This is a genomic window from Pelotalea chapellei (assembly GCF_018531195.1).
In the GTDB taxonomy this organism is placed as follows: domain Bacteria; phylum Desulfobacterota; class Desulfuromonadia; order Geobacterales; family Pseudopelobacteraceae; genus Pelotalea; species Pelotalea chapellei.
Genome location: NZ_JAHDYS010000010.1, coordinates 57,200 through 172,542, shown reverse-complemented (window position 1 = coordinate 172,542; position 115,343 = coordinate 57,200). Strand labels below are relative to the sequence as shown.

Here is a 115,343-nt window from a genome sequence, read left to right as displayed (position 1 = left end):
CTGTTTCTGGTTTAAAAAAACTATCTCTTGAAGGAAAACGTCCCCATGCGTATTTTTTACGCCTCTGAAACCAGCCCCAATCCTATCTTTTCTTCCAATCTTTGGAGGAACAACCTCTACCTGCCACTTGTTGACCTGGGGCACGAGGTGGTGGAATTTGACTACGATCTACGGGAGACGTTCCGCAATGTAGATCCTTCAATGCCTACTCAGCGTGCATTCATAAGTCGCAATCGCCCCCTGGTCACAAAAGAATTGCTCCGTCAACTCAAAGCAGCACATGCCACCAAGCCTATCGATCTCTTTTTCAGTTATTTCTATGACGCATGCATCTTTCCTGAGACGATAGACGAAATCAGGGCAATGGGAATCAAAACTGTTAACTGGTATTGCAATGGTTCCTATCAGCTCCACCTGGTGTCGGAGATTTCACCTCATTACGACTGGTGCCTGGTGCCGGAAAAATTCAGACTAGATGATTACCGAACTCTGGGAGCCAGGCCCATATATTGCCAGGAGGCAGCTAATCCGAATATTTACCGGCCGTTTGATCTAAAGCAGGAGTTTGATGTCACCTTCGTTGGTCAGGCCTACGGTGAACGCCCGGGGTATATCCATTATCTGCTGGCACAGGGGATCGATGTGCAGGTCTGGGGGTATGGGTGGGAAAAATATGCTTCCGGGGTTGCTAATCGCGGATTGCAGGCCGCACGGGTCGGCCGCAAACTGCTGACGAGAGAGGGATGGTTAATTGCTGGTCGCCGCCTGAATCGTCTCTTTAACGATCGGGCGAGAGAAGTGCAACCTTTGATTTCTGCTACGGTATTGCCCCCCGAAATCATACGTGGATTGCTCAGTGACGAGGAGATGGTCCAGATGTACAGCCGATCCAAAATCAATCTCGGTTTTTCATCCTGCGGCAGCACTCATCACACCGGGGAGCGAATTCTCCAGGTAAGACTGAGGGATTTTGAAGTACCGATGAGTGGTGGATTTTATATGGTGGAATACATGGAGGAACTGGAAGAGTTCTACCGGATAGGACAAGAGATCGTTTGTTATCATGGTCCAGAAGATTTGGCTGACAAGATTCGCTATTTCTTGAAGCATGAAACTGAACGAGAAAAAATCCGCCGGGCGGGTCATGAACGCTGCCTGCGAGATCATACCTGGCAAAAACGTCTTGCTGCAGCATTACAGGAGATAGCCTGAATGGGCGAACCAAGCCAATCTGATATTGCGACAGGACCTTTTTTTTCTGTCGTTATTTCAACATACAATCGGGCCAAAAAACTTCAAAGAGCTCTTGACTCTTTAGCGAATCAGACCTTCCAAAATTTTGAAGTTCTCATCTGCGATGATGGTTCCACAGACGACACTGCCAAAGTGGTGTCTGCAGCTGCAGAAAGAATCAACGTCCGCCATCTGTGGGAACCCAACTGGGGCGGCCCCGCCAAACCTCGGAACAATGGCATAAAAGCAGCTCAAGGAGTGTGGATTTGTTTTCTCGACTCCGACGACTGGTGGTATCCCGCCAAACTGGAGAAAATCCTCCCACTGACCAATCATAACGATGTTGTTTATCATGCCTGCGATGTCTATTCTCCCGGCGGAAAACGCCTCAGAAGAAAAAAAAGCCGTCAAGTCACAGTCCCCGCCTTTGTAGATCTCATGACACGTGGCAATGCTCTCATCACCTCCAGTGTCTGTGTGCGACGTGATCTGTTGGCAACCAGCGGTGGTTTCATTGAAGATAAAACATTCATAGCCATTGAAGATTACGACCTCTGGCTGAGGCTTGCCCTAAAAACTGAGCGATTTCATTTCCTGTCCGAACCGTTGGGTGCTTACTGGGCAGATGACGAGAACATCTCGGGAATGTCTGAAAAATATATTACAAGTGAGCTTGCCTTGTCAGACAAATATCTTTGCCGCCTGCATGGAACCGATCGGAAAGAGGCGGAAATTCTATTAGCCTACAAGATAGGAATTGCTAAAAATCATCTCAAACAGTTTAGTGACAGCAAATATTATTTAACCATTGGGATTAAATCACATCGAATCAAGATAAAGCTTTATTCTATTCTGTATTTAATATTAGCAAAGTTACGATGTCACTACCCCATCTAGCCAGCAAAGCGCAGGCAAACAACTTCACATTTTTCTTTCAAATCAATAACAAAGCTGGATTACTAAAGGAGATGATTCAATGTCCTTACTTGATTTTTTTTTGTTAAAAGCATCAACTATAAAGGCCGAAAATTTCATGGCGAATCCAGCTTTGCAGTCAATTCCGTCAGCACCTCCTGCCCAATCATACTGGCTGTACAATGGCCTGTAACGTCCCCCTGCGGGTGCTCTACCTGCTGCATGACTCACGACGCAGCGGCGTTCCGGCGGTCATTTGCAGCCTCGTCCGCTGCCTTGATCCGCAGCGGGTGACGCCCGAGGTACTCTTTGCCTATGACGGGGCCTATGCCCGCGACCTGCGGGAACAGGGCATTGCTGTGACCCACTTCGGTAAACGCTGGCCCCTGCTGTGGCGGATTAACCGCTTTATGTTCAACCTGCTGTTGCCGTTGCACCTGAAGAGCGTTGACGTGGTTCATGTCAATAGTTGCACATTGGCCTTTTCCGCCCTGGTAGTCTCCTGCTTCAGGACACCCATAATCCTGCACCTGCATGAAAAACCGGGGCGTTGGGGACTCCTGTTGAAACTGGCTGCCCGCGGGGCCGACTGCGTGGTTTTTTGTGCCAATAACGGCCAACAACACTTTTCCTCGCTGCGCAGCCGAAAAACCAGGGTGATTTCCAATGCGGTGATACTGCCGCCCGAGCCACGGACGCGGGAAACGAATGGCCCGCCACGATTGGTCATGCTGGGGAGCATCAACCGCAATAAAGGACAGGATCTGCTGGTGGAGGCCCTGGCACTGCTGACTAACAGAAAGGTAGAGCTTCACCTGTACGGCACCGTAGGCCTGTCAGCACGAGGATTTTTCCGCCAACTGCAGCGCAGGGTCCGGGAACTGGGGCTTGAGGGTCGGGTCTTTTTTCCCGGCCCCACGGATCAGGCCGCCGTTGTGTTCGGTCAGGCGAGCATACTGGTGCACGCGTCACTGAACGAGTGCATGAGCATTTCGGTGCTGGAGGCGCTATCCCACGGCCTGCCGGTGATTGCCAACAACATTGCCGGCATGGATGAAATCATCAGCGACGGAATCACCGGTTTCCTGGTCCCAACTGGTGATGTTAATATACTGGCGCAGCGAATCGACCTGTTGCTGGCAGACCAAGAACTGGCAGGACGTTTGGGGCTGGCTGGGCGCGAAATGGTAGTGCGCCGTTTCAACATGCAGCTGCGGGCATCTCAGTTCATGTCTCTGTATGAGGAATTAGTTACCGGTCGCGCTAACAAAGAGCCGCAGGAGGGAAACTCGTGAACATCGTCTTCCTGGCACCGTTCGGCATCCGCCCCAAAGGGACAGTCATTGCACGAATGCTGCCCTTGGCAGTGGCTCTGCAGGAACGGGGACATCGGGTGACCATCATTGCCCCCCCTTACACCAATCCCGAAGATTCGGGACGGGAGGAAACCGTAAGAGGTGTGCGGCTGATTAACGTCGCCCTGGGTCCCGGTTCATCGGCCGTGGACACACTGGTCCTGGCCGGACGCATGTTCAGGGCCATGCTCGATCAGTCACCGGACCTGATCCACCTGTTCAAGCCCAAAGGGTATGGCGGGCTGGCGGCCATGCTGCATTGCCTGCTGCCGGGGCCCCGCCCTCCCCTCGTCGTTGACACGGACGACTGGGAGGGGAGCGGCGGAATGAATGAGACCCAGGGATATTCCCGAGCTCAACGCCTGGTATTCGCCCTGCAGGAACGCTGGCTGCTGCGAAGGGCAGCAAGGGTGACGGTAGCAAGCCGAACACTACAGAGCCTGGCCTGGGCCCAGGGAACACCCCCTGCACGGGTTCACTACCTGCCAAACTGCGTGAATATCGATCCATCCCCGGCAGTTGCAGATATCAGGCCGCTGCTCGGCGTGTCTGCGGAAACTCCGCTGCTTCTGTTGTACACCCGCTTCTTCGAATTCACCCAAGAGCGGTTGCACCACATCCTCGCCTCGGTGGTCCGACGCGTGCCCGGCGTGCGAGTGCTGGTAGTGGGGCGCGGAAGAAACAATGAGGAGGAGCAGTTGCTGGAGGCCGCCAGGAAGCTGGATTTCGCATCAGCCTTGATCATGGCTGGCTGGATTGAACCGGAGCAGCTGCCCGCCTATCTGAGGGCAGGAGATGTGGCGATCTACCCATTTGATGATACCCTGGTCAACCGCTCCAAGTGTCCAGCCAAGCTGACTGAATTGTTGCTGGCAGGCGTGCCGGTGGTCGCAGACCGGGTGGGGCAGATAAGTGAATACCTCTGCCATGGTCAGGCCGGAATGCTTTGCGATCCCGCTGTGCCGGAAAGCATGTCGGATGCCGTGGTGGCGCTGCTGGAAAACCGCCAGGCAGCCAGGCAACTGGGACGGCATGGTCAACAGTTGATAAGTGAAGACTTTTCCTGGTCTCGAGCGGCGGAAGGGTTGGAGAGCGTGTATCGGGAGGTGGAGTGCGCATGAAGGAAGTAAAAAAGGATATGCTGGTTCTGACGGCACTGCTGGCAGTGCTGCTGGTGTTTTTCTCGCGGATTCTGTTCACGGACCAGATCATCCGTGCACCGGATATCATCAACGAGTTTTATTGGTGGGCATTGGACCTTAACAGCAAAACGCTGTGGGAAACAATCAGAACAAACATTTCCACTGCCGGCTGGGACATCTACACCAATGGTGGGGCTTCGGTGGGGGGGGGAACTCATTCAGTTCAGTTCCTCTATCCGCTACGATTGGTTCTGAACCTGATACCACGGCCAGCCAATGTTGCCTGGCTGATCGTGATGCAACTCTTTTTCGGGGCCGCCGGAACTTACACCTATTGCCGTATTATCGGCTGTTCCCGGCTAGGATCTTTTTTCAGCGGACTGGTGTTTGCCCTGGCAACTGAAAACGCCTCACTGATCAATGCCGGACATGTGATGAAGATTGCCACCATATCCTATGCTCCCTGGGCCTTTGTCTGTCTGGAAAAGGGTTACCTGAGCAGGCGTCCGTTCTGGTTTATGGCTACGGCAGTTGTACTGGCTTTTCAATTTTTCAATACCCACTGGCAGATAGCCTACTATACCTGTCTGTGTGTCGGCCTTTACGGCATCATCCGCACCGTCGGGATGATCCGCGCGGATACACAGAGGGGTGTTGCGGCAAAGCGCCTGCTCGGACTTAACATCATTGTGCTGCTGTTCTTCCTCAGTACCGTGGCTATCTCGCTGATGCCTTTGGCCAACTGGTCACGGGACACCAACCGTGGCACCCAAAGCGGTGCAAACCAGGGCCAGGGAGGGCTCGAGCGTGAAGAAGCCATGTCCTGGTCTCTACCTCCGGAAGAAGCCGCAGCCTTCGTCATACCCGGTCTTTTCGGGTATTCGCGTCAGGAAGCCGGACCCAATCCGTCCAACATACAAAGCTACTACTGGGGACGCATGGTTTTTACCCAGACACTTTCCTATATGGGGCTGCTACCCTGGCTCCTGGTTCCGCTACCGCTGATCTTCCGCCGCGACCGTTATACCTGGCTGGCAATGATTGCGATCATCGGCGGAGTCCTGTTTTCCATGGGCAAATACACCCCCTTCTACAACCTGCTGTACGACTATTTCCCGGGGATCAACCGTTTCAGGGTTCCCAAAATGATCATGTTCATCCCCGTGATGGGGCTCGCCCTGCTCTCGGCCCGTGGCATCGACCTACTGAGGGATAATGAGACACTGGCAAGCCGGACCTTCAAAAAATATCTGGCTGGTGTGATGGCGTTACCGCTCGTCCTGCTACTGGTCCTGGCAGTTCTCAAGGGGGGCAGCAACTACTGGATCCAGATGTTCATCGAAAGCCTGGCCCAACCTACCCGCTACGAGCAGGGTTCCTTTCTGGTGATGCAGCGCTGGAACAACCTGCTGAGTGAGACCGCCATCGCTGCCGGGCTGGCTGCCGCTTGCGCGGGAAGCATGATGATCTCCTGGCGGCTGAAAGGGGCTTGGCTTCGGGCGCTGCCGATCCTGCTGGTCTGCCTGTATCTGGCCGATGTCTGGAGAGTCAATGACAAATTTATGTTTCTGGTTGATGCCCCGGAAAAAGGACGAACGGTCAGAACTCCTGCCATGCAGTATATTTTGCAAGGTTCCGAACAGTACCGGACATTGCCAATGGATGGGAGTGATCCTGCCTACTATATAACCAACAAAATTCCGGTAATGTTCACTTCCAACCCGGTCCAGCAACGGCGCTGGCAGGAATTTCTGGACAGCTTCAACCTGATGTCGCCAATGCCCGACATGCTGAACGTGCGATATCTGGTGTACAGCACAGAACAGTACGTTCAGGACCGTAGTCACCTGGACAGAAAGTACCGGCCCGTGTACCAGTCTCCCGACGGCAGGCAGGTCGTGCTCGAGAACCTCTCGGTACTGCCCAAGGCCTGGCTGGTCCCTTCGGCTATAGTCGCAACCGGCCAGCGGACCATGGAGCTGCTCCAGGCCCCCGGCTTTGATCCCCGACGGGTGGCACTGGTGGAAACGGCTCCTCCGGTCAAACTGGCAGACCCTGGAGCTCCTGTCGACCCTGCCGGATCAGTACATGTGGAACGTTTTCAGGCCGAACAAATCAGCGTAACGGCAACCGTACGTAGTAATACGCTGCTTGTGCTGGGGGAAAAATACTTTCAGGACTGGCGGGCACTGGTTGATGGACATGAAACGCCAATCGTGCCGGTGAATCACGTTCTGCGCGGCATCTATCTTACGCCGGGAAACCATGCGGTGGAATTCATCTACGACCCACTCCCCTTCAAGATTGGCAAATACCTGACATTGTCCTCGCTTGTCCTGTTTGCAGGAATGCTGATCCGGGAGTGGCTTAGGCAGAAAAAAGGGATTTCACATTGACCAGCGACGAGCTCAAGCTCTTTGATCTGCGGCTTTATCAGCCAAAGCACGGCTACCGCTATTCACTGGACGCTCTGCTGCTGGCGCGGTTCTGTCCGATACTGAAGCCGGGCGGAAGCATCGCCGACCTGGGGGCAGGCTGCGGAGTCATCTCCCTGGTTCTGGCACGGGTCAACCCTGACGCTACTGTTATGGCGGTTGAAAACAACCTGGTCATGGCTGAAATAATTGCGCGAAATATTCAGCATAATGATCTTTCCAGCCGGGTAACCGTGCATAACGAGGATGTTCTTACGCTACGATCAAATTGCACGGATTCAACCTTCGATCTGGTGGTCTCCAATCCACCTTTCCGGACTGCGGGCAGCGGCAGGATCAGCCCCCGGGCCGGGCGCGATGCAGCCCGCCACGAAACAACAGCCGGGCTGGCCGATTTTCTGGCAGCTGCCAAATACCTGGTCAAACCTTCCGGACGGATCTGCCTGATCCAACTTCCGTCGCGACTACCCGAGCTGATGGCACTGGCGGCCCAGCAGAAACTTGCAGTGCTGCGTCTACGGACAATCCATAACAATGCCGGGTCTCCAGCGAGCATGTTCATGGTGGAACTTGCCAAAGGGCGACGCAGCACTCCTGTCGTCGAGGCGCCGCTATTCGTGCGGGATATGGCGGGGGAATACACCGATGAGGTGTGGCGGTAGAACCTGGGGCGGGTACTTGGGACCGGAAAGACGGGAAAACGCAGAGCCGACCCGCTGGTCGCCCTGCAACAGGCATTGGCGGCACAAAAAAAAGGCATCCCCCATGTGAGGATGCCTTTTCAAGTCACTGCAAACAATTTCAACCTTTGATCAGCAGAATCAGCTCCATCTTTTCCTCGTCGCCAACATGAATCGGGAAACAAAGCCCGATGTAACCTTCCGGTACGGGAATACCCGCTTGCGGAGGATGAATCGTCACCGGCGGATTGATGTTCATGATCATACCCATCTGGGAAGCCTTGGCAGCCACATTGCCGCAAACCACGTTGACAAATTCCATGACAGTATCTTCCAGAACTTCCACCGGTTCCGTGTCAACGTTCTCTTCGCTCAGAATGGCTTTGGCTATTGTTTTCTGCAGCCCGGCAGAAACGGAGACAAGATAACGGGCTTCCACATCACCGCTGAAATCCATGGCAGCCATCATGAAGTTGGAAGAAAGGGTTGTAACCTGCTGACACTTACCGGGACGGAACTGAAGATCCAGCACCCGTGTGATCATCTTGTAGGTGAGATCAGCTGTCATTTCCCAGGTAGCACTGTTGGCGACCCCGGCAGGCAGTTCGATGCGGTCTGATACATATTGAGCTTGGTCAGCCTTGAAATCATCGAGATGTTGCTGAAGTTGTTCCTTACTGAAAGCATTGATCAGCACCAACGCTTCGCCGATGTAAAGATGGGTGTTTTTCTGGCGCGTAATAACTTCATTCAGCTGATTAAGGGTAAGGATACCCATCTCAACCAGAATATCACCCAATTTCAAATCTTTGGTCAGCTGTGCTCTGTGGGCACGCTCAATATCAGCCTGAGTGACATAGCCCATTTCCAGGGCCATTTCTCCCATTTTGAGATTCTTCTGTTCCTGCAACTCTATCGCCTGCAGCAGCGCTTCCCGTGAAACGGCACCCTTTTCCACCAGAAATTGCCCGAAAAATTTAACAGCCATTACTATCCCCTTGTGACATTTAATGAGATCAAAGTTCCCGCAGTATCTGCAAAACGTTCTCGGCCTCAAACGGTTTGGAAATTACATTTTTAGCACCCAGTTTGAGCGCCTCGGTAAACTTGTCTCCAACTCCGCCCAGCGAAGTAACCATTACCACTTTTACCTCTTTGTCGAGCACAACAAGGCTGCGCAAGGCGGTCAAACCATCCATGCCGGGCATATTCATGTCCATGCAGATGATATCGGGATTTTCCGAGTGGTTCATCTTGATGGCTTCTGCACCATTTTTGGCATGTCCGACACTGACAAACTCGCCTGATTCATTTATTATTTTTTCCAGCTGACGTGCCACCGAAAGACTGTCGTCAACTACCAGAACCCTCTTCATCAGTATTCTCCTCTCAGTCATAGCCATCCGCAGTAATGTCGTTTGCGGGCAGAAATGTAGCCTAAACCTGCTCAAAAGTCAAAATTATGTTTGAACTTCCAAAGCCAGGACACTATGCTATAATATCTACACTTTATCTACCAAGGAGACTTAAATGCACGTACGTAAATGCCTGACAAGTTCGTCATTATTCGCGATTGCTGCACTTTTCTGCATCAACCCCACTGCGGGATTTGCGGCGGAAGCGGAAAAAACGGTTGTTGCGCCGGCAGCAGCCCCTAAAACGGAAACAGCAAAGTCCGCCTCCTCCACTCCCGGACCTCAGGAAGTCATTGCCCGCATCAATGGTCAGCCTATCTATGGCATTGAACTGATACGCGCCAAGAAAGTTATTATGTCGAATCAGCCCAATATGCAGATTCCTCCCGAACGCCAGAAGGAATTTGATTTGCAGGCACTCTCACAATTGACTTCGGCCGAACTGCTCTATCAGGCAGGCAAAAAACTGGAAATCAAGGACCTGGAAAAGCAGGTGGAAGCCAAGATTGAGCAGGGAAAATCACGGTTTCCCAATCCGGAGGATTTCAAAAAAGCTGTCCAGGCTCTCGACATGACAGAAAAGGACCTGCAGGATTATACTCGACGCGACCTGATCATCTCCAATTTCATTCAGCAGAATATCGCCGCAAAAGCAACCGTCAGTGACGAGGAAAGTAAAAAGTTTTATGATGAAAATATCGACAAATTCAAGCAGAGCGAATCTGTCAAAGCCAGCCACATCCTGATTGGTGTTGACCCGGCGGCGACCGCTGAAGAGAAGAAAAAGGCACAGGAAAAGATATCCAAGCTTCGCAAGGATATAGCCGGAGGCGCCGACTTTGCCACAGTGGCGAAAGAAAGTTCAACCTGTCCCAGCAGCCAGCAGGGTGGTGACCTCGGATACTTCGGCAAGGGGCAGATGGTACCCCCTTTCGAGAAGGCCGCGTTCAGCCTTAAAAAGGGAGAGATCAGTGACGTGGTGGAAACCCAGTTTGGGTATCATATCATTAAGGTTACCGACACCAAAAAAGCGGAAACAGTTGACTACAAGGAAGCCAAGCCCCGCATTGATGATTACCTGAAGAACCAGAAAGTTTCCACCGCAGTTAATGATTATCTCGTTGAGGCTCGCAAGAAGGCAGAGGTTGAAGTACTTCTCAAATAATAGTTATTGCCTTTATTCCATGAAAAATGGCCGGCTGAGATTTCTCAGCCGGCCATTACTGTTTCAAAAGAGATCGAAATCTGTATCAGGTGCGGTCGCGACACACCAGTGAGCCGCACGCCACAGAAGCGAATCCGAGCAGAATGGCGACCTTGCCGTACAGGGGGACGCCGGCAGCCGTTGCTGCAATGCCCCAGGATTGGGAAAGTGCCCCGCCGATGAACATGCCGATGACCACCAGACCGGCATCCGCATCCCCTTCACCCGCTTTTATAAGCTGACGGAAAGGACATCCGCCAATCAGGACCGAAATCCATCCTACGAGCCCCATTCCCAGAAAACTCCATACGTACTCCAGATGGGCTCCAGGCTGCCCATACAGGCCCAAATTGAATCTTCCGGTAGCAAGATTGGCTACTGCCGCTGCTGCGATAAAAGCCAGCAAGCCCCAGATGGCGGGAACCCTCAGCCCCATCAAAAATGTATTGCGGATGCTTCCGGTTATGCAGAAACGTGTGCGCTGGGCCAGCGCTCCAAGCCCGACTCCTGCTCCAAGTGCCAAAAGCCAGGGAGCATACTGTGCGCCCCCTCCCTTGGCGGAGAAAAGCAGAAATCCGGGGCGGGTAATAAGAAAAACCAGAAGCAGCACAAACAGTATCGGCATCAGATGCCCTCCGTTTGCATTTCCCCGGTCCTGTCTAACCAGTTCAACTCCGCGGGCCAGACCTTTAAGTCCCATCCACACCCCTGCCAGCAAACCTGCCACACCGGCTACAGCGGTCAAATCTCCCGCAGAAAGCCGTAAAAACAGCTTTATCGGGCAGCCGATAAACACAGCACAGCCAAAAATCAGAAAAATACCCAGAAAAAGCCGGGAAAGGGGTGCACTTCCACCTCGTGACTGGAAATCTCGAAAGGCGATTGCACTTGCCGTTGAGCCGAGAACGAAGCCGATCAGTTCCGGCCGCAGATACTGCATGTTGGTGTTGTCGTGCAATCCAAGCGCACCGGCGCTGTTTTCGATGAAACAGGAGACACAGATGCCTGAATTTTCAGGATTTCCCCATACCGACAGCAGTACGCCAAGTGTCCCCAGAAGCAACGCTGTAGCTATTGTAGTCCAGAATTCAATGCTGCGTGTCATTACTCGCACCCCCCGGCCAGGCGGCTCTTGAGGTAATTGATCTTTTGCAGCTGCCCCGCCAGTGTCCTGTTGCCCGGATTAGCCGCAATACGTGCCGTGATGTCTTTTGCGCTGGTATCCACCAGCCGCTGAATCTCCCGGCGACGGGACAGGGGGCTCTTGTCATCGACATAATCACCGTTCAACCTGATTCCCTCCACAAATGAAGCAATCGCCTCATCCGGTGCCCCCAGATTCTGCAGAATCAATCCCTGCAAAATATGACCATGAGCCTCGCCAGGATATTTCCTGTTCAATTCATCCAGTTTCAGAAGCGCTTCCTGATTGCTGCCGGCTGACCGCAACTTGTCTACAGGCCCGTACAGCTTGTTGATCAACTCCACCCGGGCGTAATAAGCCATTTCCCGTTCAAGCGCCTTGTTTGGACCACTGCCCGACTTGTTATCCCGCCCGCCGTTTAGCACCAGAACAGCCACCAGTACTGACAGCGCAACGGCAAGAAGCGCCCAGCAGAATTTATCGAAGGAGTCTTTACACATTTTTTCTCGCATTCAGCAAACGATCACGCCGATTAATACTTCTGGTACGGCGGCATGTTCACACGCTTTGCCATGTCCCGGATGACATTGTAATCGCTGTCAGGCAGTTCCACGTATCCATCAACCCAGGCGGCTTTAAGCACTTTCAGCCGCTCGCCGTCAACCTCTCCGGTATCGGTTGCCTTCAGATTCAACAAGGCGTCCTTGACCTTCTTGACCAGTGCCGGATCGGTACCTTTGGCGGATCCGAATGTGCAATAGGGGATGGGTGCACTTTGTGCCAGAATAACGATATCATCGGCCGCAATTTTGCCGTCGCGGGTCATGTTTTCGATATCGAGTATCGGCGCAGCAGCAACATCATACTTGCCGTACACGACACCATAGATGAGTTTTTCGTGTTTGAAGGAGCCGGAAGGAATGGTGTAATGGGCCAGATCATTTTCAGGATTTATCCCGGCAGCAAGCATCAGGTCGTACTCGGCCAGATAGCCTGTCGGCGCCAGCATCGGCCCGAAAGCCATCCGTTTGCCCTTGATGTCGGCCAGTTTCTCTATTCCACTTCCCTTGCGGGCAATGATGGCACCTGCCGTACGTGGCCCGAACTTGCCGCGTTTTTCCGATGCAAGCAGCTCCACCCCCTGATTTTCATGCAGAATGACGTAAAGAATCGAGTTGGTATGAGTAAAGGCAAATTCACCATTCTTGAAGCGTTTTTCAAAATCGTTGGTATCAACCGGTACCATGACGAAATCCACCCCTACCTTTTCGGAAAGGTAGCTGGTCAACGGCTTGAACCTGTGCATGGTTTCTTCTTCGCTGTTGCAGAGCATATAGCCGATCTTCACTACCGGCCGCTTGCCTTCCCCCTTGCAACCAGCAACAAGCAGAAGCATCAGTATGGCACAGACCAGCAGCAGAACCCGGGAAAATCTCCTGTTACACATCCCTCTTTTCATGATTAACACTCCAAAGCTTTTAGTACCTGTCTTATTACCTGAATCCGTGACACCGGAACGCCCGGAATGCCGGAGCGACCATCCAAACGGAGATTTCACCTGCAGGCGACATCCAATCCATCCAGTGTTCCATTCAACACATAGGCTCTGCCGCGGCATCCGCCACGGCATTCTTTGATTTCCACACATGCCAGGCATTGGGCAGGATTTTCGAGTAACTTCCTTCGAAAATCCTTTTTGATACCGGACACCATTATCTCCTTCAGGGAAGCTGCGGTGAGGCTGCCCAGCGGTACCGGCAAGGTCGGACAGGGGTAAACGGTTCCACGAGGATCCACAGCAAGCATGGTGTTTGCCGCCTGACAGCCTGCCTGGGGAAACGGAATTGCGGGGTAAAACGCCCGCCAGATGAATGGATCATGTATCGTAAGGTTCAATCCTTCTGTGCCCCCTGCAGCTGCAAGCAGGCCGGAAAGATGCTGTTGTTCCTGTCTGCTCAAAAAGAAGGGAGATTCCTGATTGTACAGGCGTTGCATCGGCAGCACCACACGCTGAATCCCCTGCTGACGGCAGAAACCGAGCAGTGACGGCAACTCATGCCGGTTCTCTCTGGTCACCTGAAAGGAGATTCCTTTTGCGGCCCCGCTATAGTTGGAAACAGAACTCCAACCTGCAGCAGCGCCTTCCAAAGTATCGCAGGAAATCAAAAGTTCTTTGAGCTTGTAGTTTTCGAGAAGTGTTGCTGCTGGAAATGAAAGAGCTGCGGCCGGAACAGTCAGAGAGATGGCAATCGGGGAATCTTTGAAAGAATTCAGCACGGCAAGCGCAGGGCATCCCGGCTCCACAGCCGGTGAAAACAGCTGCAGCATGAGTGGCCGACAGCTGATGATGTCGCTGCAGATTTTCTCTACCAGCCCCTGTTCCGGCCCCAAGTCCCAGTATATGGTGATTGGTGCTGCCAGTTCCATGTCAGTTGCCCCAGCAGTGCGGGTCAGGACTGTTCATGTCCCCGGTAAGTGCCAGAGCACGGGCAGTACATCCTCCGAGACAGTCGTCGTATTTGCTGCAGCCGCTGCATTTACCGGTGGGCTGCTTGTTCCGCATTTTTTCCAGCACAGCCGAATCTTTCCAGACCTGGCGCAGATCATCACGGACGATATTGCCGATGACAATGGGTATGAAGCCGCAGGGGGTCATGTCACCGTTAGCCTTGATATTGAGGGAGAGCTTGCCGCACACGCTGCCTTTAACGAGTGTCCCTGCATCACGCGCATCGAGCAAAGCAATGATCGGATCATCAAGTGAAATATCCAGATCCTTCACCGTATGCTTTGCCGCAATGGCGGCACGGTAAAAATCTTTCCACTCAGCAGGAGTCAGATCCAGATCATCCTTGTTGGCCATTCCAAGACCGGAACACTTGAAGTTGTGGAAGTTGAGCTGTCCGACCCGCTTATCAAGGGCAACGGCAACAAGTTCATCAATGGTCGTGCTGTTGATCCGACAGATGACAGTGGAGATCGAGGTTGTGATTCCTGCTTCGCGCAGATGATCGAGTGCGGCCAGCGCACGTGCATGGCTGCCCTTAACGCCGCGGAAGCTGTCATGAACCTCAGCGCGATGGCTGTCGATACTGATGCCCACCTTGGTAAAACCGGCCTGTTTGAGTTCAGCAGCCTTGGCCTGATCAATAAGCCAGCCATTGCTGTTCATGGAAACACGCAGGCCCAACCCGGAAGCAAAAGCGGCTATTTCCAGGAGATGGGGGTGGAGCAGCGGTTCCCCTCCGCCGAAATTGATTGAAAACACGCCCGCCTTGGCAACTTTCTCCAGACTGGAGTAAAGCACATCCCGGGGCAGCTCCTCATGGGTGTCTTCACGGCTGTAGCAGTGGCTGCAGGCAAAATTGCAACTGTTGTTGATGGCCCAGTTGATTGTCAGTGGAGCCTGGAGTTGGGGCAGTGTCTCGTTACTCATATAGTATGAAACCTTTCTGGCTAAGCTCATCAAGAAAAGCCTGCACATCTTCGCGCAACACGCTCTCATCCACTTCAAACTGGCTGAGAAGCTCCTGCACAACCTCGTCTAGACTGCGGTTTTCGCAGAGTTTCCATATCTCCAGGCCCAGATAATTGATCGAAAGCATGGTTCCGCCGGAAAACAATACTGCGGTTCCTACGTCTTCAACGACCTCGCCACGATCAAGCGAATCCTGAACGCCGGCAAGCGCTTCATCTTCCTCGCGCCACATGACATCTGGATTACGACGGATCTTCTTCGTAATATCCATTGCTTACCTCCCCGCGTTCTTTACCGGTTCCATCAGAAAAGGCTCCACAATGATGCGTGCTACGCCGGGATCGGCTTTGCCATCAAAAACCAGATCACCTATTTTTGTCCGATCCGTGAAACCAAACCAGTTGCCTGCTGCCTGAACATCTTTTTGCTGCTCATCGGCAACAGCAAGGTTGTAATCGGAATTATCATAAATATTGTTATTTAAGATCGAGATGATATCAGCCTTGTAGAAGAAGATTCCCTTCTGGTTAGCGGTTATTTCATTGCGGCTGATCTCACCGGGACAGGCGCCCTTGATCCAGATGCCGAAGAACTTGTTATTGCGAATTGTATTGTGTGTGATAGCAGCACGGGAGATGCGGACATTGATCCCCCCTTTATTGTCCTCGATCAGGTTGCCGGTAACCGTGATATCCGCGGATATGCCAAAACCAGGGGTCCCTTTGGCATCATCCTCACGTTTGACGCTGATAGCAACGGCACACTTCCGCAACACATTATCCTTAATCAAAACTTCTGCTCCGTGAGCATGGATGCCATTGTAGGCATAGTCAATCCGGCAGTTTTCGATCACGTTTCCCCGGCTGCCGAGAAAATTGAGGGCAGACCAGTCTCCTGTCTGTGGCTTGGCTTCGGCTGACGTGAAAATAATCGGCTTTTCAGCAGTTCCCTTGGCAATCAGTTTACCGGTAACAATTATTTCAGCCTGTTCATAATAGGGAGACTCGGTTCCGAAAAGATTCTGGTCCAGTGACTTCAATTTTTTAAATCTGACACTGGTGCCGGGTGCAATGGTCAGGGTTATTCCTTCAGGCACATGCACATCTCCGGCTATCAAAATCTCGCCTTTCCAAAGTGTGTCCCTGGTCAGCGTCACTTTTCCGATTTTAGAGACGGCGGCTTGAGATACTCCTGCTGCCGACACCACAGCCGTAATCAAAAAGAAGCAAAATGCCCATAGTGCAGATCTTCCCAATCCAGTCATACAACACCCCTCCTATCTGATTAATCGTGCTTTCGGAGTTCCTGAACTACTAAGACCTATATGGCCTTTGCTGGGCTTTTCCTGAAGAACCGACGAGCAAATGCCAGGACAGATCCTATCGCCATGACAGTGAAACCGGCAAAAACATAGGGGCGTCCGGGATCCCGGACAACCTGGATACCTGCATAGACCCCATTGGGACTTCTGGTGATCTGGGTGTTATAAAAATAGAGCCCTTCCCAACGGAAAGGATTGTTGACCTCTGATATTCCTGAGGCCACTTTTTCGGAGTTCCTGAAAAGCTCCAGATCCACCCACTGCCGCTTTAGAGAAGGAGTCTGGAAGGCAACCAGCGCAAAAGAGTACGGGAAATCAGGTGGCAAATCACGCATGCCGGAAGTTGAACATGTTCCCAACCTACGGGCTCCTTCAAAAACAACGAGGTTCAAACTTTCGGATTGCGGATCAAAAGCATCGATGTATATGCGGTAATTTCTGAATTGAAAACTCTCACCAGTTTTGGAAACAAAAAGCTGCTCTTTCTGCAGACCATGGAGTACTCCTACCTTCACCGGAACCGGCCAAAACTCGCGGTGTACCTTCTTTACTCCCAGCTCGACTCCTATATTTACATCCTTGTCTTCGTCCCAGCGATATAGCTGTTCAACCGTGGTTCCCTCATAGAGATTGACAGTGGCAACATAGCCGAATGATGTGAGGATACATCCGACGAGGGTGGCTATCACTCCGCCATGCAGGATCAGAACCGGCTTTGAGATGCTTTTTATTCTACGGATGGTACAGAGTATCAGATTGAGCCCAAAAGCGCCCAGCAGTGAAAGAAAAAAGGGACTGACATAGATGGCGCGGCTTTCCGTAAAAGTCCCGGGTATTGCCAGTAAAGCAATTCCCAGAAACAGCACTACAGCGCACTCTGTTGATGCGCACCAGATCACGATTTTTTTTAGCTTGGCATATAAGAGCATCCGTTAAATCAGCTTTTTGCCCTTTAAAAATTCCTTCGCGACTTTTTTGGTCTTGTCGTCTGTCTCAGCTGATTTAAGGAGTTTTGCATAGGTATCGTTGGCCAATGCACTGGAGAGTTTGTTCAGCAATTTTGGCAGGGCGGGGTAATTTGAAAGAGTTTCGCTGGTCAGCACCGGGGCGTATTTAACCCCGCCTCCGATAGGATCAAGCCAGATCATGTTCAATCTGGACTTGTACTCACTTTTGACCTGTTCATAAGTAGAATCTTTGGCTTTGCCGACAACCTCCGCTCCATGGGAAGGACTTTCTATGATTACATTCAAGGCTCCCTGCCTGGCCGCATTATAAAGTTCTTTGGAATTCTTGAAGACCTCTACTTTGACTGAAGAGCCTGTTCTCTCGGAAATCAACAGGGAGGCCATTTCTGCCAGCAACCGTTCATTGGAGGTAACAACACCAAGATGAATTGTTTTACCCACGCAGGCGGAAGAAATATTTGCGATTGAAACAATGGCAACGGCACATAAAGCAATACACCAGATAACTACCTTCTTCATGTTTCACCCCAATTTTTTGATGTTTGTAAAGTTCTGTAGCCTACTAAAAAGATTAAGAATCAATATACCGTAACCGCAAGATCCATGGCAACATCTGATTTTCCGGGTCGGGACCCGATCTCAACCGTTGCGGCAACGCCTGCAGGCAATGGAAACTGTTTATTGGCCCCTAGGAAAAACTTTCCCGTCTTGGGAAGATATAACTCATACCTTCCGTCTTCATCGGTCCAGGCAGACATGAAAGCCGGAACGTCAGAGATTTCTTTTGCCATGCTGGCAAATGCATATGCGTTAGCAACCGGCTTTCCTGCGGCATCAAGAATTCGCCCATGGAGCCGTACCGTTTCCCCCACAGCAGAACGTCTCTTCTGACCGATCTCCCGGATATCAGCAACAACGAAGTCGGCTCCGGCTTCTGCACCGCTTTCAACCTCCACTTCCGTCGGTTCACCGGAGTGGCGATCACCCGATGTCAGAGGGCCAAACAAAGGGCCCTGCTTAATCCGCGCCACAGCCCGATATTTTCCGGGCGGCAGAGATACAACAACACGCCCTTCCTGATCGGACGGAGGAGAGATGAAATCAGCAGGCTTGCGAACATTTACCCCTTCATACAAGAAAATCTTGGCTCCCGTCACCGGTTTACCATCTACATCCAGTACCTTTGCCTTGAGGCTCCCCGGGGCAGATGCAAATGAAAGGCCGGACAGCATGGCCAAAACCAACAGAAGCAGCAAACATAGTGTGACCGGCTTCACAACTTCACCCCCGCCCCGGTTGCAACAGGCGCCGTCAGGTACGGTTCAAAAAGCACGTTGCCGATACCTGGTTCATTCCTGCCGTCAAATATGGTTTCAAGTGGTTCAGTTGTCCCCCACCAGTTGTCCCTGGCCGGCACATCCTCATTATTGAAATCGCCCACTCTGATGTTGTAGTTGCTGTTTTTGAAGAGGTTGTTGCGGGTAATAAAGAGTCCGCCCCCTTTTTCTCTCACAAAGATCCCGGTTTCATTGCCGACGATATCGTTTTCCCGTATGACCGCATTTCCCAGATAGGAACGGATACCGATGGAATTTTTTTCAAACTTGGACCGCCGAATCTCCACCGGCCCGCTCCTGAAGCGAATTCCGCCGGTATTGTTGGTGAAAAGGCTGTCCGTCACGACAAGATTGGTGAAATGACTGTGCAGTCCCCAGGCCGCATATTCTAGAATGCAATGGGAAACAATGCTGCCTGTTGCATATTCCAGTTGGATTCCCTCCCAGTCCTCGGCACCTTTCTTGTCCCGGGAAGTAAAGCGGATCTTATCAGCAGGGGTTCCCGATGCAATCATCCTGCCCTTGATGAGCAAAGTAGTGGCAGGGGCAAATACAACTGTTGTGCCGGGGAAGATTTTCAATTCTGCACCGGCAGGAACAGCAAGATTTCTAGTGACTCCGATTGTTCCCCGCCAGGTGGTATCGGTGGGAAGATTTGCCAGGGGCCAGGTAAAAGAGAACGGGCGCTCACTCGGATTATCAGCCAGCACACTGCCCCGATTCGGATCAGTGCGCCTGTCGAGTACGACACGTGCCGGATCATCCCCGCCCCACCAGTTGAAGGGAGCTGCAATGTCGGTTTTTCCATCCATGTCGATGGCGTAGCGGCCATTTCCCGCAAGGTTGTTTTCAGTGATGATCCCGTCAAAGGAAAACACGCCGATACCCCGTTCGGCATTGTCGGTGATCTGGTTTCCCTTAATCATTGCCTGGGATTCCTGGATGCTCAGGCCGGTAATCCCGTTGCGCGACATGACATTGCCGTTTACTTCGACATTATCGGCATTTTTCAGGGAAAGCCCGGTCTCGAGGTTATTGGTGAAGCTGTTACCGTTGTAGCTGCCGTAAAACATATCCGCCAGCATCAGGCCGTAGCGGTTACCGTCGATCAGGTTTTCCCGCAGAGTGGATACCCCTTCGCGTATGCGCCACCCTTCCCGCCAACTCCCCATTACCATGTTGCCACTGGCTGAAAGAGTGGTACGGAAAAAATTGGCACCAACATAGTTGTTATAAAGGACATTGTCCGTAAAGCTGAGGTCCGAGTCCCTGCCCTGGACGCCGCTCTTGTTATCAATCAGCCAATTACCCTTCATATCCACCAGAGATTCCTGAAACTGTACGCCGCGATAATTATTGGAAAGAACAGAATTATGCAGAACAACATTGGAGAAATGGAAATGCAATCCCCGATAGGAATCTTGAATGCGGCAATATTCGATCAGATTCTGGGATTCGGCACTGTTCATGATATTGATGGAATCCCAATCCCCCATCTGTTTATCTTTTTCAGCGGAGCGGAATGTGATCGGTTTTTCCCTGGTGCCCTTGGCAATCAGGCGTCCTTGTATCAGCAGTCCGTTTTCGCCGATGCCGTCACTATTGGTATCCCGACGGACAAACTCGATCACAGTGCCCGGCAGGATGATCAACCTGCTTCCCTCCGGCACCCTGACGAGACCGGAGACTTCGATCCTTCCCTGCCAGACCGTCTCACCCATGGCAACCGCGTCCGCATAACGCCTGCTTACCGGCCCTTCCTGGGGCAATTCCAATCGCACGCCGGGATCAAAAGCCTTTGGGCTGGCGGTATAACTGTCCCTGGTGCGATTTTTCTCAATCAAGGTGGCTTTCGTAGTCATTTGGGCACCCTGGAAAATACAAGTGCCATAGTCATTGTCCGAAACTGTGGAATTTTCCAGGGCTGCAACTGCTTTTTTGCCCTGGAGCACCAGGCCATACCGGTTGCCACTAAGAGAAGCATGTTTCATCTGCAGTGAACCATCCAGCAGAGTCACGGCAGTTTCTGCGCTGGATATCCGTAGGAACTGCATGGCTGCCGTTCCCGTATCGACAATTATGCCGGCCCAGCTGCCCGTTTTTTTCTCTTCACCCGCAAACACAACCGGAGCTTTTTCAGTTCCCTCCACCTTCAAAGTTCCCCTGATGGTGATTTCGGTGAGGGGCGAAAGATATTCAGGATCGGTCTTGGTGCTTTCGGCTGCCACCACTTTTACAATTGTCCCTGGGCGAATGGTAAGAGTAATCCCCTTGGGCACCAGCACATCATCGCTGACTTTGACTTCACCTTGCCAGACCGTATCTGTCGTAATAACAGCCGCATCAACCGCACCGTCAAGTAGAACCATAAAGAATATAACGGCCATAAGCAGTCTGAGGCATGTACCTGAAAAGCGTTTCATGTGAAGTCTCATTGGTTATATCCAGGAATGAAATGAGAGAGAATCTGCTTGATCCTTTGTGGATGGGTATCCATGGGACATACCACCATGAATTACCATAACTGTCAACCATCGTCTGTCAGTAATTTGAACAAATTGCAAGACTCCTTTACCCTGAACATTCTCAACTGACCAGCTCTTTACCCTTCCGGTCCGTGACACGAAAAGTTCTTGCTTTTCTTGTGCCCCATTAATAGACTAAATACCTGATTTAGCTAATCCTCCCACTCACCCTAACGGAGTTACCCATGCTTAGATCCAGTTCAAAAAGAATCCTCCTTTGTATGAGCCTGTGCGTTTCAATGTCCTGCCCTGCGTGGGCTGACTATGCAGCCGGCCAGAAGGCCTTTCAGGCTGGTGAATTCAATGTGGCATTGGAGGAATTCAAGAAGGACAATAATCCACTGGCATGGTACCGCATCGGCATCATCTATGATAACGGCCTCGGTGTTCAGGAAGACTGGAGAAAGGCGCTGGAATGGTACAAAAAGGCGGCTGACCAGGGATCCGATCTTGCCCAGCACAGAATTGGCGAGATGTATGAAAATGGCCGCGGAGTTGCTGAAGATCTGAATGCAGCTTTTCAGTGGTATCTGAAGGCGGCCGATCAGGGGATGGAAATTGCTCAGTATAAGACCGGGGAAATGTATTATAAGGGCAAAGGGGTCAAACAGAACATTCCGGAAGGGGTCAAACGAATACTGCAGGCAGCCAAAATGGGAAACATGAAAGCCCAGTACGATGTGGCGGTAATGTATGATACCGGTACTAATGTAAAAAGGGATCCGGATGAAGCGACAAAATGGTTTATCAAGTCAGCCAAGCAGGGACATAACAAAGCCCAATACATTGTCGCCCAAATGTACCTGCGAGGTGACGGAGTCAAACCGGATCGAAGTGAAGCGCTCCGCTGGATGAAAAAGGCTGCTGACAACGGACATAAAAAAGCACGCATGGACCTGGACAACCTGAACAACATGGTGATTGAGCAACAACCGGGAAATCAATAGCTGTACTGGTGTGATCAGATCTATTCCGGATTGCCCCTTGCACTGAATTTTGAAACCTCGATATCGATCCCCTTTACAATTTTCCCATTTTCAACGTTCACAGCGCCAGGCTGTCCCGATTTACCATAACTTCCCATAAACTCGCCGTTAACCGGTTTTCCTCCACCATAGTGGGTGCGCACTTTCAAGTAATAGGTTCCCTGTCGGGTAACTGCAATATGATATTTTCCGTCTGCCCCTGTCTTGTCGGAGGCGTAAAGCGGCCTGCCCATCATCCCCGGAGAATCATATGCAAGAACACGAACACCGGCAACCAGCCCGCTACTTTCGTCTAGTACAGTCCCTTCAATCCCGGTAAGTCCTTCGGTTGAGGTCGGCTTTTCTTTTTTAAAAGGCGCAGCCACGGCAATCGTGCCGATATTCGTAGTCCTGCCTGCCTTAACCACAAATGCTTTCGGCAGCCCATTCTTAAGCCGGGCATAATACTGGGGGTCCCCCTCTTCGGGTGGTCCAGCACTATCGGGGTTTACCCGTTTGCGCATTACAAGATAGTATTTCCCGGCCGGGAGTTCCACCGAAAACTTTCCCTCACGGTCCACTGCAGCACCGGCATCAGGTATGCGTAAATGTTTGTTACTTGAAGGTGCCGGCCCTTTCGCAGCATCAAACAGCAACACCTGCGCTCCCATCATGGGACCGTATTGCCTGGTGATCCATCTGCCGGTGATTTTTCCGGCCCTCTCCACCTCCGCTGCAAAACTGGAGCAGGTCAAAAGGCTTAACAAAACAGTGAAAACGATGGTTTTGAATGTCATTGGAGGAGTTGCCTTTCCGAGATATTTTTTCGAAATTTGAAGCATGGGGAAAATAATTTCAGCTACGGTGTCAGGACTGCAAAAGGTTGTACTTCAGTACGCATTTCAGGGCCGAAAAGCCATCCCTCCACCCTACCTTCTTCCCCTCCTGATACGACCTTCCCGCATAGGAAATTCCGACTTCATAAATTTTTAAATTCAGTTTAGATATTTTTGCAGTGAATTCAGGCTCAAACCCAAAACGGTCTTCCTCAATTTTGATATTGGCCAGGATTTCACGTTTAAAAACTTTATGGCCTGTCTCCATATCACTCAGATTAAGATTGGTAAACATGTTTGAGAGCAACGTCAGGAACCTGTTACCTACCATGTGCCAGAAGAGGTGTACTCTCCTAAAGTCCCCCGTGACAAAGCGGGAACCGAATACCACGTCGGCACTTCCCTCCAGAATCGGTTGAAGCAGTTTCGTGTACTGTTCAGGAGCGTACTCCAGATCAGCATCCTGAATGATGATTATATCCCCGCTAGCGTGTTCGAATCCGGTCCGCAAGGCCGCACCCTTTCCCATATTACGTTCATGCCTGAACACATGTGTTGTCTCATTAACCAGTTCAAGAAGTACTTCAGACGTACCATCCGTAGAGCCGTCATCTACAAGGATCACTTCCTTATTGAAGTCAAACGCCTGAACCCGGGCGTATATCTCTCTAATAGTCTTTTTTTCGTTATAAACAGGCATTACAACAGAGAGTTTCAATTTGAACCTCGCACGCGGACTTTCTATTTATTCTTGTCGAAGGAACATTTGCCGGTCTCAATGCAACCATCACCCTGGCTGTCTCCAATCTTGATGCAGCCGACTGTACCCCAAGGCTTTATTTTCAGCAGAGAACCATAACCATGGTCACGGCAGAACTTGCTTCCTTCCGTACCCTTAGCCGCAGAATACATGACAGTTGAATCACTGGCCGCACATGAAAACCACTTCCAGTTCTTGTCGCTGACGATAAACATGTCAGAGCTCGGGCAATAACGGGCGACATCATTATAATTAAATATTTGATCTTCAATAATATTGAAGGGCGTACAAACACTGGACCACAGGTTGTTACTCGTCCCCTCCGGACAACATTGTCCGTCTTTCTGAAGTACATGGCCATCTTCACAGATCTTTATACCGTTTTTCCCCACAACGGCTTCAAGCGAAGCCGGCGGCAAAACCGGCTGTATAAGATTCACCTCGCTCGCTCCAGCGGAATGCGTATGAACCACCACAATAAACAAACCAACCACCAGAAGCCTAAACTTTTCCATAAAACCTCCTCATCGTTTGAGTTGCTCGTCACGATACAACACTTACCATCTGACCTCCAGTTTTTGAACAATTTTATAAGCTAACTGCAAACTTTCCACTGTTGTCATTCATCATTTAATAACGTTCAATACCCGTCCCGCAAAAGGAACTGCATTGTTTTCAAAAGTAGTAAATATGTTCGCACAGTTATCCGTGCAATTAAGTCAGGGGTGGGCCCGCTCCTGCTGACATACATGAAGTTGAGCTTCTGCGGCATTGCCGCAAAACAAATAAAGGTGAAACCGTAGCGGCCTCACCTTTATTTGTTCTTGTTGAATCAATCAATCAGCATGGGTAAACCTCAGCCGATGCGACCACCCTCGGTCTGACATAGGTATGCTTTTTCATGGGGCCCTCCCCTTTCCGCACGATAACGTGCAACATCCGTTATGACGTGATCTACCATTGTGTCTTCTTATTCCAACGCTGCGATGTGTATGTGTTATATGTCGCGCCACCTGCTGTCGCACTCTGGTGACACATGGTGTTGGATTCAGTGGCAATAGCAGTGCTTTTGACACCCTTGCCGAAGAACCATTTGCCTGCAGTAGCATTCTCTTTCCCACTGCCATTACCGCCGCCACCCTGCGGAAAGCGACCGACGCCGGCACCGGAACTGACGCTCTGGTTGTTTCCAGCCGCGGCTGATGTACCTGCATTAGCGGCCTCACCGCCAGAAATCACTCGGCCACGGTGTTTTGCGTCCAGACAATTGGTCACAAGCAGACGCGGCAGGCGCGAGTTGTGTGGCGTATGACATTTGGAGCAGGTAAAGGCGTGCTTGGTGTTATTGGCATTGCCGCCGGTGGCAGTTGCCCAACCCTTAACCGTGTTGTGGATCCTCTTCATGCTCTTCCAGTTGGCGGTTGTTGCGGCTGCAGTGTTGTTGAGATCAGCCTTGGCATGACACCCGGTACAGAGCCCGGCAAACTGGGTATCGGTCGTACTCTGCAGCGTGGTTGGGGTGCCGGGGAACGTCCAGGTATCGCGTGCTGCACCGGATGCCACACCCATGCTGTTCTGATCAATTTTGTAGCCGGGCGTACTGCCGCGGGTCCATGAGTTCAATTTGTCACCACCGCCGCGGGTTTCATTGGTGTTGGCCGGTGTCGCGTCCTGCTTGTAGGGCGAGGTGACCCAGGTACCTTTGAGCAGCGGCACCATATACGGCTGGTTGGCCGGAACCGCAGGGCTGACGCCGTGTGGGTCATGGCACGGCGTGCATAGCCCCCCGATCTGTTTTGCTGGCGTAGTGGTCAAGCTGGTGTAGGCACCGAAGTGTCCTCCCTTATTGTCCGGGTTATTTTTCTTGTAGCTGTAGGTGACCGTTGAGGCGAAGGTCGAGTAGTTACCGAAGTACGGCTTATCATTGTAGCCGTAGATGCCCTGGCTGGAGCCAAAGGTGCTGTTATAGCCCCAGGGAGCATTTGCGCTCGCGGTTCGGGTGTTATGACAGTCGAAGCAGAGCGAAGCACCCGTGTTGTAGGCGTTCTTGTTCGGTGCTGCCGCATCGCCGCCGGCGGCCGGTGAATAGTCGGCGTTATAGCCACCGGCGCCTGCATTGGTGGATTTGAGGATAGCACCCTTGTTACGCCCGGTGGCACTGGAGTAGCTGCTCATGATGCCACTGGCTGAAGTGCCGTGGGAGTTGTGGCAGTCGAAGCAGAGTACCTTGACACTGCCGCTGGTATTTGCATACGTCTCGCCCGTTGTGCCGTTGCCGACAGCCCAGCCGCGGTTGTTCAGATCGGCGCGGCCGTGGGCAGAGTAAGCCTTGTTCATGGTTTTGGTCTGGGTATTGTTACCAGCGACCTTGCCCCAGGGAGTGACTGTTCCAGAACTGTACCGGTCAAAAATGCTGTAGGTATCCCATGAATACGTCTTGGGAGTTCTATTGTCACCGCTGGCGCTGAAAGGCGTGGTTGCGTTGTTACGGCTTCTGTGGCAACCGACGCATACGTTATTTACCTTGGCGTACTCTGTCCGCTTGCGTGATGCAGCGCCATTGGCAGTATATCGGGTAAAGACAGATCCGCGCGCACCAGCACTCCATATCATCAGATCGACTGGTTGGCCGGAGGTCCGGTCGTGGTAAGTAGTATTAACTGTCCCGCTGGTATCAGCCGCCTCCATGTGGCAGGGGTAACAGAAACTGGCGCTCAGCTGTACACCCTGAATATGGTGGGACTCGCCAGCAAACTGAGGAATAACCGCGGCACGGGCACCGACCTCACCGCTGTGGCAGCCGATACAGGTAGGCTTGTAGGTTCCCGTATCATAGTTGCCGGTAGCGCTGACGCCCCAGGTCGGGCCGGTCGAGGCAGTGGTGTTGTGGCAGAGGATATTGAAACAGTTCTTTGTGGCGGCGACATAGGTGGCTGATGGTCCCACCACGCCGGCATCGAAAATAACATCGACAGCGCCGTTGACATGTTTGGGTGAAGCAAAACCGGAACCGGAGTGACAGATCAGGCAGTCGATGCCGTAGCCTCCGTTGTCAGAGCTTGCAGCATGCTTCTGGTGGCTGCCGGTAAAGGTCGAGGTCTGGTTTCTGTGACAGCTGCCGCAGTTGAGCGAACCGCTGCCCCAGGTCGGATTTTTAAAGGTTTTATCGTAGACGTCGCTGTGGCAGTAGACCTGGCATGTGCCGTAGCTTGTGCTGGGGGCCAGCTTGCCGGTAGTGCCGCTGGTGGCGTATGAGGAGCCGCCGCTCGGCATGTAGCCGGTGCCGCTGTAGCCCGCGGTCTGGTTCAACCGCTGGGCGGTGGAGTAAAACTGCCACTCAACCTCACCGTTGACATGGTAGTTGTTCGCCTTGATGCCGTGGCAGTTGGCGCAGGCCAGCCCCAGTTGGCCATAGCCGCTGCCGACATGGGCGCCGTGCGAGCCCCTGGTCTGGTAGGTCACGCCGTTCACGCCATGGCAGGAACCGCACGCTGCCTGGGTGCTTCCGACTTCCCAGTTGGGCTTTGTATTGGTTCCGCCACCCAGGGCCTGCAGAGTTCCGGTTCCGCCACCATGGCAGTACAGATTTTCACAGGTGTTAAGCTTCTTCACGTCGGTTGTGCGCCGTACGCTCGTGCTTGTTCTGTTTGAGAAATAGACGATCTTCGGCGTGTAGTTGGCCGACAGGGTCGAATAGCCCCAGAACGTGCCTCTGCTGACTTTGCCGCCAAAGCCGTTGAAACCGATTTCAAGTTTGTAGCTCGGCATCTCCTGGGAATAATTGTAATGGCAGACATCGCATTTCTTGCCGATGTTCGGGTTAATGGTATGGGCCTGGTGTGCTCCAGCCAATCCTGCGGTAAGTGCACCGACGGCAGGGACGACCACGCCCGCCTCATCAATCGGCGGACGGCCGTGGCAGGTATTACAGCTGTCAACGACGCCGTTGACATGGAGCGCGGGGTTTTTAAAACCGTCACCCGCAGCATTGACATGTTTGTGACAAAGGACGCACTGATTGGGAATATACGGTCTGCCGTTAACTTCGTCATAGTGCGTATAACCGGGCAGCGGGGCTGGTGGCGGATAGGAATGGCACTTGACGCAGTCATTGGCGGCGGTGCCATTCAGAAATGGTGCATTCCAGACAGGCACGACCGGTGAGCCGAGGGTGCCGCCGTCCAGCGCGGCAGAGCCGTAAGGTCCAGTGCCTTCATTGGAATTCATGCCGGCGCCGTGGCACCAGACGTTGCTGCACTGCCTGGTCCCGAAATTGTAGCCGGGAGTATGGGCGACACTGGTGTACCCGTTCTGCACGCCGCTTTTTGCCACGTTGCCGTAGTTGATTTCCGCCGGCAGAGGTGTATCGATGTGACCGGGGGTATAAGGCCCGGTGGGCTTGAAGTGGCAGGCAGAACAGTCGATCTTGGCCGAATACTTGAGCGGCATCGACGTAATATGCTGGAAGTGTGCTCCCACATAAGGGTCGGTATTGGAGGTCGTGCTGTTGGGACCGGCGGTGCCGTAGAAACCGGCGCTGCCCGGATTTGTATTGTGGCATTTGTTGCAAAGAGGCGTGGCGCTTTCCGGGCCCCAGGAAAGAGAGGTAACGCCGGTCTTTGCTCTTCTCGAACCGTGACAGTTGCCGTTGTAGCAGGTGCCATAGGTGCCGGAGCCGGTTATTTTGGCGGAGCTGTAAGAGTAGTGCATGTTCTCGCCCAGACCCGAGAAACTGAAATCGATCTGGCCGTTGGCGTGCTTCGGAGGATTGGCGTCGCCGCCGGTACCATGGCAGATGCGGCAGTCAAAGCCGGTCACTTCGGCCCCGGCGTGCTGGGGATGACCACCGGTCGTATTGGGTTGACCGGGGTGACAACTGTTGCAGTTGGTAGTACCGCCCCAGGTAGGGTTGGAGAAAATGGTCGGAGCGCCGACCCCGTTGTTGTTCGGCTGGACCACGTTGCTGTGGCAGTACAGATTTGCGCAGGAACCGTAGGTGCCGGGTGCAGTCGGTGCCTGGGCGCCGGTTGACCCTTTGTTTGCACCACGGTAGGTTGCCGTTCCGGTAATGGTTGAGAGATCCCATTCAACATTGCCGTTGATGTGGGCGGCACTGGTGGAATAGTTGCGGAAACCATGGCACTTGCTGCAGTTGATGCCATTGCCGAAGCCCGGCTCGGTGCTGGCGTGCTTGTGATGGCTTCCCGATGTAGGAGCCACCTCTCCGGTAGCGGCATGGCAGGAGCCGCAGCCGACCTGGGTAATGCCGGTCCAGGCAGGCTCCGTGTTGTAGCCGCCATTGCCTTCCCATCCATGGCAATAAACATTGCAGGTCATGATGGTGGAGGGAGCCTGCTGTATGGTTGTGCCGAGCGCTCCCGTCCAGGTGTAATTGTTGGCAGGGGGCAATGCCCGCAGTGTACCTGTACTGATATTGCCGAAAAAGCCTGGGAAGTTGGCCCCTTTGATGCTGAAGCCCATGTTCAGTTGCGTGTTCCCCAGTGGTGTGGCGCTAAGAGCGTGGTTGGCGTTGCTGTGGCAGACGAAACAGGCCAGCTGCCGTGAATTGTGCTTTGCATGGGCGCCGGCATTGGTGGCATAGGGGAACAGAACATTTGTCTGGGGAACTACCAGCATTTCTTTCGAGGTGGGGGGGTTGCCGTGGCAGTCGTCGCATGACCCTGCTGTTCCGGCAGATTTGAAGCCGACATTATGGGAATGGCATTTGGTACAGTCGACGTTGTTGTTGTGATCTTTCCAGGTGATCTTTGAGGTACTGTACTGATGAAACCTGGTGTTATGGTGGCACACTTCACAGACATTGGTGCTCACCGTTCCGATCCGGTTGTCATTGCCGAACACACCATCCACACTGGCGCCGCCGGCTGTAGAAGTAATCGAAAAAGTTACCGGGCGATTTCCGTTGGGAGTGGCGATTATCTCTCTTATCTGCTTGATATTGGATGTATTGGGCGAGTGACAGGTATTGCAGTCATGGTTCAGCCCCCAGGAACCATACCTGGCAGTACCGGTCTGGAGGCTGCTGTGCATCATGGAGCCGTATTTGCTGACAACGGCATAGATGGGATCGGGGCAATTGACCTCTCCTCCACTGCTTTTGGCAACCTTGACATGGAGGGTTTTCATTGCTCCCTGGACCGCGGCAGGCTTGGAAGTGATGTTCAGGGTAGTGTATTTGGAGCTGCCGTTGGTGGGTATGATGAAATTATTTCCAGCGAATGCGGATGTGGTGAAATTGGCGTCATCAGCGTCAGTGCCGACGATGGAAAGCGTAAAGGTCGTAGCAGCACAGTTGCCGGTATCCTTGTTGACGATGCCCACCGACATTGCCACGGAATTACCCGCCTTGACATAGGAGGCCATGGGATTGATGGTCAGCTCGGGCAATTCGGTGCATCTGTTCTTGATGCTGGCAGTAGTGCCCTTGGCGGAACCTGCGCTGGTATTGGCGACCGAGTCGACTGCACAGACACGATAGCCGTAAGAGACACCTTCATCCAGTCCCTTTTCGGTGTATGACAGTGCCGATCCCTGGTAAACCAGGAATGACTTGACACCATCGGTCACGCAGTTACGGGGAGCCGGCGCATTACCAAGGCCGCGCACCAGTCTATAGGTAACTGCACTGCCGCTGAGGTCGGTGGAGCCGATCCAGCTCAGGTCAATTTCGGCACGATCGGTGTCATTATGGTAAGTACCGGTAACGGCGGTAAGAGATGGCTCCGTGGGAGGCAGCTGATCCATGGTTATTATGGCGCTGCCGGAATCATTAAGCAGCAATGCGTTGGTCACCCTCGTATGGGCCACCGAAATCACAACTGCCTTGACCGTAAAGGTAATGTTCTGGTTTCCCTTGGGGGTGATGGTCACATAATACTCAGTGCCGGTCTGGGTTGCGGCCAGACCGGTGGTGGGAACCTGCCAATCGTCGTCTTCGGTAGGGGCTGTCAGTTTCCCCAAAGATGTACCGGCAGCATTTACGATATCCACCTGCCCGACATAATCCGAGATGACTTTATCGACCGGCAGAGTGCTGGTGGTTGTCAGCATGACCGTCACATTGCTGATAGTGTCGTTGACGCCCCCGTTGGTTTTGAGGCCAAAGGCATCCACTTTGGTCTTGCCTGCGTTCCAGGGAATGATCTGGTTACCCGGCTCGGCGGTTATGAAATTAGTCAGTGATGTTGTCGGCAGTATGGTCAGGGTGCCTGAGGCTTTATCGGTGTTTATCCCGATGGTGCCTGTGGTGGCAACGGTGAGGTTACTGACGAGAGTGGTGAGGACCACATTGGTGTTGGGATTATCGCCGATACTGACGCTGACCAGGTATTTCTTGGTGGCTGTACCGACGGCCAGGGAGAGTCCGGATATGGTGGCGCTGTTACCAGTGATGGTTGTGGTTGAACCAACCAGGGGATCGCTGCCGTCAAGGGTGCCGACCAGGGTACCGGTATCGGCATAAATCCTGACTTCCTTGACATTGGTGCTGTTGAACATCGGGCTGCCGGTGAGGGTAATCGAGTTGATCGTCTTGGCTTTTGCAGCGCTGAGGGTGAAGCCGTTAATCACTTTATTGACGTCGGACGCATATACACTGGCGTTTGCTATCGTTGCACCATTGCCCACATCCACATTTTCGTTTTCCGCCGCTGTTTCCTGCACTGTCAGCTGGGCGCCGACAGAGCTGCCGAGTCCAATGCGCATGTTGGCCGTAACACCGATCTGAATGCCGAGCCGGGCACCGGCCGGTACAGAACTGAAATCCTGTCCGGCCAGTGAGGTGGTGATTGTCTGGCTGGTCGAAGTGGAAGTCGAGAATGTGGCGGCTGTCGGTGCATCAACCCTGACTCCGCCGCTGGTAACGTAGAAGAGCCGCAGGGTTACTGTACCGCCTCCGGCAGGTGTGTAGACCCGGTAGACAAACGAGCCCCCCTTGATGGTCTTCATGATTGACGCGTAACCGGCCCCGCCGAAATAAAGCCGGGCGAAGTCGGTCTGGGAGGTGGTGGTTGAATATCCCTGTCCTGCGACGCTGGTGCAGCTGTGGACCGGGTAGTTGAGCAGGCCGACCAGGGGAAATCCTGAACCGGCGGTGTTCCTGGTAACACAGGTGGAGTCGGTGGTGCCGGGCCCTGCTGATTCGGAAATTCCTGCCAGGGAAGTACCGTTATCCCAGTCAGCGGGATAGATCTTTGTAACTGCGGTGCCGCCATACCTGATGATGGGGGTCGAGGAAGATGTGCTGGAAACGTTGGTGACACCGCCAGCCGCGCCGGTCACCGTGAAATAGGTGCTGTCGACGATACGTGCCCCGACGGTGGTGTTGTAAGTAGCGTATCTGAGAACATTATAAACGACAAAATAACGTTGGGGGGTTGAGGTGATGGTCTGGGGGGTCGTCAGGGCATAACTTTGACCGGTGAGCTGGCTGAAGGTATAGGGTCCGCCGACGAGGGTGTCCGAGGCTTCGAACATACCGTCACTGTCAGCATCCTTGTAAATGTAAAAGGAGGCATCACCCGGTTCGTCGTCACTGATGTAAGTGGTGTTGTTGGTGCCGATCTTGTCGAGTTTGCCACCGGTCCAGTTCGCTCCGCCCGCAACGTTGGAATAGAGATCGAACTGAAGCATGGCGATATTGCTGTCGCCCTGGGTAACCGAGCTGAGCTGCCCTTTATAGTAGTCGGAAAGATTGGTGACGGTCACCGAATTAGCGACATAAGGAGCTTCGGTAACGGAGAAGAAGGAGTAGTTGGTGCTGTTTCCCCAGTAAAGACGGGCAGCGGATGAGGTACTTGCCATCTGGCAGGTGATGACCACCTTGATACGGTGACCGGCTGCGATATCTTTGGGGGCCGGATTGGTAAAGGGCAACTCAAGGGGAGTCTGAACTGAAGGATGGGCTTCTACGGCATCGGAAGTCCAGAGCAGTACGCCGTTGTTGGCGGCACCGGCCGGGTTGTAGTCATAGACTTTTGCCTTCCAGGTGATGTTGTTGGTGCTGCCGTTGCCATCCCTGACACCGATCGTAACTGCCGGGGCTGTGACGGTCTGCATGCTGGCGTAGGCAGGCCCGTAAGCCCTGATCATATCCTGTTCAGTAGTGACGGCGGAGGCAGTAACCCTGCGGGAACTTGCATATACCCCGGTCTTCATGGAGATCTTGCCGTTGCGGGTCTGATTGGTGTTGGTGGTGCCGTCGGCTCCGAGGTTTACGCCTGAACTATCCAGCGTGAAATAATAAATTTTGGACGCCGTATCGCCGATCAGAGGTTTGAGTATAGCCTGATATAGAAAAATCCCCACAACGAGCATACATACAACGCCGACTTTTGTACGCAGCCTCATACCCAGCCTCTGTGCAGCAAGTGCTTCCATTTCTGTTCCCTCGTATTATCCGAATAACTGCAATCTGACGTGCCAGCAATGGGGCACATGTCGGAGGCACCAGCTCCAGATCCGTTCCCGCAAAGCCCTATTCTCATTAGTGTATACCATTGGGCTCTCATTAAACTTGCAAGTCCCCGGTAAATCAAGAAAAAATTATTTAACTACACTTGATTAACTACAAACGGCTAACGAACTTGATCATATGGGGCAATAACTGCAGACACATTTCCGGGAAAACTACTAAAGAAGCGACGAAATTACTTGATGTTATGGGTCGGGAAACATATCTGCACTGGCTTGTGTAATCTGCCTGGTAACGCATAAAAAGATGTTTGCCGATGCACGACAACCATCATCTTCTTCCACTGGGGTGCACCATGGGGCGATGAGGGGCTTTTGAGCCTGGGCAAGAACTGACCGGACTGGGGCTGACAATCATATACATTCCATCAAGAGTGCTGCGTGATAAACGAAGGGATCCCGGCACGGGGTTGGGCATGGATTCAGGGGATAACTTATAGAAAGAATTTCACTGGGTGCATGTGACGGGCATCACTAGGATGATTTTTTTGTCCAAAAAAAAGCCATCGGCCCGAGTTGGGCGAGATGGCTGAAAATAAACTGAGGAAATATTTTTACGCTACATGTGCAGAAACTGGATGAACCGGAAATTACTTTTCCAACAGCTTGATGATACCGGTCAGCCCTTTTGCCCGGGCGACATCCTGTGCCGTTCGTCCATCCTTGGTCTTAACGGTTGCATCCGCTTTTTTATCCAGCAGTATCCTGGTGAGTTCCTCATTACCTTCGGCAACTGCAATGATCAGCGCCGTAATTCCCGAGTTGTTCCGAATGTTGATGTCGGCGCCGGCGTCAATCAAAAATTTTGCGATGTCGTTATGCCGTTGGCCTAATGCAAACATGAGCGCCGTATCGCCGCCAACATGGCTGAAATTGATACCTGCTTTGGACCCGACCAGAAGTTTCACAACATCAAGGTGACCGTTCATTGCTGCCGCCATCAGTGGGGTCACGTTTTCGTAATTTGAATTATTGACATTTGCCCCCCGTTTCACCAGGTACTTCACGATTTCCAAATTACCATTATGTGCTGCGATCCAGAGTGCATTAACCGCCATGCTGTTCATGTAATTTACCCACGCCCCGGACTTGACCAGCACCTGCACCATTTCAAAATTTCCGGCAGCTACTGCCGACATGAGCGGCGTCCATTCGTTAAGCGAGCCGCTTTGGGCGTTTTCGATGCTCTCGGTGTAATTGACATCGGCCTTGGCCTTAAGCAGCGCCTTCACCCGGGTCGTATCCCCCTGCATGGCGGCATCGAAAAGCTCACCATTTTTGGAACGGCTTGAGTTGCTTTCCAGGATGGCATCCCCTTCCAGGACGATTTTGAAGATACCGTCTCTGATCTTCCCATTTTGGTTGCAGTTGTCATATTCCCCCGTATACCGGGTTTCACCCTTCGTCTGCAGGATGGTTATTTTTTTTGTGCCGCCATGGCTGCAGCGCAATATTTTGCCGCTGTTTCTAGCGATAGCCTCATGCCCGCCTATATCGGTGATCATTTGCACCATTAATTCCGTGGTTCCCTTCTCGTCATATTCATAAGCTTCGCCACGAGCTGACCATAAGATAACAACTGCAAAAATCGTACAGACAGGCAAAATTGTGTTTTTCATAAAACCTCCAATTTAAGGTGTACAGTCCGTTCATGTAAAAGTCAGAATAAAAGATCTTATATAGGTGATGCCACGCACTCAATCGAAACAACCATTCAGTTAGCAATCCAAAGCCATGCCAGCTTTCCGGGATCAGGCCCAGCAGCTCCAAAATCCGCTTCTGCCTCTTTAACTCTACCCATACTTTTCAGGACCGATCCTCGCAAAAAATAATAGGGAGGATGCGGAAACTGGTTGATTGCAGCAGTCAGATCATCCAAGGCTTCGGCATAACGACCGGCAGCACGCAGCGAATCCCCGCGAAAAACGTACAGATTGTAAAGATAGGGGTGCCATGCTTCCGGTGCTGTCTGGATTGCTGCAGAAAAATCGCCGATAGCTTCATGAAATTTGCCGACAGAATGGTAATACAGACCGCGCTCTTTATGGACAATTGCTCCCGGACGTACGCTTACGATCCGTGTCCAGAAAGTCTCGGAGTTCTGCCAGACTGCAATGTCCTTCACAGTTGCGACGACGTAAAAGACCAGCAGAGCCAGGACAGGGATAACAATTGACTGCCAGACACGGTGCCGTGATCCGGCCTTCTTGAAAACAAGACCAATAGCCGCACCCGCTGCAATGCTCGGCGCTACGGAGGGCAGATAAGTAAACCGGGCAGCGAAGGATTGATCCCCGTTCTGCAATATCGCCAGTACCGGCAAAAGCGGAATGATGAACGCCAGCCAGGTGGCAGATATCCAACGGTATTTTCGAAAAGCAAAGATGAGTACGCACAGTACGGCGACAATGACCGATGTGACAAGATAGCTTGGCGGAATCGGGTCGGGGATGACATAGAAAGCGATGATTCCCACGGGGAGCAGCAACAGTCGTACATATTCGAAAATTGCGTTGCCGGAAACCAGCATCCGCTGGTGGAACGGGAACAGCTCATAGGAAATCAGATAGTTGCTCTCTGACGTGAAGTACACTGTCACCAGGGCCATGAGAACCGACAGGGCCAGAAAGGGTAGTTTTTCCCTCACAAGCGGCAGTACGTTGTCCCGCCGCAAACGCCGTGCCGGATACCAGTCGATCACAAGCAGCAGCAGTGGAAGAACGACACTGACCGACTTTGCCATCAGCGAAAGAGCGAAAAAGACCAGCGACAGAACATAAGGCCGGCGCGCTCCCGTGCCATACATTTCCTTGGCCTGCACGTAACAGAGATACCAGAGGATCGCTCCCAGGGAAAAAAAACCGTTCAGAACATCCTTGCGCTCTGTTACCCAGGCCACCGATTCCACCCGTAGCGGATGAATGCCCCACAAAAGCCCGGCCAACAGCAGTGTTACCGGGTGGATCCAACCATCCGCCCGCAGTTCCCGCTCTTCTTTTCCCGCTCCCATTCTCAGCACGCGGTCGGCAATCAGGACTACCAGTGCGGCATTGAGCGAATGAAAGACGATATTGGTCAGATGATAGCCGAACGGCTCCAGTCCCCAGAAAAAATGGTCGATGGCAAAGCTGATCCAGGTCAACGGCATCCACCATCCCACGTGTGCCTGGGTGAAGGCCGAAACAACGGTATCCCAATTCAACTGTTTGATAACCGGATTATTCAGGACATAGAGCGGATCATCGTAGTTGACGAAACCACAGCCAAGAGCGCGCAGGTATGTCGCCAGGCAGATCAGCCCGACGGTAACGGAAAGATACAGCAGCTGTTTTTTGTCGCCCTTGCCTCGGTTCACATTTCACCAGTCTTAACGCGCAGTTGCCCGGAATCCGTTTTCAGCTTCAGATATCCCCGAAAAGCCACCAGCAGCATCAGCAGACCGTGCTGGAACGTCTTCATCTTTGACACCCCCGCCAAACGGGGCTGGTAGCGAATCGGCAGCTCGACGATTTTCAGGTTCATTCTGGCGGCTTCGAACAACATATCAAAGTCGGGCCAGTCGGGATCCCTAAGGTCAAAAAACTGGTAATCCTTGCGGAACAGGCATTTCGTACCGCACAAGGTGTCCGTGAGCGGATGGTTGAGCAGCATCGCAAGGAGACGTGAAAACATCCGGTTGCCGAATACATGTACCGGCCCCATTGCCTCCCGGGTGAACGGGTGGATCATTCGCGTCCCGTTGACAAAGGCGGCGTCGGACATCTCAAACGGCTCCATGAAAAGGGGCAGATCTTCCGGCCGCACCGCCATGTCGGCATCCAGAATCATCAGCACCTCTTTGGTGGCGGCATTGAGTCCGGCCCGGGTGGCATAGCCCTTGCCCCGGTTTTTCCCGTAGTCCACCAGCTTGAGATGGTGATGACTCGCCATCAGGGACCGGACCACAGCGGCGGTGCGGTCGGTCGATCCGTCATTCACCACGATGATTTCATACTCGCGCTGCAGATCAGGAATTCGTTCCACACATTCGGCAATATTCCCTTCTTCGTTATAACAGGGAATGACGATGGAATAGCTGTAGCGCCGCCGCTCCTGAACGGGACGGGCCTGGGCCAGCAGCCAGGAACACGCCCTCCCCCGGATCGAAAATCCGGCGGTCTCCAGAAGCGATTCCGAAAGATGATCGGGCAGCCAGCTTTCCCGGTCGCTGCCATAGTGGGAAAAAAGGTTCTGGGTGCGGCGCACCACAGAAGGCTGTTCACCTACCCAGAGCACCAGGATGCCGTTGTTGCGGCACAGCGCCCGCAAGGTATGCAATGTGCGGGTCATGTCCCCCCGTTCAAGCAGGTTTCCCTCCATGATAATGCAGTCGAACGATGCATCTGATTCCAGCTCATCCAGCGGCAGCTGACAGTACTCCAGGGGCATTCCCTCTTCCCCGCTCCAGCCCGTTTGGTCAGGAGAAACAGCCACCACGCGGCCCGGACGCAACGATTTGAGCAGCTCCCGTGGCAGGGACTCACCTGCAAAGAGAATGCTCGCATGTGGAGCTATTGCTGGCGCCAGAAGCGCCTGCAGATTGCCTGCAGTCAGAGCGTTCATTTCCTCAAATCTCCAGCTTCAAGCGGATGCATTCGAATGGCTCCACATGGCCCGTGCCATGCCAGCCGCCGAGAATCCGGTTGTAATCGATAAAGCTGTGCAGCCATTCCGCCCCGCGGTTGGCAATTTCTGACTGGAAGGCATTGAGCGCCGTACGCTTGATCTCCACCGTTTTGCTGATATCGGAGAAGACATTCTCCCCCAGGGCGCTGGTGGCATTGGAATACCAGTTGGCGCGGAAGGTAAAAAGGCTTCCCACGTGACGGGCAGCGGTGGTGACCAGCCGGTAGCACTCCTGGTGATCCATATTCTGGTCATTGCGCCAATGGGTGAACACCATCTTGATGTCATGGACAAAGAGGAAATGCTCCAGGTAGCGCATCAGCTCAACCGAATAGCGCAGCTCACCGACGGTGCACTGAATCTCCCGACAGTCCACTACCTCGTAGCCGATGGTTCCCGCGGCAGCGCACTCCTCGGCATAGGCCTGCTCACGGCTGCGGTGGATGTTTTTTGCCGCGAAATGGGTTTCTGAATCGGTGAGGGTCATGCCGTAGACCCGGTGGCCGGCCTGGGCATACATGGCGAGGGTTCCGCCACAGCCGATGGCAATGTCGTCGGCATGGCAGCCGACAGCCAGAATGTTCATGGAATATTCTCCGTCGCTTTCAGTCCCGCATTGATAGAATCCCTGTTCCGTAGCCGGGGTGCCAATGCCATCCCCTTCCAGACGCCCCGGGCATAGGCGAGCCTGCCGAGGAAAATCTGCGGCAGCGCCAGGGTGACCGCCAGCGGTCGCACCCTGACCCAGGAATACCAGAGAAACCAGGTATATCCCAGCACAATGGCGGGCGTGGTCAGCAGCAGCCCGCCACGGCTGGCCGGAAAAAGGAAACTGTACTTCAGGTCCCGGTAGGTACCGCGCACCGACGGTGCATGTTCCCCCCAGCGGAACATGTGGTGCAGGTATCCGGCCATGGTCTCACGGTCCCGGTGGAACACCACTGCTTCAGGTACAAAGGCGATGGACAGCCCCGCACGGTGCAGGTCATGACAGAAGACCACATCTTCGCCGGTTACCGTCAATCCATTCTGCCAGGCTATCCCGACTGCGTCGACCAACCTCTTCTTGACGCAAAAATTGAGGCTCGGCAGGTACTCCGGCTTTCCCCCGTGCTCGAACTCAGGATAGACATTGAACCAGCTGCAGAGGTGGTCCACAAGCCCCCAGGAGAGCAGCGGGTATGGGCGGACCGGCATCACGCTCCCCCCTGTCGCGGCCAGCGCCGGGTTCTGACGGTGATGGTGCCAGTGGGCTTCGAGAAGCCCCGGAGAAGCGATCAAGTCGGCATCCAGGTAGAGCACCAACTCCGCGGCTGCCAGGGTGCTGCCGACGTTTCTGGCCACACCGGGGCCGCGATGTTCCTGAAGCTCCAGCCGAACCGCCGGCACCGTTGCAAGATAGTCACGGGTACCGTCATCGGAACCGTCATCAATGACGATGATCTCGAAATTATCCCGGCCGATGCTCTGCCGCTCCAGGCTTTCCAGCAGGGCCGGCAACGTATCCCGAGCCCGAAAGCAGGGGATCACCACCGAGATCAGCGGCACGCGCTCCTTTTCTGCAACGGCGGATTGCTCCCGGTTCTCCATGTCAGGCAGGGTTTCCAGCCTGCAGCGGTGCAGGAAGAGGCTGGTGCAGTAGTTGAAGGAAGCTGACGGGTCTGAAAAGCAGGCTGTCCATCAGCGCGCAGTTGTGGGTGCAGTGACAGCCGTTGGCCCGAATGGAGGCACACTGGCGGCGAAAGCGCTCGCCGGCAAGAATATCTGCCAAAGTCGTTTCCCGCACATTGCCCACCGTCGGCAGCATTTCGCAGGGTGAAACTCCGCCATCAGCATGAACAACCAGATGGGCGGAGCCGGCAAGACAGGGGATCACCTGCCGTCCCTCCTCCACTATCCGGATACTGGTTGTCCAGAGGAGCCGGTGGTAATTTCTAAGGATACGGGCCTTCACCCGATTCTGACCATAACCGTAGCTGCCCAGAATCTGCAGCGCTACGGAAGCCAGGCGCTTCAACTCATCCACCTCCGGTAGCCCGACCTCAGGATCTCGGGAAATACCACGATGGAAAATCACGGAATGGAAGTCGGGCTTGCGCGTGCTTACATAGGCCATCAGTTCCGGCATCCTGGTCAGATTGTTCTTTGTCAGCACCGTATTGATCTTGACCGGAACCTGAAGCGCCCGGAGCGCCTCAAAGGTCTGCCAGGCCCGATCCCAGGCTCCGGCCTGCCCTCGAAGTCGATCGTGTTCCTCTTTAATGTCGTCGATGCTTACCGAAACCGCCACCTGGGCCCCGGTCTTCTCCCTGATGCGCCGCACCCCTTCCACAACCTGTTCCGGAAGGCTGCCATTGGTCGGAACCTGCACCACCCGAGCCTTAAAGCAGGAGACTATCTCCGCCAGATCGCTTCTCAGGAATGGCTCCCCTCCCGCAATATCCAGCCAAAACAACCTGCCGGCTTCCATCCCCAACTTACGGTAGTTTTCCAGAGAAAGCTCCGCACCCTTCCCTTCCGTCACAAAGCAGTGGCCACACCGCATGTTGCACCGGTCAGTAACCTGGATAATCAGGTGCTGCAGATTATGCCGCACCTGGTAGTGGAGGAAGCGGGAGATAAACATCACACTCCTTGTTCCGCCCGGAGAAAGGCCAGGGTCCGCTCGATCCCCTCCTCGAACCCGACTGTGATGCGATGTCCCAGGGCCTTTTCAGCGGCAGTGGTATCGCAGATCTTGATGCGGGTGGTCAGGGGTTCCGCTTCCCTCACGTCCAGTAAATCCGGTGAAGCGCACGCTTTGCGCAGGATCGATTGGGCCACATCCTCGATGCGGAACATTTCTGTGGTATTTCCGATGTTATACACGGCACCACACTGGAAGTTATTGACGATGTTGGCCAATGTATTCACCGCATCGGTGATATAGATAAACGAGCGCTGGTGCCCCTGGTGAACGATGATTCTGTTCCCGGCCAGGGCATCATTGCAGAACCGGCAGATAACGCTCCGGTAGCGGGAATATGGTTCATTGCCATAGAGGTTGAACAATCGCACGATCACGTAGGGAATACCGTACATGGCATGTCCGTTGATCATCTGCCACTCGTTGAAGATTTTGGTTCCCGCATAATCATTGAGCGGTTTGATCACCAGCCGCTCGGTGACATCCTCGGTCATCACCCCGTCGTAATCGCCGTAAACTTCGCTGGAGCTGAACTGGACTATCCGGTAGCCGAACTCCCGGGCCAGACTGATCAGGTTCTTGGTGCCGATCATGTTGGTGCGGAACAGCTGCTCGTAATAATCCTCGCCGTTTTTGCGGCCAAACTCGGCGGCGGCATTATAGACAATGTCCGGTTTCGCCCATTCGAGCGCCTCGCGCAACTGCCGATAGTCCGCAATATCGCAGCGGTAATAATCGGCCAGTGGCGTATGCTGCAAGTCGCATCCGGTCACCTGATGCCCTCTGCTGCGCAACTCACGCGCCAGTTCCGAGCCCACCACTCCGCATATGCCGGTAATAAATATCTTCATCGAATCACTGGTCTCCTCGTTATATCTACCTTGGATATAGTCGCGCCAGCAGCACATCGACAATCCGTTCGGCTGCCCTGCCATCCCATTTTTCCGGGATCCCCTTTGGGCTGCACCTGCCGGCAAGTATCGCCTCGGCTTCCTCCTGCAGGGATTCCCCGCGGCTGCCCACAAGCACGTTGGTCCCCACGGTGCAGGTTACCGGTCGTTCCGTGTTGTCCCTCAGGGTAAGACAAGGAATCCCAAGCAGCGTGGTTTCCTCCTGTATCCCGCCGCTGTCGGTCAGCACCAGCCGCGCATGCATCATCAGGTGCAGGAACTCATGGTAACCTTGCGGGGCAATAGGCCGGATGCCCGAAAGCCTGGTACTTGAAGAAAAACGCCCGGACAGTCCCAGCCTGCTGATGGCCTTCATGGTGCGCGGGTGCACCGGGAACAGCAGCGGCAGCCGGCAAGCAACTTTTTCCAGAACCACCAGCAGAGCCTCGAGGGCCTCCGGAGAATCAACGTTGGCAGGACGATGCAGGGTAAGCAGTCCATACTCCCCCGGGGCCAGCCCCCATTCGTGGATCAGGGAAAGCCCGGCTGCCTGCTGACGCTGCCGCAGCAGCGTATCGATCATCGTATTACCGACAAAATGGATTTTTTCTGCAGTGATTCCCTCGCGCAACAGGTTCTCACCGGCACTCGCCTCGGTGGTAAAGAGAAAATCACTGAGATGATCGGTACAGCGGCGGTTCAGCTCCTCCGGCATGCTCACATCAAAAGAGCGCAGCCCTGCCTCAACATGCCCCACCGTAATTCCAACCTGCCGCGCAGCAAGCGCGCACGCCAGTGTTGAAGTCACATCCCCCGCAACCAGGACCAGTTCCGGGCATTCCCTTCGGCAGACTTTTTCAAAGGCGAGCATTATTCGTGCGAACTGCTCGGTCTGCGTGCCGTTCCCCACCTCCAGGTTGAAGGATGGGTGCGGCATACCCAGCTGCGCAAAGAATCTCCCACTCATCTGCTCGTCGCTATGTTGCCCCGTATGCAGCAGCAGCGGCCGGATGTGGTGCGGATGACGGGCCATGGCAGCAATGATCGGCGCCATCTTCATAAAATTGGGGCGGGCACCCACCACATTGATGATCTTCATCGTTCCCCACCCACGCCGTTCAATATTTGGAATTGGCCTTGTAGCTCTTCGTGCCGGAAAGGTCATAGATAAAGATGCTGTAGCCGATCTTGGCAACCGGCTGTATGTCCCTCAGCCAGGCGTACTGATCGTTTGGCTGAAGATAGGTTCCCTGCAGATTTGTGGCACTGACTGCAATCGGTTGATCCTCGGGAGCGGGTGCCGAACGTTCCGGATGCAGATCCTCCAGATGATAGCTGGGGAGCCAGTCGTAGTCGATGCCGTGGCGACTGGGCGCATCGGCGCCAAAGTAGCTCAGGCTGATCCGCTTGATCCCGTTGTTGTCCATGAACTTCTTCAGGCCCTTCAGGTCCTGTCCCCAGTCCAGGTTGCCGTCCACCAGGTAGCGGTATCCCTTGTCCGGCCCACCGGCAAGCTCATTGAAATAGGCCAGGTAATGGGGCGCAATCTGCAGCGAGGCACTAATGTACCATAACGCCATCAGCACGATCAGCACCTTGAACTTTTTTCCGTAAACGACCAGGCTTCCTGCCAGGACAAACAGGAACGGGTACACCGGCAGGATATATCTGAGCGCCACTGAATAGGAAGAGACACAGAACACCAGGAGCACTGCCGCTGCCGGCACGATCAGAAACAGGGAATCGCGCAGTGCAGCTCCCCGTGCCCGGGCCAGCATCACCAGGGCGGTGCACAACAGCACGATAAAGGCCAGCGGCGTTTTCAGCAAAAAAGCGACCGGGTAGTAGTACCACCAGCCATGAACCGAATACTCACCCGCCAGAAACGACAGATGCCCCCTGCCGATCTGGGCGTTGCGGTACTCCAGCCCCTGCAGAAAGGGAGTGATCTGAAAACCGTAACCTGCAAAGAGCAGCAGGAATGCCACCGCACAGATGATCAGGGCCGGCTTCACAAAGGGCCGCCGCTCGGTCCAGGCAACAGCAAGGCAGAGCAGGCCGCCGACCGGCAGGAGCAGCAGAGCAGGGAATTTGGTCAGCAAGGCCAAGCCGAGATACGTTCCGGCAAGGAGGATGTTGCGGTATGTGCTGTCCCGCAGGCATTTCCGCAGGTAGTAGATGAAGATAAAGCTGAAGGCGGTCAGGGGGATGTCCGGCACGGCATTGCCGGACAGTGCGAGCATGTTTGGACAAAAAGTAAAGAGGAACAGCGACAGCATACCGCCCCACTCACCGTACAAATCCCTGGCAAAGCGGTACACGTAGAAGCCCAGCAGGACGCCAACCAGCAGCGTCATCAGGCGCGACAGAATCAGGATCCGATCGTCGCGGTTCTCCGGGGACATGAGGATACCCTGCCCCCGGAGTACATCGGAAGCACCGAGGAATATCAGGTCTCGCTTGGTATTTTTGTCGTACTCCCACAACCGGGGATCTTCATCAACGAACAGAAGCGGAAGGCTGTTGAGGTAATAGGTCAGCGGCGGATGGACAATGGAACCCATCACGTCCCATTTCTGATTGAGCAGCAGATATTTACCTATGCCGAAGTAGAGTATTTCATCATAGGTGGCCGACTTGCCAACAAGACTGGTGAATGACTGGACAAAGAAAAGCACCAGCAGGGCACTCAGGCAAATGCGCCGTTTGAAAATGTTCAACAGAATCGGGTTCATAGATCGGTATTCACTGAAGATGTTCAGCGCCTTCAAAAAATATTCTTCACGTATGGTTCATAAAAAAATGGTCGTGGCCGAATGAATTACTGTAATATTAATGAAAAGTATCATCTAACCGAGGCTGGCGGCAAGTGCTATCCGCTGGGTCCCTGATATCAGGTCTAAAGGAAATGACATAACCGTTAAGAAGGTACCAAAACACCATGAACCTGCCATTATCCCGCCGCGAATTTATCCTCATTTCCCTGCAACTGCTCGCCCTGACCCAACTTCCTGGATGCCGCTCGTCCCTGCCAATCCTCGGCAAAGATCCAATCAAATCCCCCCTCATGGTGGAAGATCATTGTGAGGCCCTGATCCACTGGGCGGAAAAAGGGATACGCGATGCCGTGCTTATCAATATCGACACCCACGACGACATGCGCTGGATACATGAAAAAAAAGTGGACGCATTGCGCGATATCTACGTGAACCAAGATTGGCAGCGTCTCAGGGGGGCGGGTGGCCTGGGGGACAACGGCCTCTACCATATCGGCAACTGGATCTATGCGGGCGGGCGTCTAGGCATGTTTCGCGAGGTTTACTGGGTTATTCCCTTTGAGGTGCTGTCAATGGAAAATCCTGATTCCAAAATGCACCGGTTTCTGGATGAATATGGCTTCAATCAGGAAGAGATAAAGTCCTTTTCACGGAGTGACCGGCAGTTCCACGGCACCTTCCATGGCGTTCCTCTGACGATCTGTGATATCAGATCACTTCCCGAGATCAGCTCTCCGCTGCTGTTAAGCATTGACGCTGACTTCTTTCCCCCCTACTCAACCGTGCACGAGAAGAGCTACCTGCCGTCGCTCCACGAGTTGTTCACGGCCTTGTATGCCAAAAAGTACCGGATACGTGACGCCGTTGTCTCCTACTCCGTCAATGGCGACTATCTGCCGCCTCACCTGCGCTGGGTTGGTGACACGATCGGGATGATCCTTGAAAGGCCGGGACTGATCGATGAGCAATCCTCTGAACTGCTCACTCTGCTCCAGCAAATAGACAACGATTATCGCGGCACGGACACGGCGGCGATGCTTGCGCTCCTGGAAACCTGGACAGTCAGATATCCGGCCGCCTCGCTCAAGGCCTACAAGGCTCTTGCACACACACTTAGGAATGAAACGGATAACGCCTTCCGGGCCGCTCAGGAAAGTTGCATCGCGGACAGGCGTTACTGCACTCTTCTGCCCTACATCGGAACCTACCATTACAGCGGGGGGAGTTACGCCATTGCAGAAAAGTTTTACCTCGCCGGCATCGCCGCCAATCCCGGCATGGCCAACGGACTGTTCCAGTACGGCCACTGCCTGCGCCAGATGGGACGGGTGAGAGAGGCCATTGCCGTGTACGAAAAGGATGAAGCCGTCAACGGCTCTTTCCCGACTGGCTTTCTGATTACCGAGACGTACCTGACTCTCGGGGATAAGAAGGCTGCAATGGCCTCCCTTGCCAAAGCCATCGAAGGTCTGGAGAGAAACAGGTATGCGGAGGTTGTTAACGACGAGACGGCCCGCGCCATTTATGCGGCCCTGAGTTTTTGCGACCGTGAGGGACTCAAGGAATTATCAGCTGTAATGCGCAAGAATCCGACTGTCGTCAGCATGTTCAGTGCATATCCACCAAAACGGACCAAGGGTAATACAGTAAGGGGGTAGTCAGCTACTCCCGTTAAATTTCAAGTGAACCGCACGACATTCATTGTTCTTCATACCCACAAACAACAAAGGTGAGGCCCGCAATCCGGCCTCACCTTTGTTGTTTGTGTCGTGTCAAGAATCAGCAGGGATGAACATCTGCCGAACCAACGATCCGTGGCTTGCTATAACTTCGCTTTTTCATGCGTTAATCTCCTTTCCCTGGAGTGCGATTCCGCCTCCAGGACAATACTCTTACCACTGGGTCTTCTTGTTCCACTTCTGTGACGTATAGGTGTTGTAGGTTGCACCACCTGCGGTTGTCGACTGGTGGCAGAGGGTCTGGGTCGTGCTGCCGATGGTGGTGCTTTCCACCTCTTTGCCGAAGAACCACTGGCCAGCGGTACCGAGTGGTTGCGAACCGGTACCACCGCCACCCATGGGGAAGCGACCGGCACCAGCACCCGAGGAACCGTTGCTCTGGGTATTGCCGGCGGCGGCATTGGTGCCGTTGTTGGCGGTATTGCCACCCGAGGCGACCCGACCGCGGTGCTTGGCATCCAGGCAATTGGTGACCGAGAGGCGCGGCAGTCGCGAGTTGTGCGGTGCATGACACTTGGAACAGGTGAAGGCGTGCTTGCTGTTGTTGGCATTGCCGCCCGTGGCGGTGGCCCACCCCTTGACTGTGTTATGAATCCTGCCGACGGTCTTCCAGTTGGCGGCCGTAGCATTCGCCGCGCTGTTGATCGCCGCCTTGGCGTGGCAACCGGTGCAGAGGCCGGCGAACTGGGTATCGGTAGTGCTCTGCTGGGTAGTTGGCGTGCCGGGGAAGGTCCAGGCAGTGCTGCCGGCAGCCGTCCCCATGGTGTTCTGATCGATGTTGTACTTGGGTGTACTTCCTACGCTGATGGCTCCTTTTCGTCTACCGCCGCCGCGGGCTTCGTTGGTGTTGGCCGGGGCCACATCCTGCTTGTAGGGCGAGGTGACCCATGTGCCCTTGAGCAGCGGTACTCCGAAGGCTCTGGTGCTCACATAGGTGGTGTTCCTGCTGACGCCATGCGGATCGTGGCAGGGAGTACAGAGGCCGTTGATGGGTGAAGAAGTGCCTACACTGTATGGCTTGTCATGCTGACCGTTTGCGAAGTTACGGCTGGAAACCGCGGTGGTCAAGGGAGACGAAGGACCGAAATGCCCACCTTTGTTGTCAGGGTTGTTCTTCTTGTACTGACTGGTGACAGTCGAGGCAAACGTCGAATAGTTGCCGAAGAAAGGCTTGTCGTTGTAGCCGTAGATGGCCTGACTAAACCCGAAAGTACTGTTATAGCCCCATGGTATGTCTGTATTAGCAGTTTTGTTGTTGTGGCAGTTGAAGCAGAGCGCCGCACCAGGGTTGTAGGCATTGTTGTCAGGGGCTGCCGAGCTGCCCCCTTCAACCGGTACATAGTCGGCGCTGTAGCCGCCGAGTCCTGCGGTGGTGGACTTGAGGATACCACCTTTGTAGCGGCCGGTTGCGCTGGAGTAGCTGCTCATGATGCCGCTGGCGTCGGTACCGTGGGAGTTGTGGCAATCGAAGCAGAGCACATTGCTCGTGGCAACGTTGCTACTGAAGGTGTCGGCGGTCATGGTCCAGCCGCGCTCATTGATAGTTGCCTTGCCATGGGCCGAGTAAGCCTTGTCCATAGATTTTCCGACGGTGTTGTTACCGGTGACCTTGCCCCAGGGAGTGGTGTCAGTACCAAGGGTGGTACCTGAACTGTAACGATTATAGATACTGGCGGCATCCCAGGCATACTTCTTGGGAGTACTGTTGTCGCCGATAGTGCTGAAAGGCGTGGTTGCGTCATTGCGGGTTCTATGGCACCCGATGCAGACATTGTTGATCTTGGCGTATTCAGTCCGCTTGCGGCTAGCACTGCCGTTGGCCGTGTATTTGGTGAATACAGCACCGCGGGCACCGGCACCCCAGATAACCAGATCAACCGTTTTGTTGGCAGTCCGGTCATGATAGGTAGCGTTTGTTGTACCATCAGCGTTGGCCTCCATATGGCACGGGTAGCAGTAGCTGTTACTGATGGTTACACCCTGAACATGGTGCGATTCCCCGGCAAACTGCGGGATAATGGCTTCACGGGTGTTGAGTTCGCCGCTGTGGCAGCCGATACAGGTCGGTTTGTAGGTTCCGTTAGTATAGTTGCCATCGGTTGTGCCCCAGGTTGGTCCTGATGAAACGTCGGAGACGTGGCAAAGGATGTTTTTACAGGTACCGGTGCCCTCGGTTGCTCCCGGCACATACACTCCCGACGCACCGACTATTCCGGGATTGAAGATGATATCGACCGTGCCATTGACATGTAGCGGATTGCCTGAGCCCGAGCCGTAGTGGCAGATCGTGCACTCGATGCCGAATCCTCCGTTATCGGAACTGGCAGCATGTTTCTGGTGGTTGCCGGTGAAGCGTCCGGCAGAAGTCTGGTTCCTGTGGCAACTGTCGCAGGTCATGGCAGCCCCGCCCCAGGTTGGTACTTTAAATGTTTTGTCATAAATATCGCTGTGGCAGTAAACCTGGCAGGTGCCGTAGGCGGTGCTGGGGGCCAGTTTACCGGTATCGCCGCTGTTCGTGAATGACGAGGCACCAGCCGGCTTGTAACCGGTTCCGCTGTAACCGGCGGTCTGGTTGAGACGCTTGGCGGTGGTATAGAACTCCCACTCCACCTTACCGTTGACATGGTAGTTGTTTGTCTTGATGCCGTGGCAATTGGCGCAGGCCAAATTCGGCTCGCCGAAGCCGGTGCCGACATGGGCGCCGTGTGACTTCCGGGCCCGGTATGTGGTGCCGTTCACGCCGTGGCAGGAACCGCACTCAGCCTGGGTAGAGCCTGCTTCCCAGTTGGGCTTGATATTGGTGCCGCCACCCAGCACGGCCAGGGTACCGGTGCCGCCACCGTGGCAGTACAGGTTTGCACAGGTATTGACCAGATCCTTGTTGAGGGTCCGCCGCACGGTGGTGCTTGAGCGGGTTGAGAAATATACCAGATTGGTGTTGTTCGGCGGATAATTGGCTGCAAGCGTTGAATATCCGTAGAATGTGCCCCGGCTGACTCTGCCGCCAAAGGCGTTGAAGCCGATTTCCATCTTGTAGCTCGGCATTTCCTGGGAATAGTTGTAGTGACAGACATCGCACTTATTGCCTATGTTCGGATTGATCGAGTGGCCCAGGTGGGCGCCCACGGAATTCTCGTTCCGTAGAGCACCGACAGCAGGCACTACGAGGCTTGCTTCATTGATCGGCGGACGTCCGTGGCAGACGTTGCAGCTGTCGACCACACCGTTGACATGCTTGACAGGGTTAGTAAAACCGTAGCCGGTGTTATCCACATGCTTGTGACAGAGGACGCACTGGTTGGCGATATACGGCCTGTTGTTATCCTCATCCCAGTGGGTGTAGCCCGATTCAAGCGCTGGCGGCGGGAAAGCATGACACTTGACGCAGTCGTTGGTACCAACACCGGTCAGGAATGGAGAATTCCAGATAGCAGGGGCAGGCGAGCCAAGGGTGCCGCCGTCCTTGGTCGGTCCGACCGATCCGTACGGTCCGGTACCTTCGTTGGAGTTCATACCGGCGCCGTGGCACCAGACATTGTTGCACTGCCTGGTTCCGTAGTTGTAACCCGGCTGATGGGCGGCGCTGGTGTAGCCGTTCTGGACACCGCTTTTAGCAAGATCGTTGAAGTTGAGTTCGGCAGGCAGGGCCGAGTCGATATGGCCGGGGGTGTAGGGTCCGGTCGGTTTGAGATGACAGCCGGAGCAGTCTATCTTGCCTGAATATTTGTACGGCATGGAAGTTATGTGCTGGAAGTGTGCTCCCACGTACAAATCGGTTTTCGATGTACTGCTGGCAGGTCCGGCAGTGCCGTAAAAGCCTGCAGCCGAAGGTTTGGTGGTGTGGCACTTGTCGCAAAGCGGGGTTGCTGTGCCTGTTCCCCAGACAAGAGCCGTTGGATCGGCTGAATTTTTCGGCCTTCTCGATCCGTGACAGTTGCTGTTGTAGCAGGTTCCGTAACCTGCGCTGCCGGGCGTTTTGGCGGAGCTGTAGGAGTAGTGGGTATTTTCACCCAGGCCGGAGAATGCCAGGTTGATCTGCCCATTGGCATGATTCAGCGGATTGGCGTCACCGCCGTTTGAATGGCAGATCCGGCAGTCAAAGTCTATTCCTCCGGTGGCCACATGCAGTGTATGGCTGCCGGTTGTATTCGGTTCGGCGTGACAGCTGCCGCAGTTGGTGGTTCCACCCCATTTGGGAGTAGGATTGAAAATGGTTGCAGGACCATTGGTCTTGGTGGCGCCGTTATAGGTCTGTACGTTACTGTGACAATACAGGTTGGTGCACGTCCCATAGCTGCTGGTGTCAGCAGGCGCACGGTTACCAGTGCTTCCGGTGTCGGAGCCCTTGTAACGCGCCAGACCGGCACTTACAGGCGGGAGGGTCGAAAGATCCCATTCCACGTTACCGTTGATATGAGCTGAGCTGGTTGAATAGTTGCGGAAACCATGACATTTGCTGCAGGCGATGCCGTTACCAAATCCTGGCTCCGTGCTGGCGTGCTTGTGGTGGCTGCCGGATGTTGGCGGCACGTCGCCGGCGGCGTTATGGCAGGAGCCGCAGCCGACCTGTGTAATACCGGTCCAGGCCGGTTCGTTGTTATAGCCGCCGCCACCTTCCCAACCATGACAATAGACATTGCAGGTCATGATCGTGTTGGGAGCCTGCTGGAGATCAAGTCCCGCAGCTTTTTGCCAGGCGAAATTATTACCCGGGGGCAAAGCCCGCAGTGTGCCGGAGCTGAAGTTGCCCACAAAACCGGTGAAATTGGTGTTATTGACCTTGAACCCCATGTTCAGTTTTTTATCACCCACCGGCGAGGCAGAGTCGATGTGGTTGCCGTTGCTGTGGCAGGCTTTGCAGTTCAGCTGGCGCGCATTGTGCTTTGCATGTGATCCGGCATTGGTGGCATAGGGAAAGAGAACATTTGTAGGCGGCACTACCAGCATGGCTTCGGTCGTGGGGGGATTGCCATGGCAGTCGTCGCATGATCCGGCCGTTCCCTGTGATTTGAAGCCGATACTATGGGGGTGGCACTTCATGCAGTTGGTATTATTGTTATGATCCTTCCAGGCAATCTTGGAAGTGCTGTACTGATGGTATCTGGCGTTATGGTGGCAGACTTCGCAGACGTTGGAACTAACCGTCCCAAGGCGTTTGTCATTGCCGTACACACCCGGCACACTGGCACCTGAAGCCGTGGAAACAGTCGAGAAAGCTACCGGACGGTTGCCGTTAGGAGTATCAATTACATTTTTAACCTGTTTGATGTTGGGCGAATTCGGTGTGTGGCAGGTACTGCACTCATAATCCAATCCCCAGGAACCATACCTGGCGGTACCGATCTGCATGCTGCTGTGCATCATTTTACCGTATTTGCTGACTTTGACATAGACCGGATCAGGGCACTGGGTTTCGCCGCCGGTGCTTTTGGTGACCTTGACATGGACGCTCTTCATTGCCCCTTCAACCGCCCCGGGTTTCGCCGTGAAATTGAGCGTGGTGTAAGCGGAGGCTCTGTTGGTATCAATAATGAAGTTATTTCCCGTAAAGGTACCGGGCGACAGGTTGCTGTCGTCAGCGTTACTTCCCATTATGGAAAGCGTGAAGGTTGTCGCCGGACAAACACCGGTATCCTTGTTGACGACACCTACCGTCATTGCCACTGAATTGCCGGCTTTGACATAGGAGGCCATCGGATCGATGGTGAGTTCAGGCAATTCAGAGCAGCGGTTTTTGATGCTGGCCGTGGTGTTTTTGGCTGAACCGGCAGTGATGTTGTTCACCGAGTCGATTGCACAGACCCTGTAACCGTAGGAGACACCTTCATCCAAACCTTTATTGATGTATGAAAGCGCACTGCCCTGGTAGACCAGAATGGACTTGAAGCCATCTGTCACGCAGTTGCGGGGGGGAGGCGCATTACCCAGACCGCGCACAAGTTTATAGGTTACGCCACTGCCGCTTGCGTCAGTGGAACCGGTCCAGCTCAGGTTGATCTGCGCAAGATCGACGTCAGCGCCATAGGCACCGGTAACAGCGGTCAGGGAGGGCTCAGTCGGCGGCAGCTGATCCAGGGTGATGGTGGCACTGGTGGGGTCGCTCAACAGCAGCCGGTTGGTAAGCCTGGAATGCGCCACAGCGGTTACGAAAGCCTTGACCGTAAAAGTTATGTTCTGATTTCCCTTGGGAGTGATAGCGACATAGTAATCTGTTCCTGTGGTGGTTGCTGCCAGGCCGACCGTAGGCACCTGCCAGTTGTCATTCATGGTGGGCGCGGTCAGGTGCCCCAGCGATGCACCGGCACCAGTGACGATATCCACCCGTCCCACGTAGTCTGAGATAACCTTTCCGGCAGGCAGGGAGCTGGCGGTTGTCAGGGTGACCGTTACGCTGGTCATGGTGTCGTTGACGCCGCCATTGGTTTTAAGATTAAAGGCATCCACTTTGGTTGCAGCGGCGTTCCAGGGGATGATCTGTGCGGCCGGTTCGGCGGTGCCATTGCTGAGGGTGGTCGTCGGCAGGATCGTCAGGCTGCCCGAGGCACTGTCACTGTTTTCGCCGAGAGCGCCAAGTGTCTGGACCGTCAGGTCGCTGACCAGAGCGGTGAGAACCACATTGGTGTTGGGGGTGTCGCCGATATCAACTTCCACCAGGTAGCGTGTCACTTTGGCTGTAACAGCAAGACTTCCGGTGGATATCGTGGCGCTGTTGCCGGTGATTGTACTGGTTGACCCGATCAAGGTATCGGTGGCATCACGCACACCGAGAGTACCGACGCTGGCGCTGTCGGAATAGATCCTGACCGCCTTGACGTTGGTGCTGTTAAACATGGCGCTGCCCTTGACGGTGATCGATGTGACTACCTTGGCCTTGGATGCGGTCAGGGAGAAGCTGTTAATAACTTTATTGGTATCGGTTGCATATACGTTGACATTGCCAATGGTAGTGCCATTGGCCACATCCACGTTTTCATTCTCCGCAGCGGTCTCCTGCACCGACAGGAAAGAGCCGGCGCTGCTGCCAATGGTTCCGTTGGCTTTGCCAAGGCCGATTCGCATGCCACTGGTGACACCAATCTGGATGCCGAGCCGGGCGCCGGCCGGCACATTGCTGAAATTCTGTCCAGCCAGTGAGGTGGTGACGGTCTGGCTGACCGAATTGCCGGTGATATATTTAGAGCTTATCGGCGCATTGACACGCACCCCGGCGCTGGTTACATAGAAAAGTTGCAGAGTAGCGGTGCCGCCGCCGACAGGGGTGTAGACCCGATAGACAAACGAGCCCCCCTTGATGGTTTTCATGATTGACGGGAAGCCGGTGCCGCCAAAATAAAGCCTGACAAAATCAGCCTGGGCACTACCGGTATTATTGGTATAGCCCTGGCCGGCAACGCTGGTGCAACTGTGAGCCGGATAATTGAGCATGCCCACCAGGGGAAGAGGCAATTCGCCCGGGCTGACATTTGTGTTTCTGACAATGCAGTCGGAGTCGGTGGCAGCCGGTCCGCCGGTTTCTTTGATACCTGTCAGGGAAAAGCCCTTGTCCCAGTCAGCGGGATAGTTCTTGGTAACTGCGGTGCCGCCGAACTGGATATTAGGGGTGGATGAAGAGGTACTGGTGACGTTGGTGATACCGCCGGTCGCCAGGGGTGCCGTAAAATAGCTGTTGCTGGCGATGCGCATCCCGACCGTGGTGTTATAGGTGGCATATTTGCTGATATTGTAAACCACGAAGTAGCGTTTCGGCGTCATGTCGATAGTTTGTGGCGTCGTCAGGGTGTAGGACTGGGTGGGGTTGGCGAAGCCGGTCGGGCCGAAAGTATAGGGGCCACCGACCAGGGTGTCGGTGTTTTCAAATAATCCATCACCATCCGCGTCCAGGTAGATCGAAAAGGAGGCATCGCCGGTATCGTCGGTACTTTGATAAACGCTGGTGTTGGTTCCGATTTTATCGATAAGGCCGCCGGTCCAGGAAGCACCACCGCTTTTATTGGAATAGAGGGAAAACTGGAGCATCGGTATATTACTGTCGCCCTGGGTAACCGTGGTGAGTTGGCCGCCATAGTAGTCGGACAGATTGGTGACGGTCATGGAGTCTGCGACGTAATTCGCCTCAGTCACCGTAAAGAACGAGTAGTTAGTGCTGTTTCCCCAATACAAGCGAGGCGATGAACCGGCAACGGCCATTCGACAGGTAATGACCACCTTGAGGCGGTGACCAGCGACAACATCCTTCGGTACGGGATTTGTAAATGTTAACTCCAGCGGAGTCTGTACCGTACCGTGCTCTTCCTTTTCATCGGAGGCCCAAAGCAGGGTGGCGTTGTTGGCAGCACCCACATTGCTGATGGTTCCAGGAGCTACAGTCGGATTGTAATCATAGACATAAGCCTTCCAATAGACATTGTTACCTCTACCGCTACGATCGCGCACACCGATGGTAACAGCCGGCGCGGTAAGGGTCTGTGTGCCGTTGGCAGCGCTGTAGACAGGGCCGTAGGCACTGATCATTCTCTGCTCTGTAGTAAGGGCAGTGTTGGCGGACACGGACCGGGAAGTAGCATAGACCCCGGTACCCATGGAGATCTTGCCGCCAAGGGTAGCAGCGGTGGAAGTGGTTCCATCCGTTCCCACATTCACGGCAGCAGAGGTGGTGAAATAATAGGTCTTGGTCGCCGTATCGCCGATCAGTGGCTTAAGAATGCCCTGATAGAAAAAACTGGCCACGACAAGCATGAAAACGATGCCTATCTTTGTCTGCAGGCTCATACCGCTGAGTTTTTTAGCGAGTTTGGTTCCCATATGATTCCCTCATGCAGTTAAAAGAAAGTGCATTTTTATTTTATTTTTTATTCCCCTCCATTCTCACCGGCTGAGAATGGAGGGTGATCAACCAAGGTACTTTTTACAGCGAGGTATGACAGCTGACGCAGGTAGTGACTCCGTTATTGTCACTCCACTTGACGGTCTGACCGTTATGGCAAGCCACGTTTGAACAGGTCTTAACATTATCGGTACCATCCCACATGGTTGCTGTATTGAGAGTGGTTTTGGCAGAATCGTACGATCCGGAAACTTTGTAACCCACGTTACGTTTCCATACACTGCTGTACGGTGCTGTTGCAAAAGTTGCCTGGCGCATCTGGGCTTTGGATTTGATCGCAACCGGGTTGAAGGCCACATTCACCAGACCATTGACATGTTTTGACTTGTCAGCAATGACCGCAGAATTTCCAGCCAGGGCACCGACCGTATTGCCGGCAAAGTGGCAGACCTTGCAGACAGCGTTGTCGTCGTTGCGGCCAGTGGTTATGGTCGCAAAATGGCAGGTATTGCAGCTGATGGTGGTCGCGTTTGCTGCATTGCCGTGAGAGCTTCTGCCGCTTGTGCCGGCCTTGGCAAGCCCGCTCGGACTGCTGTAGATGTTCATGGCATGGATGCCGATCTGGTGTCCACCAGGAGTGCTGGTGAAACCGAGGAAGCGATTGTTATAGTGGGCCTTGGACCCAGCGATAGTCGAGTTAGGTGCATTGCCGTGGCAATTGGCGCAGCGGTCGGAGCCAGCCGGGAATCCTGTGCCGTACCAGTTGGGGGTGGTGGCATAGATCAGGTTGGCGGTATTGCCGTTACTGTGGCAGTAGGAAGCGGAACAGACGATGTTGGTCTTGGAGATGCCGGTAATGCCACTGTTGACAGTATTGATTCCAGCGGTCGTAGCATTGTTTTTAGAGCGAAGCGTACCTTTTCCGGGCTCGTCCTTGTTTAAGGTAACATTGACGGTGCCGTTCATGTGACTGGCAACGGTAAGGGGATGACAGTTTGAACAGCCGAAGTTGTACTCGCCAGCGGTGGATCTGTTGGCCGTGTAGTTGTACATAGTCGGGATAACGGTGTTGCTGATGTGTTTGGCATGGGCGCCGCTAGCCATTAAAATCGCGAGGGAATGACAGCCGACGCAGTTGATGGGGGTGCCTGTACCCCATGTGGGGGTGGTGGTATTGTAGTGACAGGAAACATTGGAGCAGCTGTTGTAGCCGGTGCCGGGAATGGCTGAACCGTTGTACTGGGCTGTGGCACCGAATTTTGCGGGGAAAACGATATCAATCTTGCCATCAACATGCTTGGAGTATGCATTGTGGCAGGTGTTGGTGCAGCCTGAACTGAAAGCTTCTGTAGGAGCCACGTCACGTCCCACGTCATGACAGGTGATGCATTGCGCGGGGCCGGAATACGCCGACATCGCCAGGTGCTTGGTGTGACTGCCGGTGCCAATCTCCGACCCGCTGAAGTTATGGGTTGCATTCACATCATGGCATGTGCCGCAACGGGAGTTTGCCCCACCCCAGGTGGGTGTTTTGTAGGTTATTCCAATTCCGCCATCATTCTGGCCGTTGGAATGACAGTAGACATTGTTGCATTGGCCTTTGGCAGTGCCGGGATCTTTGGCGAAGGGTGTGGCCTGTGTAGCGTAAATGCCGTTTACAGCGGTGGTGAGACTGTTGAACTTGATATTGACCTTGCCATTGACATGGCTGGCAGAATCAGTAATCGCCATGCTGCCGTTGACTGTAGCAGCGTGGCAGCGGGAGCATTTAAACGAGTAGAAACCGGTGACATGCCTGGTATGGCTGCCACTGGCAATTATGTTTCCGGAAGCAGCGTCAGCCTTGTGACAGCCGGTGCAATTGGCAGGCAGCGGCGTACCCCAGGTTGGTACAACCACCGGTGGATTAAAAGCACTGGCCTTGTCACCGGGGCTATGGCAGTAAGTTGCCGTGCAGGTACCGAATCCTGCTGTTCCAGTGGGATTCTGACTCGGAAGGTAATCGTTCAGAGCGCCGGAATATGCGCCCTCTCCATTATTCGGGGCAGCAGCAAAACTGATGTTCAGATTGCGTTTTCCGGCACTGGTGGCATGTTGGAAAGTCGTATTGTTTGAATGACATTTCTGGCAATTGCTGACGCCTGAGTAGTAAAGTTCATGCTTGGCGTGGCTGCCTGCAGCTCCGGCAGCTCCACCGCTCGGCGGTACGCCATGGCATTTGTTGCAATCTGCCGGGGAATTAAATGCAGCACTGCCCCATTGGGGTGTTGCAGCTTCAAAATGGCAATTGACATTGGCGCAGGTGCCAAGAATTGGAATGGAGGTCTGGTTGCGGAAAGTGACTGCATTACCAGCTACCTTATACTGACCGCCGCCAGGAGCCGGAGATAAATTTACATTCGATGCCAGCTGAATTACGCCGTCACGGTGACTTGAAAGATATCCTGAATTATTATGGCATTTGGTACAACCTGCAGGATCGGCGGGGGAAGCCAGATGTTTCAGGTGATTACCAACAATGCCGCCAGTACTGATGTTTCTGTATGTGGCATCAACGGGAGGCATGCCGTGACAACCCGAGCAGGAGGTAATGGTTCCGGCCTGGGCGGTTGCATCAAGCAAAGACAGCGCCATTAGCGCAAGCAGCATGCAGATGAATATGTTGCCCTGCCCTGTCCTGATCTTTCCTACCATGACTGCCCCCAATCTAAAAAACATTGCCATTTTTTTGGATGTTAAAGAAACACAAGCCCAAAACAATTCAGTCAGAAACCTGCCAGATCAACTGAGAACGTCACAAGCTGCGTCAAATAACTGTCCCACCAAAAACATCATTAAAACACGCCAAACAATGACCATTACATAAACATTTGATATTAAGAAGCTATTATAATCCTGGCAGCCTAATACTCGATATTATTAGAAGACCTAAAACTCATTAGAGCAATTCCGGTGCCAAAAAACTGGTCAATCCCATCCCACATCAGTGGAAGGAGATCTCATCGATCTCCCTCCACTTTCTCCGTTATTTATCGTTTGACCATCGTGGCGTCGGTTGGAAATGGCAGCTTACATTCCAGCAGCTTCCGGTATTGTCAGGCGCCGCTTTCCTGTACTGAGTTGCATCAAGTGACTTGGTAGCGTTGAACTTGTAGTTCACATCTACACGCACGCTGGTTTTTGCCTTTTTCTGCAGAGTTGTGGGCGATGTCATTGGGTGGAAAATTGCTGCTCTTCCAATGTGACCGCTGCCACCATCATTATGGCAAGCGACGCATGGAGAGAATCCTTGTGACGGTTTAACGTTGGCGAGGATATGACCAGCTTTGACATGCGCACCGCCGCCGCCTGAGTAGTTCTCAAGCTTGGCACTGGAGAAATTGCCCTGTGCAGGCACAAAACCTTTTGGTGCAGGCGGATAGCCATGGCACGCATCGCATGCCCTCGGCTTGAATGCATAAGCATCTTTATGGGTATGACAATTAAGACAACCGCTTGTGGGATGGTTAGCGCCTTCGTTGGCATTTCGCCTGTAGTGACTTGTCAGCGTATGGCAGGTCTGGCACACACCGCGATAAGGCGGAGTCAACTGGACCAGGTCGTTTGAAGAGCCATAGGAAATTGTCGAAGTAAGGCTGCCGAAGGTAATGAAGGATTTGATCATATTGCTGTTGGCTGTGCCATGGGCATCATGGCACAGCTTGCAGTCCATGACTGCCACGCCATTTTTAGCAATAACATGGGTTGCAACACTCTGTTTAGCGGCGGCAGGCACTTTGCCGGCATTATTATGGCAACCGAAACAGAGGGTATTATCATTTACTGCAATACGCTTATAGGTGTTCAGCGCATTGGAAATATGGGGACTATCGGGGTCGTGGCAGGCGTTGCACTGACGACTTGCGTTATAGTTGCCAGGGGCCTGACCGTGACCTGTGGCAGTGAAATTCGGTTTAGTTGGAGCTGTAAGTGAATTGATCACCGAAGGAGTGCCGCTATGACAGCTCTCGCAGGTAACTCGACCACCACTCCAGACCGGCAAGACACCATTGGGGTGACAGGTTTTGCAGGTGCTGCCAGCACCACTGATCACTTCAACCGCCCCATTTACGTGGGTAGCAGCCAATTCATTGGTATAGGTGTGGCATTTCGCGCATGAGGTGGCGGCTGCGCCGGACTGCAGGTAGGATTTGGGACCATAACTGCTGCTCATATGGGCATAATGGGCAGCGGAATCAATCAAAGGCCGCCCGGATGCGAGTCCTGGGGAAGCTTTGTGACAGGCGCCGCACTGGCCCGTTGAAAGGGTGGCAAAACTGGGAGCTACCTCGGCAGCTGCTCCCTTGCCGTTGGAATGGCAATATACGGTAGTACAGGTTCCGGCCAGCGGATTGCTGCCGATGCTTCCGGAAAATGAGACATCTTTCTGGGCGTTAACATGCTTGTTCTTATCAATAATGGCCGATGTGGAGTCCACGGTTGCCGCGTGACAGGTTGCACAGGCATAGGCCTTGCCGACAGTTGCGCTGACATGTTTGACGTGAGCGGTACCCGCAAAACCAGCTGCGTTGTCATGACAGGCAGTACACTCGCCACCAGTGCCGATAATGGTGCCTTTGCCATTGGCCCATTGGGGAGCCTTGGTCACATAAGCACCTATCGCAGGCTTGGCGTTACTATGGCAGTATGTAGCGCAGGTGCCCGGTCCGGCATTATTGTTGGGGGCATAGGAAGGTGTTGTTCCAAACCCATTACTGGCCAGAGTGACATCGCTAGCTTTAAAGACATCCTGGAAGGTGCTGCCGCTATTATGGCTGTTTCCTTTGTGGCATTCGTTGCAGGCAAAGGAATAAGGTGCGCCACCGGCATGCACTGTGTGAGGAGTGACAGTTTCATCTTTATAAAAGGCCTGGAGAGCATAACTGACTGATCCATCAAGGGCGTAGCCAGTAGGTCCGCCACCGTGGCTGTCAGAAGGAGGATAACCATGGCACGTGGTACAGGAGGCCGAAAAAGCGCCGTCAGCCGCATCGTGGGCATGACACGACATGCAGAGCTTGCCGTTCGAGCCGGATGCATCATTATGCTCTGTGGGATATGCTCCTCCGGTAGGAACTATATGGCACGACTGGCAGACGCCAGGTTTGGCAACATCGGCATTCTTCCAGTTCCTGCGGCTGCCTGTGTACTGGTAAAAGGCAGCCTTGTTCCTGATAGCTCCCTTGCTTGTGGAAACATTCATGTAACGTCGTACGACATATGTGTTGGGGATGGTTCCATCCACCGTATCAACATGAGCACTGTGACAATCGGCGCACTGGATATTCTGGCCGCGCTTGTTGTGGTTTGGCTTGTTGTGGCAATTGCTGCAGATATTTAGATTCGCGGATGTCGCCCCACGCAGGTCGGTACGGAGCAGGTGCCCCTTGCCAGTTGACAGTCCGCCAAAACCTGATGGACGAATCACATTGGAAGCAGCACTGGAGTGGCTATCAAATGTTCTGCTGTTGGAGTCGGAATAATGTACCCCGTGGCAGGTTGAACAAAGCACGAGACCGGATTTTATTTTCATTTCAGCAGAGCGGTTTGCAGGATTGGTGGGTGGAATGCTGCTATCAAGAGCGTCTTTCTTAAATTTGGCGCTATTTTTAACTCTGGCACTGGTGTAACTGACATTAACCGGGTGGGAGCCAACAGTGTGACTACTCGTATTTCGTGGCCGATGACAGTCCAGACACATCTGATCCTTATCATTAGGCGAACGAAGATAAGGTGATGCAGTTGATTGGAGACCAGAATCACCATGGATATTATGACAACGGGCACAGGTAAGACCATTAACCAGAATCGGTTTGTTCATTCCGTTTGAGGTTGTCTTATAGGGATCAACCGGGGGCAGCGCGCCCGCCTTGGGAACGGTGTCCGTACCTGTCCATTTGTGTGAAGTCTGGTACAGGATCGCCGGGCGTGCGCTGGTGTATGTGCGATAGGGATTGGCAAAATCAGCCTTGTCGAATCTTTTAGTCCGCATACCATTCGCAGCCGGCAGTGGATCAACGCCTCCATTGTGGCAATACAGACAGACATTGTCCCACCCCGAAGCACCAAGCGTTGAGCCGGTGGCGTGGCAGCTCATACAGTTGTAATTCCTGCCGCTGGTGGGATCGTGGGGACCGGGAAGAGCAAACACGAGGCATGGCAGCAATAACACGATGGCGGTTATCAGCATCTTTAAAGTGTATCTGCTCATGGCAAACTCCTGAAAAAATCACATAACATATTATTTATTATGACAAGCCAGACACATGCTGCTTCCTGTGTTGCTCATAGCAAGGAATGGCCGTAATTCCGCTACTGCTCCGGGACCGGCACTATAATTGACATGTGGATCGTGGCAGGATGAACACTCCACGCTGTTGTTGGGTGCGAAGAACCGTATCTTTCCGCCGCTTTTAGTGGATACCGAGGCAAGATCATTGAGACGATTGTTGGATTGTGCCTGAGCTGCGGTATAGGAGAAGCCAATCGGATGATCGTCTGAAAGAAGATTACCGGCATTGACGTCTCCTCCGGGTTCGCCACCAATATTTGTAGCCCCTTTAAAACCGAAACTGAAATCTTGAATCCTGACTTCCCCGGGATAGTTCCCCATATCCACCAGCTGATCACCTAAGTTGTAAACTTCTAACCCTCCTGATGGTGCATCACTACCAGCTTTACTATTATGCAAAACATTAATTGCCGTCTTGCCATCATGACAGCTCAGACAAAGCAACGAAACAGCACCAGGCGCGGTGGCTGCCCGAGCAGTCGGGGTAAGAGTGCGTGAGGATGTGTACATCTTGAAATAGCCGGCATTGTTGTAGTCACCCGGTATGAACTTGTTCCACAAAGGCACCGCTGGCTTGGCATTGTGAGGCGTATGGCAGAAGACACAGACCTGATCCTCATTCACGCTAAAAAATTTGCGATTTATAGGACCCTGCTCATGCGGTAATCCCTTATTCCTATCATCATTATTGGAAAGGTTATGTACCGTGAAGCGTACATTGCCGGAACCGGCAACCGCAGGTGTAGCTCCCATAACCGAGCAGCAGAATCCGAATATGAGCATGTATTTTTTCATAGGAGTAATCCTGTTCATTTTTCTTTCAATTACGCGTCTTTTTAGGCTTGGATGCATTTACGTCAGTACCAGCCTGGGCCAGTGTTTTCACAGTGCTGTTACCTGCAGCATCAGTGGCCACAACAGTCACTAGCTTGGGATTATAGGAGAGCCCTGTCAGGTCTGCCAACCAGGTGCCAGTAGAAGAATCGACCGTAACCTTGCCGATGCTTTTAACGCCGTCCTTGACACCAACACCTGCACCAGGTTCCATCGTTCCGGTCAGCGCTGCCGGGAAGTTCCCCTTATACCCATCAATATTCAGGTCTGGCTGCGTAATATCGTAAATAACATTACGTGTTGCAGAGGTTGTATTGCCGGCTGCATCCGTGAGTGTCAGCAACACCGGGTACATACCTTCCTGTGAGAGAGGAAGATCAAACGTAAAGTTACCGGCGTTAATCGGTACGGAAGCCGTCTGTCCGTTCGCGGAGTAAACCAGGGTCAATTCGCTGTTATCGCTAACAGTTCCCGAAATATTAATTATCGATTTGTTGGTAGCCAAATCTTGGGACGGTGATGAAATAGCAAGTAACGGCCTGATGCTATCCTGAACTACTGAACGTTTTACTGTTGAACTGTTGCCGTAAAGATCGGTAGCGGTAATTTCAATGGTGTTAAGACCTGCCGGCAGATTGAGGTCTGCTGTCCAGCTATTGCCACTCATCACTGCCACCACTCCAGACACACTGACCACAGCGGTTTTGTCGACGGTACCGTTAACAGTGATGACAGAGGCGTTGGTTATGGAGTTGTCCATGGGAGCAGAGACATTGATAACGGGCTGTGTCGAATCAAAGTTGATTGTTCTCGTGTCGGCTGAAATGTTTCCGGCGGCATCAACGGCAACGACTGAAATAACATTGGCACCGGTTGCCAGTGTCACGGCGGAGCTGAACGTGTTGTTGCTGATGCTCGCAGGCTGGTTGTTTATGAGAACATTGACCGATCCGGCATCGCTTACCGTTCCGGTAATGTTCTGAACCTGCGTGCTTGTGTAGCTGCCATCGGCAAGTGCGGAAACGGCCAACTGCGGAGCAGCACTGTCCAGGACGATATCAGTACTGGCAACTGCCTTTTCACTCATCGGCTTCTGGGCAGTTATAGAGAAATGGTTGGATCCTTCGGCCAATGCAGCTGCATATGACCAGGTTGTACCCACAACCAAGGCTGGAGCTGTCACAGTTGTGGCAGTATTGGTAACTGTTACCGTTGATTCCGCATCCACTGTTCCTGAGATTGTTACGGTTGAGCTATTGGTCAGAGTGGAACTAGCTGGTGAGAGAGTGATTTTCGGAGCAGGCAGCGTGTATTTTACATTTACCGATTGCTGAGTGCTGGTACCCGCAGCACCGGTAGCAGTAACAGTTATGACATTATCGCCGCCTGTCAGGCCTTTGATGTCGCACTTCCATGTTGAAGATGAAGTAAAGACTACCGGACCGGCAGTAGCTATGGTGGATGTTGTGATGACAATATTCGCGTTATTTCCAACTGATCCGCTGATAGTCAGATCGGGGGCCGAAACATTTGCCAGTACCGGATCTATGGCGAGTGTCGGCGGAGTGGTGTCGACAGGGTTAGTTCCTCCATCAATGCCGAAGGCGGCAACATTGCCAAGTCCATTAGCAACCAGCAGGCGGCTGTTCTGAGCATCAAAAACAACATCAGTCGGCACTGAAAGCTGCCCGTTGGCAGTACCATAGCTGCCGATGTAGTTGTTAAGTGGATTGGTACCTGCCATATACAGAGCAGTACCTGCACCAGCGGGGTCTATTGCCTGAATATTCCCTTGAAACGAATCTACAACATACATTCTGTTCAAAACAGGAACAGCATCTTTACTGTATTCAAAGGCTACTCCCTGTGGGGAGGTGAATTTCATCGGACCCGTTCCAGCTATCCCTATTTTTTTGATAAAGGTTCCGTTGACATCAAAGAACTGAATCCGATAGTTCAATGTGTCTACCACAGCAAGTTGACGGGAAATTTTTTCAAAGGCTATGCCGGTTGGCTTGAAAAACAGGGCATTTGCAGTTCCGCGGGAGCCGAAACTTTTGACAAAGGTTCCCGACGCAGTAAATACGAGTACTTTGTGAGCGGAACTGTCTGTAACATAAATGAAGCCTGTTACGTCATCAACGGCAATACCATCGGCAAATACAAACTGGCCGTCAAGCCTCCCTGCTTCGCTGCCATCGCCATTAAGCATGGCGACAAACGCCCCCTGACTGACAAGCAGTTTCCCATCCTGGGCGATCGCGATTCCTTGCGGTACACCGGCCGTCTGAATAGATTGGACCGGAATGCCATACTTGTTGAACTTAATGACGCCACCGTTGCGGGTGTCAGCCACGAAAAAATTACCTTCAGCATCCAGCGCGACTCGAACAGGAGACCGCAATCCCTGTGTCACCGGCGAGAGAACTGTTACTACTGGTGAAGCAGACACTGCATTGACAGTATCTATCCGCCAAAACGCTAGAATCGTCACTATCAGAGTACAAGGAAGTACTAGCTTTATAAAAGGGCGCCACATGTCCATGCCTCCGTTATGATTGGAGTTTTCTAGCATAAAGCCAATCAGCACACCATTGGTGGCCAACCGTCTCATGACTAATACTGCAACAGAAATGCCATTTTGGAGATTTTAGCCACATTAAATAAATACTACAGACACGCTTCCCATAGAAGCTTACGGGAAGCGTGTCTGCAATGTTTGTCCATCTCTCTTTGGTTAATCGACCCGTCTGTTATGGGCAAAGAATTAAACGCCATTTAACGGGTTCACCCTCATATACATAGTGTTTCAACATTGGGCCCAAAATGACTCAAGAGATGGCAGCCCATAGCCAATGCCTTACCTCAGCTACTTGAGGTAACCGAATTTTTTCATTCGGTACCGGAAAGCATCAATTCCAAGGTTCAGCTTTTTGGCGGCTTTTGACTGATTCCATTCAGTGATATCCAGCGCCTGTCGAATCAATTCTTTTTCAACTTCTTCAATGTCGAGACCTTCGGGGGGCAGTCGGAAAGTGGATGCGGCAGGGCCACGCTGACTGGAGGCCTTGGCCACAATTTCGAGGGGGAGATGCTCAAGCAGGAGAGTTTCATCGTTTCCGAGGATAATAGCTCGTTCTATAACGTTTTTCAGCTCACGGACGTTGCCAGGCCAGCTGTAGTCGACCATAAGACGCTCAGCCATTGCAGCAATACCCTGCACTCTTTTGTTGAAGTCGTTGTTGTATAATTTTATGAAATGTGTTGCCAGGGGAATTATATCTTCTCGTCTTTCCCTCAGGGATGGAAGAAAAATTGGGATAACCTGCAGACGATAGTAGAGGTCGTTGCGGAATGTTTTTTCCTCGATCGATCTCTGCAAATCCTTATTGGTAGCAGAGATAATGCGCACATCCACCGTATATACCCTTCCACCACCGATACGCCTGAAGGAACGATCTTCAAGAAAACGGAGCAGCTTGGCCTGCATGCCCATTTCCATGTCGCCGATTTCATCCAGAAACACGGTACCACCTTCTGCCAATTCAAAGAGACCTTTTTTGGTCACCTTTGCATCGGTGAAGGCTCCTTTTTCGTGACCAAAAAGTTCGCTCTCCAGGAGAGTTGCAGGTACTGCGGCGCAGTTGATTGCGACAAAAGGTTTTTCTGCGCGGTTGGAACTGTAGTGAATCCATTTTGCCACAAGCTCTTTACCGGTGCCCGATTCTCCCTGCACCAGAACCGTTGAAGCCTCACTTTTGGCAACTTTGTCCAGCACCTCCATCAAATACTTCATGTGACGGCTGTCACCGATTATGTTAGGTGCCGTTTTCTTTGTTTCCGAACGCAAACGCGCCACTTCACGTTTGAGATCCGAGTTTTCCAATGCCTTTTTGATGACTATGGAAAGTTCGTCAAGATTAAAAGGTTTGCTGATGTAATCATAGGCTCCGACGCGCATGGCATTCACAGCCGTCTCAAGCCCACCGTGAGCGGTGACCATGATCACAATGATATCTTCATCATACTCTTTGATTTTTTCAAGAACCTCAATCCCGCTGATACCAGGCAACTGAATATCCAGCAGCACCAGATCCGGCTGTTCTTCACGGGCCAGACGCAGAGCATCCTCCCCGTTTCCTGCGGTTAACACCTCATACCCCTGTTTTTTAAGGTTCTGCTCCAGGGACCAGCGAATCAGGTGCTCATCATCAACAACCAGGATCTTGTTCCGCTTCATGCCGCTATCTCCTTATTCATTTCCCGTTCAATATCACAAACATTGCATGCAGGCAGCTCTATGGTAAATGTGGTGCCGGTACTGTCATCACTGGTAACCGTAAGTTCTCCATTGTGCAAATGGATGAGCTTGCTGCAGATGGCCAGCCCCAGACCGGTACCCTGAGCTTTGGTAGTATAAAAGGGGGTAAATATCTTTTCCAGAATCGGCGCTGGTATACCGGTACCGGTATCGGCTACCTCTATCCTTACATATTCCCTTTCTTCTCTGAATACGCATCCGGTTGTTATGGAAAGAGTTCCCCCCCCCACCATGGCTTGAAAAGCGTTCAGGATGAGATTGAGAAATACTTGCTGCATCTGCTTGGAATCGGCAAACACCGGAGGAATAAGCGGGGCAAGCAGAAGTTTTTTTTCAACATGCATCACTGAGCGATGCTGGGAAGCGAACTTTACTGTTTTAGCGATGACATCATTGATATCGATGCATGTCAATTCAGGCAGGGAGGGCTTGCCAAAGAAGAGCAGGTCGTTGACTGTTTTATCCAGGCGCTGCACCTGCTGAATTACTTCTCCAAGAATTTCTCCACGGGGGTCAGTCGAATCGAGATCGTCCTTAATAATGGTTACCGCGGCAGAGATACCAGCGAGTGGGTTTTTGACCTCATGGGCTATACCTGCAGCCATTTCACCAATAGAAGCAAGTCGGTCCGCCCGTTCCAGCTGCTGAAAATGGAGCTGTTCAAGTTCCTCTTTTGCAGCGGCAAGGCGATCCACCATAGAGTTAAAGCTGCTGGTCAAACGGCCGATTTCATCCTTACCGCAATATTCTATATGTACGTCAAGATGCCCATTTTCCACCCGTAACATCTCTTCAGTAATACGATCGAGCGGACGCTTCATGAACTTGAACAGAATCAGTGAAATGGTGATGGCAAGAAAAGCGGTTATGGCAATGGATGAAATTACAAAAATCCGTGATGACTGCACCATCTGCATCTTGGTTCGGTTCAGTGAGTAATTAACATTCAAGACGCCGATGACACGCGCCTTGGAACCATGACATGCATGACAGGCGGGTTCATTGTAGATCGGCTTGACCATTGACAGCACTTCCCCGTGCAAGGGAAGCTGGAAGATTTCAAAGGGCTTTGTACTCTGGTACAGGGCGTAGTCATTGGGTCTGACAGATTGACCCACCTCCGAAGGGTTCGATGAACGCAGAACCATTCCTTGAGGATGAAAAATACGTACGCCGACAAGTTGATTGTGCTGGCCCACCATGGCAAGAATCGAACCCACATCCTGCACATTGCCCATATGCATTGCATGAAAAATACTGCTTTCAATAGTGTGGAGCAGCAGCTCGGTGTTTTCCCGGGCCATGCCGATGAACTGGGATTGCTGCTGACGAACGTTAAAGAACGTATAACAATAGATGCCACTCACCAAGAGAGTGATTGTAGTAATAATGATGCGGGTGGTCAGGCTTTTAAACAATCAGATTCTCCTGGGCGAGCACAGGTAACTTTGGCGGCGTTAAAAACATCATTATCAGCGCTGACGACCTGCGAGTGTTCCAGCCTGATTGTTCCCCGGCGTGGTACCCGCTGCAGTATAGATAAACTTCCAGTCGCTATATTTCTGCTTTTCAGTGAAATCCTTCAAATCATCCGGAAACCCACCAATCTTGAGAGGTTTAGCCGGACTGGTACTTGCCACCCCAACAATCCCCTTGTTGGGATCTTTGATGACTTCCCACTCTTTACCGGTGATTGGATCAAGGTACAGTTTCCGCAAGTAAGGATCCGTTGAAGGAGTACTGGGATCATCCAGCAGATCCTTGAGTTCCCACAGGGGGGTGGGTTGGCGTGGCGCGGAGGTGCCTGATGTCCTGGGTTTATACCATCGGGCTATGGCATCCCTGATCTGAACTCCGCGAAAGAGTAATTCCTCCTCGCGCTCGCGCTGGATAATTGTTTTCCAGGATTGGCCAACCATACCCATCATGATCCCCATGATCATGATCAGCATCAGGGCCATCAAATAGGTAAATCCTTTATTATCAAGCTTATTTTCCATTGGCGCCGAAGAATGAGAGGATGGCATCATCCAGACTCACAATGTTCTTCGGTGTTTCTTCCACGGGTGAGGTCCGTTCCTGTGGGCGGGAAGGCTTGGCCGGCATTTCAAAAAGAAGCGAAATATCTGTCTGAGATGAAGTGGATTGTTTTACCGGAGACACAGAAAAGAAATCAACAGAGGCATCGGCCAGTTCCGGGGATTCGAGCGGGATCGTATTAAAAACTGGAGCCTGAACAACGAAGGCATGTTCGTCGAACTCACCAGCCTTGAGGCGGCGCATCATCTCCTTATGCTGCTCCTTCATCAACTCAGCTACTACCTCTTTGAGATTATCTGCTTTGATAATATCGGCATAACTTGTTTTGCTGGAACTGAGAATGACACCCCCTCTGTAGAGCAGGGTTATAATATGTGGATTGGCAGTACCGCTGTCCTCTGTCTGGACATGGAAAACCTCTCCTTTGTACATGATGTTGTGGTTAAAGCCGAGAACCATGGCTGAGACCTTCCGTCTTTTACCGTATTTTTTTAGCAAAGTACCATAAAAACAGGCAATTGCAAAGCACTAAAACTCAGCCAAATGCCGGAACGATTTAGTTCTCCAACCTCAGGTCAGGATGTTTTTAGCATCCCTGAACATTCATCAATAATTTAGTCCCCAGCCCCCAGCAACTGTTTTATTCTGGCCACAGCTTCCATGGCATCACGGGCATAAAGATCGGCCCCGATACTGTCTGCATACTCCTGAGTCACCACTGCCCCTCCAACCATAGTGAACGTTTTGATCCCGGCCGCTTTCAGTTTTTTTATCACATTGTTCATTTCAGACATGGTTGTGGTCATCAGCGCTGACAGACCGACGGCATCCACTGCATGCTCCCTGGCTTTGGCCACTATCGTGGCTGCAGATACATTTTTGCCTATATCAAACACTTCGAAACCATGGTTTTCCAGAAGGGTACAGACGATGTTCTTGCCGATGTCGTGGATATCACCCTCGACGGTAGCCATAAGGATTCGGCCGCGACTTTCGAAAGCCTGGCCCTTCATTTCTTCTTTGAGACGGACAAAACCAGCCTGCATCGTATCAGCAGACTGCATTACCTGCGGCAGGAAGTAGATGTTTTTTTCAAATCGACGACCCACCTCTTCCAGGCCAGGCAAAAACCCCTCATTGCTAACCTGCATAGGGGTTAATCCTTCCTTGAACGCCTCCTCTACCAATGAAACGATTCCGTCGCGATCACCGCTGATAACTGCCTGGGTAAGACGTTCGCGAATGGAAAGCGGCAAGCCGGAATCTGGTCGGACAGACTCAGAACCAGCCTGTTCACCGCGATATGCTTCAATATAAGCGGCTGCCTGATGGTCACGGTTGAGCAACACCATGGCAGAGCGCCAGGCGTCCATCATAGCCTTATCCCTGGGATTGATAATGGCCGCATCAAGACCGGCCGCCATGGCCATGGAAAAGAATGCGGAGGAAATAATCGGCCGCTGGGGCAGACCGAAAGAAATATTGCTGACGCCCAAAACCGTAGAAAGACCCAGTTTTTCCTTTACGAGACTGATGGTGCGCAGAGTTTCGGCGGCCCGTTTCTGTTCAGCGCTGACAGTCAGGGTAAGGCAATCGATGATGATGTCATGATCAGGAATCCCCTGGCGCCTGGCTGCATTGCGGATGCGTTTGGCTATTGCCAGCCTCCCTTCGGCACTGTCAGGGATACCTTTGGCATCCAGTGTCAGCCCGATAACCGCAGCTCCATACTTTTTGGCCAGCGGCAATACCTTGGAAAGACTTTTAACCTCACCGGATACCGAATTGATCAGCACTTTTCCGTCTGCAGCCTTCAAACCACGTTCCAGTGCAGCAGGACTGGAAGAATCCAGCACAAGCGGAATCCCGGTGGCTGCACTTGCACAAAAGACCGCTCGCTCCATGGCAGCCGGCTCATCAACTCCCGGAGCCCCTACGTTTATATCCAGAAGCGTGGCCCCCATCCTGGCTTGTTCCATAGCTTCCTGACGGATATATGCAACTTTCCCCTCATGAAGTTCCTGTGAATACACTTTTTTCCCCGTCGGATTGATACGCTCTCCAATGATGGCGGTTTTGTTCTGTCTGCCGACAGCAGTCCACCCGGAGCGACTGGAAAGAAATGTAATGCCGGCGGGTTTCTCTTCTGCCTGCCATGGCTGCTGGCGTTGTGCAAGTGCCTCTTTCATTGCCCGGATATGGGTCGGCGTGGTGCCGCAACAGCCACCGATGATCCGCACGCCCAACGCAATCAATCGATCGTGATAAGCGGTCATCTCCTCGGGCGTTCCAGGAAAGATCGTTACCCCGTCCTTCAGCAGCGGCAAGCCGGCATTGGCCTGGGAGATAAGCGGAAGATGAGTGACGTGGCGCATCTTTGAAAGGATATCGTAAATCCCGTCAACACCCAGTCCACAATTGGAACCCACCAGGTCGGCTCCGCTGGCCGTGAGGGTAATGGCGGCTGACTCTGGCGGCGTACCCAGCACCGACCGACCATTATCATCAAAAGTAAGCATGGCGATGATCGGAATGGTGGCGGAGACCTCACGTATGGCAATTACCGCAGCACGACATTCCTTTATATCCAGAAAGGTTTCCAGACTGATCAGATCAGCTCCGGCGCCAACCAGAGCTTCGGCCTGTTCGCGAAAAGCACCTTTCATATCATCGAAGGTAACTTCCCCCACCTGCTCAACGAATTGTCCGGTGGGACCAATGGAGGCTCCTACATATGCCATGCCCCGCGCTTCCTTGCGTGCAATCTCCACAGCCCGGCTATTGATCTCGGCCAATCTGGATTCAAGACCGTAGTGTGACAATTTGAAACGGGTTCCACCAAAAGTATTGGTAATAATTATGTCGGCGCCAGCTTCAATATAGTCGCGATGGACAGAGGCAACCACCTCCGGCATGGTCAGGTTGAGTTCCTCCGGGGACTGGCCAGGCTTGAGACCGCGCTCTTGCAGCATTGTTCCCATAGCACCATCAAGGATCAGCACCCGTTCCTGAATTGCTTCACGAAATGGTTTCATTTGGTTCCCTTCCTAGCATCGTTTTTTGGTGAACTGGCTGCCGGGTCGGCAGGCAGCGGTGCAGGACTCTGTTCAAGTGAAAAATCAGGTGCCAGGGGATCTGAAAGATCAAGATGCTTCAGCACTGCCTTTTCATCACCTTCTATGTTAAGTTTAACCTTGGAAACACTGGGGAAATTAACGCAGACAGTATTTACAATAGAGTAGACAGCGGCCATTTCGGCTGAGCTGCCCGAAACTGCTTCCTCAGAAAAATCACGACTGAGATCAACAACTGCCATATCCCCGACTACCTGAACACCTTTGAGGGCAGTACCTTCAGGCAGTGCTTCATCCAATTCACCAACTGGTCCATTGAACAATTCATCCAGTACCGCCTTCATGCAAACTTCTGTTCCGGAACATGCTTCCATCTGACGTCCTTCTCTTACCAGCCTGCCACCTTCATCTATAAAGAACAGTACTGCTGTATGCTGACCCGCAGGCTGCTGAACCGGTGGCGTGGGCTTAACCATGCGACTGGTCTTGTATTTCCCCCAGATCAGCACAGCAAATACAAGGGCCAGCACCACAAACGGTATTACAAGACTCATGTTGCTGCGTTTATGCAACGGCGGCATTTTTAATCCTCCTCACGCTCATCATCCAGGTTCACCTGATAAACATCCCCCAGCTTTCCACCCAGAAACCTGTTTCCTACACGGATAAAACCGGCAGGGATATCACTGACAAAGAAATGATGATTCCCTTTTTCAGTGACCGGCCGCAGCAGTTTCTTTTTGGTCAGGATCTCAGCTACCGTTCGGCCAGTTTCCTCTGCTGAGTCCACCAGAATCACATCAGGCCCCATTACTTCTGCAATTATGTTTTTAAGGAGCGGATAGTGGGTACATCCCAGCACAAGAGTGTCCACGCCAGCTTCTTTCAATTCTTGCAGGTAACTCTGGGCAGTAAGCCGCGCCACCTGATTATCCGTCCACCCTTCTTCGGCCAGCGGAACGAAGAGAGGACACGCACGAGTCAACACTTCGGCTGCAGGATTAAGGCGTTTAATAGCGCGAGTGTACGCACTGCTTTTGATGGTACCGCTGGTGCCAATGACGCCAATCCGCCCACTGCGGGTCACTTCAACAGCCCGGCGGGCGCCCGGCTCGATAACACCCACAACCGGAATAGGGAAATCACGTTTCAGGTTATTCAGAGCAACTGCCGAGGCTGTGTTGCAGGCAACTATCAGCAGCTTGATGTCGCGCTTCACGAGAAACGACGTAATTTCCCGGGCGTAGCGATCCACTGTTTCAGGGGACTTGGTCCCATAAGGCACCCGGGCAGTATCACCGAAATATATAGTATCTTCCTGGGGCAGTACCCTGAAAATTTCCCTCAGAACTGTTAGACCGCCCACACCTGAATCAAATATGCCTATGGCCTGCCAGGACACAGCAGCCCTCCTCTCTGAATCAGTGATAAAACGTGAAATGATATACTTTTTTATCCCGGAGAGGCAAGTCATTTGCGCTCTGGCCCAGGAACGACTGCTTAAACGGTGAAATTCGGCGCAGTCTGAAATATACCCAAATCCCTTGACAAACCCCAGGCCACTGATTAAATTTGAAGGGCATTAGCACTCTAGAGCTTTGAGTGCTATTTTTTTGAGGCCTGACTATGGAAGTAGAACTTTCACAACGAAGCAGACAAATTCTCGAAGCAATCGTAGAAGATTACATTGCTACCGCAGAACCTGTGGGCAGCAGTGCTGTTACCCGCCGCCATGCGCTGACCTTCTCGTCTGCTACGGTTCGCAATGTGATGGCGAATCTGGAAGAGATGGGTCTGTTGACGTCTCCGCACACCTCCGCAGGCAGAATACCAACAGAAAAGGCCTACCGATTTTACGTGGACTCGCTCGTAGCACTGCGCTCCATCAGCCGTGAAGAGAAAAAACAGATTATCCGGCGCTGTCGTCAGGCGGGCTCCGGGTTATCGGATATGCTTAAAGAGACGAGTCGCACCCTTTCTTCTTTATCCAATTACATGGGTATCGTTGTGGCACCCAGCTTTACTTCGGATGTATTCAGACATATTGAATTCATCCGCCTGGGAACCCGCAAAGTCTTGGCCATTCTGGTTTCACGAAATGGAACCGTGCAGAACAAATTGGTAGAGACTGTTCGCGAGTTCACTCCTGATGAACTTATTCATATGGGGAACTATCTTAATGACCTGATGCAGGGACTTACAATTTCCCAGGCCAGAGAACGCATTCAGGCCGAAATGAAAAATGAAAAGAACCAGTTTGACTCCATGATGAGCCAAGCCCTCCAGATGAGCCAACAAGCGGTAACAATGGAGCGCGACGATATTTTTGTTGAAGGCCAGGCCCGCATTCTCAATCAGCCTGAATTCAACGATGCACGCAGAATGCAGGATATCTTTCAGGCTTTTGAGCAAAAAAGTGACCTACTACAGCTCCTGAACTGCTGCATGACCGCCGAAGGTGTACAAATATACATCGGATCTGAAACACCGGTGAATAGATCAGCCGGACTCAGCCTGATCACCTCGCGCTTTGTTACCAGCAGCAACACTGTCGGTTTGCTTGGCGTCATCGGCCCTACCCGCATGGGCTATTCCAGTGTTATCCCTATCGTGGATTACACCGCCCGACTGGTCAGCAGGATATTAACCGCAACCTAACTTCAAATCAGCCGCATTGATTACCACAACAAAAGGATTGCACATGAAAAAGAACGATACCGTTGACATCTCGAAAGATGCCGTTGCAGCTGAAGCAACAGAACCAATCGATTCAAAGACAGAGGCATCGGAAGCATCAGCTTCAGGAGAGCCGGCAAGCCTGGAAGAGCGCATTGTTCAACTGGAAGAAAAATTGGCTGCAAAAGATAAAGAATGCAAGGAAAACTGGGATCGTTTTCTGCGTGAACGTGCTGACCTGGAAAATTATCGCAAACGCGCAAATCGGGAAAAAGAAGAATTGCTCAACTACGGGACCAAATCATTGATCGAAGAAGTTCTGCCGGTGCTGGACAGCCTGGAAAGAGCACTAAACCATGCCAGTGAAGATGGACTTGCGGCACTTGTCGAGGGAATCCGCATGACCAGCGACATGTTCGTCACTGCGCTTAAAAAATTCGGAGTCACTCCTGTAGACTCGGCAGGTGCCCCCTTTGATCCGGCCTTCCACCAGGCCATGACCCAGGTACCAACAGATGAACTTCCTCCCAACACCGTAGTGGAAGAATATCAGAAAGGGTACATGCTTAAAGACAGGTTGTTGCGTCCCGCCATGGTCTCTGTTTCAACCACTTCCAAGAAGGATATTTAGGGGCAGGAAATAAAGGAATGCCGGCTGAAATCTTTACGCCAAATATTCCTGATTTTATTTTTCCAGGTGCCCTTGTTTTTTGGCATACGGATGACTAAGCTATTTCTAGAGCAAGATCAGACAAGGAGGATAAACAAACATGAGTAAAGTAATTGGAATAGACCTGGGGACGACAAATTCCTGTGTCGCAATCATGGAAGGTGGCGAACCGGTTGTTATTGCCAACTCCGAAGGAAGTCGCACCACCCCTTCGATGGTGGCTTTTGCAGATAATGGCGAACGTCTGGTTGGACAACAAGCAAAACGTCAGGCAGTTACCAATCCCGAGAACACTCTGTATGCGATCAAACGCCTCATCGGTCGTAAATTTGATTCTGATGCAGTCAGAAAAGACATAGCCATTTCACCTTTTAAAATCGTAAAAGCTGACAATGCCGATGCCTGGGTTGAGGTACGCGACAAACGCTATTCTCCGCCCGAAATTTCTGCAATCGTACTTCAAAAAATGAAAAAAACCGCTGAGGACTATCTGGGAGAAACCGTTACTGATGCGGTTATCACCGTTCCAGCCTACTTTGATGACTCCCAGCGCCAAGCCACCAAGGATGCCGGCAAAATCGCCGGGCTCAACGTCCTGCGAATCATCAACGAGCCGACTGCAGCAGCACTGGCCTACGGACTGGATAAGAAAAAAGAAGAGAAAGTAGCGGTTTTCGACCTTGGCGGCGGAACCTTCGACATATCCATACTGGAACTCGGCGATGGCGTTTTCGAGGTAAAATCCACCAACGGCGACACGTTCCTTGGTGGTGAAGATTTTGACCAGCTGATAATCGACTGGATCGCCGAAGAATTCAAGAAAGACCAGGGCATTGACCTGCGTGGAGACAAAATGGCGTTGCAGCGTCTAAAAGAAGCTGCTGAAAAAGCCAAATGTGAGCTCTCCTCTTCAATGGAGACAGACATCAATCTTCCGTTCATAACAGCTGACGCTTCAGGACCGAAACATCTCACCATGAAGCTGTCCCGCGCCAAACTCGAGTCAATTTGCGCCGAACTACTGGCTAGACTTGATGGTCCCTGTCGTACAGCCCTGAAAGATGCAGGTCTGTCGGCCGCTGACATTGACGAAGTCATTCTGGTTGGCGGAATGACCCGCATGCCGGCTGTACAGAAACGGGTCCAGGATATCTTTGGAAAAACTCCTAACAAGGGAGTAAATCCGGACGAAGTAGTAGCCATTGGCGCAGGTATACAGGGCGGCGTACTCAAAGGTGACGTCAAGGATGTCCTGCTTCTTGATGTAACACCACTTTCATTAGGCATCGAAACCCTGGGCGGTGTACTGACCAGATTGATCGAGAAGAACACCACCATTCCCTGCCGTAAGAGCCAGGTTTTCTCCACTGCGGCAGACAATCAGCCGGCTGTTTCTATTCACGTTCTGCAAGGCGAGCGCGAAATGGCAAAAGACAACAAGACTCTGGGCAATTTCGAGCTGACCGGGCTTCCACCGGCACCGCGCGGCGTGCCCCAGATTGAAGTTACTTTTGATATCGACGCCAACGGTATTGTACATGTTTCCGCAAAAGACCTGGGTACCGGCAAAGAGCAGTCCATCCGCATTACAGCATCATCCGGTCTCTCCAAGGAAGAAATCGAAAAGATGGTTCGTGATGCCGAATCCCATGCGGATGAGGACAAAAAGAAACGTGAAGCCATTGAAGCTCGCAATCATGCAGACAGCATGGTGTACAGCACCGAAAAATCCCTTAAAGAGTACGGTGACAAAATTGACGCAGTGGAAAAGGGCAACATCGAGAACAAACTTTCAGAATTGAAGAAAATCATGGAAGGCGAGGATGCAGAGGCTATTAAAAAAGCCACTGACGAACTGGCCCAAGCGGCACATAAACTGGCTGAGGCGATGTATGCTCAGAAACCGGGCGAAGAAGCTGGTGCTGCACCAGGCACAGAGCAACCCGGCGGTTCTTCGGATAAGGACGAAAAAGTAGTTGATGCAGATTTTGAAGAAATAAAGGATGACAAGAAAAAGTAATTCAGGCAGGGTTGGATTGAAATCCACCCAACCGAAGCATAATACAATTCTGCGCGGGCAGCGTCCTCTTCGGAGGGCGCTGCTCTTTGCATTACAAGGATACTATCTTGGCTAGCGAAAAACAGGACTACTATGATATTCTCGGCGTTCATCGCAACGCCTCGGAAGCTGAAATAAAGAAAGCTTTCAGAAAACAGGCCATACAGCATCATCCGGACAAAAACCCAGGCGATAAGGCAGCAGAAGAGAAGTTCAAAGAGTTGTCCGAAGCCTACGAAATCCTTTCGGATGCACAAAAACGCGCTCAATACGATCAATTCGGTCATGCCGGTGTATCAGGCGGAGGATTTTCGAGCGGCGGCTTCGGAGGTTTTGGTGGCGGGAGCCCATTTGGCGATATTTTCGGGGATATTTTCGGTGACATCTTCGGCGGCGGCAACACCAGAGGACGAACACAAGGCAGACGTGGAGATGATCTACTCTACAACATGGAAGTTACCTTTGAAGAGGCGGCTTTTGGTGTAGAAAAGAAAATTGAGGTTCCCTTTGCTAAACGTTGCACGACGTGTAGCGGATCAGGATCAAAACCTGGAACTGATCCCAAAGTGTGTCCCACCTGCCGCGGAGCGGGACAGGTTCGGTATCAGCAGGGTTTTTTCAGTGTCAGCAAAACCTGCGGCCAGTGCAATGGTGAGGGAAAGGTGGTCGACGATCCCTGCCCGGACTGCCGTGGCAAAGGGAGCGTCAAAGACACTAAGACACTTTCCATCAAAGTACCTGGTGGCGTTGAAACAGGATCACGCCTTAAATCTCCTGGTGATGGAGGTCAGGGACTAAAAGGCGGGCCCAACGGTGACCTGTACGTAGCCATAAGCGTAAAAGAACACCCCCTTTTCCAGCGTGAGGAGAACAATGTCATCTGCGAATTCCCCATCAGCTTTATCCAAGCCTCCTTGGGATGCGAAGTGGAGGTTCCTACATTGGATGGCAAGGTGGCCATGAAAATTCCGGAAGGTACTCAGTCCGGTAAAATCTACCGTTTGCGGGGCAAAGGAATTCCTTCACTTCAAGGATATGGCAGAGGAGACCAGCTGGTTATCATACGGGTTGAGACACCTTCCAACCTTAACAAGAAACAAAAGGAACTGCTTGAAGAGTTTGCGCGAATCAGCGGCGAAGATGTCCATCCTTTGAAAAAAGGATTTTTAGACAAGGTCATGGACTTTCTGAGCTGAACTTTCAGATCAGCCCGCACATTGCGGGCTTTTTCTTTTACTTGCCGAACTACACTGTTCTGGTTTAGAATTCTGAAAAATAGATGTAGTTCCAATCGGAAAAGCCATGGATAAACAGCTGCTGGAAAAAACCACCGAAGTTTTGCGGCCCTTTGAAACAGCAAACCTGATGCATTCCTTGCAGACAATGACTCTGCAGCAAATATTCAGCAATCCTGCTATTTTGGCAATTATTACAGTGGTTTTTTTTCTGGGAATCATTAAAAGATCAAAAACAGTACTACTAACTCTTTTTACGATGGTCGGAGCCATTGTTATTTTACGTTACGCCATGCCCGCTGCTGGTGAAGAGCTTTCTCTTAAATCCTTGGTTCCATTTGCTTGCGGAGGGCTGCTGATAGGCGGAGTAATCATTTATTTTTCACTAATCAAATCTGAATGACCTGATAGAAAAGAGACTACCTTACCTATGAAGATAGATAAACGTGACTGGTTTTTTATAGCCTTGGTTGTTGCTGTCCTGGGAACTTTCTTTGCCATTACGGGGAAGGAAAAAACAAAATTTGTACCCTACGATGCTACTCATCGTATTGTATACGAGACAGCGTTCCGTGACGCTCCAGGAACAGATGCATCAATAATGAAACGTGCTTTTTTTAAACCTGACAAAAAAGGGGCTGAAAAGTTTTGCGAACCCTGCCACAAGGAACGAGGAGTTCCTTTTCCACCCAATCATCCTTCCAAAAATCGTTGTCTGTTCTGCCACAAATTACATCAGAGCTAGATCGACTCTAGCTCTGCCTAATACAGCTCATACCGCAACAGGCGACACTCGATGGGGCCGTTGAATAGAACAAAACGACGTGAAGCCTTAAGACCTATATACTTGGCCAGCTCAAGATTGCCGGTTAAAACATAGCCGGTCCATCCCCGACAGCGCTGCTTCATGATGTCACCTATTCTGCAATAAAGCTCTTTCAGGTCATCCTCTTCTCCCAGCCTTTTTCCATAGGGGGGATTTATAATTACTATTCCTTTTTCCCCTTCCGGCTGAAATTTCTCCAGCTCTGCATGAAAGAAGTGAATCTGACCTTCAAAACCAGCCGCTGCCGCATTGCGACCCGCCAACGCAAGCGCCCGGCTATCCTGATCGTAGCCGGTTATCAGCCCCACCGGAAGATTACGGATGCCAGCCTCTGCCTCTCTGACAATCCTGTCCCAGAGTAAGCCATCAAAATCAAGCCAATGCTGAAAGCCGAAAGCACGCCCAAACCCAGGTGGTTTACGTGATGCCAGCAAGCCTGCCTCGATGGGAATCGTTCCTGATCCGCACATTGGATCACATAGCTGAATAGAACCATCCCAGCCAGTTAACGCCACAATCGTCGCCGCCAATGTTTCGCGCAGCGGTGCTTCATTCCTTTCCAACCTGTATCCACGGCGATCTAGTGAATCACCCGAGCTATCCAGACTGACGGTACAGACATTCTTCAGCAAATGCACATTGATTCGCACATCTGGTGCGGCAGTATTTACACTGGGGCGACTGCCACATTCTGAACGGATTCGATCAACAATGGCATCCTTGGTTTTGAGAGCGACAAAACCTGAGTGAGTCAGGGCTGAATCGCGCAGACTGCAGTCAACTGCCAAGGTCATTTCAGGCTTAATAAGGCTTGCCCAATCGATGGCATACATGCCGTTGTACAATTCTCCCTGATTCGTGCAAGGGAATGAAGCAAGCTGCACCAGGATTCGACTGGCAGTGCGCAGCCAGAGATTGGCACGGTACAGCCCTTCCCTGCCACACTCGAAAGCTACCCCACCCTTGGCTATTTGTACTCCATTAGCGCCCAAAGTTTCGAGTTCACGGGCTGTAACCTCTTCTGCACCACGCGGAACGGCAGCAAAGCATTTCATTGTAACCTCAAGCGGCGCCACCAAAGCATTTCCGCGTCTTATAATATGGTTCTTTTCACTCATCAAAATCCCCGGTTTCCTGTACCCATAGCGCATCCACAATTTGTCGTGTCTGCTCCAAGGTGCCGCTGTTGTCAATTACTACTCTGCCGCAGCATACTTTTTCGGCCAACGGCATTTGGGTGCCGATTATAGCTTGAGCCTGCTCAAAGCTGACCCCGTCACGGACCATAAGTCGTTGAATCTGTACCTCCGGGCTAACTGTCACCACCCAGATCTCATCTACCCGGTCAGTTGCCCCAGCCTCGATCAGCAGCGGAGCCATGTAAAAAACCAGTTTATGTTTTTCAGCTGCGGCTGCAATTTGCTCCTCAGCCAGTTGCTTAATCTCCGGATGAAGGATCTGTTCCAACTGACGCCGCTTTTCATTATCCACAAAGATAATTTCTCTGAGATGAGCCCGGTCAAGGCTTCCATCCGCTGAAAGTACGTCCTCGCCAAAGGCGGCAATGATATGCGCGAGTCCAGCAGAGCCTGGCATGACCGCTTCCCGGGACAGCTGATCTGCATCTATCACTACAGCTCCATGCTGCTCCAGTAGGCGTGCAACACTGCTCTTGCCTGTGGCAATTCCTCCAGTCAGGCCGATAACCCGTGGTTTACTAGAAGTCATTTCAGATCCTTAAGCTCAAAAAAAGCACGTTTGAAATTGGCTTCAAAAAACACCTTGAAACCTGGCATGTTCTCGTATTGTGGCAAGGAGAATTTGCGTTTGGCAATCTCGACATCCACATTAAGACCGGTCACACGAAGCACTTCAGTAGTAAAATCACGAAAGAACGACTGAAAGCGGTGGATGCCATCGCTGTCAGTCACATTGCCCAACCCTGGAACAACATAGCGGGCATCTATGCCAGCCATAATCTCAAGAGTATTGATCCATTCACGGAAATGGCCATCTCCCATGTATCCGGCAACATCATTAAAGAACAGGTCCGATGAAAAGAGGATATTTTCCTCCGGTAAATACACAAAAACATCCCCTTCGCTATGGCCCTGAACAGTATTGTTCATCACTATCAGCGTACTGCCACGTTTCATAGTCAGGCTGCGATCAAAGAAAGTGACCGAATTTTTGATCTGACGAAATTCACTTTTCAACGCCTGCCATGTTTGAGCTGATGCGATAATTTCAGCATTGGCGGGAAGATCAAAATCTATATAATTAAAACCTCGGTGATGATGGGTCAAAATTATGGAGCGAACCGGAATGGGGGTAACGGTTTTAATGTAATCCAGCAATTCCTTGGTAGTTTCTGGAACAAAGTGCGCCCCTGCAATAACGACCTGGTATTCAGATACGATAATCAGGCAATTACTGGCAGCTTTACTCCCTGGCTCGGCAATGGCGGCAATAACGCCATTACGTATTTTTTGAAATTTGAAATTGGCAGCCAGCACCAGCGATGGAAACAAAAAAAACATCGCTATGATCAATGTAATTGTACGTTTCATGCCGATCTCCGGGTGACAGTGTAGCAAACGATTCATCAAAAGGACAGATTTTTGGCTTGAGTTGAAAGAGCAATTAGTGTAAATGTCATGGTCTGTTTCGCAGTAACATGATGCACATAAACGGGCGGTTAGCTCAGCTGGATAGAGTACAGGCCTCCGAAGCCTGGGGTCGTGGGTTCGAATCCCATGCCGCCCGCCAATTTCTTAAATAGTTTCAGTTCAAAACCCTCCTACCAATCCCCGCCCCCATCCCTCCCATGGAACGCAATCCTTTCCCATAGAACAGGACGTCCATAATTAACACCTAGTAAGTTTTTTCGACAATTTAAGCCGATTTTTCAATCCAAATTCCGTTCAATACCTTAAAATTAATACATTAATATTTCGGCACGAAATGTGCGAATCAAACCAGAACTAGATTGGTTCCACCTTCTTTTAAATTGAAAGGAGTGAACGCCATGCCCTGGTACTGCAATCCAACCACTACCTGTAAAGTAATGAACAGAATTGCCAGTCGTTATCCTTATGCAACTATTACTGATCTTAATGTTATATTAGGGTCAGCCAGTCAGATTCTCTGGGACAAACAGGATCGATACTATCGGAGATCAAAACCAAAAGACTCAGATTTTACTTCTGACGACCTGGGGTGAGATCAAAAAAAACACCACTACAAGAGAATCAGTCACCATAAACAGCAGGGCTCCACGAGAAGTGAGAGCCCTTTTTATTTGATAATATAGAGCCGGATATGTTATAAGATTTAGCTTCTAGCTCTTGTTTTTTATTACTTTGGGGGACATTCGGTCCCTTTTTGTATTTCTGCTGTCACCACTCCCACGCTTTTCCGTCTTCACTTCCAAACGTGTCGGCTCAGGAGGATCCATGGCAAGAAACAGCTCTGGCTTTGATGCCACAAATCTGATTGCTCCCATGATGGTACGAATCCCTCTGGGCCTTATAATGATGGCTCACGGAGCGCAGAAATTATTGGGTATCTTTGGTGGCAAGGGGCTAACATCAACACTGGCTCATTTTGAAAAAGGTCTTGGTATTCCAGCCATTTTTACTCTTTTAGCTATAATTGCCGAATTCGGCGGAGGATTTGGAGTACTGACCGGCTTTCTCACGAGACTTTCAGCAGCAGGTATCTCGGCAGTCATGCTTGTAGCCATGTATAAAATCCACTGGGCCAATGGATTTTTCTTGAACATGCAATGTGTTGCCGGCGTTGGGCATGGCATCGAATATAACGTGGCCCTGCTCGGCATGGCATTGTACCTGATGATCGCAGGTGGCGGTCAGTGGTGCCTGGACCGCCTGGTATTCAAATCATAACGTTCGCGCGATTTTCCGCGCAGCACTCATAATGGAGATTCACAGTGGAAATGTTTAACCAGCAGGAAGTTGAAAAACGACGTACCTTTGCCATCATCAGCCATCCGGATGCAGGCAAGACCACCATTACAGAAAAATTGTTGCTTTTTGGTGGTGCCATTCAGCAGGCAGGTGAGGTTCGGGCCCGCAAATCCGCCCGCCATGCCACCTCGGACTGGATGGAACTGGAAAAGCAGCGTGGTATTTCGGTTACCTCCTCGGTCATGAAATTCACCTACAACGGCTGCGAAATCAATTTGCTCGATACCCCCGGTCACAACGACTTTTCCGAAGATACGTATCGCGTTTTGACAGCAGTGGACTCTGTTTTAATGGTGATTGATTCGGTCAAGGGAGTCGAGACCCAAACCAGAAAATTGCTTGAAGTGTGTCGATTGCGGCATACTCCCATCATGACATTCATGAATAAGTTGGACCGCGAAGGACAGGAGCCACTGGACCTTCTGGACGATATCGAGAAGAATCTCAAGATGCAGACTGCACCTATCACCTGGCCTGTCGGCATGGGAAAACGCTTTCGCGGAACATATCATCTTTACACCAAAGAACTGATTTTCTTTGACGCAGAAGCAGCCAACGGCACCGGCGAAGTTCTCTCGGTGAATGGGCTGGATGATCCTCGCCTGGATGAAATGCTTGGCAGTCAGGTGGACGAATTGCGTCACGACGTTGAGCTGCTTGAAGGCGCTGCACATCCATTTGACAAGGAAGCCTATCTGGCAGGTCAGCAAACCCCGGTATTTTTCGGCAGTGCCATCAACACCTTCGGTGTACAGCAGCTGCTGGACGCCTTCATTGAATACGCCCCTCCCCCTTTACCGCGCGAAACCATCAGCCGGGCGGTCTCTCCATATGAAGCGCCTTTCAGCGGCTTTACCTTCAAGATCCAGGCAAATATGGACCCGGCCCACCGTGACCGGATTGCATTTTTCCGTATCTGCTCCGGCAAATTCACCCGGGGGATGAAAGTTCGCCACGTCCGGCTCGGCCGGGAGGTTCAAATTGCCAATGCCACCATCTTCATGGCTCAGGATCGCACCAATGTTGAAGAGGCATGGCCTGGTGACATCATCGGCATCCACAACCATGGCACGATCAAGATCGGTGACACCTTTACGCAGGGGGAGGATCTTAAATTCACCGGCATTCCGAGCTTTGCTCCGGAACATTTCCGCAAGGTGCGCCTGCTCAATCCGATGAAATCCAAGGCCCTCGAAAAAGGCCTTGTACAATTGGCCGAAGAGGGCGCTACACAGGTTTTCAAGCCTGTCATGGGTGCCGATTGGGTCATTGGAGCAGTCGGTCTGCTGCAGTTTGAGGTTGTCATGCACCGTCTGGAACATGAATACAGCGTGAAGGTGGCTTTTGAACCGGTCAGTTATGTGACAGCGCGCTGGGTCACCGGAGAAAAGAAGAAGATCGAGGAATTTGAAAAGAAAGAGGCCATGCATGTCTACATTGACGGTGAGGGCAAATTGACCTATATGGCCGGCAGCCAATGGCGACTTGACAATACCATTGATACCTGGAAAGAACTTTCCTTCCACGAAACAAGCGAACACAGCTGAATGGCAGGCCCACTTGAATCATCAGGCACGCCGGGTGGATATTCTCCCGCCGCCACCTGGCAGGCTATTAAACGCATCCCAATGGATCATTTCCCGCTGATTCTGCCCAGAGTGCACTCCATTGCGGCATTTTTCATTCTGAGGCAACTTAAGCACAACGGGTTTTCCAACTGCCGCGTCACCACCACGAAAAAAGGGCTGATCGTGCACGCCCACCGTTAAAAAATAAAAAAGGCGACCTTCTTACGGTCGCCTTTTACATACCTTCACTATATCAAGCACTTCAGTTTCATCATCCTGCAAATTTGGATATTTCAAAACCGATCTGCCCAAGTGGCAACACCTCATCAGCTACGCCACCCTCCACGCATGCCCTGGGCATGCCGTAAATAGTAGATGTGGCTTCATCTTGTGCAATTGTTACCCCTCCCTTGCTTTTCAACAGCTGCATCCCCTTGAAACCATCGTTACCCATACCGGTTAAAATGACTCCAAGCATGGAACCGCTGGTAGCTTCAGCCATGGAAGACATCATTAAATCCACGGAAGGAATGTAGACATATTGAGGATGGGTAGCGGGAGGAACCACTTTGACAACCACATTAGCCCCCTGACGCACCAGAGTCGTGTGCATGCCCCCAGGAGCCACCAGAGCTAATCCCGGCTTGAGAATATCTCCATCAACTGCCTCACGGATGGTCATGGAACATTTGGCGTTCAACCTGTCAGCATAAGGACCGGTAAAGGCCTTCGGCATGTGAATGCCAACTATGACGCCATACGGAAAATCAACGGGTATTCGCGAGAGTACTTCCTGGAGTGCTACAGGTCCGCCGGTAGATGCACCGATAGCAACATAGTTGATTTTCTTTCCGCGTAATTTCGATGGGAGAGTCCGTGGAACTGCCTGGAATGGGGATGGGGTACGAGATGCCGGAGACGGTATGAGGCGCCCAACTCGTGAACGCACCGCTTCCTGAACCTTGCGCAGCAGTTCTTCCCTGAACACGCTCTGCGCCTGAGCCGAGTCTGTAACATTCTTGGGAATGTAATCAATGGCGCCGGCGTCCAGTGCTTCGAAAGTGGCTTTCGCTCCTTCATTGGTCAGAGTCGAAACCATGATCACCCGTGTGGGGGCCTTGGCCATGATCGCCCTAAGTGCGGCAATGCCATCCATGCGAGGCATCTCCACATCCATGGTGATAATATCAGGCTTCAGGGCAATAGCTTTCTCAACCCCCTCCATACCGTCCGCTGCTGTACCAACGATATCAATTTTGGGGTCTTTGGACAGCACGCTTCGTATGGCCATGCGCATAAAAGACGAATCATCTACGATCAATATTCGGATTTTGCTGTCTGGAGTAACTAACATCGAGCCTATTCCTTGGTAGAAAATATTGAGCTGACCAGATCCTTTACATCAGGGATGGCATCGTCAAGCTCATAACAGAATCGTTCCACATCCAGGTCTACAAGGCTGGGAGACTCTTTCTTGAGGATCTCCCAGGAGGGTTCCTCGCTGAGATTGAAACTGACCCACTCCCTGCCGCCATAGTTAAGTTCACGGACGCTGCAAAACAGGTCCGAGATATTCACGATGGCACACAGGACCGGATCGATAGTAGCATCTTCCGGCGCATGATGATGAGCAATCACATCGCTGTAGGCTTCCGGGAAGTTCCATTTGCGGGACATGCAGAGACCTATTTCACAATGGCTTGTTCCAAACTGCTCTATCTCTGCATCAACCAGCTTTATCGGCTTGTCCTTGATTGTGGCAAGAACAGCCAAAAAATCTTCCCTCATGAAATTGCTGAGGAACACGACCCCGAGATCATGAACTATCCCGCTGATATAGGCCTTCTCCAGATCAGGATAACCGATTCTTGATGCAATGGTTTTTGAAACCATACCCACACCGAAGGAGTGTTCCCAGAAAGAAGCAATTTCAAAGGCGCCTGCATCCGCCTCAAAAGCGTTAATAAATGAAGTCGTCAATGCCAGCTCCCGAATGTGACGGAGCCCGAGATATACCAGTGCACGTTTAAGTGAAGTGATTTCGTTGGCAGGCTTGTAGACGGGGGAATTCAACAACTTCATAACCCGGGCGGTCATGACCTGATCGGAAAGCATCAAATCAGCTACCTCTTCCACCTGGACATCAGGCTTGTCCAGAAGTTGCAGCACCTGAGTAGCCACAACCGGAATGGTAGGCAGGTCATCTGTATTATCCACCAGCTGTTCGGCTCTTAAAAGTAAAGCATCTTTATTCATGCATCCGACCTCTCAGGCTACTTCTTATAAGTAAAACCGCCAGGAAAATGAACGGTCTTGAACTTGTCATTTACTCCATGCAGAGATTCCGATTGCCCGACAAAGAAATAGCCGTATGGCTGCAGGTTGTTATAGAAATGCTGCACAACCTTGGATTTGGAGGCCATGTCAAAGTAGATCAACACATTTGCACAGAAGATAAAATCAAAGCTTTTCATGAAAATCATTTTTGAATCATCGTATAAATTCAGCTTATTAAAGGTGACGAACTTTTTTACTTCGGGAGCAAGAATGAATTTGCCGTTATCCTCGCGGATGTATTTGCGCTTGTAGATATCCGGGACATTACGGACTGAGTAGGCATTATAGATTCCTTCCTTGGCCTGGGCGATGACAGTTTCATTAATATCGGTTCCAACAATCTCGATAATCCAATCCTTGAGAAGAGTAGAACGCTTCTCAAGAAGAATCATGGCCATTGTGTAAGCCTCTTCTCCAGAAGATGAAGCTGCACTCCATATCCTCAGCTTACGGAATCCCATTTTGTTTTTTGTTTCAACGATTTCAGGCAGGAGTTTTGTTTCAAGTGCGTTCAATTGCGGGATATTTCTAAAAAAGTAGGTCTCGTTGGTAGTGATTTCATCCATCAGGAACTTCAGTTCTTCAGTACCACGGGGAGACTTGAGCAACTGATAGTAATCTGCATATGTTTTGACTCTGGTTGCCTCAATCCTTCGAGAAAGACGGCTTTCCAGGAAGTACTTCTTCGTTGTGTGAAAATACATTCCACAAATGTTGTAAATAAAATCCCGGATCAGTTCGAAGTCTTTATCTGATATTGCCACAATTGATCCCTTCGTTACGTGAAACAATTAATCTTAGGAGGCTGTTGAAATACTCAGGTTGTTCAAAAATAGTCAGATCGTCGCACCCACAGGAAGCCCCGCGGAGGCGTAGCAGCGCTACGCCGCACAAGCGGGCTGACGAGGACGGCGGCGAAATGGCTGTTTTTCAACAACCTTTTACGTCTTGATTCAACGTGCTGCGCTCCCTTCATTGCCTTCTATAAGCCCAACCGGGTCAACAATCAGTGCAACGCAGCCATCACCAAGGATGGTGGAGCCTGCTATGCCGGGGATATTGGCAAGGTAATTCCCGAGTGACTTTATGGCAACTTCCTGCTGTCCCACGAGGCGGGTCACGACAAGTCCCATACGCTTGTCCGCAGCTCCCACCACAACGACGTAGCAAAAATCATCCCTCTCGTAACGCCGGGCAATATTGAAGACCTTTTCAAGTCGTACCAGGGGCAGCACCATATCGCGCAGCTTCAGTACTTCCTGTCCTCCAATGATATGAAACTGGCGCTGGTCGACCCGAAGGGTCTCAAGCACCGAAGAAAGCGGAATGGAGTAAACTTCACCCTCTGCCTCAACAAGCAGTGACTGGATGATGGCCAGGGTCAGCGGCAGACGCAGGATAAATTCTGAACCAAAACCGCGTTCACTCTTAATCTCGATGAGACCGTTGAGTTTTTTGATATTTGTCCTGACCACATCCATGCCGACACCACGGCCGGACAAATCGGATGCCTTATCCTTTGTGGAGAACCCCGGAAGAAATATCAGGTCAAAGAGTTCACGCTGACTCATGGCGTTCAGCTGTTCCTCGGTTACCAGACCCTTTTCTACCGCTTTACGCCCGACACGATCGGTATCAATGCCACGACCATCATCCTTGATGCTGATAATTATCTGATTCCCCTCATGCACCGCCGAAAGAACCAGAGAACCAACTCGCGGCTTCCCGGCAGCGACACGCTCATCAGGTGTTTCCAACCCGTGATCCATTGCATTGCGAATCAAATGGATAAGGGGATCACCAATTTCATCTACTACAGAACGATCAAGTTCTGTTTCCTCACCAAACACCTGCAGGTCAACTTCTTTTCCCAGGTCACGGGCAATGCTGCGCACGATACGGGGGAATTTCTTGAAAACTTTTTCCACAGGAAGCATACGCATTTTGAGGACCTGCATCTGCAATTCTGAGGTCACAAAATTCATGCGTTTGGTTAGTTTGCCAAAATCCTCATTGAAATCGGCTTTATCGAGATCACCCTGTTGCAGATTCTGGTTTATCTGTATCATCCGGTTGCGTTCCAGCACCAGTTCACCGACCTGGTTCATCAGATCGTCCAGTCGCTTTACATCAACACGCACCGTGGAATTATCCGAAAGGTCTTCGCTCTTGCCTTCTGCGGGCTTAGGTGGTGGAGCACTCTTTTTTGGGGGGGCAACCTCGGTGGTCTTGACCGCAGGAACCGCTGCAACCTCCGGCTCCGAAGCAGGTTCGGTCGAACCGGGCGGAATGTCTGCTGCAGCGGCAGGCGCAGGAACGGCATCAGCGACAGGCGCAGACTGAGCGACTGAAGCAGGCTGAACCATGACTGATTCTGAAAGCAGCGGCAACAGTTTGCCGATCGTGCCATCCACCTCACGCTCCTGCAATTCACCGGCTTTTATGTCACTCACCAGTACTTTGACCAGATCGGTTGCTTCAAGAACAACATCCATGATCTCGGGAGTCACACTAAGTTCGCCCTTGCGTAACCGATTGAGTACATCTTCAGTTTTGTGAGTGACCTTGACCAGGAGATCAAAACCGAGGAAGCTTGAAGCACCTTTCACAGTATGTATCGATCTGAAAATGCGGTTGAGCAAATCAGCATCAGTCGATGCCTTTTCCAGCGCCACAAGATCGTCATCAAGCTTTTCAAGCAGTTCAGTCGTTTCAGCGAGGAAGCCTTCCAGCAGTTCCTGATCTTCGCAATCAATCGGCGGCATTGCAATCTCCTTGGGAGAGTCTGGCGCTACAAGTAGTTACAGTGAACCAAATATCTTTTTTTCATCACTTGAAAACATATTTTCCAGATCGAGAAGCACTAACAACCTTTCGGCCTGATTGATAACACCGGCAATACATTCCTGATCTATTCCAGTTGCCACCACAGCAGGTGAAGGCTGGATTTCGCTGCCGGAGATTCGGATCACCTCTGAAACAGCATCCACGATAAATCCCATGAGTTCGCCATCAACATCCATCACCATAATGCGCGTCTGCTTATCGTTTTCCACTTCCATTAAACCAAATTTCTTACGCATGGAAATAATGGGGATAACCTTGCCGCGCAAATTTATGACACCATCAACATAATGTGAAGTATTTGGCACACGAGTAACTGTGGGCATGCGAATAATTTCGCGAACTTTAAGTACATCCACCCCATACTCTTCCTGATCCAGATTAAAACTAACAAGCTGAATAAGTTCGCCGTGGGAATCGTCTGTTTTAACAACCAGTGCATTGCTCATGGATTTTCCTCCTCTAAAATTTATCGCAATATTAAATTTTCTTATTACTAACGGTGCTTTAGGCCGACGTAAACCTATCATGTAATTCTCACATTAATCAAGCGCGATAAGTTTATCAGGCATTTTTATTCATGATGAAAGGCTGAACCGAAAAAACGAAAAGTCATTTTCTTGACTTCAAAAATAAATGACGGTATGTTGACAGCCTCATCAACATCATTTCTATATAATCAATCGGAACCCCATGAACGAAGGCTCAATTTTTATTATTGATAATGACAGTAAAAGCGTAAATTTAATCTCAGCTTTTTTGACATATCAAGGATATGACGTCATCCCTCATCGGCAAGACGACTCGGTTTTCGAGACAATCCGGGAGAGACAGATAAACATTGTGATTGCAGAAGTCTCCTACCTCGCAACCATTGCACCTGATTTCAGGCAGGAAGCAAAAAAAATCAATCCTCAGCTTGTTCTGATCAATTACGGCTTGCAAGCTGACCTGCCTCATCATCTAGCGGGCGATCATAATTTTTCACTCTCAAAACCGCTCAATCTGGACGAACTGGAATGCCTGGTGATGCGAGCCCGTGAAGGTCAAACTCTAAAAAAATCCTCAGTAACACCGGCCCAGACACCACATGCCTTTCGTTCCGGCATTATCGGCACCAGCCAGCCGATGCTCGATCTTTTTGAAATGATAGAAAAAGTGGCTCTGTCTAATGCTACGGTACTGATTCAAGGCGAGTCAGGAACCGGCAAAGAACTTGCAGCTCGTGCCATACACCTGTTGAGCAGCAGAAACAGCAAGGTAATCGTGCCTGTCAACTGTGCGGCCATACCGGATGAGCTTATGGAAAGCGAATTATTCGGCCATGTCAAAGGGTCCTTCACTGGTGCCTTTGCCAATCGCGCCGGAAGGTTTGAAATGGCTGACAAGGGAACTCTTTTCCTTGATGAAATTGGCGACATGAAGGCCAACATGCAGGTTAAATTATTGCGCGTACTGCAAAATAGAGAATTCGAGCCGGTGGGATCTACGCGCTCACAAAAAGTGGATGTTCGCATTATTGCAGCCACTAATAAAAATCTTGAAGAAATGGTTGCCACCAAAGATTTTCGTGAAGACCTATACTACCGGCTGTCAGTCATTCCTATTACCATACCGCCATTACGCGAACGCCGGGAAGACATCCCACTACTGATAGAAAACTTTTTCAACATTTTCAACCGGGACAGAAATCATGCAGTCAAGGGTTTTTCCCGAGAAACTATCGAATGCTTGTGCAATTACAGCTGGCCAGGGAATGTCAGAGAACTGGAAAATCTTGTCGAGCGATTGGTAATACTTAAAACCAGTGGAGTGATTACTCCGGATGATCTGCCGGAAAAATATCTTTCTGAAAAAAGACCGACACCTGTCTCGCTGCCAACAAATGACGGGCTTCCCGATGAAGGAATATGCCTTAATTCTGCGGTTGAGCTTTTTGAGAACCGCCTCATTGGGCAGGCACTCACCAGAACCAAAGGCAATAAAAAAGAAGCTGCAGCATTATTGAACCTGAAACGAACCACCCTGATTGAAAAGCTAAAGAAAAAAAATCTGGTGTTCGAGGATAATTTCTCATTATGACCAATGCTATCGGCCAAAATTTATCTTTGCTTGCCTCACTCCTCAAGGGACCAGTGGAAACCGTCCCTTCCTCCGACGAGAAATCAAGTGATCAGAATTTTGCCGTCAAGCTGGAAAGCGTGCTGGCAAACAACAGTTCCGATGCTTTGACAGCACAGACCAAAGCAGCATCGCTGGCAGAGGCATTGAACCTGCAGATGCTTCGAACCACCTTGACATTGGCAGGTGATGATCCTGCTACCTCCTCTCAGCCGATTTTTCCCAGCCAGTCACCTTCGCTTCAGGCACTTGTCAAAGCCTATAGCTCAACTCAACCAGAGCAGGAAAATTCAGCTCCAGCGACAGACCATGTCAGCCTGGAAACAGACACACTACCCCTCAAGACTGACCAGCCAACCCGGTCAGTAGCAGGAAATTCCTGGCTTGACCCGATCATCTCCAAGGCGTCCCGCCACTTCGGCGTTGATATAGGTTTAATCAAGGCAGTAATCAAGGCTGAGAGTAACTTCAATCCCACCGCAGTTTCCCATGCCGGTGCACGGGGTCTCATGCAACTCATGCCGGCAACAGCCCGCTCATTAGGGGTCAATGACTCCTTTGATCCCGAACAGAATGTCATGGCAGGCACTCGCTTCCTGAAAGACTTGCTCAAACGTTACAATGGCAATGTAGACTCTGCCCTGGCCGCCTATAATTGGGGGCCCGGCAACGTGGACAGGCGGCCCGACCATCTGCCTCGCGAAACCCGGGACTACCTTGCCCGGGTTAAACAGCTTTATTCCACCTACTCCGCCTGAAACCGCACTTGCTCCTGTCAACACAGGAGCATTCCCCCTTGCATCACCCCCGGTTCACATGCAATAATTTCGCTTTTTTTCCCATACCACACTAGAGGCAGACCATGGCATCTCTTACCATCATCGGCAACGGCCCGGGTGATATTGACCACCTTACCGCAGCTGCACGTCAGGCTATTGCTGAATCCACCACCATCATCGGTTATGACGTCTACATCGATCAGATCAGACCACTGCTCACCAACCAGAGTGTCATTTCCACAAGTATGATGCAGGAGGTGGAGCGTTGCCGTGATGCCATCCGCAAGGCCAGAAACGGTGAGAAGGTATGTCTGATATCCGGTGGAGACGCCGGAATCTACGGCATGGCAGGACTGGTGTACGAACTTTTGGAAATGGATGCTCAGAATGAAGAACCCTCCTCTCCTGCCCTTGAAGTACAGGTCATCCCGGGCATATCCGCTCTCCAGGCTGCTGCATCCGTTCTGGGCGCCCCCCTGATGCATGATTTCTCGGTTATCTCTCTTTCCGATCTGCTCACTCCATGGGATCTGATCATTACCAGACTTGAAGCCGCAGCCAAAGCCGATTTTGTCGTGGTTATCTACAATCCGCGCAGCAAGAGCCGCATCACCCAGATTGAAAAAGCCAGGACCATCATGCTTGCGGCACGTCCGCCAGAAACTCCGGTGGGAATTGTTACCAATGCCTGCCGCCCAGGTCAATCGGTCATCGTCACAACATTAGGTCAAATGTTGAAGCACGAAATCAACATGTCCACTCTGGTGATCATCGGCAATTCATCAAGCTTTGTGGACAGACAGGGACGCATGGTCACCCCGCGCGGATACGCCCGCAAATTCAAGACCTCTTCCGAACCTGCAATGGAAAGTACGAAAGGCGCACAACCACTTGCAGCTCCCGGTGCAGTAATGTTCTGCGGCACCGCCTCCGATGTGGGCAAATCTGTGATTACCGCCGGATTTTGCCGCTATCTCGTCAAACGTGGCTTCAGCGTGGCACCTTTCAAATCCCAAAACATGTCGCTCAACTCCTTTGTGACTCCCGAAGGAGGTGAGATCGGGCGCGCCCAGGCCATGCAGGCACAGGCCTGCGACATCAGCCCCCATACGGACATGAACCCGGTGCTACTCAAACCGAATTCCGATACCGGAAGCCAGGTCGTTGTCCAGGGACGTGCAGTAGGCAACATGAATGTTCGCGAATATGATCGCTACAAACCTCTGGCATTTGAAAAGGTAACCGAAAGCTTTGATCGCCTGAAGCAGGCCTATGAGTTCATCGTTATGGAAGGCGCCGGCAGCATTGCAGAGATCAATCTCAGAGAAAACGACATCGCCAACTTGAAAGTAGCCCTGATGGCACGCTGTCCGGTCATTCTGGTGGCAGACATTGACCGGGGGGGCGTATTCGCCCAGATCATCGGCACCATCGAACTGCTGGAACCCCACGAAAAAGCTCTTCTCAGGGGCATAATCATCAACAAGTTCCGCGGAGACCCATCCATTCTCTCCTCCGGCATCGAGTTCATCGAAGCCCGCACCGGCGTACCTGTCCTGGGGGTACTCCCCTGGTTGCCGGACCTGTCTCTACCTGCTGAAGATAGTGTTGTTCTCAGCAATCGCTCCAAGGTCATCAATATTCTCACAGGTCAAAAGCGCCTGCATATCGGCATTCTCAAGCTGCCACGCATTTCAAATTTCACCGATTTTGATCCTTTACAGCAGGAACATGACGTGGTGATCAGCTACGTGGAAGTGCCGGACCAGTTGACTGGACTGGATATGCTGATCATTCCGGGAAGTAAGTCAACCATTGCAGATCTCTACTTCTTGATGGAACGCGGGATCTACGACGCCATAGCCGACTTCAAGGGGCGCATTGTAGGAATCTGCGGCGGCTATCAAATGCTGGGCCGGCGGGTACTTGATCCAAATCATGTCGAGTCGTCACTTCAAGAAGCAACAGGTCTTGGACTGCTGCCGGTGGAAACGGAAATCCTGCTGGACAAGGAGACCCACCAAGCGTTGGCCTATCTGGAAGAGTACGGCCACCAGATCGCTCCTGACTGCAATGATGTTCTCAGCGGATATGAAATACATATGGGCACAACAACGTATATGGAAGAGCCACATCCCTTTTCCCGCATTTTCAAGCGCGGTAAAGATGATGTTGTGATTCATGACGGATGTGTCTCATCCGACGGCCGTATCTTCGGCACATATCTGCACGGTCTCTTCGACAACAATCACTTCCGGGAAACGTTCCTCAACTCGGCTCGCAGGGACAAAGGCATGCCGCTCAAGCTCAGAGACCATATCAAGCCCCTTCATGATCCCTTTGATGCACTGGCGGACCACATGTCGCAACATCTCGACATGAAACAGATGCTCACCATCTGCGGCCTTGGTAATGATCTCCCCTGACCCCGAAGTCATAGCCATGGCAGTGCTGCTCGACCTGGTGCTGGGTGATCCCCGCTGGCTGCCCCATCCCGTGGTGCAGATCGGAAGGCTGATCACAGTCCTGGAGTCTCTTTTGAGGCGCCTGATCGCCTGTGAGCGCTGCGCCGGAGTCCTGCTGCTGCTGCTGACTACCGGCACCGCCGCAGGAACCACCTGGCTGCTGCTGAGAAGCACCGCCCATCTCTCCTCCCTGGCCGGACTGCTGGCAGCCATCATGGTTTCCGCAACTTGCCTGGCGGCTCGCTCCCTGCACAGGGAATCGTCCCTGGTAGCCGCTGCCCTTGGAGCGGGAGACATCATTTCGGCACGACAACATCTTTCTTACATTGTCGGCCGGGACACGGAACATCTCAACGAAGATGAAATATGGCGTGCCCTGGTGGAGACTGTAGCCGAGAACACTTCTGACGGCATCATTGCTCCCCTGTTCTGGCTTTCTTCTGGCGGGCCTGTGACAGCCATGGCCTTCAAGGCGATCAGCACCCTGGACTCCATGGTAGGCTATAAAAATGAGCGTTACCTTCAATTTGGTTGGGCTTCGGCGCGTATGGATGACCTGGTTAATTTTATCCCGGCACGGCTGACGGCAATTTTGATGATCATCTCAGCACCTGCGCTCGGGCTTTCCTGGAGCAATGCCTGCAAAATTTTCCTGCGCGACCGGCTTAAACATCCCTCACCCAACAGCGCCCATCCTGAAGCTGCTGCTGCTGGCGCCCTTGGTGTCCGCCTTGGGGGTACCTCCAGCTACGGCGGCAAGGAATCCTTCAAGCAGCATATCGGCGATCCTCTAACCCCGCTGGATGGTCAGGCGTACCGCAACATGATCCGCTTGATGTATCTGACGACCCTGCTGATGGCAGGTCTGTGTATCGTTGCGCTTATGGCATGCAGGAGATAAACATGCATCGAAAGATTATAGTGGAAACAGCTGATCGGAAGCTGGAAGTGAGGTTCCATGTCATCCAACAATGAGCATGGAGGCAATATTTTTGCTGTCTCACGCCAGTTGGGACTTTCACCTGGTGAAACCATCGATTTCTCAGCCAGCATCAATCCTCTCGGTTTGTCTGCAGTTGTCAGGGAGGCAATCATCTCTGCACTGGACAGCCTGATCCACTACCCCGACACTAGCTGTGAAGAGCTAAAGCGTGCCCTGGCAGATGACCATGCTCTTCCTGCAGAACATTTCCTTGTGGCTAACGGATCCACCGAACTGATCTACAACCTTCCGGCAATGCTTGCCGGCAGGCGCGCCCTGATTGTCTCCCCTTCCTTCAGCGAATATGCCTATGCCCTTGAACAGCACAACTGGGAAATCAGTCACTTCATACTTTCACCAAAGGACTCATTCCGCCTGGACCCTGAAAAACTACGCGATGTTCTTGGCAACGGATACGATGCCTTGTACCTGTGCAATCCGGCCAATCCTTCGGGAATAGTTTTTCCGCGTCACCTTATCGAGCAGGTTTGCGACATCTGCCGGGATAGCGGAACGTTTCTGGTGCTGGATGAGGCCTTCATTGATTTTTGCCCCGGGGCAACCGCCGCGCCGACCATTGCCGCTTGCAGCAATGGTCTTGTGCTGCGTTCCATGACCAAATTTTTTGCCATACCAGGTTTGCGCCTTGGATATGCCGTAGCCAGCCCGGATGTCATTGAGAAATTGGGCAGGGTGAGCAGCCCCTGGAGCGTCAATACTCTGGCGCAAGCAGCAGGGGTTGCAGCCTTGGGTGATCATAAGTACCAATCAATGTCCCTCGAATACCTCAATTCGCAGCGATCTTGGCTGACCGAGCAGCTCTCCCGGTTCCGGCAGCTGACCGTCTACCCTTCCAGTGCCAATTTCTTGCTGGTGGAAATTTCCAGCGGCTGCACCTCCACCGAATTACAGGGTTTACTACTAAAAGAACACATTCTCATCCGCGACTGTTCCAGTTTCGTAGGATTGTCTGATCGTTTTTTCCGCATTGCGATACGAACTGCGGAAGAAAATCGTCGCCTGGTGGAGTGTTTGACAATACTAACAAACGAGAATAGCCTGTGATCCAATAAGACACGTCGGAACGGGGAGTTGACAATTCTTTACTTATTGCCTAGACTATTTCGGAACATTGGAACCCTCATGCACTGCAGATACAATCACAACCACATAATAGCCATTGCGCTGATAGTTTTTTATCTGATTCTTCCGGCAAGTAATCCTGCCCATGCAGTTTCGTATACAAACAGCCTAAAAACCTTCCAGGCCGAAACCATTTGTTTCAAACAAGCAACCGCTTTACCCTGTCCAGATCGTCCTGTTTCTGACCAACAGCATACCGACTGTTGCGAAATGAATTGTAGCTGCGCCTGCCATGCAGTTTTTTCCAGCTTTCGCTTCATATATTCACCGATCATAACGACTCTTCGATTTCCTGATCCAACCTGGTCCCTGACCCAAGTCTATCGCAGCATTTTTGTACCTCCACAGAACACCTGACTTTTACCCAGATCGCTTGCACAGCGACTACCGGCGATTAAATATGTTTCTTTACCGATCAAAATAATGTTTCCCACTCAAGGAGAAGCTATCAAGTGACAACTAAAAATCGTGATGTTCTGCAGTCCCTCTGGGATTTTTTCTGTTCACTCAAACTGACCATGTTCCTGCTGATCACCCTTGCTATCACCTCAATCATCGGAACCATCATACCCCAGGGCGCGCCTCCTCCCGAATATGTGGCCCAAATAAGTGCGACCAAGCTGCAAGTATACAAAACCTTGGGATTTTTCGACATGTACCACTCGTGGTGGTTCATTCTGCTGCTCTACCTGCTAACCGTCAACCTGGTGGCATGCTCGATCAAGCGGTTGCCCCACATCCTAAAGATTATCACCCATCCCACAACCACTTTAAGCAGCGGGCAGGAACAGTCCATTGCCAATGTGGCATCAATCAAATCGTCTGAGCAGCCAGAGGCCCTGAAAGACAGAATTTCCTCCTTTTTGAAGAGTGAATTCGCACAGCCGGTAATCACAGAGGTCGATGGTGCCTGGCATCTTTTTGCACAAAAATCTCCTTGGTGCAGGCTGGCTGTGTACATCGTTCATCTAAGCGTGATAGTGATCTTTATCGGCGCCATGATCGGTTCCCTGTTCGGCTACAAGGGCTATGTCAGTATTCCCGAAGGAGAGACCATAACCAAAATAGGCTTGCGTTCCGGCCAGGAGCTTGACCTGGGTTTTGGAATACGCTGCGAGCAGTTCAGTGTAAGCACCTATCCCAACGGCGCCCCGAAAGAATTCAAAAGTATTCTGACGGTGCTGGAAAATGGAAAACCGGTACCTGACTACACCAATGCCCGAGTCATCGTAAATGACCCGCTCCAGTACAAAGGAATCACATTCTACCAGTCCAGCTACGGTGATGCCGGCACCCACTTCTTTACCATGACTGATACGGAGGGCAAAAATTCTGTCCCTGTAACGGTCCCTGGGACGGATTCGGTGGCGCTTCCAGACGGAAGCAGCATGCATGTGACCCAGGCCACTGACGACGTCTCGGCTTTTGCCCCGGGATTATCCGGTCCGGCAGCCCAGGTCGAGGTACACTCGACTTCCGGAGCAACAGACTCTTTTGTGGTATATGCCAATCATCCCGAGCTGAACGTTTCCTATGCCAAACAGCATGGCAGCAAGCTTGTCATGCACTACAAGGGCGCACAAAAGAAGATGTATACCGGCCTTCAGGTGGCCAAGGACCCGGGAGTCTGGGTTGTATGGCTGGGCTGTTTCCTGATGGTGATCGGCGTCTATGTCGCCTTTTTCATGTCCCATCGACGTGTGTGGGTGCGTATCCAGAACGGCCATATTACTGTGGCCGGCAATAGCAGCAAAAACCAGGCAGCGTTCCAGCCAGTCTTCCAGCAACTGGTTGATAAACTTACTACTGACCTCACCAAGGAGAAAACTCGATGACCAGCTCGCTTCTGTTCAACATAACAACCTTTGCCTATCTGATTTCAATGTTGCTGTTTTTCGTATTTCTGGCAAGCCGCGCCAAAGCTCTCGGCACCGCGGCCATATCAGTCGCTTACGGTGGCCTTGTAGCTCAAACAATTGCCATAGGTCTGCGCTGGAAGGAATCCTATGATCTTGGCGTTGGACATGCACCGCTTTCCAACTTGTACGAGTCGGTGGTGTTCTTTTCCTGGACCATCGTGTTGATCTACGCACTTCTGGACATCCGCTATAAATACCGGGTAATCGGTGCTTTCGTGATGCCGTTCGCTCTGCTCGGCATGGCATGGGCACAACTTGGTTTGAATACCGGCATTGAGCCGTTGGTTCCTGCGCTTCAGAGCAACTGGCTCCTCTATCACGTCATCACCTGCTTTCTCGGCTATGCCGCTTTTGCCGTTGCCTGTGGCATCTCCATCATGTACCTGATCAGGGCCAACCATGACGAAAGCAGCCAGAAGGCGGGAGAAGCAAGCCTGATCAGCATGTTTCCTCCTACCAGGGTACTGGATGACCTTAACTACAGGGCCATCATGGTCGGCTTTCCCTTGCTCACACTGGGAATCATCACCGGAGCCGCATGGGCAAACTACGCCTGGGGCACCTACTGGAGCTGGGACCCCAAAGAAACCTGGTCCCTGATCGTCTGGTTCGTCTATGCCGCCTTTTTGCATGCCCGTTTCACCAGGGGATGGGTCGGTCGTCGTGCTGCCTGGCTCTCGATCATCGGCTTTGCAGCCACGATCTTCTGTTACCTGGGCGTCAACCTGTTCCTTTCCGGGTTGCACAGCTACGGTGGCGGGAAGTAAATAAATGCCCTTGACAACCTCTTAATGAATCATTACATTAACCTCTGTAATAAAGGGGAGTAGCTATCAGCCGGAGAAATGGCTGAACCTTCGCTCGTCAACACAGTCGCAAGACTCGGGCAAGGAACGATATTTATCGCAAGCAAGACCTTTATCCAAGCGTAATCACGCCGTGGGTAAAGGTCTTTTTTTTTACCCCGGCGACAACCAACATCGTCGGAGGTATCAATGCTCAACACGTTCAAGACAACCCTTCTGCTCACCCTGCTTACCCTGCTCATGGTAGCCATGGGCAGCGCCATCGGGGGCAAGACCGGCATGGTCTTCGCCTTTTTCATGGCCTGCGCCATGAACTTCTTCTCCTACTGGTATTCGGACAAGATCGTGCTGCGCATGTATGGCGCACAGGAAGTCAGCTCCGAAAGCTATCCCTTCTTTCATGGCATGGTCAGCCGCCTTGCCGACCGAGCCGGGCTGCCCATGCCCAAGGTTTACATCATCCCCTCGGACAGTCCCAATGCCTTTGCCACCGGCCGAAATCCGCAACATGCCGCCGTGGCAGCCACTGAAGGAATCCTGCGCATTCTTACTCCAGAGGAACTGGAGGGTGTCATGGCTCACGAACTGGCCCACGTAAAAAACCGCGATATACTGGTTTCAACCATCGCAGCCACCTTTGCCGGTGCCATCTCCATGATGGGCAACATGTTGCAATGGGGCGCCATGTTCGGCGCCGGACGGAGTGATGACGAAGAGAGCGGCGCTGGCGGCCTGATCGGATCACTGGCCATGGCAATCATCGCACCGATCGCCGCCATGCTGATCCAAATGGCTGTGTCCCGCTCCCGTGAGTATCTGGCGGACTCAACCGGCGCCGAAATCTGTGGTAATCCACGCATGCTGGCTAATGCCCTGGCCAAATTACACAACGCTTCCCAGGCAGTACCGATGCAGGAAGCCCAACCGGCTACGGCACATCTGTTCATCGTCAACCCGCTTACCGGCAGTAGCCTCATGTCGCTTTTTTCCACCCATCCCCCCATGGAAGAACGCATTGCCCGGTTGGAAACCATGTCCTACAGGAAATCATCCCCACACCAGTGAAAAACGAACTCACCTAACCCCAAAGGAGGAAAGTCATGTCAAATTCAAAGAATAATGTTATTAAAGAACCCAGAACCTTCCGGAAAAAGAAGATCAAGAAGGAACAGCTGCACAACATCATCTCTCTGCGCATCAGTGACGATGAACGAAAGCGTCTGGAAAAACTCACCAAAACCACCTCGAAAAGTATTTCCACCATCATGCGTGAAGCCATCGAACTTTGGAGCACCAAGCGCCGCGCCCTGTGCATGGACTGATGCCTGATTTTATTGAGAATACTAACTAACAGGAGGAATTTTTTAATATGGAATGGCTGATGGATCCGCAAGTCTGGCTGGCATTGACAACTCTTACCGCGCTGGAGGTCGTACTTGGCATCGACAACATCATTTTCATATCGATCCTGGCCGGCAAACTGCCGCGAGAACAACAGGAGAAAGCCCGCCTTGTTGGCCTTGGGCTGGCAATGTTCATTCGTATCGGCCTGCTCTTTTCGCTTTCCTGGCTGATGGGGCTGACGGCACCGCTTTTCTCGGTGCTCGGAAATGAAATTTCCGGACGCGACCTGATCCTCCTGAGCGGAGGCCTTTTCCTGCTGTGGAAAAGCACCATGGAAATCCATGAGAAGCTTGAGGGCGAGCAGGCGCATACTTCTGTCAAAGCCGCCACCACCTTCGGAGCGATCATCGTGCAGATCCTTCTGCTGGATATCGTCTTTTCACTCGACTCCATTATCACCGCCCTGGGAATGGCCAACAAACTTGGCGTCATGGTCGCAGCCGTAGTAATTGCGGTCGGATTCATGATGTTTTTCTCCGGCAAGATCAGCGCCTTTGTGGAAAGCCATCCAACCATCAAGATGCTTGCGCTCAGTTTTCTGATCCTGATCGGTGTGGCACTGATCGGCGACGGATTGGACATGCACATACCGAAAGGCTACATCTACTTTGCCATGGCCTTCTCGGTCCTGGTGGAAATGCTCAACCTGCGGCTGCGGCGCAGTCACCCGGTCAAGCTTCACAATCCCTATGAAGCCGGCAACGGCGAAAGCAACTAAACGATAATTCTACTCAATTGGAGACATCATGAATTTACTTCGCGGCTTTACCATATTTGCAGCAGTCCTCTTTTTTTCAATCACAGTCATGGAAGTTACAGCCCATGCCAGGGCCGGCGGAAGCCGTTCCTTTGGCAGTCGTGGATCACGCAGCTACTCTGCTCCGGCAAGGCCGTCCTATCAACCTTCCCAGCCTCGACAAGCCGCTCCATCAGTCGGACCATTTCAGCAGCAGGCTGGGGGCGGTTTCATGAGGAGCATGGCGGGCGGCATGATGGGTGGCATGCTCGGCAGCATGCTGTTCAGTGGCATGGCAGGCGCCGGTGCCGGTGTCGGTGGTGGAATGGGGAGCGGATTCGGCTTGTTTGAAATGCTGCTCCTGGCCGGACTTGGCTATCTGCTGTTCAGATTCATCAAAGGCAGGAAACCAAACCAGACACGCTGATTTCTGTTTACCCTGACGACGGCCACCGTCCATGGTGAATCACCATGGACGGTGCTTATTTGCAGGTCCTTAGCGAGAGGTCATCATGGTCAGAAAAAACCGGTTCATTCTTATTCTTGTTGCCGCAGCAATCATCATCCCCTTTGCCTCCTCCCTGGTGAAGCTCCTGACAGACTGGCTGTTTTTTTCAGAGATCGGCAACACCGAAGTATTTACAACCTCTCTGACAGCACAAACCGGGAGCGCGCTGCTGTTTGGCATTTTTATGTTCGCCTTTGTGCTGGGCAACCTGAAGGTAGCCAACAGGGTGCAAATTCCCCACGCCAGTGAGTTTATCATTGGTGGCTCTTATCGCTTCAACCGGGCAGATGCCGAGCGCCTGGTAAGGCCGCTTACAGTCGCATCTGCTGCTGTACTGGCCCTGATTGCCGGACAGTGGGGAGCGGCGCGCTGGGAGAACGCCCTTTTGTTCGCCAACAGATTGACCATGGGAACAAATGATCCGGTTCTTGGCAAGGACCTTGGTTTCTATTTTTTCAGCCTGCCATTCCTGGAGTTGCTCAAGGGTTTTGCCGGCTTCATGCTGACCGCCACCATAGTCCTGATCATTGCAGTCTATTTTGTTCGTGGCGCGATTTTACTGACTCCACGAGGCGTTAATGTCGACGAGGCCGCCAGAAAACATTTCGCTATTCTTGTGGGACTCATCTCCCTGCTTCTGGCTTCAGGTTATTACCTGGAAAGTTTCGGCCTGCTGCTTGATGGTCGCAACACATTTCATGGAGCAGGATACGCCGATGTTCACGCCCGTCTGCTCACCCTCAAGGTCCTCGTGTTTTTGACTCCCCTGGCAGGCATCATCGTGGCAACCGGTTTTTGGAAAGGCGCCTGGCGGATGGCTGTGACTCCTGTCATCATCGTTGTCGCCATCCATGGGGTCGGTATGCGCGTCTATCCCCTGCTGCTGCAGCAGTTCAAGGTGGCACCTAACGAACTGGCCCTGGAAACACCCTACATCGAGAATAACATCAGATTCACCCGCCTCGGTTATGATTTGGACAAGATCGAGACTATTCCTTTTGATGTGGACCAGAAGCTCTCTACAGTGGATATTGCCAACAATGATGCCACCATCAAGAACATCCGTCTCTGGGATCACGCCCCGCTACTCAAGACATACAGCCAGCTGCAGCAGATCAGGACCTACTACAAGTTTTACGACGTGGACAATGACCGCTACATGGTAAACGGCAGTTACAGCCAAGTCATGCTTTCTCCCCGAGAACTTTCCTATGCGGATCTGCCAAGCAGGAACTGGATTAATGAACGGCTTATTTTCACCCACGGCAACGGCATCACCTTTGGCCCGGTCAGCCGGATCAGTAAAGAAGGATTGCCCGAATTTTTCGTCAAAGATATTCCAGCAGTCAGTCTTGCCGACATCAAGGTAACCAGACCGGAGATTTACTATGGCGAGCTCTCCAACGATTATGTAATTGTCAAAACCAAAATCCCTGAATTCAGCTATCCCACAGCCACAGGCAACATCAACACCACCTATGCCGGCACAGGTGGTGTGCCCATGGATTCCCTCTGGAAAAAAATCCTTTTCGCGGCAAGATTCAAATCCGAAAAAATCCTGCTTTCCTCGGATATCACCGCCCAAAGTCGCATCATCTATAATCGCACCATCCGTGAAAGGCTAAAGGCGGCTGCTCCCTTTCTCCGTTTTGACAATGACCCCTACATGGTTGTACGGAAGGATGGCAAGTTAGTCTGGATGGTGGATGCCTATACCGCATCGGATCGTCTCCCTTATTCCACGCCGCTCAAGGGCGGCGTCAACTATATGCGCAATTCGGTAAAGGCTGTGGTGGATGCCTATGACGGTTCGGTGAGTTTCTACATCAGCGATCCCAATGATATCTTGATCAAGACCTACGCCAGGATATTTCCAAAGCTGTTTAAACCTCTATCAGCGATGCCTGATGATCTGCGCAGCCATGTCCGCTACTCACACCAGTTTCTCCAGATTCAGGCTGCGATGTTCACCGCATATCACATGACAGACCCCAAAACCTTTTATAACAAGGAGAATCTCTGGCAAGTCCCTGTGCTGAATGAGAAAACGATGGAGCCGTATTACACGGTCATGAAATTGCCCGGCGAAAAAGTGGAGGAATACATTCTGCTGCTCCCCTTTACCCCATCCAAAAGGGACAACCTGGCCGCATGGCTGACCGCACGCTGCGATGGCACCAATTACGGCAAAATCAGGGCATATACGTTTCCACGGGACCGACTGGTCTATGGCCCGAAACAGATCGATGCCCGTATCAATCAGGATTCTTTTATTTCACAGCAGCTTACACTCTGGAGCCAGCGTGGCTCGGAGGTTATCCGGGGCAGCATGCTGGTAATACCGATCGAGAAATCCCTGCTCTACGTGCAGCCGCTCTTTCTGGCAGCAGCAGACAAGGGTGGCTTGCCTGAACTAAAGCGTGTTATTGTCGCGTTCGGAGATGAGGTTGTCATGGAAGAGAACCTCGAACTGGCCCTGCAGCGTCTCTTCAGCGGCAAAAAAGTAGCAAGAGCCGCCGCCACGCCGGTGGTTGGCAGTACTGTCTCACCTGCAACTCTGGCCAAAGAAGCCATGGGCATTTATGAAAAAGCAATGACTCTGCAGCGTCAGGGGGATTGGGCCGGATACGGCGAGGAGCTGCGCAAGCTGGAAAACGTGCTGAAGCGCATGGCACAGTAGTTTTATTCTATTAAGGAGCACTGTTGCGTAATGAATTCCACCATTTTTCTCAGCACCTTTGGCCTGATCTTTCTGGCCGAACTGGGCGATAAGACCCAGTTGACAGCCATGGCACTTGCCCTGCGCTATCCCTGGAAAAAAATCTTTGTGGGGATAGCGGCAGCCTTTGTCGTGCTGAATCTGGCAGCCGTGCTGGTGGGCAAGGTGCTGTTTCTGCTGCTGCCGATCTTCTGGGTTACCTTAGTTTCGGGACTGCTTTTTCTTTATTTCGGCTACAGCACCCTTAGGCATGCCTGTGATGGCGACGATGACGAAAACCGTCCTCCCACTGCCTCTTCCGCGGCACGCACGGCCTTCATCATGATTTTCATGGCCGAACTGGGGGACAAGACCCAGCTGGTGACCGCCAGCCAGGCGGCCCAGCATTCTGCCAGTCTGACGCAGCTGACCATGGTCTTCAGCGCCTCGACCCTCGCGTTATGGACCGTTTCACTGTTGGGGATTTTCGCCGGCAAACAGCTTGTAAAATACATCCCACTCTGCTGGATACACCGGAGTGCCGGCATCATGTTCCTGACCTTCGGTGTGCTCACGCTTTGGAAACTAAAAGGAATGTAAAGATGGAGAAGAGATGACGGATAGAGCATTCATGTGGATGGCATTCAACATCCTCATACTGATCATGCTGTTCATAGACCTGGGCCTGAACAGGAAAAGCCATGAGGTTTCCTACAAGGAGGCGCTCACCTGGACCGGAATATGGATAAGTCTTGCCATGCTTTTCAATGGCGGGATCTATTACTACATGGGCAAGACCAAAGCCCTGGAATTCTTTACCGGCTATGTTATCGAAAAATCACTTTCCGTTGACAACCTGTTTGTCTTCATCATGATTTTCTCTTACTTCAGTATCTCCAAAAAGAATCAACCCCAGATTCTTAAATGGGGCATCATCGGTGCCCTTGTCATGCGGGCCATCTTTATTTTTGTGGGAATTGAACTCTTGAATGCCTTCCACTGGATGATCTACATCTTCGGCGGCATTCTTATCTTTACCGGGATAAAAATGGCTTTTGGCGGGGAAGACAAAGTAGAACCGGAAAAGAACCTGCTCGTGCAGCTGGTACGAAAATTCATACCCATCACCAAAAGGAACAGCGGCGATCGCTTCTTTATCAGCAGGTGTGGCAAGCGCGCCGCTACACCGCTTTTCCTGACTCTGGTGATGGTTGAATCAAGTGATGTCATTTTTGCTCTCGACTCCATCCCGGCTGTCTTTGCCGTCACCCGGGACCCCTTCATCGTCTATACCTCCAACGTTTTTACGATAATGGGTCTCAGGGCACTCTACTTCCTGCTGGCAAATGTTATGGGAATGTTCGCGTACCTGAAGATAGGCATCTCATTCATCCTCGCCTTTGTAGGAGTGAAAATGCTGCTGGCCGAAACCAGGTTCGAGATCCCGGTTCATTTTTCACTTGGCGTCATCTTCGGTGTTCTGACAATTTCCATTATCAGCTCGATCCTGATCGGAAACAGACATAAAACCCGGGTCCATTGAAATTCACAGAAGCAGTTGTAACCGCCATTTTGATTTCCATACTGCATCTATGATAGAATTTTTTCTATGGACGCACATACTCCTGATAAGAGCATCACCAAACGGCTTCTCTTTGCGATCCTGCTGACAACGGTAACGTTGATCGCCGAAATCGTCGGCGGCATCTGGACCAACTCATTGGCATTGCTGTCAGATGCGGCCCATGTGTTTCTCGACCTGTTCGCCCTGTTACTCTCATTGGGAGCGATTCGCCTGTCTGCCCTGCCCGCCTCCGAAACCCGGACCTATGGATTTCACCGGGCAGAGGTCTTCGCTTCACTCATCAACGGCGTTACCATCTTTCTGATAGCTGCCGGGATTCTCTACGAGGCATGGGGACGCCTCATGCAGCCGGAAAAGGTCAACAGCCTGCCCATGTTGGTTATCGCCACCATCGGCCTGATCATGAACCTGCTGTCCGCATCAGCCCTGCATGAACATTCCCATGACGACCTCAATGTGCATAGTGCATTTCTGCATGTAATCGGCGATGCAGCCGCTTCCCTTGGGGTCATCGTCGGCGGTGTGATCATGTACTATTCCAACTGGTTCATCCTGGATGCGATTATTTCCATCGGAATCGGCTGCGTGGTTTTCTATGGTGCCGGAAGGGTACTGCGAGAATCGACACATATCCTGCTGGAGGGTGTTCCGCGAGGGATGCATGTAACCGATGTTGCCAACACCATCAGGAAAATCGAAGGAGTAAGCGACCTCCATCACCTCAACATCTGGTCCATCTGCTCACACATTGTAGCACTATCCGCCCATATCGACGTGAAGCCGGAATTCAAGACACGCCAGGCAAAACTGCTTCACAACATCGAACACGTACTGCAGGAGAAATACCATATCACCCACACCACATTGCAGGTGGAATGCACCCACTGCATAGCGGGTCCCATAATCAAAGGATTCAGCCACCGCTCCCGGCACTCGCATTGTGGGCACTAAAAAGCCCGGCTTCTTTTCTGCAGCAAAACATTATTCCAGGGCAGGCACCTCAAAACTGCTCATCCAGCGAATACCCATATCACTATCCTCAATCCCCTTGTAGCGGTAAAGAAACCTGAGCCTGTCCCCTGACTGCGGCTGCACCGGCAAAGTGATATCAAAGTATGAAATATCATCCTGTGGCAGCCGGGATGGAATGAAGAAAAATACCTTATCGGCTTTCTCTTTTCCCTGACTGTCCAGAAGGGCTAGATTAAGCTCCAGGTCCTCCATCAAAAAGTAGCGGTTATTACGGGCATATCCGTTCACAATAATTCCTGTCGAAGTGACAGCCTTTTCCCATCCGAAGGTTGCGTCAAACGCCTGGTGAGCGGAGGGATAGGCCTGTGGCTGTTTTGCCTCATATCTGCCCGTGGCGCACCCAGTTATCATTGCTGCCAAAAGGCAAACTAGCAGTAACCTCTTCATCGTGATCTCTCCATTTATCCTACTCGCTTACCATCAGCAAATTGGTCACTTGGTCCACACGAAAAACGTACCATGCATCTGATTCGGCAAATTTCTTCTCCAGCTGATTCCTGACAACCCCTTCCAAAGTTACATTAAACCCGCTGCTTCTGACCCGTATCTGGCTGGCATTGACAAACGGATCTTTTTCCAGAACCAGACATACCGCATCAACTACCTCATCATCACTATCCTCCTGCGGCGGTATAACCTCAAGCCCGTTGACAACATCCCTGCTTCCCGGCACCCACCATGCCATCACTCCAGCCACTCGCTTTGCGCTCAGGCTTGATACGGCACCATTTAACACCACTACCCCATCCTGAACCTCCACATCTATATTACCATCCATATCCTGATCCGCTTCGCGCACCACCTCGGCCTTGCCTTTCACTATCGCCCACACGGCACACGTGCCCAGATAATTTTCGGAGACAAGGGAATTGCAGACATGGTCGCGAATCTCACCATCCTGCATTGGGCTGGCCGGAACCAGACGGAGACGATCCACGATCCGGTCTACGCCTGATATGGCACCCGCCACTTCAAGAGCTCGTTTTTTGGCCATGATATTTTCCACATTTCCTTCAAGCGTGAGTACGCCCGAGGCGAAGTCGAGCTGTAGAGGAAATTCATGGAGATTGACATACGGGTCCTGTTCCAGCACTGCTGCTACTGTGGTAACGACCTGTTCTTCTATTTTCATACAACCTCCTCCATGGGGGATCATGTTTACCATAAGCTTACTAAAGAAGCGGTACATTACAAGGTTCTCCAGGGACCGGCAAAGCTAGTCCCCGCCCCCAAAAACCAGGTAATACGGAAGTTTGACCGCTATGACCCGGCTGTTATACTATGAGGAATCCATACCAGAGGGAGAGATCATGAAGGAAGCCCTGTTTTATGAAAAGATGGAGGAAAATCGGGTTCGATGCGGCCTGTGCCGTTTCCGTTGTGTGATCAGGGATGGCGCCCGCGGCATCTGTGCCGTCCGCGAAAACCGGGAAGGCATCCTCTACAGCCTCGTGTATGGCAAAGTCTGCGCCGAGCATATCGATCCCATCGAGAAAAAACCGCTTTTCCACTTCATGCCGGGCAGTACCTCCTACTCCATTGCAACGGTTGGATGCAATTTCCATTGCCACCATTGCCAGAACTACACAATCTCGCAGGTCGCACCATCCGCACCGGTACAGGGACCGGAGCAGACGCCGCACCAGATTGTGCAGAAGGCACTCGGGGGCGGGTGTGCGTCTATCTCCTACACCTATACCGAACCCACCATATTCTTCGAATTTGCCTGTGATACAGCCCGTCTGGCCCGGGAGGCAGGCCTGCGCAACATATTTGTAACCAACGGCTACATCTGCAGAGAACCGCTGGAAGCAATTGCCCCTTTTCTGGATGCTGCCAACATCGATTTAAAAGCTTTTTCCGAAGAGTTCTACCGCGATAACGTCCATGCCCGCCTGTCAGAAGTGCTCGATTCAATTATCGAGTACCGCAGACAAGGAATCTGGATCGAGATCACCACCCTGCTCATCCCTGGGATGAATGATTCCGATGAAGAGCTGAAAGCACTTGCCTCGTTTATTGTCAGCAACCTGGGAGCTGATACTCCCTGGCATGTGAGCCAGTTCCATCCAACCTACAAATTGACAGATATCCGCAGCACACCGGTGGAAACACTTCGGCGCGCCCGGGACATCGGCCGGACTGCGGGGTTGCATTATGTCTATGAAGGTAATATACCGGGCAAAGGCGGAGAGAATACTACCTGTCCCACCTGCTCAAGCCTATTGATAGGACGTTTCGGATTTCTAATCGATAGAAACAGGATTCGTAACGGCACCTGCCCAGATTGTGGGGCGGCTATTGCTGGAGTAGGCATGTAACTTAGCAGGTTGTTAAAAAACAGCCATCTCGCCGCCATCCTCGAAAGCCACCTTGTGCGGCGTAGCGCTGCTGCCCTCACCCAATCCCTCTCCCACAGGGAGAGGACAAGGCATGCTCTCCCCCAGCGGGGGAGAGATAGAGAGGGGGCTGCCTCCGCAGGACTTTCTCCGGAGACGAGGATCTGACTATTTTTGAACAACCTGAGTTTTTCAACAGCCTCTTTTTAGAAGTTCAATTAATAAAAAAAGCCCCGGAAATATTTTTTCCGGGGCTTTTTATTTCACACTGGATAATGCATCGCTGCCTGCATTCAAGGACTTGCTGTACATCCCTTTTCCGGATCCGATCACTTATCATGATCAGAACTTTAAATGCCTTGAACAACACGAAACACTACCCAGTGCTAAGCTCTGAAATCACGCATTTCGTTTTTGTGGAGCTGCCCTTTATTTCTAACTTCTTCCAAGAAAATGCTTAAGGCTTCCTTCTCCAGCTGAAGGCTTGCTCACCGCATCTGTACCCGGAAAATAATGTTTTTGGATAATCGGCAGAGACCGTTTGCGACACGTATAATTCCAGAGCAATTTGTGAAAGAGCATTGTTGTAATGTAAGTCTAACCTCCGCCTGCTGCCTGTCAAGAACAGAAAAAATTAAAATTGGTTTTTTGGGGATCCTTGTGCTTAGTACCTTGCTGTGTGATACTTTTTAAATAGTATCCAGAGAAACGGAGCACACGCAATGAAGCGAGTAGTGATTGTAGGAATGGGATTCGGCGGACTTCGAGCTGCCCGGACACTGGCCGGAAAAGGGTTGGATGTCATGCTGCTCGACCGCCAGAACTACCACCTGTTCCAGCCGCTCTTGTACCAGGTTGCCACAGCGGCTCTGGAGCAAGAGTCAATCGCCTATCCCATCAGAGCAATGACTCGGCACTGGGAAGGGGTTAGTTTCAGAATGGCCGAAGTGATCGGAGCTGATTTTGAAAAAAAACAGCTCTTCACCAGGGAAGGACAGATTGACTTTGATTACCTCATTGTCGCGGCCGGAAGTGTCACCAACTTCTTCGGGCAGGCCACCATTGAGCAACATGCCTATGATTTGAAAAAGCTGGGCCATGCTGTAGAGCTGCGCAACCGGATTCTCACCCTGTTTGAGAAGGCTTCACGAGAAAAGGATCCGGCCCGGAGGCGGGCCTGCCTGACGTTCATCATTGTTGGGGGGGGACCGACCGGGGTGGAGTTCGCCGGGTCGCTACAGGAACTGATCCGCTACGTTCTGACCAAGGATTACCCCGAACTCAGCATCGGCGAAACCAGGATCATACTGGTAGAAGCTACTGACCGCCTGCTGGCTCCCTTCCCCGAGAATCTGCGGCGCTATACCCTGGAAAGACTGCGACGGATGGGAGTTGAGGTTCTTTTAAATACGAGGGTAAACGGAGCAGATGGAAAAGAGGTTTTTATTGCCGATGGAACCATCATCCCTGCCTGCACGCTCTTCTGGTCAGCCGGCGTGGCTGCCGCTCCACTGGCTGCCGCATTCGACATACCCAAAGCGGCCAACGGACGCATACCTGTGCAACCGGACCTGACCCTGGCGGGTCATCCTGATGTCTTCATTGTGGGTGACATGGCCTATCTGGAGCAGGATGGCGCCCCCTTGCCCATGGTTGCTCCGGTTGCCATGCAGCAGGGAGAATATGCCGGCAGGGCCATACTCGCAAAACGTCTCGACAGGCCCGTGCCCCCTTTCCGCTACAGGGACAAGGGATCCATGGCAACCATCGGCCGCAGTTCTGCTGTGGCCATGGCCTTTGGCCGCACCTTCTCGGGCTTCGCAGCCTGGTTTGTCTGGCTTGCCCTGCACCTCATGTACCTGGTCGGCTTCCGCAACCGGATATTGGTTCTGCTCAACTGGGCCTTCTACTATTTCTTCCATGAGCGCCAGGTTCGGCTGATCACCGAGGAGCAGGGTAAAACGAAATAGCGGCCGGTCCCAGCAAAGGTGAGTTCTGCCGAATTTCACTGCGCAATTGCACCTGTGCTCATAACCCCTCGAAAATCCTCACGCAATCCCGTATGGTTCCGCACCTATCGTAGTCCTTTTATGAATTTTAATTTGCAGACCATCATAGTTTGCGTATAGTTCCACAATTAAATTGGCAAGCAGGGGTAACCATTAAAACAAGGCTCATTTCCCGGTATTCGTCCGTTTTGAGGAAATTGAACTTCGCGAGCACTGCGAAGCATGTGAGCGAGATGGGATGCACAATTAAAAGTTTGGTTTGTGCAATACAGATTGATTCGCGGAACTCTACTCGAATCGAGAATTACCACACCATAGCAGCAGTGACAAATGCGTCTCATATAGGCGTCGCAACAGGGTTTTATATAAGGAACAAAAGTCTTATATAGGTAACAAATTACCTATATATAGGGAAACCGTAGATTAACAAGTTAGATGAAACGGAAACAGAAATGAACCAGATCAAAACCATATTCCTCCGATATTTCACAGGATTTTTCGTTGTAATGCTGATTCTTGTCTCTATCGGACAGTACGGAGACCAACGGAAATTGGATTTGAAGTTTTCGCTTCCATTTTCTCTGTCACTTGCGTTTTTGGGCGGGGCAATCGCTGCATTATTCATAGGTGTGTTCAGAAAACTGGAATCTGAACCGCCAAGAGTTCAGCCCTCTGAGTATCTTACAATTGATGAAAGCGTTCTAAAAAAAGGCTTAACAAAAGCCAGCAAAAAACGATTTCTCCTATTTGCGATGTTTGGCATGTGGCTTCCTTATGGCCTGCTTATAATGGTTTCGAGCCTGCCCGAGTTTTTCCTTTTTGGGTACATGGGTGCCTTGGCTATTGTTGCCTTTAATTTGCAGTTCACAAAGTGCCCCAGATGCGGGCACTACCTTTTCTTCAGAGGAGCAAAAAGCGGAGGAGTTGGAGATACGGGGAGTGAAAAACTGAACTTAATTTTTGGTGGCGGATACCATAACGCTCTGAGCAATAAATGTCTCAATTGTGGTGTCAGTATCAAATAAATGGAAAGCATCTAACACGCGGCGGCAGACGGTCTTCGCTACCGCTCCGCCGCTGCGCCAAAACGACGTTGAACTAACAAGCATCGATAAGAATGGAACCAATGACTCATGTCTAAAAAAATACTAAGCGGAATTATTTTAATAGCCTTTGGTTACATTTTTATCAAAATTCAAACAACTGGAAATCCAACAAACCTGTTTGACAAGATTCTTGGTAGTCTAATTCCAACAATGGTTATCACTGCGGGCATTATTAGTAACAGGTCCAAATATAGAGATTTTTATCTAATTGATTATATTGTGCTGGTAGTTGTATCTGTCATTTGGGTGTTAGGAACTCTTCTGGCTGTAGATAAAATGTTTGGATTAAGCTTTATGCGGTGATTACAAGTTCAACCTGCGCTCAGACCGTGACCGGGCGATAAGGCCGCCCGACAGGTCAAGCGCTTAACCGTTAAACCGAATGAACTACGAAAGATACATGAAGCACGCCCGAGTACAATGCAGTAGCTATCGGTCATTTCCCCCTCAGACGGAACAAAGCGACTCATCGTGACATGAACAAGTCTGCCGGAAATTCTTTGCAAATTCCCGCACCAGCGGCAGAAACTCCCGGAAATCATTCCTAAGCTCCGCATAATTCCTTACGAGTTCACACTCCGCACCAGCCAGAGGGTTAGCACGCCGAACTCGACGGGCCATGCGCTCCAAGACCCTCCCGATCCCTTCCACTTCTCCATAGGAAGGCAGCCATTCTTCGAACATCATCGGCAATACACCCTGCATCCGTTCTGGAAGCAATCGATAACGTACTTCCACCACGCGGCGCACCTCCTGAAGGTAGGCCGGGAGCGGCATTTCCGAGTAAAGCAGCCAATCTCTGGCCAGAAAGTGATCATAAAACAAGTCCACCAGCACTCCCCGCCACAGCCCGAAGCGAGAATCGATACGATTCCGACTGCGGCGAAACAGTTCCTGATCCTGGGCGAATGAATCAATGTGACGATGGAGCGTCATACCTGCCCGCAATCCCTCTGGATACTCCTCACTGATTCTGCCCTTGACGAAATCACCCATCAGATTTCCGGTCAAAATGTCAGGATCATCGCCGGAAAGGTAGAGGTGGAACAGGAAATTCATTGGATAACCCCTGATGGCTTCCGAAGTGTTTTACCGCCTGAGACAAATGGATTGTCACGAATGTAAAAGCGGAGCAGTTCGTCTGCCCACGAACCGGCGTAAGCCACACCCACGCGTGGCCCAGCGACAATTGACACCGGTTCGGCGTCAGGCAGTGCGCCCAGAAAAAAATTATCACTTTCAAGGTCATGGCCATTCAGTTTTCTGTCGATACCCATGGCCTTGCACAGCAGACCAGGCCCGCGGGTGTGGCTGGATACATGCGCCACCGGTTCCAGAGCGCGCAACAGCACTGCAGCAGCATGTCCTTCCGGCTCGGTAACAACATTCATGCAACAGTGCATTCCATATATCAGATACACGTATGCATATCCGGGTGGCCCGAACATGATTTCCGTCCTTCCCGTTCGTCCGCGGGATGAATGGGAGGCAAGGTCATGTTCCCCCAGATAGGCCTCCACCTCAACGATCCTGGCAACCTGTTCAACATCATCAGACCTGTGCACCAGATATTTTCCCAGAAGTTCTTTTGCAACCATCACCGTATCCCGCGCGTAAAAGGAACGCGGTAATTTCTGCATATGACACCAGTTTTCCATTAAATCCATAGCACTCCCAAGACTTTGCTATACTGTCTTACCGGTCCCCGATCTCCAGTCCCTGGTCCCTGCCCCCTCATTTGACCTCCCTGGCATGTGCGATACACTTTGGAAATGAAGCTGCTGGAATCAAATGACCTGCAAATGTGAAGGGGCAGATACATACGACACTCACACAAGGAGAATACTATGGAGATGACCCGAATCAACTCATGCGAAGTCACCGACTGCGCATATAACAAGCATAAATCCTGTCACACCCTGGCCATTACCGTTGGAGGTCCGATGGAAGGACCCCATTGCGACACCTTTTTCACCACCTCCATGGAAGGGGGGATTCCGGACACCCGAGGCGGAGTCGGAGCCTGTAAGATGGCCAACTGCGCACACAACGAAGCCCTTGAGTGCAGGGCAGATTCAATAACCGTTGGCTGGCAGCAGAAAAATCCGGACTGCAAGACAT

Annotated in this window: 89 protein-coding genes and 1 tRNA gene (2 of these 90 running past the window's edge); 40 read left to right on the top strand and 50 right to left on the bottom strand. The window is 52.0% G+C overall.

Features of this window, described 5'->3' with window-relative positions; all coding sequences use genetic code 11:
- From KJB30_RS12100 to KJB30_RS12070, 7 genes are all read left to right on the top strand, one after another.
- Window positions 1-31 carry the final stretch of a DUF268 domain-containing protein gene (locus KJB30_RS12100; RefSeq protein WP_246545655.1) on the top strand. 710 nt of this gene lie to the left of the window's left edge, so the window shows 31 of its 741 coding nt (coding positions 711-741); its start codon lies off the left edge, out of view; its stop codon occupies window positions 29-31.
- Window positions 32-45: 14 nt separating this feature from the next.
- A complete protein-coding gene (locus KJB30_RS12095) occupies window positions 46-1,212 on the top strand; it encodes a CgeB family protein (RefSeq protein WP_214299615.1) in 1,167 nt (388 codons plus the stop codon).
- Window positions 1,213-2,130 (top strand): glycosyltransferase family 2 protein, encoded by a 918-nt coding sequence (locus tag KJB30_RS12090; RefSeq protein ID WP_214299613.1) that lies wholly within the window; start codon window positions 1,213-1,215, stop codon window positions 2,128-2,130.
- Window positions 2,131-2,330: 200 nt separating this feature from the next.
- Window positions 2,331-3,443, top strand: a complete 1,113-nt coding sequence (locus KJB30_RS12085; protein ID WP_214299612.1) for a glycosyltransferase family 4 protein — start codon at window positions 2,331-2,333, stop codon at window positions 3,441-3,443.
- On the top strand, window positions 3,440-4,624 hold the full coding sequence (locus KJB30_RS12080) for a glycosyltransferase family 4 protein (RefSeq protein ID WP_214299610.1): 1,185 nt from the start codon (window positions 3,440-3,442) through the stop codon (window positions 4,622-4,624). Before KJB30_RS12085 ends, KJB30_RS12080 begins: the two co-directional genes overlap by 4 nt.
- The gene (locus KJB30_RS12075; RefSeq protein ID WP_214299608.1) at window positions 4,621-7,041 is read left to right on the top strand and encodes a YfhO family protein; all 2,421 of its coding nucleotides are present in this window, start codon (window positions 4,621-4,623) and stop codon (window positions 7,039-7,041) included. The genes KJB30_RS12080 and KJB30_RS12075 overlap by 4 nt, the downstream gene beginning before the upstream one ends.
- Window positions 7,038-7,742 (top strand): tRNA1(Val) (adenine(37)-N6)-methyltransferase, encoded by a 705-nt coding sequence (locus KJB30_RS12070; protein ID WP_214299606.1) that lies wholly within the window; start codon window positions 7,038-7,040, stop codon window positions 7,740-7,742. The genes KJB30_RS12075 and KJB30_RS12070 overlap by 4 nt, the downstream gene beginning before the upstream one ends.
- 139 nt (window positions 7,743-7,881) lie before the next feature.
- Here the strand turns inward: KJB30_RS12070 and KJB30_RS12065 are convergent, their stop codons facing one another.
- Both KJB30_RS12065 and KJB30_RS12060 read right to left on the bottom strand, forming a co-directional pair.
- On the bottom strand, window positions 7,882-8,748 hold the full coding sequence (locus KJB30_RS12065; protein WP_214299604.1) for a chemotaxis protein CheX: 867 nt from the start codon (window positions 8,746-8,748) through the stop codon (window positions 7,882-7,884).
- A gap of 28 nt (window positions 8,749-8,776) precedes the next feature.
- Complete coding sequence (locus KJB30_RS12060) at window positions 8,777-9,136, bottom strand: response regulator (RefSeq protein WP_214299602.1); 360 nt, start codon at window positions 9,134-9,136, stop codon at window positions 8,777-8,779.
- A gap of 154 nt (window positions 9,137-9,290) precedes the next feature.
- Here KJB30_RS12060 and KJB30_RS12055 point away from each other — a divergent pair, with 154 nt between their 5' ends.
- Window positions 9,291-10,340: a peptidylprolyl isomerase gene (locus KJB30_RS12055; protein WP_214299600.1), complete on the top strand. Its 1,050-nt coding sequence runs from the start codon at window positions 9,291-9,293 to the stop codon at window positions 10,338-10,340.
- 85 nt (window positions 10,341-10,425) lie between these two features.
- On the opposite strand, the gene yedE is transcribed toward KJB30_RS12055, so the two are convergent.
- The 11 genes from yedE to KJB30_RS12000 form a co-directional block, all read right to left on the bottom strand.
- Complete coding sequence (yedE, locus tag KJB30_RS12050; RefSeq protein ID WP_214299598.1) at window positions 10,426-11,484, bottom strand: YedE family putative selenium transporter; 1,059 nt, start codon at window positions 11,482-11,484, stop codon at window positions 10,426-10,428.
- Window positions 11,484-12,023, bottom strand: coding sequence for a hypothetical protein (locus KJB30_RS12045; protein WP_214299596.1), 540 nt, complete (start codon window positions 12,021-12,023; stop codon window positions 11,484-11,486). Before KJB30_RS12045 ends, yedE begins: the two co-directional genes overlap by 1 nt.
- 32 nt (window positions 12,024-12,055) lie before the next feature.
- Window positions 12,056-12,982 carry a phosphate/phosphite/phosphonate ABC transporter substrate-binding protein gene (locus KJB30_RS12040; protein WP_214299594.1) on the bottom strand — a complete coding sequence of 309 codons (927 nt, stop codon included), beginning with the start codon at window positions 12,980-12,982 and terminating at the stop codon, window positions 12,056-12,058.
- Window positions 12,983-13,077: 95 nt separating this feature from the next.
- On the bottom strand, window positions 13,078-13,950 hold the full coding sequence (locus KJB30_RS12035) for a GeoRSP system SPASM domain protein (protein ID WP_214299592.1): 873 nt from the start codon (window positions 13,948-13,950) through the stop codon (window positions 13,078-13,080).
- 1 nt (window position 13,951) lies between these two features.
- Window positions 13,952-14,959, bottom strand: coding sequence for a GeoRSP system radical SAM/SPASM protein (locus KJB30_RS12030; RefSeq protein ID WP_214299588.1), 1,008 nt, complete (start codon window positions 14,957-14,959; stop codon window positions 13,952-13,954).
- The gene (locus tag KJB30_RS12025; protein WP_214299586.1) at window positions 14,952-15,272 is read right to left on the bottom strand and encodes a GeoRSP system PqqD family peptide chaperone; all 321 of its coding nucleotides are present in this window, start codon (window positions 15,270-15,272) and stop codon (window positions 14,952-14,954) included. The genes KJB30_RS12030 and KJB30_RS12025 overlap by 8 nt, the downstream gene beginning before the upstream one ends.
- A 3-nt stretch (window positions 15,273-15,275) precedes the next feature.
- Complete coding sequence (locus KJB30_RS12020) at window positions 15,276-16,265, bottom strand: NosD domain-containing protein (RefSeq protein ID WP_214299585.1); 990 nt, start codon at window positions 16,263-16,265, stop codon at window positions 15,276-15,278.
- A gap of 56 nt (window positions 16,266-16,321) precedes the next feature.
- On the bottom strand, window positions 16,322-17,251 hold the full coding sequence (locus tag KJB30_RS12015) for a cytochrome c biogenesis protein ResB (protein ID WP_214299583.1): 930 nt from the start codon (window positions 17,249-17,251) through the stop codon (window positions 16,322-16,324).
- A 3-nt stretch (window positions 17,252-17,254) separates the two neighbouring features.
- Window positions 17,255-17,809 (bottom strand): glycine betaine ABC transporter substrate-binding protein, encoded by a 555-nt coding sequence (locus KJB30_RS12010; protein ID WP_214299581.1) that lies wholly within the window; start codon window positions 17,807-17,809, stop codon window positions 17,255-17,257.
- A 59-nt stretch (window positions 17,810-17,868) separates the two neighbouring features.
- Window positions 17,869-18,567 carry a peptidase associated/transthyretin-like domain-containing protein gene (locus KJB30_RS12005; protein WP_214299578.1) on the bottom strand — a complete coding sequence of 233 codons (699 nt, stop codon included), beginning with the start codon at window positions 18,565-18,567 and terminating at the stop codon, window positions 17,869-17,871.
- Complete coding sequence (locus KJB30_RS12000) at window positions 18,564-21,050, bottom strand: right-handed parallel beta-helix repeat-containing protein (protein WP_246545654.1); 2,487 nt, start codon at window positions 21,048-21,050, stop codon at window positions 18,564-18,566. Before KJB30_RS12000 ends, KJB30_RS12005 begins: the two co-directional genes overlap by 4 nt.
- 287 nt (window positions 21,051-21,337) lie before the next feature.
- On the opposite strand from KJB30_RS12000, the gene KJB30_RS11995 reads away from it, so the two are divergent.
- Window positions 21,338-22,099 (top strand): tetratricopeptide repeat protein, encoded by a 762-nt coding sequence (locus KJB30_RS11995; protein WP_214299574.1) that lies wholly within the window; start codon window positions 21,338-21,340, stop codon window positions 22,097-22,099.
- Between the two features lie 20 nt (window positions 22,100-22,119).
- On the opposite strand, the gene KJB30_RS11990 is transcribed toward KJB30_RS11995, so the two are convergent.
- The 13 genes from KJB30_RS11990 to KJB30_RS11930 form a co-directional block, all read right to left on the bottom strand.
- Entirely contained in the window at window positions 22,120-22,914 is a 795-nt protein-coding gene (locus KJB30_RS11990; RefSeq protein ID WP_214299566.1) for a carboxypeptidase-like regulatory domain-containing protein, read from the bottom strand.
- A gap of 70 nt (window positions 22,915-22,984) precedes the next feature.
- Complete coding sequence (locus tag KJB30_RS11985; RefSeq protein WP_214299564.1) at window positions 22,985-23,671, bottom strand: glycosyltransferase family 2 protein; 687 nt, start codon at window positions 23,669-23,671, stop codon at window positions 22,985-22,987.
- A 23-nt stretch (window positions 23,672-23,694) separates the two neighbouring features.
- The gene (locus tag KJB30_RS11980; RefSeq protein ID WP_214299563.1) at window positions 23,695-24,228 is read right to left on the bottom strand and encodes a hypothetical protein; all 534 of its coding nucleotides are present in this window, start codon (window positions 24,226-24,228) and stop codon (window positions 23,695-23,697) included.
- A 439-nt stretch (window positions 24,229-24,667) separates the two neighbouring features.
- Complete coding sequence (locus KJB30_RS11975; protein ID WP_214299562.1) at window positions 24,668-33,112, bottom strand: CxxxxCH/CxxCH domain c-type cytochrome; 8,445 nt, start codon at window positions 33,110-33,112, stop codon at window positions 24,668-24,670.
- Window positions 33,113-33,795: 683 nt separating this feature from the next.
- The gene (locus KJB30_RS11970; RefSeq protein WP_214299560.1) at window positions 33,796-34,824 is read right to left on the bottom strand and encodes an ankyrin repeat domain-containing protein; all 1,029 of its coding nucleotides are present in this window, start codon (window positions 34,822-34,824) and stop codon (window positions 33,796-33,798) included.
- 95 nt (window positions 34,825-34,919) lie between these two features.
- Window positions 34,920-36,560, bottom strand: coding sequence for a tetratricopeptide repeat protein (locus tag KJB30_RS11965; RefSeq protein WP_214299558.1), 1,641 nt, complete (start codon window positions 36,558-36,560; stop codon window positions 34,920-34,922).
- Window positions 36,557-37,807 carry a glycosyltransferase family 2 protein gene (locus KJB30_RS11960; RefSeq protein WP_214299557.1) on the bottom strand — a complete coding sequence of 417 codons (1,251 nt, stop codon included), beginning with the start codon at window positions 37,805-37,807 and terminating at the stop codon, window positions 36,557-36,559. The genes KJB30_RS11965 and KJB30_RS11960 overlap by 4 nt, the downstream gene beginning before the upstream one ends.
- Before the next feature lie 4 nt (window positions 37,808-37,811).
- Complete coding sequence (locus tag KJB30_RS11955; RefSeq protein ID WP_214299555.1) at window positions 37,812-38,456, bottom strand: PIG-L deacetylase family protein; 645 nt, start codon at window positions 38,454-38,456, stop codon at window positions 37,812-37,814.
- Entirely contained in the window at window positions 38,453-39,460 is a 1,008-nt protein-coding gene (locus KJB30_RS11950) for a glycosyltransferase family 2 protein (RefSeq protein ID WP_214299553.1), read from the bottom strand. Before KJB30_RS11950 ends, KJB30_RS11955 begins: the two co-directional genes overlap by 4 nt.
- Window position 39,461: 1 nt before the next feature.
- Window positions 39,462-40,496 carry a radical SAM protein gene (locus tag KJB30_RS11945; RefSeq protein WP_214299551.1) on the bottom strand — a complete coding sequence of 345 codons (1,035 nt, stop codon included), beginning with the start codon at window positions 40,494-40,496 and terminating at the stop codon, window positions 39,462-39,464.
- Window positions 40,496-41,407 carry an NAD-dependent epimerase/dehydratase family protein gene (locus KJB30_RS11940; protein WP_214299549.1) on the bottom strand — a complete coding sequence of 304 codons (912 nt, stop codon included), beginning with the start codon at window positions 41,405-41,407 and terminating at the stop codon, window positions 40,496-40,498. Before KJB30_RS11940 ends, KJB30_RS11945 begins: the two co-directional genes overlap by 1 nt.
- Before the next feature lie 25 nt (window positions 41,408-41,432).
- Window positions 41,433-42,545 carry a non-hydrolyzing UDP-N-acetylglucosamine 2-epimerase gene (wecB, locus tag KJB30_RS11935; protein ID WP_214299547.1) on the bottom strand — a complete coding sequence of 371 codons (1,113 nt, stop codon included), beginning with the start codon at window positions 42,543-42,545 and terminating at the stop codon, window positions 41,433-41,435.
- 19 nt (window positions 42,546-42,564) lie between these two features.
- Window positions 42,565-44,181 carry an ArnT family glycosyltransferase gene (locus KJB30_RS11930; RefSeq protein ID WP_214299545.1) on the bottom strand — a complete coding sequence of 539 codons (1,617 nt, stop codon included), beginning with the start codon at window positions 44,179-44,181 and terminating at the stop codon, window positions 42,565-42,567.
- Window positions 44,182-44,387: 206 nt separating this feature from the next.
- Between KJB30_RS11930 and KJB30_RS11925 the strand changes: the two genes are divergently transcribed.
- Complete coding sequence (locus KJB30_RS11925) at window positions 44,388-45,881, top strand: hypothetical protein (protein WP_214299543.1); 1,494 nt, start codon at window positions 44,388-44,390, stop codon at window positions 45,879-45,881.
- A 234-nt stretch (window positions 45,882-46,115) separates the two neighbouring features.
- Here KJB30_RS11925 and KJB30_RS11920 read toward each other — a convergent pair whose 3' ends face one another.
- The 12 genes from KJB30_RS11920 to murI form a co-directional block, all read right to left on the bottom strand.
- Window positions 46,116-54,764: a CxxxxCH/CxxCH domain c-type cytochrome gene (locus tag KJB30_RS11920; RefSeq protein ID WP_214299536.1), complete on the bottom strand. Its 8,649-nt coding sequence runs from the start codon at window positions 54,762-54,764 to the stop codon at window positions 46,116-46,118.
- A gap of 103 nt (window positions 54,765-54,867) precedes the next feature.
- Window positions 54,868-57,480: a CxxxxCH/CxxCH domain c-type cytochrome gene (locus KJB30_RS11915; RefSeq protein WP_214299534.1), complete on the bottom strand. Its 2,613-nt coding sequence runs from the start codon at window positions 57,478-57,480 to the stop codon at window positions 54,868-54,870.
- 331 nt (window positions 57,481-57,811) lie between these two features.
- Window positions 57,812-61,036 carry a CxxxxCH/CxxCH domain c-type cytochrome gene (locus KJB30_RS11910; protein ID WP_214299533.1) on the bottom strand — a complete coding sequence of 1,075 codons (3,225 nt, stop codon included), beginning with the start codon at window positions 61,034-61,036 and terminating at the stop codon, window positions 57,812-57,814.
- A 30-nt stretch (window positions 61,037-61,066) separates the two neighbouring features.
- Window positions 61,067-61,912, bottom strand: a complete 846-nt coding sequence (locus KJB30_RS11905; RefSeq protein ID WP_214299531.1) for a cytochrome C — start codon at window positions 61,910-61,912, stop codon at window positions 61,067-61,069.
- A 25-nt stretch (window positions 61,913-61,937) separates the two neighbouring features.
- Entirely contained in the window at window positions 61,938-64,565 is a 2,628-nt protein-coding gene (locus tag KJB30_RS11900; RefSeq protein WP_214299529.1) for a hypothetical protein, read from the bottom strand.
- A gap of 255 nt (window positions 64,566-64,820) precedes the next feature.
- Window positions 64,821-66,191: a sigma-54-dependent transcriptional regulator gene (locus KJB30_RS11895; RefSeq protein WP_214299527.1), complete on the bottom strand. Its 1,371-nt coding sequence runs from the start codon at window positions 66,189-66,191 to the stop codon at window positions 64,821-64,823.
- Entirely contained in the window at window positions 66,188-67,690 is a 1,503-nt protein-coding gene (locus KJB30_RS11890) for a sensor histidine kinase (RefSeq protein WP_246545653.1), read from the bottom strand. Before KJB30_RS11890 ends, KJB30_RS11895 begins: the two co-directional genes overlap by 4 nt.
- 54 nt (window positions 67,691-67,744) lie before the next feature.
- Window positions 67,745-68,272: a type II secretion system protein gene (locus KJB30_RS11885; RefSeq protein ID WP_214299525.1), complete on the bottom strand. Its 528-nt coding sequence runs from the start codon at window positions 68,270-68,272 to the stop codon at window positions 67,745-67,747.
- A complete protein-coding gene (locus KJB30_RS11880) occupies window positions 68,262-68,771 on the bottom strand; it encodes a RomY N-terminal domain-containing regulatory protein (protein ID WP_214299523.1) in 510 nt (169 codons plus the stop codon). Before KJB30_RS11880 ends, KJB30_RS11885 begins: the two co-directional genes overlap by 11 nt.
- Window positions 68,772-68,926: 155 nt before the next feature.
- A complete protein-coding gene (locus KJB30_RS11875) occupies window positions 68,927-71,347 on the bottom strand; it encodes a homocysteine S-methyltransferase family protein (RefSeq protein WP_214299521.1) in 2,421 nt (806 codons plus the stop codon).
- The gene (locus KJB30_RS11870; protein ID WP_214299514.1) at window positions 71,344-71,967 is read right to left on the bottom strand and encodes a GerMN domain-containing protein; all 624 of its coding nucleotides are present in this window, start codon (window positions 71,965-71,967) and stop codon (window positions 71,344-71,346) included. Before KJB30_RS11870 ends, KJB30_RS11875 begins: the two co-directional genes overlap by 4 nt.
- 2 nt (window positions 71,968-71,969) lie before the next feature.
- Window positions 71,970-72,788 carry a glutamate racemase gene (gene murI / locus KJB30_RS11865; RefSeq protein WP_214299512.1) on the bottom strand — a complete coding sequence of 273 codons (819 nt, stop codon included), beginning with the start codon at window positions 72,786-72,788 and terminating at the stop codon, window positions 71,970-71,972.
- A 224-nt stretch (window positions 72,789-73,012) separates the two neighbouring features.
- Here murI and hrcA point away from each other — a divergent pair, with 224 nt between their 5' ends.
- The 6 genes from hrcA to KJB30_RS11835 all read left to right on the top strand — a co-directional run bounded on the left by hrcA (window position 73,013) and on the right by KJB30_RS11835 (window position 78,771).
- Window positions 73,013-74,044 (top strand): heat-inducible transcriptional repressor HrcA, encoded by a 1,032-nt coding sequence (hrcA, locus tag KJB30_RS11860; protein ID WP_214299510.1) that lies wholly within the window; start codon window positions 73,013-73,015, stop codon window positions 74,042-74,044.
- Window positions 74,045-74,087: 43 nt separating this feature from the next.
- A complete protein-coding gene (grpE, locus tag KJB30_RS11855; protein WP_214299508.1) occupies window positions 74,088-74,693 on the top strand; it encodes a nucleotide exchange factor GrpE in 606 nt (201 codons plus the stop codon).
- A gap of 139 nt (window positions 74,694-74,832) precedes the next feature.
- The gene (gene dnaK, locus KJB30_RS11850) at window positions 74,833-76,752 is read left to right on the top strand and encodes a molecular chaperone DnaK (protein WP_214299507.1); all 1,920 of its coding nucleotides are present in this window, start codon (window positions 74,833-74,835) and stop codon (window positions 76,750-76,752) included.
- A gap of 107 nt (window positions 76,753-76,859) precedes the next feature.
- Window positions 76,860-77,987, top strand: coding sequence for a molecular chaperone DnaJ (dnaJ, locus tag KJB30_RS11845; RefSeq protein WP_214299505.1), 1,128 nt, complete (start codon window positions 76,860-76,862; stop codon window positions 77,985-77,987).
- Window positions 77,988-78,093: 106 nt separating this feature from the next.
- A complete protein-coding gene (locus KJB30_RS11840; protein ID WP_214299503.1) occupies window positions 78,094-78,429 on the top strand; it encodes a hypothetical protein in 336 nt (111 codons plus the stop codon).
- Window positions 78,430-78,456: 27 nt separating this feature from the next.
- The gene (locus tag KJB30_RS11835; protein ID WP_214299501.1) at window positions 78,457-78,771 is read left to right on the top strand and encodes a cytochrome C; all 315 of its coding nucleotides are present in this window, start codon (window positions 78,457-78,459) and stop codon (window positions 78,769-78,771) included.
- Between the two features lie 17 nt (window positions 78,772-78,788).
- Here KJB30_RS11835 and KJB30_RS11830 read toward each other — a convergent pair whose 3' ends face one another.
- From KJB30_RS11830 to KJB30_RS11820, 3 genes are read right to left on the bottom strand one after another with little or no spacing between them, the layout of a single operon-like run.
- Complete coding sequence (locus KJB30_RS11830; protein ID WP_214299499.1) at window positions 78,789-79,970, bottom strand: THUMP domain-containing class I SAM-dependent RNA methyltransferase; 1,182 nt, start codon at window positions 79,968-79,970, stop codon at window positions 78,789-78,791.
- Entirely contained in the window at window positions 79,963-80,580 is a 618-nt protein-coding gene (gene coaE, locus KJB30_RS11825) for a dephospho-CoA kinase (protein ID WP_214299497.1), read from the bottom strand. The genes KJB30_RS11830 and coaE overlap by 8 nt, the downstream gene beginning before the upstream one ends.
- Window positions 80,577-81,422, bottom strand: coding sequence for an MBL fold metallo-hydrolase (locus KJB30_RS11820; protein WP_214299496.1), 846 nt, complete (start codon window positions 81,420-81,422; stop codon window positions 80,577-80,579). Before KJB30_RS11820 ends, coaE begins: the two co-directional genes overlap by 4 nt.
- Window positions 81,423-81,544: 122 nt before the next feature.
- Between KJB30_RS11820 and KJB30_RS11815 the strand changes: the two genes are divergently transcribed.
- The 4 genes from KJB30_RS11815 (at window position 81,545) to KJB30_RS11800 (ending at window position 84,610) form a co-directional block, all read left to right on the top strand.
- A tRNA-Arg gene (locus KJB30_RS11815) sits at window positions 81,545-81,621 on the top strand.
- A gap of 686 nt (window positions 81,622-82,307) precedes the next feature.
- Window positions 82,308-82,760, top strand: coding sequence for a DoxX family protein (locus KJB30_RS11810; protein ID WP_214299494.1), 453 nt, complete (start codon window positions 82,308-82,310; stop codon window positions 82,758-82,760).
- A gap of 50 nt (window positions 82,761-82,810) precedes the next feature.
- The gene (locus tag KJB30_RS11805) at window positions 82,811-84,388 is read left to right on the top strand and encodes a peptide chain release factor 3 (RefSeq protein WP_246545660.1); all 1,578 of its coding nucleotides are present in this window, start codon (window positions 82,811-82,813) and stop codon (window positions 84,386-84,388) included.
- Window positions 84,389-84,610 (top strand): hypothetical protein, encoded by a 222-nt coding sequence (locus KJB30_RS11800; RefSeq protein ID WP_214299490.1) that lies wholly within the window; start codon window positions 84,389-84,391, stop codon window positions 84,608-84,610.
- Between the two features lie 70 nt (window positions 84,611-84,680).
- Here KJB30_RS11800 and KJB30_RS11795 read toward each other — a convergent pair whose 3' ends face one another.
- The 5 genes from KJB30_RS11795 to KJB30_RS11775 form a co-directional block, all read right to left on the bottom strand.
- Window positions 84,681-85,763, bottom strand: coding sequence for a protein-glutamate methylesterase/protein-glutamine glutaminase (locus KJB30_RS11795; RefSeq protein ID WP_214299488.1), 1,083 nt, complete (start codon window positions 85,761-85,763; stop codon window positions 84,681-84,683).
- Between the two features lie 5 nt (window positions 85,764-85,768).
- A complete protein-coding gene (locus tag KJB30_RS11790; protein ID WP_214299486.1) occupies window positions 85,769-86,665 on the bottom strand; it encodes an HDOD domain-containing protein in 897 nt (298 codons plus the stop codon).
- A 17-nt stretch (window positions 86,666-86,682) separates the two neighbouring features.
- Complete coding sequence (locus KJB30_RS11785; protein ID WP_214299484.1) at window positions 86,683-87,510, bottom strand: CheR family methyltransferase; 828 nt, start codon at window positions 87,508-87,510, stop codon at window positions 86,683-86,685.
- Window positions 87,511-87,699: 189 nt separating this feature from the next.
- The gene (locus tag KJB30_RS11780; protein WP_214299482.1) at window positions 87,700-89,511 is read right to left on the bottom strand and encodes a chemotaxis protein CheA; all 1,812 of its coding nucleotides are present in this window, start codon (window positions 89,509-89,511) and stop codon (window positions 87,700-87,702) included.
- A 36-nt stretch (window positions 89,512-89,547) separates the two neighbouring features.
- The gene (locus KJB30_RS11775; RefSeq protein WP_214299480.1) at window positions 89,548-90,039 is read right to left on the bottom strand and encodes a chemotaxis protein CheW; all 492 of its coding nucleotides are present in this window, start codon (window positions 90,037-90,039) and stop codon (window positions 89,548-89,550) included.
- A 244-nt stretch (window positions 90,040-90,283) separates the two neighbouring features.
- On the opposite strand from KJB30_RS11775, the gene KJB30_RS11770 reads away from it, so the two are divergent.
- The 15 genes from KJB30_RS11770 to KJB30_RS11700 all read left to right on the top strand — a co-directional run bounded on the left by KJB30_RS11770 (window position 90,284) and on the right by KJB30_RS11700 (window position 107,687).
- Window positions 90,284-91,672: a sigma-54 interaction domain-containing protein gene (locus KJB30_RS11770; protein ID WP_214299478.1), complete on the top strand. Its 1,389-nt coding sequence runs from the start codon at window positions 90,284-90,286 to the stop codon at window positions 91,670-91,672.
- Window positions 91,669-92,469: a lytic transglycosylase domain-containing protein gene (locus KJB30_RS11765; protein ID WP_214299476.1), complete on the top strand. Its 801-nt coding sequence runs from the start codon at window positions 91,669-91,671 to the stop codon at window positions 92,467-92,469. Before KJB30_RS11770 ends, KJB30_RS11765 begins: the two co-directional genes overlap by 4 nt.
- 104 nt (window positions 92,470-92,573) lie before the next feature.
- A complete protein-coding gene (locus KJB30_RS11760) occupies window positions 92,574-94,916 on the top strand; it encodes a cobyric acid synthase (RefSeq protein WP_214299474.1) in 2,343 nt (780 codons plus the stop codon).
- Window positions 94,903-95,856, top strand: a complete 954-nt coding sequence (gene cbiB / locus KJB30_RS11755) for an adenosylcobinamide-phosphate synthase CbiB (protein WP_214299472.1) — start codon at window positions 94,903-94,905, stop codon at window positions 95,854-95,856. Before KJB30_RS11760 ends, cbiB begins: the two co-directional genes overlap by 14 nt.
- 57 nt (window positions 95,857-95,913) lie before the next feature.
- Window positions 95,914-97,002 (top strand): threonine-phosphate decarboxylase CobD, encoded by a 1,089-nt coding sequence (cobD, locus tag KJB30_RS11750; RefSeq protein WP_214299463.1) that lies wholly within the window; start codon window positions 95,914-95,916, stop codon window positions 97,000-97,002.
- Window positions 97,003-97,532: 530 nt separating this feature from the next.
- Window positions 97,533-98,915 carry a cytochrome c biogenesis protein ResB gene (gene resB, locus KJB30_RS11745; protein ID WP_214299457.1) on the top strand — a complete coding sequence of 461 codons (1,383 nt, stop codon included), beginning with the start codon at window positions 97,533-97,535 and terminating at the stop codon, window positions 98,913-98,915.
- Complete coding sequence (gene ccsB, locus KJB30_RS11740; RefSeq protein WP_214299455.1) at window positions 98,912-99,766, top strand: c-type cytochrome biogenesis protein CcsB; 855 nt, start codon at window positions 98,912-98,914, stop codon at window positions 99,764-99,766. The genes resB and ccsB overlap by 4 nt, the downstream gene beginning before the upstream one ends.
- Window positions 99,767-99,994: 228 nt before the next feature.
- Entirely contained in the window at window positions 99,995-100,870 is an 876-nt protein-coding gene (gene htpX / locus KJB30_RS11735; protein ID WP_214299453.1) for a zinc metalloprotease HtpX, read from the top strand.
- A 35-nt stretch (window positions 100,871-100,905) separates the two neighbouring features.
- Window positions 100,906-101,127: a ribbon-helix-helix protein, CopG family gene (locus KJB30_RS11730; RefSeq protein WP_214299451.1), complete on the top strand. Its 222-nt coding sequence runs from the start codon at window positions 100,906-100,908 to the stop codon at window positions 101,125-101,127.
- Window positions 101,128-101,174: 47 nt separating this feature from the next.
- The gene (locus tag KJB30_RS11725; RefSeq protein ID WP_214299449.1) at window positions 101,175-101,927 is read left to right on the top strand and encodes a TerC family protein; all 753 of its coding nucleotides are present in this window, start codon (window positions 101,175-101,177) and stop codon (window positions 101,925-101,927) included.
- A gap of 28 nt (window positions 101,928-101,955) precedes the next feature.
- The gene (locus KJB30_RS11720) at window positions 101,956-102,372 is read left to right on the top strand and encodes a hypothetical protein (protein ID WP_214299447.1); all 417 of its coding nucleotides are present in this window, start codon (window positions 101,956-101,958) and stop codon (window positions 102,370-102,372) included.
- A gap of 85 nt (window positions 102,373-102,457) precedes the next feature.
- Complete coding sequence (locus KJB30_RS11715; RefSeq protein WP_214299445.1) at window positions 102,458-105,133, top strand: UPF0182 family membrane protein; 2,676 nt, start codon at window positions 102,458-102,460, stop codon at window positions 105,131-105,133.
- 30 nt (window positions 105,134-105,163) lie between these two features.
- Window positions 105,164-105,751: a TMEM165/GDT1 family protein gene (locus KJB30_RS11710; RefSeq protein ID WP_214299443.1), complete on the top strand. Its 588-nt coding sequence runs from the start codon at window positions 105,164-105,166 to the stop codon at window positions 105,749-105,751.
- Between the two features lie 13 nt (window positions 105,752-105,764).
- Window positions 105,765-106,694, top strand: a complete 930-nt coding sequence (locus KJB30_RS11705) for a TerC family protein (RefSeq protein ID WP_214299441.1) — start codon at window positions 105,765-105,767, stop codon at window positions 106,692-106,694.
- 66 nt (window positions 106,695-106,760) lie between these two features.
- Entirely contained in the window at window positions 106,761-107,687 is a 927-nt protein-coding gene (locus KJB30_RS11700) for a cation diffusion facilitator family transporter (RefSeq protein WP_214299433.1), read from the top strand.
- Between the two features lie 30 nt (window positions 107,688-107,717).
- On the opposite strand, the gene KJB30_RS11695 is transcribed toward KJB30_RS11700, so the two are convergent.
- A complete protein-coding gene (locus KJB30_RS11695) occupies window positions 107,718-108,155 on the bottom strand; it encodes a hypothetical protein (protein ID WP_214299431.1) in 438 nt (145 codons plus the stop codon).
- 19 nt (window positions 108,156-108,174) lie between these two features.
- Window positions 108,175-108,900 carry a BON domain-containing protein gene (locus tag KJB30_RS11690; RefSeq protein WP_214299429.1) on the bottom strand — a complete coding sequence of 242 codons (726 nt, stop codon included), beginning with the start codon at window positions 108,898-108,900 and terminating at the stop codon, window positions 108,175-108,177.
- 178 nt (window positions 108,901-109,078) lie between these two features.
- Between KJB30_RS11690 and amrS the strand changes: the two genes are divergently transcribed.
- The 4 genes from amrS to KJB30_RS11670 all read left to right on the top strand — a co-directional run bounded on the left by amrS (window position 109,079) and on the right by KJB30_RS11670 (window position 113,525).
- Window positions 109,079-110,089 carry an AmmeMemoRadiSam system radical SAM enzyme gene (gene amrS, locus KJB30_RS11685; protein WP_214299427.1) on the top strand — a complete coding sequence of 337 codons (1,011 nt, stop codon included), beginning with the start codon at window positions 109,079-109,081 and terminating at the stop codon, window positions 110,087-110,089.
- Between the two features lie 740 nt (window positions 110,090-110,829).
- Window positions 110,830-112,077, top strand: coding sequence for an NAD(P)/FAD-dependent oxidoreductase (locus KJB30_RS11680; protein ID WP_214299426.1), 1,248 nt, complete (start codon window positions 110,830-110,832; stop codon window positions 112,075-112,077).
- A 491-nt stretch (window positions 112,078-112,568) separates the two neighbouring features.
- Window positions 112,569-113,141, top strand: a complete 573-nt coding sequence (locus KJB30_RS11675; protein WP_214299424.1) for a hypothetical protein — start codon at window positions 112,569-112,571, stop codon at window positions 113,139-113,141.
- Window positions 113,142-113,249: 108 nt separating this feature from the next.
- On the top strand, window positions 113,250-113,525 hold the full coding sequence (locus KJB30_RS11670) for a hypothetical protein (protein ID WP_214299416.1): 276 nt from the start codon (window positions 113,250-113,252) through the stop codon (window positions 113,523-113,525).
- A gap of 144 nt (window positions 113,526-113,669) precedes the next feature.
- On the opposite strand, the gene KJB30_RS11665 is transcribed toward KJB30_RS11670, so the two are convergent.
- Entirely contained in the window at window positions 113,670-114,281 is a 612-nt protein-coding gene (locus KJB30_RS11665; RefSeq protein WP_214299414.1) for an acyl carrier protein phosphodiesterase, read from the bottom strand.
- Window positions 114,278-114,889: a DNA-3-methyladenine glycosylase gene (locus KJB30_RS11660; RefSeq protein ID WP_246545652.1), complete on the bottom strand. Its 612-nt coding sequence runs from the start codon at window positions 114,887-114,889 to the stop codon at window positions 114,278-114,280. The genes KJB30_RS11665 and KJB30_RS11660 overlap by 4 nt, the downstream gene beginning before the upstream one ends.
- A gap of 180 nt (window positions 114,890-115,069) precedes the next feature.
- On the opposite strand from KJB30_RS11660, the gene KJB30_RS11655 reads away from it, so the two are divergent.
- Window positions 115,070-115,343, top strand: partial view of a DUF1540 domain-containing protein gene (locus tag KJB30_RS11655; protein WP_214299412.1) — the 5' portion only. 14 nt of this gene lie beyond the right edge of the window; the window shows 274 of its 288 coding nt (coding positions 1-274); the start codon lies at window positions 115,070-115,072; its stop codon lies off the right edge, out of view.

Bases quoted from the DNA above. Each gene is read 5' to 3' on its own strand.
- KJB30_RS11875 (WP_214299521.1), bottom strand. From the start codon at position 71,347: ATGAAACCATTTCGTGAAGCAATTCAGGAACGGGTGCTGATCCTTGAT.
- cobD (WP_214299463.1), top strand. From the start codon at position 95,914: ATGTCATCCAACAATGAGCATGGAGGCAATATTTTTGCTGTCTCACGC.
- yedE (WP_214299598.1), bottom strand. From the start codon at position 11,484: ATGACACGCAGCATTGAATTCTGGACTACAATAGCTACAGCGTTGCTT.
- KJB30_RS12065 (WP_214299604.1), bottom strand. From the start codon at position 8,748: ATGGCTGTTAAATTTTTCGGGCAATTTCTGGTGGAAAAGGGTGCCGTT.
- KJB30_RS11725 (WP_214299449.1), top strand. From the start codon at position 101,175: ATGGAATGGCTGATGGATCCGCAAGTCTGGCTGGCATTGACAACTCTT.
- KJB30_RS11780 (WP_214299482.1), bottom strand. From the start codon at position 89,511: ATGCCGCCGATTGATTGCGAAGATCAGGAACTGCTGGAAGGCTTCCTC.
- KJB30_RS11945 (WP_214299551.1), bottom strand. From the start codon at position 40,496: ATGTTTATCTCCCGCTTCCTCCACTACCAGGTGCGGCATAATCTGCAG.
- KJB30_RS12035 (WP_214299592.1), bottom strand. From the start codon at position 13,950: ATGGAACTGGCAGCACCAATCACCATATACTGGGACTTGGGGCCGGAA.
- KJB30_RS11805 (WP_246545660.1), top strand. From the start codon at position 82,811: ATGTTTAACCAGCAGGAAGTTGAAAAACGACGTACCTTTGCCATCATC.
- KJB30_RS11730 (WP_214299451.1), top strand. From the start codon at position 100,906: ATGTCAAATTCAAAGAATAATGTTATTAAAGAACCCAGAACCTTCCGG.
- KJB30_RS11700 (WP_214299433.1), top strand. From the start codon at position 106,761: ATGGACGCACATACTCCTGATAAGAGCATCACCAAACGGCTTCTCTTT.
- KJB30_RS11895 (WP_214299527.1), bottom strand. From the start codon at position 66,191: ATGAAGCGGAACAAGATCCTGGTTGTTGATGATGAGCACCTGATTCGC.
- KJB30_RS11690 (WP_214299429.1), bottom strand. From the start codon at position 108,900: ATGAAAATAGAAGAACAGGTCGTTACCACAGTAGCAGCAGTGCTGGAA.
- KJB30_RS12055 (WP_214299600.1), top strand. From the start codon at position 9,291: ATGCACGTACGTAAATGCCTGACAAGTTCGTCATTATTCGCGATTGCT.
- KJB30_RS11830 (WP_214299499.1), bottom strand. From the start codon at position 79,970: ATGAGTGAAAAGAACCATATTATAAGACGCGGAAATGCTTTGGTGGCG.
- KJB30_RS11980 (WP_214299563.1), bottom strand. From the start codon at position 24,228: ATGGAAAAGTTTAGGCTTCTGGTGGTTGGTTTGTTTATTGTGGTGGTT.
- KJB30_RS11995 (WP_214299574.1), top strand. From the start codon at position 21,338: ATGCTTAGATCCAGTTCAAAAAGAATCCTCCTTTGTATGAGCCTGTGC.
- KJB30_RS11810 (WP_214299494.1), top strand. From the start codon at position 82,308: ATGGCAAGAAACAGCTCTGGCTTTGATGCCACAAATCTGATTGCTCCC.
- KJB30_RS11975 (WP_214299562.1), bottom strand. From the start codon at position 33,112: ATGGAAGCACTTGCTGCACAGAGGCTGGGTATGAGGCTGCGTACAAAA.
- KJB30_RS11885 (WP_214299525.1), bottom strand. From the start codon at position 68,272: ATGGAAAATAAGCTTGATAATAAAGGATTTACCTATTTGATGGCCCTG.
- KJB30_RS11720 (WP_214299447.1), top strand. From the start codon at position 101,956: ATGAATTTACTTCGCGGCTTTACCATATTTGCAGCAGTCCTCTTTTTT.
- KJB30_RS11665 (WP_214299414.1), bottom strand. From the start codon at position 114,281: ATGAATTTCCTGTTCCACCTCTACCTTTCCGGCGATGATCCTGACATT.
- KJB30_RS11905 (WP_214299531.1), bottom strand. From the start codon at position 61,912: ATGAAAAAATACATGCTCATATTCGGATTCTGCTGCTCGGTTATGGGA.
- KJB30_RS11760 (WP_214299474.1), top strand. From the start codon at position 92,574: ATGGCATCTCTTACCATCATCGGCAACGGCCCGGGTGATATTGACCAC.
- KJB30_RS11660 (WP_246545652.1), bottom strand. From the start codon at position 114,889: ATGGATTTAATGGAAAACTGGTGTCATATGCAGAAATTACCGCGTTCC.
- KJB30_RS11915 (WP_214299534.1), bottom strand. From the start codon at position 57,480: ATGGTAGGAAAGATCAGGACAGGGCAGGGCAACATATTCATCTGCATG.
- dnaK (WP_214299507.1), top strand. From the start codon at position 74,833: ATGAGTAAAGTAATTGGAATAGACCTGGGGACGACAAATTCCTGTGTC.
- KJB30_RS11800 (WP_214299490.1), top strand. From the start codon at position 84,389: ATGGCAGGCCCACTTGAATCATCAGGCACGCCGGGTGGATATTCTCCC.
- ccsB (WP_214299455.1), top strand. From the start codon at position 98,912: ATGACCAGCTCGCTTCTGTTCAACATAACAACCTTTGCCTATCTGATT.
- coaE (WP_214299497.1), bottom strand. From the start codon at position 80,580: ATGACTTCTAGTAAACCACGGGTTATCGGCCTGACTGGAGGAATTGCC.
- htpX (WP_214299453.1), top strand. From the start codon at position 99,995: ATGCTCAACACGTTCAAGACAACCCTTCTGCTCACCCTGCTTACCCTG.
- KJB30_RS12015 (WP_214299583.1), bottom strand. From the start codon at position 17,251: ATGCTCTTATATGCCAAGCTAAAAAAAATCGTGATCTGGTGCGCATCA.
- KJB30_RS11835 (WP_214299501.1), top strand. From the start codon at position 78,457: ATGAAGATAGATAAACGTGACTGGTTTTTTATAGCCTTGGTTGTTGCT.
- KJB30_RS12095 (WP_214299615.1), top strand. From the start codon at position 46: ATGCGTATTTTTTACGCCTCTGAAACCAGCCCCAATCCTATCTTTTCT.
- KJB30_RS11705 (WP_214299441.1), top strand. From the start codon at position 105,765: ATGACGGATAGAGCATTCATGTGGATGGCATTCAACATCCTCATACTG.
- KJB30_RS11795 (WP_214299488.1), bottom strand. From the start codon at position 85,763: ATGTTAGTTACTCCAGACAGCAAAATCCGAATATTGATCGTAGATGAT.
- cbiB (WP_214299472.1), top strand. From the start codon at position 94,903: ATGATCTCCCCTGACCCCGAAGTCATAGCCATGGCAGTGCTGCTCGAC.
- KJB30_RS12000 (WP_246545654.1), bottom strand. From the start codon at position 21,050: ATGAAACGCTTTTCAGGTACATGCCTCAGACTGCTTATGGCCGTTATA.
- KJB30_RS11770 (WP_214299478.1), top strand. From the start codon at position 90,284: ATGAACGAAGGCTCAATTTTTATTATTGATAATGACAGTAAAAGCGTA.
- KJB30_RS12085 (WP_214299612.1), top strand. From the start codon at position 2,331: ATGGCCTGTAACGTCCCCCTGCGGGTGCTCTACCTGCTGCATGACTCA.
- KJB30_RS11675 (WP_214299424.1), top strand. From the start codon at position 112,569: ATGAACCAGATCAAAACCATATTCCTCCGATATTTCACAGGATTTTTC.
- KJB30_RS11925 (WP_214299543.1), top strand. From the start codon at position 44,388: ATGAACCTGCCATTATCCCGCCGCGAATTTATCCTCATTTCCCTGCAA.
- KJB30_RS12030 (WP_214299588.1), bottom strand. From the start codon at position 14,959: ATGAGTAACGAGACACTGCCCCAACTCCAGGCTCCACTGACAATCAAC.
- KJB30_RS12010 (WP_214299581.1), bottom strand. From the start codon at position 17,809: ATGAAGAAGGTAGTTATCTGGTGTATTGCTTTATGTGCCGTTGCCATT.
- KJB30_RS11955 (WP_214299555.1), bottom strand. From the start codon at position 38,456: ATGAACATTCTGGCTGTCGGCTGCCATGCCGACGACATTGCCATCGGC.
- KJB30_RS11940 (WP_214299549.1), bottom strand. From the start codon at position 41,407: ATGAAGATATTTATTACCGGCATATGCGGAGTGGTGGGCTCGGAACTG.
- KJB30_RS11950 (WP_214299553.1), bottom strand. From the start codon at position 39,460: ATGGAGAACCGGGAGCAATCCGCCGTTGCAGAAAAGGAGCGCGTGCCG.
- KJB30_RS11670 (WP_214299416.1), top strand. From the start codon at position 113,250: ATGTCTAAAAAAATACTAAGCGGAATTATTTTAATAGCCTTTGGTTAC.
- KJB30_RS11710 (WP_214299443.1), top strand. From the start codon at position 105,164: ATGAATTCCACCATTTTTCTCAGCACCTTTGGCCTGATCTTTCTGGCC.
- KJB30_RS11820 (WP_214299496.1), bottom strand. From the start codon at position 81,422: ATGAAACGTACAATTACATTGATCATAGCGATGTTTTTTTTGTTTCCA.
- KJB30_RS11840 (WP_214299503.1), top strand. From the start codon at position 78,094: ATGGATAAACAGCTGCTGGAAAAAACCACCGAAGTTTTGCGGCCCTTT.
- KJB30_RS12025 (WP_214299586.1), bottom strand. From the start codon at position 15,272: ATGGATATTACGAAGAAGATCCGTCGTAATCCAGATGTCATGTGGCGC.
- KJB30_RS11960 (WP_214299557.1), bottom strand. From the start codon at position 37,807: ATGAACGCTCTGACTGCAGGCAATCTGCAGGCGCTTCTGGCGCCAGCA.
- KJB30_RS11920 (WP_214299536.1), bottom strand. From the start codon at position 54,764: ATGGGAACCAAACTCGCTAAAAAACTCAGCGGTATGAGCCTGCAGACA.
- grpE (WP_214299508.1), top strand. From the start codon at position 74,088: ATGAAAAAGAACGATACCGTTGACATCTCGAAAGATGCCGTTGCAGCT.
- KJB30_RS11765 (WP_214299476.1), top strand. From the start codon at position 91,669: ATGACCAATGCTATCGGCCAAAATTTATCTTTGCTTGCCTCACTCCTC.
- wecB (WP_214299547.1), bottom strand. From the start codon at position 42,545: ATGAAGATCATCAATGTGGTGGGTGCCCGCCCCAATTTTATGAAGATG.
- KJB30_RS11695 (WP_214299431.1), bottom strand. From the start codon at position 108,155: ATGAAGAGGTTACTGCTAGTTTGCCTTTTGGCAGCAATGATAACTGGG.
- KJB30_RS12040 (WP_214299594.1), bottom strand. From the start codon at position 12,982: ATGAAAAGAGGGATGTGTAACAGGAGATTTTCCCGGGTTCTGCTGCTG.
- KJB30_RS11870 (WP_214299514.1), bottom strand. From the start codon at position 71,967: ATGCCGCCGTTGCATAAACGCAGCAACATGAGTCTTGTAATACCGTTT.
- KJB30_RS12020 (WP_214299585.1), bottom strand. From the start codon at position 16,265: ATGACTGGATTGGGAAGATCTGCACTATGGGCATTTTGCTTCTTTTTG.
- KJB30_RS11910 (WP_214299533.1), bottom strand. From the start codon at position 61,036: ATGAGCAGATACACTTTAAAGATGCTGATAACCGCCATCGTGTTATTG.
- KJB30_RS11930 (WP_214299545.1), bottom strand. From the start codon at position 44,181: ATGAACCCGATTCTGTTGAACATTTTCAAACGGCGCATTTGCCTGAGT.
- KJB30_RS12075 (WP_214299608.1), top strand. From the start codon at position 4,621: ATGAAGGAAGTAAAAAAGGATATGCTGGTTCTGACGGCACTGCTGGCA.
- KJB30_RS11790 (WP_214299486.1), bottom strand. From the start codon at position 86,665: ATGAATAAAGATGCTTTACTTTTAAGAGCCGAACAGCTGGTGGATAAT.
- KJB30_RS11900 (WP_214299529.1), bottom strand. From the start codon at position 64,565: ATGAGACGGTTGGCCACCAATGGTGTGCTGATTGGCTTTATGCTAGAA.
- KJB30_RS11775 (WP_214299480.1), bottom strand. From the start codon at position 90,039: ATGAGCAATGCACTGGTTGTTAAAACAGACGATTCCCACGGCGAACTT.
- KJB30_RS12060 (WP_214299602.1), bottom strand. From the start codon at position 9,136: ATGAAGAGGGTTCTGGTAGTTGACGACAGTCTTTCGGTGGCACGTCAG.
- KJB30_RS12090 (WP_214299613.1), top strand. From the start codon at position 1,213: ATGGGCGAACCAAGCCAATCTGATATTGCGACAGGACCTTTTTTTTCT.
- KJB30_RS12045 (WP_214299596.1), bottom strand. From the start codon at position 12,023: ATGTGTAAAGACTCCTTCGATAAATTCTGCTGGGCGCTTCTTGCCGTT.
- KJB30_RS11715 (WP_214299445.1), top strand. From the start codon at position 102,458: ATGGTCAGAAAAAACCGGTTCATTCTTATTCTTGTTGCCGCAGCAATC.
- amrS (WP_214299427.1), top strand. From the start codon at position 109,079: ATGAAGGAAGCCCTGTTTTATGAAAAGATGGAGGAAAATCGGGTTCGA.
- hrcA (WP_214299510.1), top strand. From the start codon at position 73,013: ATGGAAGTAGAACTTTCACAACGAAGCAGACAAATTCTCGAAGCAATC.
- KJB30_RS11880 (WP_214299523.1), bottom strand. From the start codon at position 68,771: ATGGTTCTCGGCTTTAACCACAACATCATGTACAAAGGAGAGGTTTTC.
- KJB30_RS11990 (WP_214299566.1), bottom strand. From the start codon at position 22,914: ATGACATTCAAAACCATCGTTTTCACTGTTTTGTTAAGCCTTTTGACC.
- KJB30_RS11970 (WP_214299560.1), bottom strand. From the start codon at position 34,824: ATGAAAAACACAATTTTGCCTGTCTGTACGATTTTTGCAGTTGTTATC.
- KJB30_RS11680 (WP_214299426.1), top strand. From the start codon at position 110,830: ATGAAGCGAGTAGTGATTGTAGGAATGGGATTCGGCGGACTTCGAGCT.